The sequence below is a fragment of the Streptococcus suis genome, from assembly GCA_024583055.1.
GTDB lineage: Bacteria > Bacillota > Bacilli > Lactobacillales > Streptococcaceae > Streptococcus > Streptococcus suis_V.
On record CP102145.1, the window covers coordinates 57,672 to 173,014 of the forward strand.

Here is a 115,343-nt window from a genome sequence, read left to right on the forward strand (position 1 = left end):
AAGCCCTTTGGTATCTCCATAGAAGAAAGGAGGAGTGTGTCGCCATCCAGGCAGAAGGTAAAGGGCTGGTAGTTGCTATCAAGAGAGGCGGGGGAGAGGAGGCTGGCGGAGTCCTTGTCCCAGCTCTCAATTATCAAGGTTTGGTCCTCCAGCTGGAGGTTAAGGCGTTGGAAGTTTGGCAAAGGGGTCTCCACAGTCTCAAAGTCGAGGGGCTTGGTGTCCTTGAAGCTGAAGTTCTTGAAAAAATTCTTCCAGTCCCAGGTCAAATCAACACGTGGTGGCTCCTGGTTCTCTATCAGGGCATCTTCAGGCAGGTTAGCTATGATTTCCTGAGCAGCAGAGATCGGATCGCCTAGCTCTGAGATAGTCGCCTGGTCATCATTTCGGTCGTCGAAGTATTCTTGGAAATAGTCCAGGGCCTCTTGTTTGGCGGTTGGATTGAGTTTGTTGAGTGCTTGTTCAAGCTGTTTTAAATAATCTACACGTGTCATTTTCGTAGGCTCCCTTCTATAATTCCGTCGATATTGTCCTTGTAGGCTGTCCATTCTCCCTTGAGGAAGGGGATGTGGTTGCGGCCGGCAGGAGTAATGGTGTAGTATTTGCGTTTGCGTCCTTGAAATTCCTGGCTGTAAGTGATTACATAGCCGGCCTTTTCCAGTTTTTTCAGAATAGGATAGAGCGTGGACTCTTTTATATCGGCCACTATCTTGATGGTTTGACTGATTTCATATCCGTAGGAATCCTGCTTTTCCAGCATGGCCAAAATCAGAAATTCTATCAAGATAGAGGAAACGGGGTAGTACATGAAATCACCTCTTTATCTTTATGTAATTATTTTATATATAAATTATATACCCATCATTTACTAAAATCAAGTAATTATATAAATTATTTATATATTTTTTTAAAAAAGTAAAAGCAACCCTTCCAGCTAGAAAAAGTTGCTTCATTTGATATTAGTCGATAAAGAAAGTTTGTGGACCTTGGTAACGGCTTCCGTCATTGAAGGCGATGTAGACATTGAAAAGTGGTGTAAACAAGACATAGAAGATGGCTTGAATATCAGACAAACCAAATGCTTTACCATAGCAGTAAGTCAAATAAATGCCATAAAGTGGTCCAGCAAGTGGGATGAGTAGGAATAGGATAAACCAGCCCTTGTCTTCGCCGAATGTGATACATTGTTGGATATAAAGGTTGTAGAAAGGAATGAGGGATTTCCAACCAGCATAGCCAGCTTTTTTAAAGAGGATGAAGTTGGAAATGGCAAGGAGGACATACCAAATGAGTGAAAAAATCATACTGGCTCCCCAAAGCCCAACTAAAATACCTTGTGCAAATGTTTCTTCTGTCATAATAAAACTCTATTTCTTTTTGATGGTTCTATTATAACAGTGTTATTTAAATAATACAATAGTTATATCGAACAATTTTCAAAAAGTAGATTTTTTCAGAAAACCTACTTTTCCTTCTTATTTGTAAGCTACAATACCTAAAATCACATCAACAGCTTTTTCCATGGTTTGCAGGCTAACGAACTCGAAGCGGCCGTGCATGTTTTCACCACCTGCGAAGATATTTGGCGTTGGAATGCCCATGAAGGAAATCTTAGAGCCGTCTGTTCCTCCACGAACTGGCTCAATCAGTGGCTTGATATCCAGATTTTCCATGACCTCTTTTGCGATGTTGATTGGGGTCATGTCTTTTTCGATGATTTTCTTCATGTTGTAGTACTGGTCATGCAGGTTGACGATAACGCGTGGCGTGTCAAACTTGGCATTCATTTTGTCTGCAATGTCCAGCATGAGCTGTTTGCGGGCTTGAAAATCTTCTTCCTCGAAGTCGCGGATGATATAGGTGGTAGAAGCAGTATCGACACTGCCTTCCATGTTCATCAAATGGAAGAAGCCTTCATAGCCTTCTGTTTTCTCAGGGCGGTCTGCTTCTGGAAGAGCATTGTGGAAGTCAATGGCTAGCTGGAAGGCGTTGATCATCTGGTCCTTGGCAGATCCTGGGTGGACATTGCGTCCAAGGAAGTCAATCTTGGCAGCAGCTGCTGAGAAAGTTTCGTACTGAAGTTCACCAAGCGGTCCACCGTCCATGGTGTAGGCAAAGTCCACATCAAAGTCTTCCACATCAAACTTGTCTGCACCGACACCAATTTCTTCATCTGGTCCAAAGCCGACCCGGATTTCACAGTGCTTGATGTCTGGATTGTTAACCAAAAATTCAATGGCCGTCATGATTTCTGCAATTCCTGACTTGTCATCAGAGCCTAGCAAGGTCGTACCATCTGTCGTAATCAGGGTTTGACCGTGGTAGTTGGCCAGTTGTGGGAAATCTTTTGGATGGAGTTCATAGCCAGAAGTTCCAAGCGCAATCGGATTTCCGTCATAATTTTCAATGATTTGAGGATTGACCCCTTCAGCATTGAAATCCGCCGTATCCATGTGGGCAATAAAGCCGATTTTACGGGTCAGGCTAGGATCGTTGGCAGGCAGTGTTCCCACTGCAAAGCCGTTCGGCAGGTAGTGGACATTCTGCAAGCCAATCCGTTTCATTTCAGGCAAGAGAATGTTTTGTGCGAACTCAACTTGGTTTTGGGTAGAAGGTGTGGTGGTCGAGTTTTCATCTGAGCGGGTATTTTCTTTGACATAGACTAAAAAGCGGTCTAAGAGTGTCGGGTATTTCATAGTATCTCCTTATTTGTTCAAAATATGTTTTTCAATGGCCTTGGCCACACCGTTGTTTTCATTGCTGTCGGTGATATCTTGGGCAATGGCCTTGACTTGCTCATTCGCATTTCCCATGGCAATGCCCAGTCCTGCAAAGGCAATCATTTCCAAGTCATTATTGGCATCGCCAACAGCCATGATTTCCTCAGGCAATATTCCTAGACGGTCAGCCAATTTTTTCAGCCCAGAGGCCTTGCTGGCACCGTTTGGCAGGATTTCTAGCAGGTATTCTTGACTGCGAACGGTCGAATATTTCTGGCTGAGGACAGGATTGTGGGCATTTTCAAAAGCATCAATGGCCTCTTTTTCACCGACAAACATGGCTTCAAAGAAGCGGTGTTTGCCAGATTTTGCTTCTTCTAGGTTGATGGAAATAGGTGTCATCCCGACCAGGCTGGCATCATGAACAACGGTTTCATTTGCTTTTTGTGCAACGACAAAGAAATGGTCTTCGTCGAAGAGTGTGAGTTGAACCTCATCAGTATTTGTAAATGTGTCAAGGTAGTCCAAGTCTGTCTGAGTCAGCTCCTCCCAGTCGATCAGACTCCAATCCTTGGTCAAATGGGTCGAGCAACCGTTGTTGACGATGATGTACTCGTCTTCTTGGTCAAAGCCCAGCTGTTCCACAAAAGGCTTGACACCGACCAGGGGACGACCTGTGCAGAGTACGACGGTCACACCAGCAGCAACGGCCTGGTGGATGGTATCAATCTGTGGCTGGGTCAATTCCTTCTTCTCATTAAGCAGGGTTCCGTCCATATCAAGGGCGATTAGTTTAATCATAGGCACCTCCGTATAGTTCTGATATTAGTATAGCATAAATTGAAAAAAGTCGGAATCAATAGTGGAAGAATCCAAAAAATAATCAGGAAAAATTCCCTATTTTTGCTAGAAATATTTTTGACAAATCTGTAACAAAAACTTAATGTTTTGAAGAAATCCAAGCGGGTAAAGGACTTGATGAAGTTAGCTTAAAAAAGTAAATAAAAATAATGGGAAACATACCTGTCGGAGCTTGCAAATGCTATCAAATAAGGTTAGAATAGAAAAGCGAGTATAATAATGACTCAACTGTAATATGTTTTTATATTAAACTCATGCTAAGAAAGTAGGAGAAACGAATGACGAAGAAGATTGCAAAAACAGCAGGTTTTGCTGCTGCAACAACATTGGCCGTCCTAGGACAACAAGCAGTAGAAGCTAGTGAAGTAGTCGTGCCGGCAGAGCCAGTAGCTGATCAGGTATTAACTACAGAAGCAACAGATGCAACAACCACTACCGATTCTACAAGTAGTGAAACAGCTTCACCAGTAACAGAGGAAGAGGTTATCGCTGCTGAAGACGTTTATAAGGCAGCTGAAGCTGAGCAAGTAGCCCAAGAAGAAGTTGTGGCAACTGCAACTGCGGAAATGGACAGCACTCAGGCACAATTGGACCAGATTGATAGTGAGATTGCTGCAATTGACAGTGCTCAAACGATTATTGAGAATGCTCCTCAGATTATCGAGCAAACTGAATCAAAAATTGCTAGCGAGGAAGCAACGATTGCTCCTGCTGAAACAGCTATTGCAACCGCAGAATCACTTGTGGCGACTGAGGCAACTGATTTGGCAACAGCTAAAGCTGGCGAAGTAGCAGCTAATCAAGTAGTGGCAGATGCTGAAACAGCTCTTGCTGATGTTAAAGCAGACTTAGCTGAAGTTGGTCTTGAAAGTGCTCAAACAGCAGTAGACAATCTCAAAACAACTGAAGCAAAGCAGATTCAGCAAGTTTCAAGCCTTGAGAACGCTGTCAAAGTAAATGAAACTGCTGTTACAAATGCTGAAAAGGCGCTGACTTCAGCACAAACAACTGCTAAGCAAGACTTAGATAAAGAAATCAGTCAAGTCAATGCAAAATTGTCAGCTAAGAAGACGGAGTTGGCAAATACACCAGCAACAACTACGACGACAACAAATACGGTTAAATCTGTAGTTGGTAGCAATAAGATTACCTTGCCAAGCTCTTACATCAACACAGCCTACCCTGCTCTTAAACAAATTGAGAATGCTGGTTATACAGGCTCTACAGCTTTCACTAGTGTTGCAAATCAAAATAAATCAAAAATTGTAGTTGCCAGTCAACAAGGAACTTATGGTATTCAATGGGGCGGAAGCGGTGTGAACACCTACCAATCAATTGCAGCAGATAAAACTCGTACAATTGACCCTGCTAACCTTACCAAGGAAGTTCAAAATGAGATTGCACAGTTTACAGCAGAGATATTGAATGGGGTTCGTACACAACTGGGTTTAGCATCAGTTGCTGTGACAAGTTCAGCCCAAGATTTTGCTAAGCGTGTTGCAAGTGCTTACAATAGCAAAGGTTTAAGTACACTTAACCATGATTTCATAGCTATTGGTTCCGCAGCAACAGCAAGTGGTCTTAAATCTTCCGATAATCGTGGCTACGAGTCCTTGGGGGACTTTGGACATGCTACAACAGTCGATCAGTTAAAAGGGCTCTTCTACAACTCATTGGTTTATATGCTCTTTAACGATGAAGGTTCTAACTTCGGTCATACGATTTCGCTCCTGCAAAATTCAGGCAATGATACTTATTATCTTGGTGCCACATCTCGAGTAGCCTCAAGTCAATTCCGCAGTACCAAGGCTACGCAGACTCAAATTTACATGATTCCTTCGTCGAATATTGTAAGTTCAAACTTTAGTCAGACGCCAATTACAGGTACTACTAGCACAACAGTTGACAACACAAATGCGATTAACAAGCTCAAGGAAGAAATTAAAACTCTCGAGACAAAATTGTCTAACTTGAAAAGTACTAACTTGGCATCTGCACCTATTGTTGTTGCAGCAAATCAAACACTTCGTACGGCTAAAAATCGTTTGCAAACAACTAAGGATAACTTGGCAACAGCGAAGGCTACACTTGAACAGACTCAGTATCAGTTGACAGTTGCTCAGAAGAATTTAGCTTCGCTTACTGCACAGAACCAACAACTCCTAACGAAACAAGGACAAGCTCAAACAGCACTTGCTAAAGCGCTTGTGGCTCAAAAAGCAGAGGTGGCAAAAGTTGCTCAAGCTCAAGAAGACTATGACAAGGCAGTAGAAGCTGAAACGGCTGCCAAAGACAAATTAGTCAAAATTCATGCTAGAATTGCTGGCTTGAAAGAGAAAATTACTGAGACAGAGAAATTGGTTGCAAATGCAACAACCTTGATTGCAGATAAAGAGCGACTAGAGACACAGAAATCTATTTTGGCTGGTCTCTTGTTGAAGCAAAAAGCAGACTTGGTTGAACAATATGATATTCTTAAGGATAAAACTGCTCTGACTGTTGAAGCAAAAGAAGAGTATCTTCGCCTGCTCAACTTGTACCGCTTGGCAACTGGGAACAATATCTTCCAGCTTCCTGATGGAACAATTGTTGCTGTACCAGCGGTAGCTCCTACAGCTGACGCATTGCCAGAAGGTGAACTTCCTATTCTTACTACTCTAGTATCTCCTACAAATCTAGGAAACACACCAACGGAAGGCTCAAATATTCCTCAAGATTCAGGAGTTGCAGCTGCTGGTGGTGCCGGTGCTGCGGGTGCAAATGGTTCAGCTGGAACTGTTAACCTTACTTCTTTGAGTGCGGGTGTTGCTCCTGCTCAAGGCACAAGCCAATCAAATTCTGCTAAGTCAGAATCTGAAAAAACATTGCCAAAAACATCATCAGTAAATTCAGATATCATGGCAGTTGTTGGTATGATGTCAATGGGACTTACTTTTGGACTCGCAAAAAAGAAACGCGATGAAATCTAATATTCATGATTAAGGGAATCGATTTGATTCTCTTTTTCTTATTACTGAATTAAAATATACTCTCTGCTAAAATATCAACATAGAGAAAAAGAGGTGTCCTTATGTATGAAGAACTGGTTTAAAAATTAAAGCAGTTGGGAATTTCTTATGATATGGTTGGGCATCCTACTGCCCTGACAACCCATGAGGCTGATTACTATATTGAGGGAATGGAAGGTGTGCGGGCCAAGTCCATGTTTTTGACCAATAAGAAAAATACGGCCTTTTATATCTTGATTATGGACGACCAGAAACAGCTGGACATGGAGGCTTTTAAGGAAATGGTTGGTGCCAACCGCATTCGCATGGCTTCAAGCGACAGTCTCTGGGAAAAGATGCGGTTGCCTGCGGGGAAGTTCCATATTTGGTTTGCTCAATAATCCCCAGAAAGATATTGAAGTCTATTTTGATAGGGAAATCTTGACGGAAAAGATTCTGACATTTCATCCAAATATAAATACCAAGACAATTTTTGTGGCAACCCAGGATGTTCTTGCTTTTGTAGAAAGTTTGGGTTTTGATATCCATATCGTCGACCTGCCATAGGATAATAAAGCAGGTAAATTCTCAAAGTAAGTTCTAGTTCCCGTCCTTCCAGAAGTTACTTTGAGAAAACTGCATAACATCAACAGAATTTAGTCTCAGACTAAGTTCTTTTTTGACTAAAAATGTTGATAATAGTGAGTTTTAGGGTTGAAAAAGTTGAAAAAAAGAGTACACTAAAGTTACTGGCTCTGAGACGTCTCAAAGTAAGTTCTAGCTATCTGGAATTTTGGATGGGACAAGTTCCTTTCTATTTTTGAAATTATTTTTTAATAAAAACTAGCGATTATTTATCCAATAATCGAGGTGATTGAATGACGTTCTCAGGGTCAATTTTAGAGATTCCCAAAAGTGTTGCCAATTCCTCACCGTAGGTAAATGTAAAGAGTTCATAGGCGGATTTTCCGTTGAAAGAAGCTCGTTTGATGCTGTTGACATGCGAACAAACCAGGTTGATGTCCTCCTGTGTCAAGTTGTCAAACGAACTTCCTTTAGGAAGAATATCTCTGATAAGTGTGTGATTCTTCTCAATTCTCCCTTTCTGGTCAGAACGATTGGGGTCACAGAAGAATAGCTTAGATTCTCCACGCACATCCATTTCGATGTCGTCCACTCTGGCGAATTCACCGCCATTATCAGTCAGAATGACAGGAAATATTTCGCAGAAGTCCATCTCTTTCTGATGTAGGTCATTCTTGATAGCGTAGAGATGTTTAGCGACCTCATTAGCTGTTTTATTATCAAGTAATCGAGCGAAGATAAAGTTACAGAAGGAGAGGTTAAAGGTGAGAAGTACCTTTCCGCCGATCCGTCCAGTAACGGTGTCCATTTCCAGCCAATAGCTGATTCCTTTCTCTGTGAGAAAGCGTTGGAAGTCCTCGTAAGACCGTCCTTCTTTGGCAATTTTAGGAATGGGTTGTAGGTTTCTGGTTCTCCGCTTTCTGAATTTCACGACACGGGGGAAATCAATGGGCTTTGTGGACAGATAGCCTTTTTCAAGGTATCTGTAGATAGAAGCTCTGGATGCCGAAAGTTCGTTTGAGGCGATGATATGGTTGAGGTGTTGTCCCTTTTGGATGGCTGCAGAGACAATCTCGTCCATACGATAGAATTCTTCCTTGTTTAGGGCAACACCTGTTCTCGAGTCTGAGAGCTTAGCTTCGTAATCAAGCTGAGCTCTTTTTGCGTAGTAGAATTGTTTCTGGTATCCGCAATTGATTCTCTTTTTCGGACAGGCATTACAAACGTAGGGAGCCTTTTTGAGTAGAGGGCAAGAATCACAATTAGATGTCACAGAATTTTCTTTAACCACTCGATTTCTCCGAACTTCTTTTGAGATTGTAGAAGGATCTTTACCTAACTTAGCTGCTATAGCTGAGAAGGGCTTAAGTTGTTCAATTCCTATTTGAATATCGTTGCGATCAGAGAGAGTTAAGTGTTTGTTTTTCATTGTCGATTGCCAACTTGTCCCATAGTAAGTTCTACCTTATTTCCTTGTCTCAGTCTAATTTCCAGTTTTTAAGACAGACTAGAACTTACTTTGAGAATTTAGCGGATAATAAAGCTCTGTCAACAATCGGCAGAGTTTTTGTAAATTTTCCTGAAAAATTGTATAATAGAAATGACAGCTACATGTGTAGCAAACTGTAATTCGACTTGCGTCTGAACTGTGAGGAGGCAAGGACCGTTGGTATGAAAAAATAAACTGGGCAGGTATGATCGCCCCAAAGGAGAAAAGATGAGTAGCATAAAAATCATGGCGCTCGGTGGTGTACGTGAGAATGGAAAAAATCTCTACATCGCTGAAGTCAATGAGCATATTTTTGTATTGGACGCCGGAGCCAAATATCCTGAAAATGAACAGCTGGGTGTGGACGTGGTCGTGCCAAACTTTGATTATTTGGAAGAAAACAAACAGCGTGTGGCTGGCGTTTTCTTGTCCCACGGGCATGCGGATGCCATTGGTGCCCTGCCTTACCTGCTGGAAAAAGTGAAGGTACCGGTTTTCGGTTCACACTTAACGGTGGAATTGGCAAAATTGATTGTTAAAAACAATAATTCTACCAAAAAATTCAATGATTTCCATGTCATCGATGCAGATACGGAGATTGATTTTGGTGATGCGGTTGTATCCTTCTTCCAGACAACCCACTCCATTCCTGAGAGTTTGGGTGTGGTCATCAAGACTGACCAGGGCAATATCGTCTATACTGGTGATTTCAAGTTTGACCAGGCAGCTGATAAGCTCTACCAGACGGATTTTGGTCGCTTGGCTGAGATTGGTAACGAGGGTGTCTTGGCCCTACTTTCTGACTCTGCCAATGCGGATAGTAAGGTTCAGGTGGCCAGCATGAAAGAGGTGGCCAATGAAATTTACAATACCATTTCCGACTGGGAAGGTCGTATCATTGTAGCAGCAGTGGCCAGCAATATTACCCGTATCCAGCAAATTTTCGATGCAGCTGATAGGACAGGTCGTCGTGTCGTTCTGACTGGTCATGACGTGGAAAATATTGTCCGCACAGCTATTTCCCTGAAAAAATTGAAGTTGGTCAGCGAGCGTCTCTTGGTCAAGCCTAAGGACATGAACAAGTATGAGGACCATGAGCTGATTATTCTTGAAACTGGTCGTATGGGTGAGCCCCTCAATGGTTTACGCAAAATGTCAATCGGACGTCACCGCTATGTTGAGATCAAGGACGGCGATTTGGTCTATATCGTAACGACGCCAAGTATTTCTAAGGAAGCGGTTGTAGCCCGTGTGGAAAACATGATTTATAAGGCGGGGGGCACCGTCAAGTCTGTGGCCAAGAACCTGCATGTGTCTGGTCACGGCAATGCGCGTGATTTGCAGCTCATGCTCAATATCATGAAACCCAAGTATCTCTTCCCGATTCAAGGTGAGTATCGCCAACTCAACGCCCACGCCAAGGCTGCGCTGGAAATTGGCATGTATCCAGAAAATATTATCATCGTCAAACGTGGTGATGTTATGGCCTATGAGGATGGTGATTTTGTCCACAGTGGGGCCGTTCCAGCAGGGGATATTATGATTGATGGTAATGCCATGGGAGATGTGGGAAATGTGGTCCTCCGTGACCGTAAAATCCTATCAGAGGACGGTATTTTCATCGTGGCTCTGACGGTCAATCGCCGTGAGAAACGCATTATTTCTAAGGCGAGGGTCAATACCCGTGGCTTTGTCTATGTGAAGAAGAGCAAGGACATCCTGCGTGAGGCATCTGATTTGGTCAATGCCAGCGTGGAAAACTATTTCACCAAGGATAGCTTTGACTGGTCAGAACTGAAGGCAACTGTCCGCGATGACCTGGCAAAATTCCTCTTTGACCAAACCAAACGTCGCCCAGCTATTTTGCCGGTGATTATGGAAGTAAAATAAGAGAAAATAAGTGATGAGAGCCAGCCCAAACTGGCTCTTTAGAATAGGAGAAAGCAGATGGCTATTATGAAAATTGAATATCATTCGGAGGCCTTGGATATGTCACGGCAGGTTAATGTCATTTATCCAGACCGCAATCGTATACCTAATCCTGATGATAAGGATATCCCAGTCCTCTACCTCTTGCATGGGATGGGTGGCAATCAGGATTCCTGGCTCAATCGCTCGACCATAGAACGATTGGTACGCTATACCAATCTCATCGTTGTCATGGTTAATACGGACAAGGGCTGGTACACTAATACGACCTACGGCATGAATTATTACGATGCCATTGCCATTGAACTGCCGCAGGTTCTCAAGCGGTTCTTTCCAAATATGTCCGACAAGCGGGAGAAAAACTTCATTGCTGGTCTGTCCATGGGCGGATATGGTGCCTTCAAGATTGCCCTGTCTACCAACCGTTTTTCATACGCGGCCTCGCTTTCTGGTGCCCTGGCCTTTGATTTTGACAATGAAGGGACGGCTGATTTGGGAAATCTAGCCTACTGGACGGGTGTGTTCGGAGACATTCATAATGCTAAGAATCCAAATAATTTGACAGAGATTGCCAAGCAGTCAGATAAGAAAACCAAGTTTTACGCTTGGTGTGGAGAGGAAGATTTTCTTTTTGCAGGTCATGAGAAGGCTATTGCTGATTTGAAAAAGATGGGCTTGGACATCGAGGCTAGTAAGGGACCTGGTAAGCACGAGTGGCACTATTGGAACCAGCAAATTGAGTACGTCCTCCAATGGCTGCCGATTGACTTTGAGTTGGAGGAAAGACTATCCTAAGCTGCTTTAAGGTAAATTTTAGCTTTATTTGCTATACTGTTGACCATCTCCAGAAAGAGGTATAGTCTATGAAACTAATAAAAAGTGTCCTTGGATTTTTCCTAAGAATTCTTACTTGGTTGGTCAGTTTGATTTGGAATTTTATCTGGTCGACTGTTTTAATCACAGCTCTGGCCCTGGCTTTGCTCTTTGTTTTTCAGAGGGAAAATGCCTACCAAACCTTGGATAGGGTTCTGCAGGAGGCGGAGCTGATTGTCAAAGGACAGTCTCCAGTCAAGCTACAAGAGGGTGTCGATACTATCAAGCATCTGGCTACGGATACTGTCAACACAGGCGACCATGGACGGTGGGAAAGCAATCGTGCTACGGTATATATTGAGAGCCAGGAGCCAATTTTACGCCAGGCCTACGTGCAGGCCATTGCCAATTGGAACCAGACAGGTGCCTTTACGTTTGAGTTGGTCGATAGCCCGGAGGCAGCAGATATTATTGCGACAGATGTCAATGATAGTACTACCCAGGCTGCTGGGGAGGCCAATTCGACGACCAATCTTCTGACCAATTTTTATACCAGTGTGACGGTGAGACTCAATCGTTACTATCTTTTAAATCCCCAATATGGTTATGAATTTGATCGAATCCTGCACACAGCTGAGCATGAGCTGGGGCATGCCCTTGGCTTAGGCCATGAAGATGGCAGAGCTTCTGTCATGGAGTCTGCAGGGTCCTATACAGGCATTCAGCAGGAAGATGTGGATGCGGTCATTCAGCTTTATGCAAACAACTAGAAAGGATTTATTTTGATTAAGTTCATTAAGCGTTATCCCGAACAAGCTTTTCTCTTGCTTTACAATGCTGGTATCTTTGTCTGGCTGCAGTCAACCAGCTCAGCCATTGTCCGCCAGCTTGGTCTGACCACCGACTGGCTAGAGAAAATTCCAGCTCCCTTGCGAGCAATGGCAGGCTCAAGCCTGACTGGTATGGATAATCTACTCAATTCATCGGCCTGGGGCTGGTTGTTTGTGTCCATGATTTTGATGCTTATCGTTCGCTTTGTCAAAGGCTTGATAAAATTCCTAATTTTGCTTATCATTATCGGAGGCGGGCTATACCTTGTCTGGCAACATTGGGAACTCTTGCAAGGCTTTGTGAATTGATGAAATCCAATCCAGTCCAGAGCTGGATTTTTTGCTACTATAGTTGTAAAAATAATGTTACTATTAATTAAGTTGGGAAATATTTTGGAGAAATAATGGCAAAGCTAACTGTAATTATGCCAGTCTATAATAGGGAGACTATTGTTAAGGAAGCAATAGATAGTATCCTCTGTCAAAGCTACCAAGATTTTAAGTTCCTTATTGTTGATGATGGCAGTGAGGATAAGGCTGCAGACATCATAAAGTTTTATCGGGACCCTAGGATATATTTGATAAAAATTTATAAAAATCTAGGTATTTCTACTAGTAAGAATCTAGCTTTGAGTAAGATTAAAACTGAATTTATTGCCCGTATGGATTCGTATAATATCGCTCACCCAGATCGTTTTGCAATTCAGATTGATTATTTGGAAAAACACAGGGATTGTATGAATAGCTCCCTGTCAAGTGGACAATGAAATAATAAAAGATTAGGCGACGGCCTTGTTCCTCATTTCAAGAGGGGCAAGGCCGTTGTTGCGCTCTTGAAAACGTTGATGATTGTAAAATAGATGTTGGCATCAATATCTAAAACTAGCTCCTCAAAAGTCTTATATTTCTTCAAATTATAGCACTCCGTCTTAAAGTGCCCAAAGAAACTCTCAATTGGTGCATTGTCAATACACCTTACCAACACGAGACATATAGCGGGTCATCTGATACTGGGTCGTTAGGCGGTAATAATCTTTCGAGGTGTATTGCGAACCTCGATCGCTGTGAATCAATGGTGTCGCATCAGGATTAGCTTTTCGGGCTTTACGAAGTGTTTCTAACACCAGTTCGTTATCATTAAACTGACCAACCACATAGGCGACAATTGAGCCGTCATAAAGATCCTTAATAGCACTCAAGTAGGCCTTACAATCGAGACCGTACTTCAAGAAAGTCACATCTGTAGACCATTTCTGATTTGGAGCAGTAGCTGTAAAATTACGATTGAGAATGTTGTCCTCTACATTGACAAAGCTAGTCTTGGTACAATACCCCTTGGCTCTTCTGATAATGGAACGTAGACCTAGAATGTGCATCAAGTGTCGAATCCGTTTCTTGTTGTAGCTTGTTCCAAGCTTGCGATTGACAAATCGAGTCATACGACGATAACAAAGAATACCATTATGCTGGCTATGAAGTTCCTTGATGACATTCATCAAGCCTAAATTTTCCTGTTCAGAAGTTGTTTGGAGCTTGTCTATATTTAAGTGTATATGAAACAGTTCCGCTAAGTTTTTTATCTTCTATACAAAATCAGTTGAAACAAGTTTATAGTCAGAGGAGTCGATTTAATCAGTTTAAGGTTGATTGGAGTTATTTACTACGGTTAGTCCGTTCTATTACTGGTGAAGATTCACTGTCGCTAGAATAATGTTTCTTAAGACTTATTTCTAGACATTAGTTCATAGAAGTATGGTGAACTTCCCTTTTATTGGAACTCCTCTACTTTTTCTGTGGGGGAGTTTTTGAGTGTTTTATGGTAAAATATTGAGTATGATTATATTGAACGGAAACAAGATTGAACGCTCTTTTGCGGGCGAAGTTTTATTTAACAATATCAACATTCAAGTGGACGAGCGGGATCGGATTGCCCTTGTCGGAAAAAATGGGGCAGGCAAGTCTACTCTGCTCAAAATCCTTGTTGGAGAAGAAGCAGCGACTAGCGGAGATATTTCAACCAAGCGTGATTTGTCCCTTTCTTACCTGGCACAGGACAGCCGTTTTGAGTCAGAAAATACCATTTACGATGAAATGCTCCATGTATTTGATGATCTGCGGATGACGGAGAAACGCCTGCGGTCTATGGAAGAGCAGATGGGCAGCCTATCTGGTAGCGACCTAGACCAACTGATGAAAACCTACGATAGTCTGTCAGAGGAATTTCGTCTGGCAGGTGGCTTTAGTTATGAGGCAGACATCCGTGCTATTTTGAATGGTTTTAAGTTTGACCAGACCATGTGGGACATGAAAATCTCCGAACTCTCTGGGGGGCAGAATACTCGTCTTGCTCTGGCAAAAATGCTGCTTGAAAGCCCAGAGTTATTGGTGCTGGATGAGCCGACCAACCACCTGGACATTGAAACCATTGCCTGGTTGGAAAACTATCTGGTCCACTACAAGGGAGCCTTGATTATCGTTAGCCATGACCGCTATTTCTTGGACAAGGTAGCGACTCTGACACTGGATTTGACCAAGCATTCCTTGGATCGCTATGTGGGAAATTATTCTCAATTTGTCGAGCTGAAGGAGCAGAAGTTACAGACGGAATTGCAAAACTATGAAAAGCAACAGAAGGAAATTGCCAAGTTAGAAGACTTTGTCCAGAAAAATATTGTCCGTGCTTCGACCACCAAGCGTGCCCAGGCTAGACGCAAGCAGTTGGAAAAGATGGAGCGACTGGACAAGCCAACAACTGGTCAGAAGTCTGCCAACATGACCTTCCAGTCGAACAAGACTTCAGGAAATATCGTCTTGACAGTGGAACATGCTGCGGTGGGCTACGATGGAATCATTCTTTCCCAGCCTATTTCCATTGACCAACGGAAACTAGATGCCATTGCCATTGTCGGTCCGAATGGAATCGGAAAAACTACCCTACTCAAATCTATCATCGGAGCTCTGCCATTTATCAAAGGGGAAGCCAAGCTAGGTGCCAATGTGGAAGTGGGCTATTACGACCAGACCCAGTCTGCCCTGACGCCTTCCAACACCGTTTTGGAGGAGCTCTGGTCCGCCTTTCCGACCACACCTGAAGTGGAAATCCGCAACCGCCTTGGAGCCTTCCTCTTCTCAGGTGACGATGTCAAAAAGTCCGTGTCCATGCTGTCTGGTGGGGAAAAAGCCCGCCTGCTCCTGGCCAAGCTGTCCATGGAAAACAACAACTTCCTCATCCTGGACGAGCCGACCAACCATCTGGACATCGACAGCAAGGAGGTCCTGGAAAATGCCCTCATAGACTTTGACGGCACCCTGCTCTTTGTCAGCCACGACCGCTATTTCATCAACCGCGTCGCCACCAAGGTGCTGGAAATCTCGGAAACTGGCTCCACGCTCTACTTGGGCGACTATGACTATTATTTGGAGAAAAAGGCAGAGCTGGAAGTAGAAGCCCAGCCTGACCAGCTAGAAGGTACCAGCCAATCAGCCGGATCCATGGACTACCAAGCCCAAAAGGAAAACCAAAAAGAGCAACGCAAACTGGCCCGACGCATCGAGCAAATCGAGGCAGAAATCGAGACCATCGAAAACCGCCTGAGTGAGCTCAACCAAGCCATGCTAGAAACTAATGACATCGGACAGCTGACCGATTACCAGAAAGAAATCGACCAATTGACTGCCCAACAAGAAAACCTCATGGAAGAATGGGAAGCATTATCCGAGCAGATGAGCTAGGTTGACAGCAAGTTGACAAGAGGCTCAAACCCTTGATAGAACAGGATTGCAAGCCAGTCTTGCGGAGTTAGCAAGACCACCTTTCGCTAAAAAAGTCCAGAGCAAGTCAGCCTTTCTTGGCAAATTTCGACCGATAAGCTAAGATAAGTATAGAGATTAGCATCACTTCTCGAAGGTGGTGTCAACATCTCAGCGCAGTGGTTGATTGGCAGATTTGTTCGTGTTGCACACTTCAAATCTGGCCTAATCAACTGTGCGGGGGCGGGACGACGAACTCTTTTTCATTTTTCGAGTTCTGTCCCGCTCCCTGAAAGGAGAAAGAAATGAACTTTGGACAGCAAATCAAAGACTTACGTAAGAAGGAAGGATTGACTCAGGAGCAGTTTGCCCTCAAACTCAATGTGACCAGGCAGGCCGTTTCCAACTGGGAAAATGATAAAAACCTACCTGACTTGGAGCTCTTGATTCTCATGTCCTCGGTCTTTTCGATCTCCTTAGATCAACTTATCTTAGGAGGAACTGACATGAACAACATGACAGAAAAACTTGTAAAAGACGGTCGCGAAGGCCGCCGTACCCAGATGCACCTGACCATTACCGTTATTGGTAGTTTTCTCATGCTTCTCGGCTTCGTCTGCTTTGTCATCAAAGCAAACTCAGTCGAATATGTCGATGCCAAGGGCATTCTGCATGAAAATTTTTATCTCATTCCAGTCGGCTACTTGCTGGTCTTTACAGGAGCCATTGCCACGCTCCTATCAGGACTAGCCCTGCACCGCTTTAGAAAAGAATACAAATAAGATGACCAAACACCAACGTTTTGCCAATAGCGACCAATTTTTCGCCTGTCCACATTGTGGGCAGGCTCTTGGTCTTGACCAGAGCAGCCTTCGCTGCCCCAACCGCCACACTTTTGACATTGCCAAGCAGGGCTATGTCAACCTGGCACCCCAGGTCAAGCAGTCCGCCAACTACCACAAGTCTAGCTTTGAAAACCGCCAGGCTTTTTTAGAGGCGGGCTATTACGATCATCTCTATGCGGCTTTGGAGGGGAAAATAGCAGAGCTGGGGTTATGTTCTGTCCTAGACATCGGTTGTGGGGAGGGCTTTTATTCCCGTAAGTTAGCCGAGAAAATGGACTTGGACATTCTTGCTTTTGATATTTCCAAGGACTCCATTCTCTTGGCAGCCAAATCTGACAGGACCAAGTCGGTCAAATGGTTTGTCGGTGACTTGACCAAGTTACCTATTCAAGATAAGACCATTGACGGTATCTTGGACATCTTCTCCCCAGCTAATTATCAGGAATTTGCCAGAGTGCTGAAAGCTGGTGGGGCTATTCTCAAGCTGGTTCCAGGGCCAAATCATCTCAAGGAGCTCCGCCATTTAGCTAAAGACCAACTCCGCAAGGAATCCTATGACAACCAAGATATCGTAGACCATTTCAAGTCATACATGGGACAGGTGGAGCAAGTGCTGATCAGTCGGACCTTGCCGATTAGCCTAGAACATGCCCAAGTCTTGGCAGACATGACGCCCCTCTTTTTCCAAGTGGACCAGTCCAAGTTGGATTTGAGCCAGCTGACCGAGATTACGATTGAGGGAGTGCTCTTGATTGGAACTATATAAAAATTGAAACCGCCTCTGGATATCAGAAGCGGTTTTGCTTTATTTCTCAAATTCTGCCTTGCTTTTTACATCGCCGTATTCTTCAGCGACTTCTTTGCTGAGGATGTCAGCGTAGCTGGCAAGGGAGGTGTCTTGTCCGTATTTTTTACGGAGGGCAGTAGTGACTAAGCGGTAAGCTAAGTTGGCATTGCGGGATAAGATTGGACCGTGGAAGTAGCTTCCGAAGGTGTTTTTATAGTGCAGGCCTTCGCCACCGTCTTCCTTATTGTTGCCATTGCCATAGACAACCTTGCCCAGCGGTTTTTGGTTGTCAGCTAGGAAGGTACGGCCTTGGTGGTTTTCAAAGCCATAGTAGGTTTCGTTGAACTCCTCATTGTGAATTTTGATGTCACCGATGTAACGGTTGTTGGTCTGGTTGAGGGTGTAGTGGCCCATGATACCTAGACCGTCAATCTTGCGGCCACCAGCTTCAATATAATATTGACCGAGCAACTGGAAGCCACCGCAGATAGCCAGCATGACACCGTCGTTTTCGATAAAGTCTGCTAGGCTGTCTTTTTTAGTCGGTAAATCCTTAGCAAGAATGGATTGTTCATAGTCCTGACCGCCACCGAAAAATGCGATGTCGTAGAAATTCTTGTCAAATTCATCTGTCAGGGAAACGATGTCCACCTGAACACGAGCCCCCAGCTTCTCAGCCACATACTTGAGCATGAGGATATTGCCATTGTCACCGTAGGTGTTCATCAAATCACCGTAAAGATGGGCGATGTGGAGATCGTAGTGATAGTCTTTTTCAGGACTTTTTAATGACGTATAGACCATTATTTCATCTCCTTTCCAACGGCTTGGCGTTGAGCCAGCAAGTCACGGAATTCCAGCATAGCCGTATAGGTTGCGAGGATATAGGCCTGCTGACTGCTCGACTGCTCAATCAAGGTCATAATATCTTCCAGTTTCGGCGTTTCAGTAATCTGGTCTTCAGGATAGCCAGTCACACGGAGGCGACGGGCGATTTCAGATGAACGAACACCGCCTGCAAAGACTTGAGGAATGTCCATTTGGGTAATCTGTTCAAAGTCAGCATCCCAAATCCAGCTGGTATCAATACCGTCAGCGTAGTTGGCATTGAGAAGGACGGACAGGCTAAAATCGTAAGGAGCCAATTTCATCATTTCAATAGCCTGAGTAGCACCAACTGGGTTTTTAATGAGGACCAAGGTACAATCCTTATCGCCCAACTTAAAGGTTTCTTGGCGACCAAAGACTGCCTTGGATTTGTCAAATCCTGCCTTGATTTTCTCAGGAGTCACACCGAAAAACTCTGCTACGCTGACAGCAGCTAGGGCATTGTAGATATTATATAGTCCGCCGATGTTAATCTTATAATCCTGACCATCAATAGCAAAAGTAGAAGAAGTATTGGTGATTTCTTTCAATTCGGTCAACTTGTAGTCCAGTTCAGGTCGGCTAAATCCACAGTTGCTACAGATGTAGCTGCCCAAGTTAGCGTAGGTATTGAGCTTGTACTGGATAATCTGGTGACAATGCGGACAGAGAACACCCTCGGTATTGTAATGAGCTAGACGAGGCTGATGCTCTTCTGTCGCAAAACCGTAGTACTTCACTGGATTGACGACTTTCGTCGAGTTAAAAAGTGGACTATCACCATTGGCCAGAATGGTTGCCTGCGGAGCTTTTGCAGCCCCGTCCAAAATCATCTGGTAGGTGGTATAAATCTCACCATAGCGATCCATTTGATCTCGAAAAATATTAGTGAAGACAATTAAGCTCGGCTTGATAAAGTCGGTTACACGAGCCAGGCTGGCTTCGTCGATTTCCAAGACGGCAATCTTCTTACCGTTTTTGTTTTTCTTGGCAGATAAAAATGTTGCCGTAATGCCTGTAATCATATTGGCACCACTGGTATTGGTCGTAATTTCTCCAAATGCTTCTTGAAGGATACCTACGGTCAAGGCTGTTGTTAGAGTTTTACCATTGGTTCCAGTAATCACAACGACTTCATAATCCTTAGCCAAACTATCTAAAATATGTTTATCGAATGTGAGGGCAATTTTCCCTGGCAGTGTGGTTCCTCGGCCCAGTTTGTTGAGGACAAACTGGCTGGTTTTTCCTGCGGCAATGCCGAGTAATGTATTTATTTTCATGGATTTATTGTAACACAAAGTGTCGGGATTTTCTAGAATGGAGAATAGTCAGAAATAGGGCGTAGCTAATCATGGGAAGAGACGGAAAAATATGGTACAATAGAAATACTAGTTTCCATTTGAAAAAGAAAATAAGAAAGAAAGTATTGAGGAATCCATGTTAAACTTAAACCAATTATTTGATGTTGGGTATTGGTCAAGTTTGATAGCCAGTCCTTGGACGGCAGCCTTGCATCTCATCGATATTAGTATCGTTCTCTATTTGATTTATAATTTTAGCAAGGCGATCGCAGGGACCAAGATTATGACCCTTATTCGAGGGGTATTCCTGTTCATTGTCGCCCAGCTTGTTGCAAGCTTGCTTGGGCTTCAGACTATTTCTTGGCTCATGAACCAGGTTATCACCTATGGGGTAATCGCAGCGGTTATCATTTTTGCTCCGGAATTGCGTTCAGTATTGGAAAAATTGGGTCGAACCACCCAGCTGTTTTCTTCTGCCAATCTTAGCACAGAAGAAAGCCTGGTTCAGGCCTATGTCCAGGCAGTTGCCTACATGTCTCCTCGAAAAATCGGAGCCCTGGTAGCTGTCGAGAGGGCCCAGACCTTGCAAGAGTACAAGTCAACAGGCATTCCTCTGGATGCGGATGTTTCGCGGGAATTGCTCATCAATATCTTTATTCCCAATACCCCTCTGCATGACGGTGCTGTCATTATTAAAGACGAAAAGGTAGCTGTGGCATGTGCCTACTTGCCATTGACGGAAAGTGCGGGTATTTCAAAAGAATTTGGTACGCGACACAGGGCTGCTATCGGCCTTTCAGAGGCTTCTGATGCCTTTGTTTTCGTGGTTTCAGAGGAAACAGGCGGCATCTCGACGGCCCATAATGGTATTTTCAGGCATAATCTGAGCCTGGAAGAATTTGAGCAGGAATTGCGTGACCTATTTGTGCCGACAGTTGCGGCCAAAAAATCTTGGTTGAGGAGGTTAGGTGGACGATGATGCACGAAAAATATAAGCAGATTGGACATTTGGTCCTGTCTATTCTCCTGTCTTTGTTGCTCTTCTTCTATGCTACCACGACCAATTATAAGAATAATTTAGTCGCTACTAGTGCAACAACGCAGAAAGAGTCGGAAACCTACACTTATACACTAGCCAATGTGCCGATTGATATTAGCTATGACAGTGATAAATATTTTATTTCAGGCTTTTCGCCTAGTGTGACTGTAGAGTTGACTGGCTCAGACCGGGTTATTTTGCAACGGGAATCTGATCCACTGACCAGGACCTTCCATGTAACAGCAGATTTAAATAATCTTGAGATTGGTCAACGGGCGGTAGAGCTGCAGGTGACCAACCTGCCTTCTGGTTTGAATGCCACTCTTTCTCCGGCTGAGATGAAGGTGAAAATTGGCTACAAGGTTAGCCGGAGTTATACAGTTGAAGGAAAGGTTTATAGCAATCAGCTCAAAACAGGTTATGCTATAGACAAGGTGTCTGTGACCCTAGACTCGGTTAAGGTCACGTCTGACGCCGATACCTTGGCACAAATCGATCACATAGAAGCAGTGGTCATGGACTTGGCAGAGCTTGACAAGGACTACAGTGGTAAGGCAACCATTCAGGCTGTTGACGCCGACGGCAATGTATTGCCGGTTGTTCTGTCAGAACGAACGACAAATATTCAAGTAACTGTAAAAGAAACGAAATAAATCAAATACATATTGAGGAAATTGAAAAATGGGTAAATATTTTGGTACGGACGGTGTCCGTGGTGAAGCAAACGTAGAATTGACGCCAGAATTGGCTTTCAAGTTGGGTCGTTTTGGTGGCTATGTTCTCAGTCAACACGAAACGGATACGCCACGTGTCTTTGTGGCGCGTGATACGCGTATTTCTGGACAGATGTTGGAGGCGGCTTTGGTTGCCGGCCTTCTCTCAGTTGGCATTCATGTATATAAGTTAGGCGTTTTGGCAACTCCAGGTGTGGCTTATTTGGTTCGCACGGAAAAAGCTAGCGCTGGTGTCATGATTTCTGCCAGCCACAACCCTGCTCAAGATAACGGAATTAAGTTCTTTGCGGGTGACGGTTTCAAATTGGACGATGCCTTGGAAGCAGAAGTTGAAGCACTCTTGGATGCTGAAGAGGACACACTTCCGCGCCCGTCTGCCCAAGGTTTGGGTGATGTGGTAGATTATCCAGAAGGCTTGCGTAAATACCAGCAATTCCTGGTGTCAACAGGCTTGGAATTGGAAGGGATGAAAGTTGCTTTGGATACATCCAATGGTGCAGCTGCAACCAGTGCCCGCCAAGTTTTTGCAGATCTGGGTGCTGAATTGACAGTTATGGCAGAACATCCAGACGGATTGAATATCAACGAGGGTGTTGGCTCAACCCATCCTGAGCAGCTACAAGAATTAGTTAAGGAAACAGGAAGCCAAATCGGTCTGGCCTTTGACGGTGACAGTGACCGCTTGATTGCTGTAGATGAAAATGGTGACTTGGTTGACGGTGACCGTATCATGTATATCGTAGGTAAGTACCTAGCAGACAAGGGTCTACTTGCTAAAAATACCATTGTCACAACTGTTATGTCTAACCTTGGTTTCCATAAGGCTTTGGACCGTGAGGGAATTGAAAAAGCTGTGACCGCAGTCGGCGACCGTTATGTTGTCGAAGAAATGCGCAAAGGTGCCTACAATGTCGGCGGTGAGCAGTCTGGCCACGTCATTCTCATGGATTATAACACTACAGGTGATGGTCAGTTGACCGCTGTGCAATTGACCAAAATCATGAATGAAACTGGTAAGAAATTGTCAGAATTGGCCACAGAAGTCACCATTTACCCGCAAAAATTGGTCAATATCCGTGTGGAAAACAGCATGAAGGACAAGGCAATGGAAGTGCCTGCTATTGCAGCTATCATTGAAAAAATGGAAGCAGAAATGGCTGGCAACGGTCGTATCTTGGTTCGCCCAAGTGGTACTGAGCCCCTCTTGCGTGTCATGGCAGAAGCGCCAACGGATGCAGAAGTGGACTACTATGTAGATACCATTGCAGATGTGGTCCGTGCTGAGATTGGAATTTAAACAGAAATCAACAATTCTTTGAGATGATTATATTGTCTAGATATAGAAGATTGAGTAGGCTACTCTAAAGACAGTGAAAATAAAAGTAAAAACTGGGGTTTGTTACTCCAGTTCTTTGATGTTGTGAGGAAATTATGAGTATTTTAGAAGTAAAGAATTTAAGTCATGGGTTTGGTGACCGCGCGATTTTTGAAAATGTCTCCTTCCGTCTCTTAAAAGGGGAGCATATCGGTCTTGTCGGTGCCAATGGTGAAGGGAAATCGACTTTCATGTCCATCGTGACAGGTCAATTGCAGCCAGATGAAGGAAAGGTAGAATGGTCCCGCTATGTAACAGCTGGCTATTTGGACCAGCATGCTAAACTAGAAAAAGGTCAATCTGTTCGTGATGTCTTACGGACAGCATTCGATGAACTTTTCAAGACAGAAGCGCGTATCAATGATATATACATGTCGATGGCAGAAGAGGGTGCCGATATGGATGCCCTCATGGAAGAGGTTGGCGAACTGCAGGATCGTTTGGAAAGCCGTGATTTCTATACGCTTGATGCCAAAATTGACGAAGTAGCGCGTGCCCTTGGTGTCATGGACTATGGCATGGACAAGGATGTGACAGAGCTATCTGGTGGTCAACGGACCAAGATCCTCTTGGCTAAACTCCTTCTGGAAAAGCCAGATATCTTGCTCTTAGATGAACCAACCAACTACCTGGATGCTGAACACATCGACTGGCTCAAACGTTACTTGCAGAACTATGAAAATGCCTTTGTCTTGATTTCGCATGACATTCCTTTCTTGAATGATGTGATTAACATTGTCTACCATGTGGAAAATCAGCTCTTAACCCGTTACACAGGGGATTATTACCAGTTCCAAGAAGTACATGCTATGAAGCGGGCTCAGTTGGAGGCAGCCTATGAGCGCCAGCAGAAGGAAATCGCGGACTTGCAGGACTTCGTTAACCGTAACAAGGCCCGCGTTGCGACACGAAACATGGCCATGTCCCGCCAGAAGAAGTTGGATAAGATGGAGATTATTGAACTCCAAGCGGAAAAACCAAAGCCATCCTTTGATTTCAAAATGGCTCGGACACCAAGTCGCTTTATCTTCCAAACGACTGATTTGGAAATTGGTTACGACCGTGTCTTGACCCGCAAGCCGCTTAATCTAACCTTCGAGCGCAATCAGAAAATTGCTATTGTCGGTGCCAATGGTATCGGGAAATCGACCCTGCTCAAGAGCTTGTTGGGTGTTATCCAGCCTCTGGGCGGCTCAGTCGATCGCGGCGAGTACCTGGAAGTGGGTTATTTCGAGCAGGAAGTGGCTGGTGGCAATCGTCAGACCCCGCTGGAAGCCGTTTGGGATGCCTTTCCAGCCCTTAACCAGGCAGAAGTGCGAGCAGCTTTGGCCCGTTGCGGTCTGACTTCCAAGCATATCGAAAGTCAGATTCAAGTCCTTTCAGGTGGTGAGCAGGCAAAGGTTCGCTTCTGTTTGCTCATGAACCGTGAAAACAATGTCTTGGTTCTCGACGAGCCAACCAACCACTTGGATGTGGATGCCAAGGACGAACTCAAACGTGCCCTTCAAGCCTACAAGGGATCAATTCTCATGGTCTGCCATGAGCCTGATTTCTATGAAGGCTGGGTTGATGATGTCTGGGATTTTAACGACTTGACGTAGACCAAAAGCTATCGAACGATAGCTTTTTCTCTTTCTTTATACTATAATATAAGTATAAAGAAACGAGGTCACACTGATTAGAACTCTTCAGAGGAAGTAAGAATGACAGACTATGTAAACTACAATCAAGAACGTTGGAATCGGGTTTCAGCTAGACAGGGAAATACCTATACAGTTCCGCTCAGTCATGAGGAATTTCTTGTTGACAAAGATAAGCCTTTATCCGTTTCTTTGACGGTTGGAAAGACCGTTCCACTTGACTGGTTTGAAAAAGCCCAAGGTAAGAAATTGCTGGGACTAGCATGCGGTGGCGGGCAACAGGGACCAATCTTTGTGGCTCACGGTTACCAAACGACCATTATGGATTTTTCCAAGGAACAGCTGGACAAGGATCGCTTGGTTGCGGATCGGGAAAATCTGAACTTGCAGACGGTGCAGGCAGATATGACGCAGCCTTTTCCTTTTGAGAATGAGACTTTTGACATCATTTTTTGCCCGGTTTCAAATGTTTATATCGAAGACCTGGAAAATATGTGGCGGGAATCTTATCGGGTTTTGAAAAAAGGTGGGCTGCTCATGGTGGGTTACATGAACCCTTGGATTTACATATTTGACGGGGACGATGTTTGGGATTGTCCAGAAAAGACCTTGGTTCCTAAATATTGCCTGCCTTTCAATTCACGGAAATTAGAAGAAGCAGGACAAATCACGATTAATCCAGAATATGGCTATGAATTTAGCCATACCTTAGAAGAACAAATTGCTGGACAATTGCGAGCTGGTTTTGCCATGATTGATTTTTATGAATCCAAAGACAGCCGCAATCGCCTGTCCCAATTTGGCACAGATTATCTGGCTAATTTATCTGTAAAGTAGCAATAGTTATTGGGGTTAGGTCTTGCTTTCTTTGGAATTTTTTATAAAATATATCTATATAACAAAAAACAGAGGAGCGTCACATGAGAGGAATGCGATTATTTGTTTTTCTAGTAGCTGGCTTATCTATCTTCAGCTTATCAGCTTGCCAGTCCACGGCTAAAGATAGTGGCGAATCGATTGAAGACTATCGAACAGAGTATGTCGGTGACAATAACAAGGTAGTTAAAATTGCCAGTTTGCAAGATTATCCAACGGCTTATCAGTATGACCATATAGAGATTCAGTCTGATGAAAAACCTTATGGATTGCGTGTTTTCCTAAAGGTTTCAAACTCTTCTGCTTCTGCTGAGCAAGCATTGGAGAAGAATCGTGATTCGATTTTTGAGTTAATCGCCAACCTTGATCGGTTAACCTTTGTGGACGCGGACACCGAAGAAGAAATTATTTCTTATACTAGAGATTTGAACAGCTCCCTGTCAAGTGGACAATGAAATAATAAAAGATTAGGCGACGGCCTTGTTCCTCAGTTCAAGAGGGGCAAGGCCGTTGTTGCGCTCTTGAAATGTTGATGATTGTAAAAATAGATGTAGGCATCAATATCTGAAACTAGCTCCTAAAAAGTCTTATATTTCTTCAAATCATAGCACTCCGTCTTAAAGTGCCCGAAGAAACTCTCAATTGGTGCATTGTCAATACACTTACCAACACGAGACATGGAGCGGGACATCTGATACTGGGTAGTTAAACGGTAATAATCTTTCGAAGTATACTACGAACCTCGGTCGCTGTGAATCAATGGGGTCGCATCAGGGTTAGCTTTCCGTGCTTTACGAAGCGTCTCTAACACCAATTCGTTATCATTACATAAGCGACAATTGAGCCGTCGTAAAGGTCCTTAATAGCACTCAAATAGGCTTTACAGCTGAAACCGTGCTTCAAGAAAGTCACATCTGTACACCATTTCTGATTTGGAGCAGTAGCTGTACAATTACGATTGAGAATGTTGTCCTCTACATTGACAAAGCTAGTCTTGGTACAATAGCCCTTGGCTCTTCTGATAATGGAACGTAGACCTAGAATATGCATCAAGCGACGAATCCGTTATATATTCTGATTATTTTGACGATTGTCATATTTCGTGTAGCCATACCAACCCAGCGGTAGGTATGAAAAACGTGCCCAATCAGGCTGGGTAAGTCAGTCCTTCTTTTCCCTTCGTATTTTCAATCTAGGGGATTTGTGATATACTGGTATAAAGATTTAGGAGACGACTATGGAAAAACTGTGGAAGATTATTTATTCGAGGACTTTTATTGTCATTAGCCTGCTTGCTCTGACGGTCTTTCTGATTTTTTGGTTTGTGGTTGAGGCGACCAATTATATGCCGGCATTTTGGTCCATTATGCAGATTTTTTCTGTTCTGGTGGCCATTTCCATTATCAATCGTCCAATGAATACTAGGTTTAAGCTGACCTGGATTATATTTGTCAGTGGCATTCCCATTTTTGGAGCCCTCTTTTATTTCATTCTCCAATCCAATATTGAAACGAAGCGTTATCGGAAGAATTTCTATAAACAGGCTGAGCGCTTGCGCGAATTCTCCAGCACTTCTGACAAGGTCATGAAGGCACTGGCCAAGGAGGATAAGGAGCAGCTCAAGCTAGCCAACTATATGAGTGACCATGTCGGTTATGCCCTGCATACTAATACGGATGCGGTGTATTTTTCCAGTGGAGAGGCCAAGTTTGAAGCTCTTTTGGAGGAATTGAAAAAGGCAGAAAACTACATTTTTATGGAATACTTCATTGTGGACCAGGGCTATATGTGGGACTCTATTCTGGCTGTTTTGAAGGAAAAAGTAGAGCAGGGAGTGGAAGTGCGCTTTATGTACGACGGGACCAATTCTCTGACCAATCTGCCCTATTCCTACTATAAGCAGCTGCGGACCTTTGGAATCAAGGCCAAGGTATTCTCACAGATTATCCCGGCCCTTTCCACTATTCAAAACAACCGCGACCACCGCAAAATTGCCATCATTGACGGAGCAGTCGCCTTTACAGGTGGGGTCAATATTGCGGACGAATATATCAATAAAATCGTTCGGTTTGGCTACTGGAAGGATGCTGCTATCATGATTAGGGGGGAGGCGGTTGCCAACTTTACCCTCATGTTCCTGCAGATGTGGAACTATGACGAAAAAGGGGAGACTGAGGACCTCAAGTACCTCAAATCCCACAAGGACTTGGAGACAGAGACCATTGATGGCGAAGGTTTCTTCCTGCCCTACGGAGAAAATCCCTTTGATGGAGATGAGGTGGCCAAACGTGTCTATCTGGACATGATTCAGTCTGCGACAGATTACATTTACATCATGACGCCCTACCTGGTCTTGGATGACGAGATGATTGACAATCTAACCTACGCGGCCAAACGCGGCGTCAAGGTCAAGTTACTCCTGCCTCATATCTATGATAAAAAATCAGCCATGTTGGCTGCTCGGACAGATTTTCCGACCTACCTAGAATCAGGCATCGAAATTTACGAATACCAGCCAGGTTTTGTCCATTCCAAGGTGGTCCTTGTGGATGACAAAAAGGCAACGGTGGGGACGGTCAACATGGATTTCCGTTCTTTCTATCTAAACTTCGAGTGTGGTCTTTATATCTACAACCATTCAGGTGTTCTAGCAGCAATCAAGGAAGACTTTGACCAGTCCTTCAAGAAATCCCAGCAAATCAAGCTCCTGCCCTTTATCAAAACCTATTCGTGGAACAAACGACTGGCCGGAGCCATTATGCGCATTATTGCCCCCTTATTATAGAAAACGACAGATTTTCCCTGTCGTTTTTTCCTTTGAACATGGTATAATGGAAAGATAGATGCTAAGGAGAAAAAAGTGTGATTAAACCACAATATGACTGGCAATTGATGCCCAGTTTTTCTGATGAAACATTTGTCAAATTGGCAAAGAAAGAAGGGTTGGACCCTATCGCAGCCAAGCTCCTCTACGAGCGGGGCATCCAGACAGCGGAGGATTTGCAGAAATTTTTGCAGCCCAGCCTTGAAGACCTGCATGATCCTTATCTACTGCATGACATGGACAAGGCCGTTGAGCGGATTCGTCGGGCCATTGAGGACTACGAGCAGATTCTGATCTATGGTGATTACGATGCGGACGGCATGACATCAGCTTCGATTTTGAAGGAGACCTTGGAGGAGCTAGGGGCGGAGGTCCAGGTCTACCTGCCCAACCGCTTTACCGATGGCTACGGCCCCAACCAGTCTGTCTACAAGTATTTCATTGAGCAGCAGGGGATTTCTCTCATTGTTACGGTTGACAATGGCGTAGCGGGTCATGAAGCTATTGCCTATGCCCAAGAGATGGGTGTTGATGTGATTGTGACGGACCACCATTCCCTTCAGGCGACTTTACCGGCTGCTTATGCCATTGTTCATCCAGAGCATCCCGAAGGCAACTATCCCTTTAAGCACCTGGCTGGCTGTGGCGTCGCCTTCAAATTGGCATGCGCACTTTTGGAGACGGTTCATGCAGACCTATTGGACCTAGTCGCAATTGGAACCATAGCCGATATGGTCAGCCTGACCGATGAAAATAGGGTTATGGTCAAATACGGCCTTTCTCTGCTCAAACAAACTGAGCGGGCTGGCCTACAAGAATTGATGAAGATTGCTGGGATTGAGCTCGATGGCCTTGATGAAGAAACGGTCGGTTTTCAAATTGCCCCCCGCCTCAATGCCCTGGGCCGCCTGGATGACCCCAATCCAGCCCTTGAACTCTTGACTGGCTTTGACGATGAAGAGGCCCATGAAATTGCCCTCATGATTGATGCTAAAAATGTGGAACGCAAGGATATTGTCCAGGCTATTTATGATGAGGCCAAGACCATGCTAGATACCAGTCGGCCTGTACAGGTTCTAGCCAAGGAAGGCTGGAATCCTGGTGTGCTGGGGATCGTTGCAGGCCGTCTCTTGGAAGAGCTGGGCCAGCTGGTCATTGTCCTGTCCATTGAGGAAGGGCGGGCCAAGGGCTCTGCCCGGTCACCGGAGGCTGTTGATATTTTCCAAGCCCTCAAGGACCACCAGGACCTCTTTATCGCCTTTGGCGGTCACGCTGGAGCTGCTGGCATGACGCTGGAAGTGGATAAATTAGACCAGCTGGCGGACACTTTAGCGACCTTTATCGAAGAGAATAAACTGGACTTGTCTCAGAAATCTGCACTGGTTATTGATGAGGAGATTGACCTAGAGGAATTGACCCTGGATACTTTAAAATCCTTTGACAAGCTGGCTCCCTACGGCATGGACAACAAAAAACCGGTCTTTTATGTCAAGGATTTTCAGGTTGAGTCTGCCCGGACTATGGGGCAAAACAATGCCCACCTCAAGCTACGGATCAGTAAGGGAGCAGCCGGATTTGACGTCGTTGCCTTTGGCAAGGGCAATCTGGCTCTGGAATTTTCTCAGGCCAAGGATCTGGAGCTAGCTGTGACCCTTTCTGTCAACAAATGGAATGGCAATACCAGCCTGCAGCTCATGCTGGTGGACGCGCGTGTGGACGGTGTTCAGCTCTATAACATTCGCAGTAAACAGCATCCGATTCCTGCTGGCATTCCTCTGGTGGACATGGCAGAGCAGACGAGTTCGCCTGTCATTGCTCTAGCTAGTTTGCCAGAGGATTTAGAAAGTCTGCGCAGCTATTTCCAAGAACATCAATTCGAGGCTATCTACTTCAAAAATGAGATAGCCAAGCCATATTATTTGGATGGATACGGGAGTCGGGAGCAATTTGCCAAGCTCTATAAGACCATTTACCAGTTTGATGAGTTTGATGTGCGTTATAAACTCAAGGATTTGGCTGCTTATCTGAAAATTAAGGATAGCTTGCTGGTCAAGATGATTCAGATTTTCCAGGAATTGGAGTTTGTCACCATTTCAGATGGGGTGATGAGGGTTAATAAGGATGCCCAGAAGCGGGAGATTTCGGACAGTCAGATTTACCAAGACCTGAAGAAAACGGTCGTCCAGCAGGAGCTTTTTGCCCTGGGAACGGTCCAAGAAATTTATGATTGGCTGTGTGGTTCATCATGATCTGGCAGGTCTTATTATTGGCAGTCCTTATCTGTCTGCCCTTCTTACCCTGGCGTAAGTGTCAGACCTGTAGCATTCCTCTTCAAGCTAAGAGACTAGACCAGTTGACCTTTGCCAGCCTAGCCTGTGCGGAGACTTTGAAGGAAATGAGAAGAAACTTGGACCAGGCAAGCTCTGCTCAGTTGGTGGACCAGATTATTGCCAGTCTTGAATTTCCAGAGGAATTGGAGCAGAAGCACCTGACCTGGTTAATGGGACAGATGGACCAAAATCTGCCTCCACATCATGCCTTTTGGAGGGAGTTTGCTCGGCTAGTTGACTTAGCTTACCCTGATGAGAGCCTACCTAAGCAGGTTCACCAGCTCCGTTACTTGATTTCCTACCAGCAGGCGGATTGGGTCCGCAGGCACTACGGGCAGGGGAAATCAGACTGGCAGGCCTTGACTAGCTACCTGTCTACTTTGCCACGCCGGAGTTACCAACTGCGGCAATCTGCCCGCCTCCACAACAAGCAACTCTTTCGCAGGGAAAAATGGCTCTTTGTCAACTGTAGTGGGTAGATGAAAAGCTAACACCTAGAGAGGACGAAATTCGTTCTCTCATTTTTGATGTTTAAAGCAATATATATCTTGGTTTTAAAGTTCGTAAAGTTCCTAAAGCCAAACGCTTGCCTCTTAATGTCTTTGATGAGTTTATTGGTCGCTTCCAGTTTAGCGTTGGAATATGGAAGCTCCATGGCGTTCGTGATGTAAGTTTTATATTTTAGAAATGTCTTAAAAACAGTCCTAAAGGTTGAATTGACAAGATTCAGATTGTCCTCTAGAAGTTCGAAGAAATGTTTCGAGTTCTTCTCTTGGAAATGGAAGAGAAGGATCTGATAGAGTTCGTAATAGAATTTCAGTTCCACAGAGAAATTCAATGTCTTCTGGATAACCTCTCTCGGTGTTACTGTTTGCCCGAAAGTGCGGGAAAAGAAGCGATTCAGAGACAGTTTACGGCTATCTTTTTGGAGAATACGCCAGTGATTTTTCATGGATCGATAAGGTAGGGAACGCGTATCGAAAGTCTTCATAATATCAATTCTAGTCGTCATCATAGCACGGCTCAGGTGTTGGATAATGTGAAATCTATCAAGGACAATTTTAGCTCTTGGAAATAGTTGTTTGATGATGGGAATATAGCTACCCGACATGTCCACTGTTACGACCTCGACAGTTTCTCTGACCGCCCTAGGATACTTGTAGAAATAGTTCTTGATGGTGGTTTGGCGGTTGTTGTCAAGAATGGTCACAATCGATCTCGTCTCAAAATTCTGAGCAATAAAGGCGAGTTTCCCCTTGTTCCGACAAAATTCATCCCAGCTCAAGACTTTTGGTAATGTCGTAAAATCATGCTCAAATTGAAACTGAGTCAGTTTCCTCTGGACGACCGACACGGAGATATGTAGTCTCCTAGCGATGGCTATATTGGTCATGTTTTCTGTATGGAGTTGCGTCACTTTCTCCCAAATAGGTTGGGAAATCTGACAGTTTTTCTTGACTAGAGCAGTCTCAGATACAGTCACTTTTTGGCAAGATTTGCATTGAAACCTCCGTTTCTTAAGCAGGAGGAGGGTCGGAAAGCCCTGACAATCTAAAATCGGAATCTTTGACGACTTTTGAAAATCGTACTTGATGCATTTTCCTTGGCAATGAGGACAACGAGGACTGTCGTAATCTAGCTTTGCCCTGATTTCTAGATGGGTCTGATGTTTCAAAACGAAGAGAATTTTGATATTTTTGTCTTTGATTCCGATTAGTTCTGTGGTATGATAAAGTTGTTCCATATGAGTCTTTCTAATGTGAGTGTGGTTGCTTTTCATTATAGGTCATATGGGATTTTTTGTATACACTCAAAAAGGCTACATAATCTCTACAGTGGATTTACCCACTACAGAAATTATAGAGTCGGAAAAATTAACACAGAGCCTGCCCCTCAACATCAAGGTCCTCATCCATTTTCACAGCGAGTTTATTTTGGATGAAAAGGGGAACTTTGCCTTGATTTTGGATGAGACTCCGACCTTAAATGGTCAGGTCAACGGTGCCTCCTTTAACTATGCCAGGGCCAATAATCTCAGGCACTACAAGCTGGACATGAAACCGGTTGGTCCCCACGACCCTGTCTACCGTAAGAAAATCCTCCGTTCCGAGGCAGGGGCTTATCTGTCTCCGGCTAGAATTTACTGGTTCCAACTGCGCAAGTCCAAGGTGGGCTGGGACCATTCCTATTTCAACCGGCAGGGAATATTTTCCTTTGGTGGAAATAGCAGAGCAGCTCAGGTAGCTAAACTGCGAAAGGAATTTTCCAGAGACATAGGATTTAGATTATGCCAAAAGATAAAATCATGGTATAATAGAGAGTAAAATTATTTTTAAAAAGTGAGAAAAACATGAACTTAAAAGATTACATCGCAACTATTCCTGACTATCCAAAAGAGGGTATCGAGTTCCGTGATATTAGCCCCTTGATGGCTGATGGAAATGCCTACAGCTATGCTGTTCGTGAGATTGTGCAGTATGCTGTTAGCAAGGATATTGATATGATTGTTGGTCCTGAGGCGCGTGGATTTATCGTAGGGTGTCCTGTTGCTTTTGAACTGGGTATCGGATTTGCACCAGTTCGTAAGCCAGGGAAATTGCCACGCGGAGTGATTTCGGCTGACTATGAAAAAGAATACGGTGTGGATACCTTGACTATGCACGCAGATGCTATCAAACCTGGTCAACGTGTCCTGATTGTAGACGACCTGTTGGCTACTGGTGGTACGGTCAAAGCAACAATCGAAATGATTGAAAAATTGGGTGGAATTGTTGCTGGATGTGCCTTCTTGATTGAGTTAGATGACCTCAAAGGCCGTGAAGCTATCGGCGACTACGACTACAAGGTTTTGATGCATTATTAAGATTATCTATCAAGGGTATAGTTATAATCTATAACTGGTACTAATTTTAAGCTATTTGATTTGTCTGGACACCTGCTTTATAATAGATAATAAGATAATAAGGAGGTTGTCCATGCCAATCAAGATTGAAAAATCTTTACCAGCAGTAGATATTTTGAGACAAGAGAATATCTTTGTCATGGATAGCGACCGAGCTAGCCATCAGGACATCCGTCCGATAAAGATTTTAATTCTTAATCTTATGCCCCAAAAAATTGTGACGGAGACCCAGTTGCTCCGTCTTTTGGCCAATACGCCCCTGCAGCTTGAAGTGGAATTTCTGCACATGGTCAGTCATGAATCCAAGAATACTCATGCTGACCACTTGGACCAATTTTACAAGACCTTTGAAGAGGTCAAGGATAGCTATTTTGACGGGCTCATCGTCACTGGTGCTCCAGTAGAAAATTTACCATTTGAGGAAGTGGACTATTGGCAGGAACTGGTCCAAGTTTTCGACTGGTCCAGGACTAATGTCTACTCAACCTTGCATATTTGTTGGGGGGCACAGGCTGGACTGTACGCCCGCTACGGTGTCGAAAAATACCAGATGGATCGCAAATTGTCCGGCGTCTATTGCCAAGAAGTAGTAGGGGCAAACAATCCCCTCATGCGTGGATTTGATGATGAGTTTCGCTCACCTCATTCCCGCTATACTGGGGTCAAGGCGGAAGATATTGATCATTTGGGACAGCTGGAAATTCTATCCCAAGGAGCAGATGTCGGCCTGTCTATTCTAGCCAGCAAGGACTTGCGTGAAGTCTATAGTTTTGGTCATTTGGAGTACGACCGTGACACCCTGGCTAAGGAATATGAGCGAGATTGCCTGGCTGGGAAAAATCCCTATGTGCCAGAGAATTATTTCAAAAACGATGATCCGACCAGCAGACCAGCTCTGTCTTGGAATTTGCCAGCAGCACAATTCTTTACAAACTGGGTCAACTATGCGGTCTATCAAGAAACACCTTACGACTGGAATCACGCAGAATTATCAGCTCTTTCAGCGAGTTTATAAAGAGGAAGTATGAATTATTCACAGCAATTTCAGCAGGGCCACGTGGTCCTGCCTTCTGCCTTACTATTTCATTTTAAGGATATATTTCCCTCATCACAGACTTTTTTGGTTTGGCAGTTTTTCTATTTTCAAAATACCAGTAAATTAGAAACCCTTGCCCCAAGCGACATCGCTCAGGCCATTGGTGCTACGGTGGCCGAGGTAAATCGGGCCATTGAACAGCTGCAGGATTCAGGCTTGCTGGAGATGAAAACCATTATCTTAGATGGTGAGATTGAGATGATTTTTGATGCAGCCCCAGCCCTGGAAAAGCTGGATGGTTTGTTTGCTGCGCCTAAGGAATCTGCTGTGGAGATTCTTGCTCCTGCTAATGATTTGAAGATCATTGTAGGTGATTTTGAGCGAGAACTTGGCCGTCTCCTGTCGCCTTTTGAGATTGAGGATTTGCAGAAGACGATTGAAGAGGACAAGACCTCCGTTGAGCTCATTCGAGCAGCCCTCAAAGAGGCCGTATTCAACAATAAGACCAACTGGAAATATATTCAAGCTATTCTGCGTAACTGGCGTCGGGAGGGCATTACCACCGTCGCTCAAGTAGAGGCAAAAAATGCAGAAAGAGATTTGCCATCGCCCAAGAATGTCACTGCATCCAGCGATTTTCTGGCGGCCATGGATCTCTGGAAAGAGTAAAATGGAAACAAAATTATCAAAACGGCTGGAAACAGTCGCATCTTTCGTGCCAACCGGAGCACGCTTAGTCGATGTAGGGAGTGACCATGCTTATCTCCCTCTTTTTTTGGTGGAGCAGGGTAGGATTGACTTCGCCGTGGCAGGTGAAGTGGTCCAGGGCCCCTATCAGTCTGCCCTTCAAAACGTCGAGCAGGCGGGACAGACGGACAGGATTTTGGTTCGTTTGGCCAATGGGCTGGCGGCCGTAGAAGCTGTTGACCAGATTACTGCTGTGACTATCGCAGGCATGGGCGGTAGGCTCATCGCCGACATCTTGGAGGCCGGTCAGGATAAGTTAGCAGGCGTTGAGCGCTTGATTCTCCAGCCAAATAACCGAGAGGACGATGTTCGGCGCTGGCTCCAGGCAAGTGGATATCGTCTGATTGCCGAGGAAATCCTGGAAGAAAATGACAAACTCTATGAAATCCTAGTAGCGGAGCCGGGAAAGATGAGCTTGTCTGCAACAGAAGAGCGATTTGGACCTTATTTGTTGGAGCAGCAGTCAGCTGTCTTTGTTAATAAGTGGTTGAAGGAGCTGGATAAGCTCACTTATGCCCTGGAACAAGTGCCCCTGGAAAGACAGGATGACCGCTCTGCCATTTCCCAAAAAATCAATCACATCAAGGAGGTTTTGCATGTTAGCTAGTCAACTCATCGCACGTTATCAAGCCTTTTGTCCGCCCCATCTAGCCATGGAAGGGGATGTCAGCGGTCTGCAAATCGGGACGCTGAAAAAGGATATCAAGCGGGTCATGGTGGCCCTGGATATTCGTGAAACGACAGTGGCAGAGGCCATTGACAAGCAGGTGGATTTGATTATTGTCAAGCATGCCCCTATTTTCCGTCCGATTAAGGATTTGGTGGCGGATAAGCTGGAAAATCAGATTTATCTGAATTTGATCAAGCACGATATTGCGGTCTATGTCAGCCACACAGACATTGATGTGGTCGAGGGTGGTCTGAACGACTGGTTCTGTGAACTCTTGGGGATAGAGGAGACGACCGTTCTTCATGAGACTGTTGAGGGTCAAGGTATTGGTCGTGTGGGTACCATAGCAGAGCAGACCTTGGAGGAGCTGGCAGTGAAGGTTAAGTCCGTCTTTGGTCTGGATGCGGTTCGCCTGGTTACCTATGGTCATCAAGCCCAGCAATATGTTAGTCGAGTGGCTATTTGTGGCGGTAGTGGCGGTTCCTTCTATCAGGATGCGATTGCGAAGGATGCGGATGTCTATATCACTGGTGATATTTACTATCACACTGGTCAGGACATGCTGACCCAGAGCCTCTTGGCCATTGACCCAGGTCATCACATTGAGGTGCTCTTTATTAAGAAAATCGCTAATTTGCTAGAGAACTGGAAGGCTGAAAACGGCTGGGATGTGGAAATCTTGCCTTCAACCGTGTCGACCAATCCCTTTCGACATTTGTAAAAATTATGCTTGGCACCCTAGTGGTGCTTTTTTTAACCAAAATAGAAAGATACTAGTGAGCGAGGGCCAGGTTGAAGGCAGTGGCAACAACCTTTGCTCTATTTTCGGTTCCAAAACTTATCCAAACTATCTGAGCTTGCAATTCTTCTGAATTTGGGGTATGCTATAGGAACTTAAGATATTGATTTAGAAAGTTGGTTCTTCTATGACCTGGTTTATGGAACAATCAGTTGTTGTACAGGCCTTGTTGGGAGGGCTCTTTACCTGGTCCTGTACTATTTTAGGGTCAGCGGTTGTTTTTTTCTTTAAAACGATTAGTCGGAGGCTCTTGGATACCATGTTGGGCTTCGCAGCTGGAGTGATGATTGCGGCCTCGTTTTGGTCTCTCTTAGCTCCTTCGATTAGCTATGCGGAGGAGACCTATGGCGCCTGGGCTTGGGTGCCTGCAGCTCTTGGTTTTGCTTTTGGAGGCATCTTTTTACGCTTGGTCGATGCTCTGGTGCCACATTTGCACCTGGGGCACGACAAATCTCAGGCCGAAGGTGGGGGTGAGGAGGACAGGAAAAATCTGTCTAAAACAGCTCTGCTATTTTTGGCCATAACCATCCACAATATCCCTGAAGGGCTGGCGGTCGGGGTAACCTTTGGTGCTCTAGCGTCGAACTTTAGTCCTGCTGCCCTTGCAGGTGCTATTGGGTTAGCAGTCGGTATCGGTCTGCAAAATATTCCTGAGGGAGCAGCCCTGGCTATCCCTATTCGGACAGACGGTGCGACTCGAAGTAAGGCCTTTTTCTGGGGGTCTATGTCGGCCATTGTTGAGCCTATTGCTGCTGTGATTGGAGCGGTGGCGGTGACCTACATGACACCGATTTTACCCTATGCCCTATCTTTTGCGGCCGGTGCTATGATTTTCGTCGTGGTCGAGGAGCTCATTCCGGAGTCCCAGACTAATGGAAATACGGATATTGCAACGCTGGGCCTCATGGCTGGTTTCATCATCATGATGATTCTGGACGTGGCTCTTGGATAAACTTGAAAGTCTCTTCGGAGGCTTTTTCCTTATGACAAAAACGCTGAAAATATGGTATAATGGACTGATATTATACGCAGGAAGGTAAGACTATGAAAGGTATTATTTTAGCCGGTGGTTCAGGCACTCGCCTCTATCCGCTGACGCGTGCAGCTTCCAAACAGCTCATGCCCATTTACGACAAACCCATGATTTACTACCCGTTGTCAACCCTGATGTTGGCTGGGATTAAGGAGATTTTAGTCATTTCCACGTCGCAGGATCTTCCACGCTTCAAGGATATGTTGGGTGACGGTTCTGAGCTGGGTATTTCTTTGGAATATGCAGAGCAGCCAAGTCCAGATGGACTTGCGCAAGCCTTTATCATAGGTGAAGAATTTATCGGCAATGACAATGTTGCCCTGATTCTCGGTGACAACATTTATCACGGAAATGGCCTGACCAAGATGCTCCAACGGGCAGCCAGCAAGGAAAAAGGTGCGACAGTCTTTGGATATCAAGTCAAGGATCCAGAACGTTTTGGTGTCGTTGAGTTTGATGAAAACATGAACGCTATTTCCATTGAAGAAAAGCCAGAAGTGCCAAAATCAAATTTCGCTGTCACAGGTCTTTATTTCTATGACAATGACGTGGTTGAAATTGCGAAAAACATTAAACCATCTCCTCGTGGTGAGTTGGAAATCACAGATGTCAACAAGGCTTACTTAGAGCGTGGCGACTTATCTGTTGAGCTTATGGGCCGTGGATTTGCTTGGTTGGATACAGGTACGCATGAAAGTCTCTTAGAAGCAGCTCAATACATCGAAACAGTTCAGCGCTTGCAGAATGTTCAAGTGGCTAACTTGGAAGAAATTGCTTACCGCATGGGCTACATTACAAAAAAACAAGTGCATGAATTGGCACAACCGCTTAAGAAAAATGAATACGGACAATACTTGCTCCGTTTGATTGGAGAAGCCTAATGACAGAAAATTTTTTCGGTAAAACGCTAGCAGCTCGGCCAGTTGAAGCCATTCCAGGAATGTTGGAATTTGATATTCCAGTTCACGGTGACAACCGTGGCTGGTTCAAGGAAAATTTTCAGAAGGAAAAAATGTTGCCACTTGGTTTCCCAGAAAGTTTCTTTGCAGAAGGAAAATTGCAGAATAATGTTTCCTTCTCTCGTAAAAACGTTCTTCGTGGTCTTCACGCAGAGCCTTGGGATAAATACATTTCAGTAGCAGACGGCGGTAAGGTTTTGGGAACTTGGGTGGATCTTCGTGAAGGAGAGACCTTCGGTAATACCTACCAAACCGTTATCGATGCTTCAAAAGGTATCTTCGTTCCGCGCGGAGTAGCCAATGGTTTCCAAGTCTTGTCAGACTTCGTGGCCTACAGCTACTTGGTTAATGACTATTGGGCATTGGAACTCAAGCCTAAGTACGCTTTTGTCAACTACGCAGACCCTAGTCTCGACATTAAATGGGAAAACCTAAAAGAAGCAGAAGTTTCAGAAGCAGATGAAAACCATCCATTCCTCAAGGATGTCAAGCCTTTGAGAAAAGAGGACCTCTAATGTTTCAAGCCTTTTTGGAAATGGCAGAGCAGTTAAACAAGTTAGGAATCACTCCCTTGTTAATGGGCTCAGTTGGTTTGGAAAGGCGCACAGGGAGGGACTGGCAGGCAGGAGATTTGGACATCCATGTTCCAAGTGATCCGCGTGGCTGGGAAGCCCCAGACGACGAAAGGATTTATCAGGCGGATGCCTTGATTGCTATGATGAACCAACTAGGTTACGTCCTTGTTGACCGTCATGAACATGAATTTCATAAAGACGGCTTATCTGTTGAATTCGGAGGCCTACATTCACTGCCTGAATTTGCTGGTGTAGAGCTAGAAGATTTGGAAGAACTAGAAACAGCAGGTGTTCGCTATTACCTACCGACACTTGAACAATACCTGAAAATCTACCAAGCCTCTTCAAAAGATTCCTACCGTGCAGAAAACAACAATCAAAAAGACTTTGCTAAGATTGCTTACTTAAAAGAAATCTTGAAGTAAAATAAGCGAGCAAAGCGAGCCTTTCTGCGTGTCATCGCCGTAGTGAGAAGCTCCTTTGCTTTACTGATAAGGAGTGGGGGAAACCATGAGACCTTAGGCTCATGGCTTAGTAATGAAACAGCTTGGTGGTTGCCTACGATCCCACTACCTAAGTTGACACACAAAAAAGAAAAAACTTTTCGGAGAAAAAAATGTATAAAAATATCATCGTTACAGGTGGAGCTGGTTTCATCGGCTCAAACTTTGTGCACTACGTTTACAATAACCACCCAGACGTCCATGTGACTGTCTTGGATAAACTCACTTATGCAGGAAACAAGGCTAACTTGGAAGCTATTCTTGGTGACCGAGTTGAGCTTGTTGTTGGTGATATTGCTGATGCTGAGTTGGTTGACAAATTGGCTGCTAAGGCAGATGCTATTGTTCACTATGCGGCAGAAAGCCACAACGACAACTCTCTCAACGATCCGAGCCCATTTATCCATACCAACTTTATCGGTACTTACACATTGCTTGAAGCGGCTCGTAAATACGACATCCGTTTCCATCATGTATCAACAGATGAAGTTTACGGCGATCTTCCTTTGCGTGAAGACTTGCCAGGTCATGGAGAAGGTCCAGGTGAGAAATTCACTGCGGAAACCAACTACAACCCATCATCACCTTACTCATCAACCAAGGCTGCTTCAGACTTGATTGTCAAAGCATGGGTGCGTTCTTTTGGCGTCAAAGCAACCATTTCAAACTGTTCAAACAACTACGGTCCTTACCAACACATCGAGAAATTTATCCCACGTCAAATTACCAATATCTTGGCAGGTATCAAGCCAAAATTGTACGGTGAAGGTAAAAACGTCCGTGACTGGATTCATACCAACGACCACTCGACTGGTGTTTGGGCAATCTTGACAAAAGGCCGTATGGGTGAAACTTACCTGATTGGTGCTGACGGTGAGAAGAACAACAAAGAAGTGCTTGAATTGATTCTTGAAAAAATGGGTCAACCAAAAGATGCTTACGATCACGTGACTGACCGTGCAGGACACGATTTACGCTATGCTATTGACGCAAGCAAACTTCGTGATGAGCTTGGCTGGACACCGCAGTTTACCAACTTCTCTGAAGGTTTGGAAGAAACAATCCAGTGGTACACAGATAACCAAGACTGGTGGAAGGCTGAAAAAGAAGCTGTTGAAGCCAACTATGCTAAGACACAGGAAGTTATTAAATAAAAAACAGAAGGCTAGGGCTTTTGCCCAAGCCTTTCTTGAAACGAGGAGCAAACATGATTTTAATTACAGGTGCAAATGGTCAGTTGGGTACAGAATTGCGTTATCTCTTGGATGAACGTGGTGTCGAGTACGTTGCCGCTGATGTAGCAGAAATGGACATCACAGATGCAGAGAAAGTAGATGCCTTCTTTGCAGAGGTCAAGCCAAGCGTTGTTTACCACTGTGCAGCCTACACAGCTGTTGATTTGGCAGAAGATGAGGGCAAGGAGCTCAACTACAAGATTAACGTAACGGGCTCTGAAAATATTGCCAAGGCTGCAGCCAAATACGGTGCAACCCTTGTCTATATCTCAACAGACTATGTCTTCAACGGTGAGTTGCCAGTCGGTCAAGAATGGCAAGTAGATGATCAACCAGATCCTCAATCTGAATACGGTCGTACCAAGCGTTTGGGTGAAGAAGCAGTTGAGAAATTTGCAGACAAGTTCTACACAGTGCGTACGGCTTGGGTCTTTGGTAACTATGGCAAAAACTTTGTTTTCACTATGCAAAATCTTGCTCAAACTCGAGACACATTAACAGTAGTCAATGACCAGCATGGGCGTCCAACCTGGACACGGACCTTGGCAGAATTTATGGTACATTTGGTGGAAACCAAGCAAGCATTTGGCTACTATCATTTGTCAAACGATGCGGTAGAAGATACGACTTGGTTTGACTTTGCGACAGAGATCCTCAAGAATACCAACACTAAGGTATTACCAGTGGACTCTAGCCAGTTCCCAGCCAAGGCTAAGCGTCCTTTCAACTCAACCATGAGCTTGGATAAGGCAAAGGCAACAGGATTTGTCATCCCGACATGGCAAGAGGCCTTGCAGGCGTTTTATGAGCAGGAAAAAATGGGTGATAAGTAGCTAGGATAATATAATATTGGTCACGAAACCTCTACATATCCCAGGAAATATTTCTTAGCATTCATATAATTTCCCAGGTATTTTACTTGAAAAATCAAGTTCAATGGTTTATAATAAAAATATAAAAGGAGTTAGCGCTAACTAACTCCTGCGTAAATCCGTTTAAGACTGTAGCAAAGTTATTTGGTTAAAGAAATAACCGTTAAACTCGCTAAAGTATTTGAACAGCTCCCTGTCAAGTGGACAATGTAATAATAAAAGATTAGGCGACGGCCTTGTTCCTCATTTCAAGAGGGACAAGGCCGTCGTTGTGCTCTTGAAAACGTTGATGATTGTAAAAATAGCTGAATAATCCAGTTTGGCAAGAATTTCTTTGTGAGAAGTGCAGTCCACATGATCCAAAATAGTGATGTTGGGGTCTTTCGTTCCAAGTAAGTTTGTGATACTATCCTCGCTTTATTATTTCTTGGCTCGGGGATAAACAATCACTTCCCTGACTGTTTATCTATTCCATATGATTCCTTTCTAATGATGGTTTAGTCTTTTTTCATTATAGGTCATATGGGACTTTTTGATACTCAAAAAGGCTCCATAATCTCTATAGGGGATTTACCCACTACAGTCTTATAGAGCCGTTTTTTGAGTTTTTCGGTGCTTCCAACCACAAGTTATTGATCCGGTCAATCATCGAGCGGATGAAGTGGCGTAACTGATTTTATTAGTTGCTAAAATATAACCATAGAAAAAGCCACAGCTCAGCTGTGACCTTATTTCTATCCTACAAATTCTGTAATTTCTTTTTCGATATTGGCGATTTTTTCTTCAGCTTCACCTAAGGTTGCGCCAACTGTTGCGATGTAGAATTTGATTTTTGGTTCGGTACCTGATGGGCGAACGGCAAACCAGCTATCGTCTGTCAAGGTGTACTTGAGCACATCTGACGGAGGTGTTGTCAGTTCAGTTGTCGTTCCGTCAAGAGCGACAGCCTTTTGCAGAGCGAAGTCCTCGAAGAGAGCAATGTCTGTCTTGTTGAACTGCTCAGGAGCATGCTCACGGAACTTAGCCATGATAGCCTTGATTTGCTCGGCACCGTCTTTACCAGAAAGAGTAACAGAGATGGTTTTCTCAGCGAAGTAACCGTATTCCTTGAAGATTTCGTCGATACCATCTGCCAAGGTCATGCCACGAGAGCGGTAGTAGGCAGCAATCTCTGCGACCATCAGAACGGCTTGAATGGCATCCTTATCGCGCACGAATGGCTTAATCAAGTAACCAAAGCTTTCTTCAAAACCAAACATGTAAGTATGGTTGTGTTTTTCTTCAAATTCTTGGATTTTCTCAGCGATGAATTTGAAACCTGTCAAGACGTTGAACATGGTTGCGCCATAGCTTTCAGCTATCTTAGTTACCAGTTCAGTTGACACGATTGATTTAGCAAGGGCAGCGTTTGCTGGGAGGGTACCTGCTTGTTTATGCGCTTCAAGGACATACTTAGCAATGATAGCACCGATTTGGTTACCAGACAGGTTCCAGTATGAACCGTCTGCCTGACGAACTTCGACGCCAACGCGGTCAGCATCTGGGTCTGTTGCCAGCAATACATCTGCACCAACTTCGCGGCCAAGTTCTTCGGCAAGTGCAAAAGCAGCTTGACTTTCAGGGTTTGGAGAGGCAACTGTTGAGAAGTCTGGGTCAGCTGTTGCTTGGCTTTCGACAACTGCCACAGACTCAAAGCCAGCTTCAGCCAAGGCACGACGAGCCAACATCTCACCAGTACCGTGAAGTGGGGTATAGACAATCTTCATGTCCTTACCATGCTCAGCAATCAAGTCTTTGTTGATATTGATAGACTTGAGCTCATCCAGGTAGAGGCGGTCTGTCTCTTCACCGAGAACCGTAATCAGACCATTAGCCTTGCTTTCTTCCAAGTCAGCCAATTCCACTGCAAATGGATTGTCAATAGCACGGATGTAGTCTGTCAAAGCAGAGGCATCTGCTGGTGGCATTTGTCCACCATCTTCGCCGTAAACCTTGTAACCATTGAATTCTTTAGGGTTGTGGCTGGCAGTCACCATGATACCTGCAACGGCATTGTAGTGGCGGACAGCAAAGGACAATTCTGGTGTTGGGCGTAGGCTTTCAAAGACGTAAGACTTGATGCCATGTGCTGCCAAGACCTGTGCGGATTCAAAGGCAAATTCTGGAGAGAAGTGGCGAGTGTCGTAAGCAATCGCTACCCCACGTTTTTTAGCTTCTTCACCTTTAGACTCGACCAATTTTGCCAAACCTTCGGTTGCTTGACGCACCACGTAGATATTGATGCGGTTGGTACCAGCACCGATATAGCCACGCATACCCGCTGTACCAAATTCAAGATTTGTATAGAAGGCATCTTCCTTGGTTTTTTCATCCATAGCCAATAAATCCTGACGAAGGTAGTCAGGCAGGTCAGCAACATCTAGCCAAGTTTGATAGGTTTCTTGATAAGACATAGGATATCTCCTTAAAAAATTTTTTCTATTAAACGCTTTCATTATACCATTTTCAAAAAAAAAAATCATGCTTTCACATGATTTTCTGAGATTTATTTTACAACTTTCTGCAAAATCGGAACAATGGCTACGGTCAATAGGGCTGAGACAATCAATTCCGTGATGGAGTTGATAGAAACGATGCCTGCTAGGACCAGTTTAATGTCGCCCTTGTAGACAGAGCCAAAGAAAATGAAAATACCGGACAGGACAAAAATGGTATTGGTCAATGTACCAGTCAGCCCCGCCATAGCCAGCCCAGGCTTATTGCTCAGCCATTTGTAGATATAATAAGGCGTGACCCCAATCAAAATTCGTGGGACAAGGGCAATCAGAATAGAGTAGAAGTTCCCGTTTTCCACCAAGGGGCTAAAGACATAGCTCATAGGCGATAGGATAATGGAATTTCGGATAATGGACATGACGCCCATGAAGCCGCCTAGCTTGGCTCCCAGCTTTGGTCCGTAGAGGATGCTAGCAATGATGACAGGGATGTGGGTAATGGTTGGCTTGACAGGAAGTACGAAGCTGGCAAAAATAGCCTGGCTGATGACCTCGATAATGATCATAATGGCGATAAAAATGGCTGTCATGGCCACCTGATTGGACTGTCTATTTCTCACTTAAAATTCTACTCACTTTCTCTATGATGATGTTAACCTCAGCCAGGGCCCCAGTTCCAAAATCACCGCAGGCAAGCAGGGCCTCCCGAGGCTTGATTTCTTCATAGCCATAGCTTGTCAAGGTCTTCAGATTGTGTTGTGTGGCTGGGTGGAGGTACATATTAGTATTCATGGCAGGAGCGACCAATTTTGGCACCCCGATAGGGATGGCCAGAGCCGTCGCCGTCACCATATTGTCTGCCATACCGTTTGCTAGCTTGGCGATAGTATTGGCCGAGGCAGGAGCCACCAGGAAAAGGTCCGTTTCCTTGGCAATATCGATATGCTTGATAGAGGCAGGATTTTCCTCCAGCATGAGGTCGGTATGGACCAGATTTTTGGACAGGGCTTGAAGGGTCAAGGGCGTGATAAAGTCCATAGCAGAGCGGCTCATGAGGACTGTCACAGAGTGACCGAGTTTTGTCAGCTGGCTGGTGATGTCAGCAGCCTTGTAGGCGGAAATAGACCCTGTCACCGCAAGCGTAATTCTTGCCATAGTCTTACCCCTTTTCTACGGTATTTAAAATGAGTTGGGCGATGTCCTGCTTGGTCTCGGCAGGAATAGCCTCGGTCTGAGACACCAGGTAGCCCAGATGTTTGTCGGCAGTAATGTCCGCTAGGTCGTTGGCCAGGATGTAGTCTGCCTTGTTGCGCTGGATGCTATCTCGTGCCACGGCAAATAGTTCTTCCTTGGGCACGTCGACCAGTAACTTAAAGCCAATTAACTGGATGCCTGGATTCCATTGTTTGACATGGGAGATAACTTTGGGTGTTTTTTTCAAGAAGAGCACCTGGTAGTCAGCCTTGGATGAAATCTTGGTTTCCGTATTTTTCTTCTCCAGTAGGCTGGTGATGTCCTCTGTTTCCCTAACCTCGTCCAAGCCAGTCATGTAGACCGGTGTGTAGTCGGAAACGGCCATGCTGTGGATGAGGACTTGGTGGGTCTTGACAAGAGGTTCAAGAGTTTCTTTCAGGCTCTCTACATTGGTGATTTCTACAATTGTCAGATGAGGATGAAATGTTGGCTTGACAGCTTGCTTGGTTGTCACCAAAGTTACCTCGTGCCCTCTTGCCAGAGCCTGTTCGGCAATGATTTTTCCTAAGGTACCTGTTGCGTGGTTGGTGATAGCCCTGACCTGGTCAATAACCTCACTGGTTCCACCTGATGTAATGATGATTTTCATGTCCATATTGTACTAAATTTTCCATTTTTCGTAAAGTTTTCGCGACCAATAGACTATTACTAAAATGGAATCAAACTATAACTGTTATTGAATGATAGTCCGCCACAAAATCCGAATACTCTTACTATTTTTCATAAAAATGTTTCCGATTTTCCAAGGGGATGTGATATACTGGAAAAAAATATTTCGCTAAGGGGAGCCAGCATGAAAACAGACATTGAAATTGCACAGAGTGTTTCACTCAAGCCGATTACAGAGATTGTTGAGCAGGTCGGAATTGGATTTGATGACCTCGAATTATACGGAAAATACAAGGCTAAATTGTCTTTTGATAAAATCAATGCAGTCAAGGACAATGAGCTTGGCAAGTTAATTTTGGTAACAGCCATCAACCCAACTCCAGCTGGAGAAGGCAAGTCCACTGTGACTATTGGATTGGCAGATGCTCTGGCAAAAATTGGCAAGAAAACCATGATTGCCTTGCGGGAGCCATCGCTTGGACCTGTAATGGGTGTCAAGGGGGGAGCTGCTGGTGGTGGCTATGCGCAGGTTCTACCGATGGAAGATATCAATTTGCATTTCACAGGGGATATGCACGCCATTACAACAGCTAACAATGCCCTGTCTGCTCTGATTGATAATCATTTGCATCAAGGAAACGAGTTGGGCTTGGATCCGCGCCGGATTATTTGGAAACGGGTGGTAGACCTAAATGATCGCGCCCTTCGTAAGGTCACAGTTGGTCTGGGTGGACCGCTGAACGGTGTACCGCGTGAAGATGGCTTTGATATTACGGTTGCCTCTGAAATTATGGCCATTCTCTGCTTGGCGACGGACCTAGACGACCTCAAAGAACGCTTGGCAAGCATTGTCATTGGGTATCGCTATGACCGTACACCGGTTTTTGTTCGGGATTTGCAGGTGGAAGGAGCGCTGACTCTCATTCTCAAAGATGCGATTAAACCAAATTTGGTTCAAACCATTTATGGTACGCCCGCTTTGGTTCATGGTGGTCCCTTTGCCAATATTGCCCATGGTTGTAACTCAGTCCTTGCGACTACGACGGCTCTACGTTTGGCAGATTATACGGTCACAGAGGCTGGTTTTGGAGCAGATTTGGGTGCAGAGAAATTCTTGGATATTAAGACACCGAATTTGCCAAAATCGCCTGATGCCGTGGTGATTGTTGCCACGCTGAGAGCTCTGAAGATGCACGGTGGTGTCGCAAAATCAGACCTTGCGACTGAGAATGTCGAGGCTGTTAAAGCTGGCTTTGCCAATCTCAAGCGCCATGTCGAAAATATCCAGAAATACGGTGTTCCAGCTGTCGTTGCCATCAATGAATTTGTATCTGATACAGCTGACGAAATCGCTGCACTCAAAGAACTGTGTGGTCAAATAGGTGTTCCTGTCGAACTTGCCAGTGTCTGGGCAGACGGTGCGGCCGGTGGAGTTGCTTTGGCTGAAACGGTAGTCGCAACCATTGAAAAACAGCAGGCCAACTACCAAGCCATTTATCAGTCTGACGATGATTTGGCAACCAAGGTCAGTAAGATTGTGACGCAGATTTACGGTGGAACGGGTGTCGTTTTTGAAAAGAAAGCCCGCAATCAATTGGCCGAATTTGCCAAGAATGGCTGGGATAAATTGCCTGTTTGTATGGCCAAGACCCAGTACAGTTTTTCAGATGATCCATTTGCGCTGGGGGCACCGACTGATTTCGATATTACTGTCCGTGAATTTGTACTAAAATTAGGTGCTGGCTTTATCGTGGCTTTGACCGGTGATGTCATGACCATGCCTGGTTTGCCAAAAGCACCTGCGGCTCTCAACATGGACGTGGCAGCAGATGGTTCAGCCTTGGGCTTGTTTTAGAAATGGTTTATGATTAGAACCAGCCTAATTGAATAAAAATACAAAAAAGTCTCGCTATGAGACTTTTTGAGTTTGTAGACAAATCTCTTTTCAGACTTACCTGAGGTGATATCGGACGGTAGTAAACTTTCTTGTTTCTAGGTTTACTCCTCAAGCAGTCTACCAGACTGTTTGAGCTACCTACGGAATTCTATACCTAGTATTTGAGCCTGAGGTCTCAAATACTCCGAATGCCTGAAACGACAACGTTTCAGGCATTTTCATCACAGCGGAAAGTCCTGGCTTAGGGCTCGCTCCGCTCGTAAAATAAACTAAATTTTTGTTTTTTCTTAGCAGAGCTACTCAGTTTATTTATCCAGAATTTAGTTTGTCTGCATTATGAAAAAGTCTCGCTGTGAGACTTTTATTTAGATGCTGTCTAGCCTGTATAGTCCTTGCTTGCTTAGTTTGTAAACCTGATGACAAACCTCCCTCAAAAATCGTCGATCGTGCGAGACGCAGATAAGTGTCCCCTGATAATCCGAGAATAATTCACGAATGTTGGGCTGTGAAATGGGTGAAAAATTGCGACTGGGCTCGTCTAGTAGTAAAACATTGGCCTTGTCCAATACCATTTTTAAGAGCAGTAATTTTGCTTGTTGCCCCCCTGATAAATCGGAAATAGCATGGTGAACCTCTTCGCGGGTGAATTGGAGACTGGCCAGGTAGGTGAGAGCAGCCTCTTGTTCCTCTTTATCCTTTTCTCCTGCTAAAAATGCGAGAGGAGTTTTGCTTAATGGCAATAAATCTGCATAGTGCTGAGGCATGTAGCCCAGCTGTAGGTCAGACCTGGTTTGCAGATGCTGATAGAGGAACTTGATGAGGCTGGATTTTCCGACACCATTGGCTCCGATAATGCCGACTTTCTCACCTGCTTTGACCTTCATGAAGAGATTTTTGACCAACAGGCGCTCAGGGCACCACAGTTCTTCCCCCTGTACGTCGATAATCTGTTTGTGCGCTGGCAACGGCTGAATGTCAGAAAAGAACAGGTGAATGGCATCTTCATGGTAGGGCATTTTGGTCATGCTTTCTGCCTGTTTTTCATAGCGCTTTTCCCTAGCTAAAACAGATTTCATCTTTTTGGCTACTAGCCGTCCAGCTGTTGCATCATGGGTATTAAGTAAGGTATTCCGGACCTGAGATTTTTGGCGACGGTGTTTTTCCATGACTTTTTCAAATTCCTTGCGGTCGTTTTGCGCTTGCTGGATCTGTTTATAGTAGGCTGCCTCGCGCTGGTCACGGTAGGCTTGATAATCTATGGTCTGAACGCTTGTTTTGGCCAGCATTTTTTTCTTTACAGATTGTAAATGCACAATTTTTGTGGCAGTTTTAGCAAGAAAATCCTCATCGTGTGAGACGTAGACAATCGTTTTGGAGCTAGTGGCAATATAGTTTTCCAACCATGAGAGCGTATCTAGGTCTAGGTCGTTTGACGGTTCGTCTAGGAAAATAATATCAGAATGCTTAGCGAGCGATTTGATGAGTTGGATTTTAAGTTTTTCTCCACCGGACAGGCTAGAAATCAATTGGTCACTGCTCAATCGGTCACTGTCAAAAGTCAGTTGGTCGGCGAAGCGATAGAGCAGTCCGAAATCAATATCAAGATCTACTTGAGAAAAGAAGTAGTCATTGAGTGTCAGCTCTGCCATTTCCAAAGGAAGAGACTGTGGGATGTAGATCGGTGCGCTGAAGTGGCGCTGAATCGTGCCACTTATCAGGAGATAGTCTGCTACCATGTCTGGATTGAGCAAGGTCTTGAGAAGGCTGGACTTGCCATTGCCTTCTTCGCCAATGATAGCCACCTTATCGCCACTATTGATGGTGAGGGTGAGGTCGGCTACTAGTGGACGCAGGTCTTTTTGGTGGTGGATCGAGAGATTTTGTGTTGTGATGAGCATAAGGCCTCCTTGTATGAGAAAAAACACACTACTTACTCAGTAGCGTGCCTGCTCAAAAAAGACCTATTTTGGGAATAGGAGAACAGGAAAAATAGACACAGGCAAGCTACCTCTAAGTATAAACTTAATAGAGATTACTTGTCTGTGTCCATGGTCCTTTACCTCGTATTCTTTTGATAGTATTACTATATCTGATTGGGAATAATTTGTCAAGCCATATCATCATTTTCGAATATGGTTTGGTCAGTTTTTCCGTTGACAATGTTAGCAATGGTCTGGGCAACCTTTTCCACGGCAATTGGTCGACCGGCCCAAGCTGGACTTGCAGGGTCCATTTTTTCCAGAATAGCCTGGGCTCTTTCATTTGTCCCTGCCTTGCCTGGACCGTACATCATGCTAGGACGGACGATGCTCGTTTTGAAGGATTGCGCCAAGAGATAATCCTCCGCCTCTTTTTTAGCCTTGCGGTAGCCTTCTGGCGTCGCAAGCCCTTCGAGGTGGGTAGATACGTAAATGTAGTGGTGGTCACTTTTATCAGCCATAACATCCGCAATCACCTTGGCAGCACCGAGAATGACCTTATCATAGGTTAAGCCTTTTTCGGGCTCTTCTTTGACCATACCGACCAAGTTAATGACAACAGTATGGTCATTAAGCAATTCCTTCCACTGATCTGCTTGATAGAGGTCGGCCTCTACCCAGTCGATGTCTGGACGGAATTTTTTGCTATTTTCGGGATTAAATGACCGTGTAATAGCAGTTAGCTGATGACCGCTCGCAATCAATTTTTCCATCACTTCTTGACCTAAAAAGCCACTTGCTCCGAATAAAAGTACATTTGACATAAGAATTCCTCCCTTGGATATCACTATGTAGTAATTATATACCTATTTTGAGCATTTGTCACATATAAAACATCCTTATGCTATAATGAAAGGGAAAAGGAGAAATCGCAATGCCAATAAGGAATATAAGACAATCAGAGCAACTAGAAATTGATACTACCGTACGCCTTCGTGCCTATGATGGTCAATATGAGCTTGCTTTTGACTGGCATCAAAATATGGAGCTAGTCTGGTTGGTTGATGGTGTGAAAGAAGCTTATAGCTTGGAAAAATTAGCTAGGATGTACCGTTTTTTATCGGAAAATGGCGAGTGCTACTGGATAGAAATTCGGGAAAAGTGTGGTTGGAGACCAATTGGAGACGTGACCCTGCTGGCAGATGACTTTGCGATTTCCATCGGCGATAGCCGTTACTGGGCAAGGGGCATTGGTGGCAAGGTCTTAAAACGGATGATAGAACGTGCGAAAGAGCTAGGCTTCACAGAAATTCGAGTAGGAGAAATTTATGATTGGAATATTGGTTCCCAGCGTCTGTTTGAGAAGATGGGATTTAGCAGGCTCGAAAAAACAGAGAAGGGCTGGTCTTACAAGGTGACAGTATAATGATGATTAATAGTCCCGGTGCTGGGAAATCGACCTTTTCACTCTACTTTCCGTGTATCAGGGCAAGATGGGCTTTATATTACATCCAGAAAAGACGCTAATAATAATTTGAAGAAACTCAAAAAACCTTGACAAAGCAAGGTTTTTTCTAATCTTTATACGTTCAGGACCTTATCCAGGAAGTCTTTGAGACGTGGGTGTTGTGGGTTGTCGAAGATTTGTTCGGGTGTGCCGTCTTCAAGGAATTCACCGCCGTCTGTAAAGATGACGCGGTTAGCAACCTTGCGGGCAAAGCCCATCTCGTGCGTAACAATCAACATGGTCATGCCTTGCTCAGCTAGGTCTTTCATAACGTTGAGTACGTCGCCGACCATTTCTGGGTCAAGGGCAGACGTTGGTTCATCAAAGAGCATGATGTCTGGGTTCATAGCCAGCGCGCGGGCAATAGCTACACGCTGTTTCTGACCACCGGACAGGCTATCTGGCATAGCGTCACGCTTGTCTGCTAGACCGACCTTTTCCAGTAATTCCATGCCGACTTTCTCGGCTTCAGCCTTATTCAATTTTTTATGTTCGATAGGAGCAAAGGTGATATTTTCTAAGACGGACATGTGTGGGAAGAGGTTGAAGTGCTGAAATACCATTCCGACATTTTCACGGAAGGCATCAACATCTGTTTTAGGGTCAGTCAGATTGTAACCATCTACCATAACATGACCACTTGTGATGGATTCCAGGAGGTTGAGTGTACGAAGGAAGGTTGATTTACCAGATCCAGAAGGACCGATAATGCAGACAACGTCCCCCTCGTAGAATTTTGCAGAGACGCCTTTCAAGACCTCGTTTTTCCCGTAAGACTTGTGCAGGTCTTCAACATTGATTTTTAATAAAGCCATTATTTGCCTCCTTTTTCAAGTTTACGTGCCAAGCGAGTCAAGAGGGTGATAACCACCAAGTAGATGATAGCAAGGATTGCATACATACGGAAGGATTGGTAGTTACGGGCAATGATAATCTTACCAGCTTGGAAGAGTTCGACAAGACCAATCGCAGAGATGATGGTCGTATCTTTCAATGTAATAACGAATTGGTTGATGAAGTTTGGCAGCATGATTTTACCAGCCTGTGGCAGGATAATCTTGCGCATGGTTGTCCCGTAGGAAATACCCAAACTGCGTGAGGCTTCCATTTGCCCAACAGGAACGGCTTGAATACCACCGCGGACAATTTCTGCGATATAGGCACCGGAGTTAAGCGATAGGGCAATGGTACCGGCTACGAAGTCGTTGATTGGTGATTGTTGACCAGTGATGGACTCAATCAAGTTTGGAATACCCCAGAAGATGAAGGCTGCAACAATCATCAACGGAATACCGCGAACCACATCAACGAAAACGGATGAGATAACACGAAGGGCCTTGATTGGGCTCACTGCAAACATACCAAAGATAATACCGATAACGATAGCAATGGCAAACGACAAGAGAGCCAAACCAACAGTAATACCAAGACCAGACAGGAGCTGACCGTAGTTGTTTTTCAAGAGACCGAAAATGGTGGTTTCATCAACTGTTTCAGTGGCTGTACTTGGTGTTGTCTCTTCTTTGGCATTGAAGTATTTGTTGAAAATCTCATCGTACTTGCCTGATTCTACCAATGCAGCCAAGCCATTGTTGAACATTTCAATCAGTTCAGGATTGTTGCCTTTTTTCACAGCAAATCCGTATTCACCAGATTTTTCACCTGGGATTGGAGTAGCGAAATCACGACCTTGTTGGATAGCGTAGAGGAGGACCGCTTCATCATCCATGAGGGCGTCAATTGAGCCAGAGTTGAGACTGTCGTACATGCCAGAAGCCTCGTCGAAGGCCTTCAAAGTATAACCATACTTGTCTTTGTTGCTTTCTAAGAAAGTGTAAGACGCTGTACCGTTTTTGGCACCGACTGTCTTGCCTTTGAGGTCTTCATAGGATGCAATGTCACTGCCGTTTTTAACCGCCAGCAGGATATTTGACGAGTAGTATGCATCTGAGAAATCAAAGATTTCCTTACGAGCGTCAGTGATCGACATACCAGCGATAACGGCATCTGCTTGACCAGCTTGGACAGCGTTAAGGGCTGCATCGAAACCAGGGTTTTGGATAGTGATGGTGATTCCTTGTTGCTCCGCAATGGCCTTGATCAATTCCATGTCAATGCCGACGTACTTACCAGACTCGTCCTGGTATTCAAATGGGGCAAATGATGAATCTGAAACGATCGTGTAGCTTGACTTGATAGGGGTTGCTTTTTTAGTAGCATCACCAGATAATTTCAAGCGAGATGAGTAGTTCTGCATATCAGCAGAGGCGGTAGCTACACCAAACCATTTATTCATGATTTTTTCGTAGGTACCGTCTTCTTTCATAGCTGCAAGAGCCTTATTGAAATCATCAACGAGGTACTCATATTGGCTTCCTTTTTTAACAGAGAAACCAAATGATCCAATTGGTTCGCCAGGGATGTCCAAGCTCAGGTCTTGCCCTTGTTGGATAGCGTATTGGATAACCGCCTCATCGTCCATAGCAGCGTCAATAGCGCCAGTGGAAAGACTGTTATACATCGTGTCCCCTGTGTCGAAGGTTTTGATAGTAAAACCGTACTTGTCCTTGTTTTCTTCGAGGAAGGTTTGAGAAGCTGTACCGTTTTTAACACCAACTGTCTTGCCTTTGAGGTCTTCATAGGAAGAAATCTTGTTAGACTTGGTTGTTGCAATGATAATCTTCGTATCAAAGTAGGGGTCTGAGAAGGTAAAGACCTTTTTGCGGGCTTCGGTAATGGTCGTACCAGCCATGAGGGCATCGGCCGAACCAGACTGGACCGCATTGACAGCAGCATCAAATCCTGGGAAGGATTGATTCATTTTCCAATTTGAACGTTTTGCAACTTCGTTGATAATATCAACATCTAATCCTTTATAAGTTTGGTCAGAATCTTTAAATTCAAATGGTGCATAGGCATTGTCAAAGACGATATCGATCGTATCATCTGCCTGAACACCTGTAAAAATAAAGAAGACCGGCAAAATGCTTGCCAATAGCATGAATAATTTTTTCTTCATTTCCATACTCCTTCTATTATAAAATAACTTTTCCATTGTACCATATTATGAAAATTAATGCAAAAACAATGAAAAGGTTATGTCAGAAAATATAACATTGTAAGTTATTAAATTGTGAGAAAATTTAATCTTTCACCCCCGAAAAACTATTTTTTCAATGAAATGTCGGACTTGTGATAAAATAGAACCATGATTAACCGAAATACAGAAAACCAATTTAAACTTGTATCTAAATACTCACCGTCTGGCGACCAGCCCCAAGCCATCGAAACCTTGGTCGATAATATCGAGGGTGGAGAAAAAGCCCAGATTCTCATGGGGGCGACTGGTACTGGTAAGACCTACACCATGAGTCAGGTCATCGCCCGTGTCAATAAGCCCACTCTGGTTATCGCCCACAACAAGACCTTGGCTGGTCAGCTCTATAGCGAGTTCAAGGAATTCTTCCCAGAAAATGCGGTAGAATACTTCGTGTCATACTACGATTACTACCAGCCAGAAGCCTATGTTCCGTCCAGCGACACCTATATTGAAAAGGATAGTTCGGTCAATGATGAGATTGACAAGCTCCGCCACTCAGCGACCTCAGCCCTGCTGGAGCGAAACGATGTCATCGTGGTGGCTTCGGTTTCCTGTATTTACGGTTTGGGTTCGCCCAAGGAATATTCTGACAGCGTGGTCAGTCTGCGACCAGGTCAGGAGATTTCCCGTGATCAGTTGCTTAATTCTCTGGTCGATATTCAGTTCGAGCGCAACGACATCGACTTCCAACGGGGACGCTTCCGTGTACGTGGAGATGTGGTGGAGATTTTCCCAGCTTCTCGTGACGAACACGCTTTTCGTGTCGAATTTTTCGGCGATGAAATTGACCGCATCCGTGAGATTGAAAGCCTGACAGGTAAGGTTTTGGGCGATGTGGATCACTTGGCCATTTTCCCTGCCACCCACTTCGTGACCAACGATGACCATATGGAAACGGCTATTGCCAAGATTCAGGCAGAACTGGAAGAGCAACTCAAGGTCTTTGAGGCAGAAGGAAAACTCTTAGAAGCTCAGCGATTGAAACAACGGACCGACTACGACATCGAAATGCTACGGGAGATGGGCTATACCAACGGAGTTGAGAACTATTCACGGCATATGGACGGGCGAAGCGAGGGTGAACCACCTTATACCTTGCTAGACTTTTTCCCAGAGGATTTCCTGATTATGATTGACGAGAGTCACATGACTATGGGGCAGATTAAGGGGATGTACAATGGTGACCGCTCACGAAAAGAGATGCTGGTTAACTACGGTTTCCGCCTCCCGAGTGCGCTGGATAATCGTCCGCTGCGCAGGGAAGAATTTGAGAGCCATGTCCACCAGATTGTCTATGTCTCAGCGACGCCGGGTGACTATGAGATGGAGCAGACAGAGACCGTTGTCGAACAGATTATTCGGCCGACCGGGCTCTTGGACCCTGAAGTTGAGGTCCGTCCAACCATGGGGCAGATGGATGACCTCTTGGGCGAAATCCATGCGCGTGTCGAGAAAGGCGAGCGGACCTTTATTACGACCCTGACCAAGAAAATGGCAGAGGATTTGACTGACTACCTTAAAGAAATGGGTGTTAAGGTCAAGTATATGCACTCGGACATCAAGACCTTGGAGCGTACGGAGATTATTCGCGATTTGCGTTTGGGCGTCTTTGATGTCTTGATAGGGATTAACCTCCTGCGTGAAGGGATTGACGTGCCAGAAGTTAGTCTGGTTGCTATTCTAGATGCTGACAAGGAAGGTTTCCTCCGTAATGAACGGGGGCTCATCCAGACAATTGGTCGTGCGGCCCGTAACTCTGAGGGTCATGTCATTATGTATGCGGACAAGGTCACCGAATCTATGCGCAAGGCTATGGACGAAACCGCCCGCCGTCGTCAAATCCAAATGGCTTATAATGAAGAACATGGCATCATTCCACAAACTATTAAAAAGGAAATTCGTGACCTGATTAGCGTGACCAAGGCTGTCACTCAGGACAAGGAAGAAGTGGTGGACTTCAATGCTCTTAACAAAGATGAACGCAAGGCTATGATCAAGAAACTGGAAGGTCAAATGCAGGAAGCAGCAGAAGTGCTGGACTTTGAATTGGCTGCTCAGATTCGTGATATGGTCATTGAACTCAAGAATAAGTAGAAAAGTAATAGAAAATCAGATTAAGGGGTATCAATCAGATGCTCTTTTTTCTATATTTTTACAGGAAGTAGTGTCTACAAGTTCATGCTGAAAAATTCTTTCGATTTTTGATTCAGATTAGTCTTTGCTTTGGCCTTTTCCAGATATAAGAGCCTGACTTGCTTTCAGTAAGTTTTTAAGATGAATGTAGAGGGAAACAGATTTGTTTCGTAAGCAACGATTTAGTATTCGTAAATTTTCAGTAGGAGCCGCATCAGTCTGTGTGGGTCTATTTTTAGGTGGTCAGATTGTTAACGCCGATAGTTTGCCAACTGAAAATCCAGCAACAGTTGCGGTGAGCAACCAGGATGTGCAGGCTGAGGTGGTAGCACCTGCGGTAACAGAAAATCAAGAACCGGCTATATCAGCAGAAGTTTCTGTTGAAACTGAGACAGAACCGGTAATTGAAGTGCCAGCACCAGCGGAAATTCCTGTAGAACAGCCACTTGTGGTTGAGGAAGTACCAGGAGAATCAGATCCTGAGCTAATTCTTTATCACAATCAATACAATACCATGTCTACTTTGCCAGGTACTGAGTATGCAACAGCTAAGTTCCCATTAGTTCCTAATGAAAAACTGTTTGAAGAGGATGTTCCCTATGTTGAGCCAGCAACTGCAGGCGACGGAGATAAAATTATAGAGTTGCAAGATGATACTCCTGAACAAAAGATGTTTGATGCGACGACAGGTCACTATACAGCACAGTTCAGCGTTGACTTTACAAAAGAAAAGCCAAGTGACCAGATCGTTATCAATCAATCAATCAATCAACGTTATGGGCAAATGGTTACGGGGATATTCTGACAAATACGACGATAAGAAATTTGACCATTTCTGACCTTGGTTCACCGATGGTTGGTACGATGCGTTACGCTCGTACTAGTGCCTATTCTCGTGCGGAAAATCCACAAATGGCTGTATTCAATAGAAACGACCAAGTTTGATTGGAACAGCAAAAAATGGCCATGCAGGAATTGGTGACCATGTCTAACCGAGCGTCCGTCTTGGGAGTGATTAGCCCAAGTGACCGCTACACTTTTGGCACAGTTATCCCGGCCTGTATGTATGCGGAAGCCAAGGCTATCATGCTCAGAAGTGAGGAATTTTACGTAAAAATCGGTAGTACAACTGCCTCTGATGCAACTTTAAATCGCGTCAAAGACCTCTTTGCTAGTTTGACAAACCGCTATAATGTCTACATGAACCGTAGCGATTTGGTCACTAAGGAAGATTTGATCAAGATTTATGGCAACTTCACAGTTAAAAATAGTGCCATTGATAATTTCTATAATTTCTATAATTTCTACCAGGCCATGCCAGACGCCGCCAAATCACAATACGGTCTTATCAAAATTTATGACGACCCCTATGGCTTTGGTGGAAATACCCTTGGATATGATGCCATTAACAATATGAATAATGCCGGTTTCAAAGGTGGTGTTATCGATGTGGAGAAAGGTCAATTTACCTGGGAAACCTATGTCATGGCTCACGAGCTCGGTCACGTTGTAGATGCTTATTCGGAAGAGACGGTACAGATCAATAATTTTTCAAGTGAGCAAGTATTCCAACCGAGGGAACTCCAGTCATTGTTGCACCAGAAGAGAAAGTCATTACCAAAGGTACACAGCCGGTAGTTGAGACAGTGATGATTGAGTATAGTACTCGCTATGAGTCAGATTCTACTAAACCTGTGGGCTACTATAGTGAAACTGGTGGTGTTGACGGCAGTGAGACGACAACCACAACTTATAAAATTGACGCAGTCACTGGCGAAGTAACAGCGACAAGCACAACTACAATTATCGAACCAATTGCCAAAGTTATCATTATCGGCAGTCAACCTGCGCCAGTCGAATTGCCTCCGGTTGATGAGCCAGCAGTTGTCACCCCAGTCGACGAACCACAGGTAGAAGCTCCGGTTGAGGAACCTCAGGTAGACACGCCAGTTGACGAACCAGCCGTTATAACACCAGCCGACGAGCCAGTTGTTGTAGCGCCAATTGATGAGCCACAGGGTACAATTTTGGTTGACGAGCTAATAGTTGTAGCTCCGGTTGAGGAACCTCAGGTAGAAACATCAGTTGAGGATTCAATTATCACAGCAAAAGGCGACAGCGTTACACATGAATTACCAGAGCTTGACATTACAGCCATTCTAAGTCAGGGTCACATTTTACCTACTGAAATCTTGCAAGAAACAACAGTTACTCCAACAATTTCGCATCTAGTTGGTGGTGGTGCTGCAGCTGGCGGTTCAGCAGAGGCGTATCACAAGGAACTGGTAACACTGAACAATCTGCTAGCAATCAATCCTCAGGACAAACTGCTAAAACATTGCCGAATACTGGACAAGAAGATGCATTGACATCTCTTGGACTTGTAGTGGGAATGCTTGGATTTGGTTTAGTGAAAAGAAAAAAAGCTGAACTTGGCTAAAATATATATTCATTATGATGGGAAGTTGACCTTGTGTCAGCTTCTTTCTGGTTTTCTGCTCCTCGATTTATTATCAGTGTAGAAGGTTGAATAAAGCTAAGCCTTGTCTTCTTGGATTTTTCATGTTTCCGCTATATTTTTTCTTTTAAATCAACTATAATAGAATCATGAAAGTTTTACTCTATTTGGAAGGCAAGACAGTTCTGGAAAAATCAGGGATTGGTCGGGCCCTCCACCATCAAATGGAAGCCCTGGACATGGCTGGAATTCCCTATACGACGGACCTTTTAGGGGATTATGATGTCATTCATATCAATACCTATGGGCCACGTTCCTGGTTGCTTTTGCACGCTGCCAAACGCCATGGAAAGAAGGTCATCTTGCACGGGCATTCGACCAAGGAAGATTTTCAAAATTCCTTTATCGGATCCAATCGCCTGGCGCCATTTGTGGGAAAATATCTGGCCAGCATGTACCGAAAAGCAGATTTTATCATTACTCCGTCAGAGTATTCTAAGCAGCTCATCCAATCCTATGGGGTAAAAACTCCAATCGTTGCCGTGTCCAATGGGATTGATTTGAACAAGTACAAGAAAGATGCTCGTAAAGAGGCTGTTTTTCGGGATTATTTCGGTATTAAAGAGGGACAACCAGTCGTGGTCTGTGCCGGGCTTTATTTTCGCCGCAAGGGCATAGAGGATTTTGTCAAGGTGGCTGAAAAGCTGCCCCATGTGCGCTTCATTTGGCTAGGCTCTATCAATAAATGGATGATTCCATCCTATATCCGGAAAATTGTAGAAGGAGCTCATCCGCCTAATGTCGAGTTTCCTGGTTACTTCAAGGGTGCTGTTTTTCAGGGGGCAATGAGCGGAGCGGATGCCTTTTTCTTCCCATCCTATGAAGAGACGGAAGGGATTGTCGTCTTGGAAGCTCTAGCCAGCCACCAGCATGTTGTGCTGAGAGATATTCCAGTTTATGAAGGCTGGATTGATGAAACAAGTGCCGAATTGGGCAAGACTGTCGATGATTTTGTCCAATCCATTCAAAATATCTTAGATAAAAAAATAGACAAGCGCGAGGCAGGTTATCAGGTGGCAGTTAGTCGCTCGATGGACAATGTAGCCCACCAGCTAGTAGAAGCCTATCGCCAAGTCATGGAGTTGTAAATGCGTATTGGATTGTTTACAGATACCTACTTTCCGCAGGTTTCGGGGGTTGCGACTTCTATTCGGACCCTGAAAACGGAGCTGGAAAAACTAGGTCATGCAGTATTTATTTTTACGACCACTGATGAGGGTGTCAACCGCTATGAGGATTGGGATATTATCCGCATTCCTAGTGTGCCCTTCTTTGCCTTTAAGGACCGTCGAGTGGCCTATGCTGGCTTTGTGGATGCCTTGAAAATTGCCAGCCGTTACAAGCTGGATATTATTCATACCCATACGGAGTTTTCTCTGGGGATTTTGGGGAAATTGATTGCTAAGGAATTGGGGATTCCAGTTATTCATACCTACCATACCCAGTATGAGGACTACGTCCACTATATTGCCAAGGGGAAAATTATTCGCCCTAGCATGGTCAAGTATATCCTCAAACCCTTCTTCCGTGACCTTGATGGGATTATCTGTCCCAGCGAGATTGTAGAAGATTTGCTGAATAAGTATCAGGTTCCTATTTCCAAAAGGGTCATACCGACAGGAATTGATTTGGCCAAGTTTGACCGACCTGAGATTTGCCAAGAGGATATTGATGAACTGAGGCATCAACTGGGGATTGCTAAGGATGAAACCATGCTGCTCAGCCTGTCTCGTATCTCCAATGAAAAAAATATTCAGGCCCTTGTCAAGGCCATGCCGGCTATTTTGGCTGAAAATCCCAAGGTCAAGCTGGTTATCGTTGGTGGTGGACCTTATGCGGGAGAGTTGCAGGAGATGATTGACCGCATGCAGCTGGCCAGTCATATTCAGATGACGGGCATGATTGCACCGAGCGATACTGCTCTATACTATAAGGCGGCTGATTTCTTTATCTCGGCATCGACCAGTGAAACCCAGGGTCTGACCTTCTTGGAAAGCCTGGCATCAGGCACTCCAATCCTAGCCCATTCGAATCCTTATTTGGATAATTTGGTGACGGACAAGATGTTTGGAACCCTCTTTAAGCGGGAAAAGGACATAGCAGATGTGGTCATTGATGCGATTTTGGCGACGCCAAGCATGAATGCCTACTTGCTGGAGAAAAAGCTCTATGAAATTTCCGCCAAGAATTTTGGTCACCGAGTTTTTGAGTATTACCTGGATTTGAAAATTTCCCATGATTTCCAGAAGGAACACACCAATCAAGACAGTGTGGCAGAAGTATTGCTCAAGGGAGCAGTTACCTTACCAGCCAAGGTCGTTGTCAAATCAACCGACACCACAGCTCGCATTCTCAGAAAATCAGTTGCCCAGGTCAAGTCCGTTCGTAATTTCTTTGATTAGGAGGGATGAAAATGAAGAATTCAGGAAAAATCTTTTGGTACATCTTGCCTACTTTACTGGTCTATTATCTGGTGCCGGTGCTGATTATGTATTCTCCGCTGGATGACTTGACCATCAAGGGATTGTTGATTAACTTGATTTTAGTCTATCAACCAATCTTGATTTTACTGATTTCAATCATTTATACTGTCAAACATGGCTTTTCCTGGTGGTTTCCACTGCTACAAGGCTTGCTTTATCTGCCAGTCGATACCCTGATTTTTCCAAATGCAGAGGGCTCAGAAATCTACGTTATTCCTTACATTCTTGTAGGCTTTCTCGGAGCAGGAGTAGGGGTTTTGATGAGGAAGATGCTTGGAATTGGAAAATCTAGAAATTCTCGCAAAAATCCTTGAAAAATCCGAAAATCCTGCTATAATAACTGTTAGAGACTTATCCATTCTAGGAAATCTTTGAGAGAGTGCGCGGTTGCTGTGAGCGCATAGAGGATAGGATGGACACTACTCGGTATGATTTTATGCAAACATAAAAGGGTGGTTCCCTTATCGCCATTCTGAGGTCATCAGTTTTTTTGAGCTGGTGATGAATGAAGGTGGAACCACGTTACGACGTCCTTTTGTGAGGATGTCGTATTTTCTTTTGGAGGAGTAGTTATGCTACCTGATGACTTATTAAAACGGTGCCAAGATGTGCGAAGAGCCTATAGAGAGTTGGAACTCAAGCACCATGACAAAGAATGGTCTATTGAAGAGGACCTCTTGGCCTTGACCAATGATATTGGCAACATGAACCGCCTGATTATGACCAAGCAGGGTCGTTACTATGATGAAACACCCTGTAGTTTGGAGCAAAAAATAGCTGAAAATATCTGGTGGTTGATCGCATTGGCTGACCGCCTCGATATCGATATTCAAAAAGAAATGGAAACCTTTTTAGCTCAAAAAGAAGAGTTATTGGGGATTAAAAAATAAATAAAAAATAGAAAGGACTAGGGTCTCCGTATTTGGTTGAACTGAATACGGGCTACGGACTGGGCCAAAAAGATAAACGAGAACTAGACGCTTGCGTCGTCGTTCTGTTTCCTATTTTGTCTGTGTCCGCTTAACGCCCTTTATATCTTATATTATGATTAAAATTACTTTCCCAGATGGTGCTGTTCGTGAGTATCAGGCTGGTGTGACAACTTTTGAAATTGCGGAGAGCATCAGCAAGTCTTTGGCGAAAAAGGCGCTTGCAGGTAAGTTCAATGGTAAATTGATCGATACCACTCGTGCCATTGAAGAGGATGGGACGCTTGAAATCGTAACGCCTGACCATGAGGATGCTTTGGACATCTTGCGTCACTCAGCAGCTCACTTATTTGCCCAAGCGGCTCGTCGCCTTTTCCCAGACATCAAGTTGGGGGTTGGTCCAGCTATTCAGGATGGTTTCTACTATGATACGGACAATGCAGCTGGTCAGATTTCAAATGAAGACCTGCCACGCATTCAGGAAGAAATGATGAAGATTGTCAAGGAAAACTTCCCTTCTGAACGCCGTGAAGTAACTAAGGAAGAAGCTCTTGAGATTTTCAAAAATGATCCATATAAGTTGGAATTGATTCAAGAACATTCTGATGATGAGGGCGGTTTGACCATTTATACCCAGGGTGAATACGTTGATCTCTGCCGTGGGCCGCATGTTCCTTCAACAGGTCGTATTCAAGTTTTCCAACTCCTAAATGTTGCGGGTGCTTACTGGCGTGGTAAGAGTGAAAATCCAATGATGCAACGTGTTTATGGGACAGCTTGGTTTGACAAAAAAGACCTTAAAAAATACATTCAAATGCGTGAAGAAGCTAAAGAGCGTGACCACCGTAAACTTGGTAAGGAATTGGATCTCTTTATGATCAGCCAAGAAGTTGGTCAAGGTTTGCCATTCTGGTTGCCAAATGGAGCGACTATCCGTCGTACCTTGGAGCGCTACATCACAGATAAAGAATTAGCCTCAGGTTACCAGCACGTTTACACACCACCATTGGCTTCTGTTGAGCTTTATAAGACCTCAGGTCACTGGGAGCATTACCATGAAGACATGTTCCCAACTATGGACATGGGCGACGGTGAGGAGTTCGTACTTCGTCCGATGAACTGTCCACACCACATTCAAGTTTATAAAAATCAAGTGCGTTCATACCGTGAATTGCCAGTGCGTATTGCCGAGCTTGGTATGATGCACCGCTATGAGAAATCAGGTGCTCTTACTGGTTTGCAACGGGTGCGTGAGATGACCCTAAACGACGGTCATATTTTCGTGACACCTGAGCAAATCCAAGAAGAGTTCAAAAAAGCTCTCCAGTTGATTATCGATGTGTACGCAGATTTCAACCTAAACGACTACCGTTTCCGCCTGTCTTATCGTGATCCAGAGGACAAAGAGAAATACTACGATAACGATGAGATGTGGGAAAATGCCCAGCGTATGCTGAAAGGTGCCATGGATGAAATGGGCGTGGATTACTTTGAAGCAGAGGGTGAAGCAGCCTTCTACGGTCCGAAATTGGATATCCAGGTAAAAACAGCCCTTGGTAACGAAGAAACTCTGTCAACTATTCAGTTGGACTTCCTCTTGCCAGAACGCTTTGGTTTGACTTATATCGGTGCTGATGGTGAGGAGCACCGCCCAGTCATGATTCACCGTGGTGTCATCTCAACTATGGAACGCTTCACCGCTATCTTGATTGAAACCTACAAGGGTGCCTTCCCAACCTGGTTGGCTCCAACCCAAGTGACTATGATTCCAATCTCTGTGGAAGCTCACTTGGATTACGCTTGGAAGGTTGCCAAAGAATTGCAAGACCGTGGCGTTCGCGTACACGTGGATGAGCGGAACGAGAAGATGCAATACAAGATCCGTCAGAGCCAGACCAGCAAGATTCCATACCAGCTCATCGTCGGTGACAAGGAAATGGAAGACAATGCTGTCAACGTTCGTCGCTACGGAAGTAAGGCAACACAAACTCAGTCTGTTGCAGAATTTGTGGATCATATCCTAGCAGATATTGCCCGCAAGTCACGTCCAGCTGATGCTGAATAAATAAAGTAAGAAGTCCGAAAGGGCTTCTTTTTTGCGCAGAAAAAACTCCCAAGTTTTCAAAATAGAGTAGACTAGGTTTCTTTAGAAAGCTGATTGTCATTTTACTGGACATTCGTTTCAGAAATTTCTTTTAAAATTTTTAAAAACTTATTGGCGACCCTGGATTGATTGTTTTGTTTTTTCCAGAGAACTTGTAGAGGGTCATGGTTACCTTCTTGTAATTTTATAAATTTTAGTTGGCTATATTCATCAGTCAGGACAATGCCGTTCAAGCAAAGTGCAACACCTACACCTGCTTTGACAAGAAGGGCAGCATTATATAGAAGATTATAAGTTGCAACAATGCGATAATCACCAACTTTATCTAGTTCTTCAAAGGTGATGTTGGGCTGAGCAGATACTATCAGTGGATATTTGATGATATCATGAAGTTTTGGGGTCTGAAGAGTGGCTAAGGGATGATTTTTTGGAACAAGTATCCCCCAAGAATCTCTATTTGGAAGAGGTAAGTGATTATATTTACTTTCATCAAAAGAACCAAAGGTTATACCGATATCAATATTGCCTTGGTCTAAATATTCTTGTACATAGTCAGCGTTACCACTAAGAATGTGTACTTTAACTTCTGGATAGGTAGTGGTCAATTTTTTAACGGCTCGTGCCATGATATCCAGAGATTGACTTTCCGCGGCTCCAATACTAAGTTCACCCGACATACCATCGTTTCTACGGATGTTATTTTCTGTTTTATTGACTAAGGATAGAATTTCTATAGCACGATTGTAAAGGTAACGCCCGTCTTCGGTTATCTGAATTTCTCGGCTACCACGATCGAAAAGCTGAGTTTCTAATTCTGTTTCCAAGTCTCGAATTTGTCGAGAAAGGGTTGGCTGTGTGATATGCAAGGCCTTGGCGGCATTAGATATAGATTTGGTTTGTACGATTGTGACAAAGTAATTAAGAACACGGATATCCATTACTATCTCCTAGTGTTTTTTTTTAGAATTATTATACCACAACATATGCCTCATAGGCATACATAGAACATAAAACAAGTATTCGATTATGGGTTGTGTTTGTAATAAAATATCTAAAGAAAACAGGAAAGGAAACAGTAACTAAAATAAGGTATGAAGTATGCATCAAGAAATTAAATCGTTCATTGAAACAGGAGAAATCATTAAAAAAGGAGACATTGTTTATAAACTTATTCACGAAATTACTGCTGAAACCTTACCGCTTATAGAAAAATTGAATACAGAAGTCCAAAGCGAAGCGAGTAAGCGTGACTTGCTGGAAAAAATCATGTGTAAGAAGTTGGATGATACAACGTCAATTGCATTGCCTTTCCGAACGGATTTCGGACGCCATATTTCCATTGGTAAGGAAGTTTTTATTAATACGGATGTGATGATGACAGATTTAGGTGGGATTGTTATTGAGGACAAGGTCTTGATTGGTCCTCGTGCTATGATTATCTCAGTTAATCACCCTCAAGAATCATCACAGCGACGGGGCTTAATTTTGAAATCCGTCCATATTAAGAACAATGCTTGGATTGGTGCGGGAGCAACTATATTACCAGGGGTGACGGTTGGTGAAAATGCTATAGTAGGTGCTGGAAGTGTTGTGACAAAGGATGTACCTGATAATACAACTGTTGCAGGTGTACCTGCTAAAATTATAAATACAAATCATTAATTTTTGGAAGGAAATATTAAATTGAAAACTGCTATTTTTGAAAAAGCTGGGTCAATGATTATCGAAGAGGTTAATAAACCAATGATTCAAGCACCGGATGACGCCATTATAAAAATTGTCCGTGCCTGTGTTTGTGGTTCGGACCTCTGGTCATACTCTCATGGGGATGGTAAAGAAGTTCATTCTGTCAATTCCGGACACGAGGCACTTGGTATTGTTGAAGAAGTTGGTCCCGAAGTGACAGATATTCATCCCGGAGATTTTGTCATTGTACCCTTTACGCATGGTTGTGGTGAATGCGATGCCTGCCGTGCTGGATTTGACGGCACTTGTGATAATCATGTAGCTCCGACTAACTGGGGAAACGGTTACCAGGCAGAATACCTACGTTTTCACTATGCGAACTGGGCACTGATTAAAGTACCTGGTCAGCCATCTGATTACTCAGAAGATCTGCTGAAGTCTTTACTGGCCTTGGCAGATGTCATGCCTACAGGATATCATGCTGCGAGGGTAGCACAAGTGAAACAAGGCGACAAGGTCGTTGTGATTGGAGATGGCGCTGTCGGTCAATGTGCCGTTATTGCTGCTAAAATGCGAAGTGCGTCTCAAATCATTATGATGAGCCGTCATGAAGATCGTCAGAAATTAGCCTTTCAACTGGGTGCAACTGCTGTTGTTGCTGAACGTGGTGAGAAAGGTGTTGCAAAGGTGCGTGAAATTTTAGGTGGAGGAGCGGATGTTGCCCTTGAGTGCGTTGGTACAGAATCTTCTATTGAGCAGGCACTGGGGGTCCTTCATAATGGTGGTCGTATCGGCTATGTTGGTATCCCTCATTACAATAACCGTCCGATTGGCTCGACGTTTGCACAGAATATTTCCTTCGGCGGTGGTTCAGCATCGGTCACTACCTATGTCAAAAATGAATTACTCGAAGCCGTCTTGGATGGAAGGATTAACCCTGGTAAAGTTTTCACAAATACCTATGATTTCAGTGAAATTAACCAAGCCTATCAAGATATGGCGGACCGTAAAGAGATTAAATCTATGTTGATTGTTTCTGAGTAACCGTTATCTCATAAATTCGTTCGCTCAAAAATCTCGAATATTATCAGCACTATTTTGTCCTTCAACATAGTCATTTTCTATCAACTAGCAGAATGATTTTGTAAATCAGCGAAGTCCGAAAGGACTTCTTTTTGCATAGAAAAAAAACTCCCGAAAATCAGGAGTTGTCATTCTTATTCAATACTGCTTGCCCAAGACTTAGCCACGTAGCGTGATAGGCTGGAAATGGCGAAGTTGATGAGGAAGTAGATGAGGGCAACCATGAGATAGAGAGCAAAGACCTGCTCGGCCTCAAAGTAGCGTCCCATGAGGATTTGGCTGGAGCCAAAGAGTTCCTGGAGGGCAATAACGGAATAGAGGAAACTGGTGTCCTTGATGACCGTTACGATTTGTGAAATGATGGCTGGCAACATCTTGCGAATAGCCTGTGGCATGATGATATAAATCATAATCTGGACAGGTGTGAATCCTTGCGCCAGACCAGCCTCTGTTTGACCTGGACCAATGGCATTGAGACCACCGCGGATGATTTCTGCCATAGCAGCGGTCGTGAAAATGGTAAAAGCTGTTATACCAGCTGGAGTTGACTTCATCTGAAATACCAAGAAAACAGTGAAAATCCAGAGCAGGTTGGGTACGTTACGGACAAATTCGATATAGATCGTTGCAATCCACTTGAAGAGTGGATTTTTTCCATTTCGCATGATGGCCAAAATCATTCCGAAGAGGACAGATAGGACCACAGAGATGCTTGAAATGTAGAGAGTGAGCTGCAAACCAGACCAGAGCAATTGGAAGGTCGATGGTTTGAGAAGTTCTGAAATAGTATTCATCATAGACCTCCTTAATGACTGAAGGCAGCCTTGTTTTTCTCTTCAATCCGGCGTCCCCAGCTAGCAACGGGGAAACACATGATAAAGTAGAGAAAGGCCGCGCCTGCAAAGGCTGGAATGTAGTTGGCATTCATGGCAGACCAGGACTTGGTCATGAACATGATGTCTGCACCAGAGATAATAGCGACCGTGGCCGTATTTTTAATCAAGTTAACCACCTGGTTGGTTAATGGTGGAAGAATGGTTGGGATAGCCTGTGGCAAGATGATGATACGCATAGTCTCGCTGGCAGTAAAGCCTTGAGATAGGGCAGCCTCAGTCTGACCAGTCGGTACCGCCTCGATACCTGCACGGATAACTTCGGCAATATAGGCACCGTGGTAAAGCCCGACACAGATAACCGCTGTCCAATAGATAGATGGCATGAGCACATAGTTGGAAATCAAGGGCAGACCGTAATAGACAATCATGAATTGCACCAAGAGTGGTGTGTTTTGGTAGTATTCAACATAAATACGGGCCAACAATTTGAGTGATTTTTTCTTGCTGGATGATAGGCTACCGAAGAGAATTCCTAGCAGCATGGCCGTGATAAAGGCACCGATAGAAATAGCTATGGTAAAGAGGAAGCCTTGGAAAAAGACTGGAAAATCATTAAAGTAGCTCAGCCAGTTTTCCCAAGCATAGGGGCTAGTTGCAAAAACAAACATAACCGTTCCTTTCTAGTGTGTAGTAGTAGGTGGTTGGATGTGAGTCTCGGCTCACTTGCTGTGGTTCGAGTCAACATCTCAGCGCAGTGGTTGATTGGCGGTTTCGTTCGCGTTTTACGCTCCGAACCAGCCCTAACGAATGATACGAACTGTGTTCGTTCAATTTCCAACCTCCAAAGGTTCCCCGAACCTTGGAGCTGTGCGGGGGAGGGAGTAAAACGGTCTGGGAATAGACCGTTTTAGCCTGAACCCAGAAACTCGAGAGTTTAGACGAACTCTCTTTCCCTTAGTCGAGTTCTTTCCCGCTCCCTATTCATCTGTTTCAGTGACAGGTTTGAGTCCGTTGGCATCGTAGATAGCCTGTAGACTGCCATCCGCTGTCCATGTTTCGATGAGACCGTTTAAGTAATCATTAAGGTCTTTATTGGATAATTTAGTCACAATGCCGTAGTCTGACGCTGAGAAGCTGAAGTCCATGAGCTCAGACTGGGAACCAATATAGCCTGACAGGATAGACTGGTCTACTGAGAAGGCATCTGTGCGATGGGCACGGAGAGAAACAGAGAGTTCAGGATAAGAACCCAATTCTGCGAAGGTTACGGAAATGCCGTGCTTATCAGCTAAATCAGAAATTAGTTTTCGTGTGATAGAGCCTTGGGCAACCCCGATGTTCTTACCGTCCAAATCCTTGAAGGTCTTGATACCAGAATCCTTATTAACCAGGAAGCCGACAGCGTCTGTATAGTAAGGGCTGGTAAAGTTATAGAGGAGTTTGCGTTCTTCCGTGATGGTGAAAGTCGCGATGACCATGTCGACCTGCTCGTTGTCTAGAAGTGGACCACGAGTCTGTGCTGTAACTGGTGTAAATTCGATATCTACGCCCAGTTCTTGTGCAATTTTGCGGGCAATGTCAATTTCCATTCCTTCAAATTCGCCAGTGTCTGGATTTTTAAAACCAAAGTTTGGTACGTCTTGTTTGACGCCGACACGGAGAACACCACGGTCAATGATAGCCTGGACCTGGTCGCTGCTGACAGCTTGAGCAGGAGTTTCAGTCTGCACCTTGGTTTGACTGAAAGCAAAGAGGAGGACCACACCAATCAAGAGCATCCGAATGGCGAAAAATAAATTGATTTTCTTTGTATCCATAGGCACCTCCTAGATCTTAACCTTATCTGATTCGTGATTGATAATCTTGCTGAGGAACTGCTTGGCGCGTGGTTCTGTTGGATTGTCGAAGAAGCCATTGACGTCGGTCGTATCCACCAAAACCTCGCCCTCTGCCATGAAGATGATACGATCAGCCACCTCACGGGCAAAGCCCATTTCGTGGGTTACAACAATCATGTTCATTCCGTCGCGGGCCAATTTTTGCATAACTGCAAGAACATCACCGATGGTTTCAGGGTCAAGGGCAGAAGTTGGCTCATCAAAGAGCAGGAGTTCGGGGTGCATAGCCAGTCCACGGGCGATAGCCACACGCTGCTTCTGTCCACCAGAAAGCATAGCTGGATAAGAGTTCTTGCGGTCCCAGAGGTTTACAAATTCTAGGTATTTTTGCGCAGTCTTCTCTGCTTCTGCCTTGTCAATGCCCAAAACCTTGATAGGGGCTAGGGTAACATTTTCTAGGACTGTCTTATGAGGATAGAGGTTGAAATGTTGGAAAACCATGCCGACCTCTTTGCGGAGAGCAACTAGTTCCTTGGTAGATGAACCAGATACGGTGTGGCCGTGTACCACCAATTCACCGTCTTCTACAGACTCCAGTCCATTGATGGTACGAATCAATGTGGATTTTCCAGAACCAGAAGGGCCGAGGAGTACAACAACCTGACCAGGTTCAAATTCTAAGTTGATATTGCGTAGGGCGTGGTAGTCGCCGTAATATTTATTAACATCCTTAAACGATACTAATGACATGAGAATCTCCTTTATCTAACGCGATACTAAGCATCATATCATTGCAAAGATTAAATGTCAAGTATATTCTGACAATTTAAGAATTCCATGTGTTAGAAAATATAACATAGAATAGCGGGATAGATTTTAAACATGAATTTTCCAGATAAGTTATGATATAATAGAAGAAATAAATTAAAGGTATAAGTAATATGAAAAAAATTCTAGTTGTAGATGATGAGAGACCTATCTCGGATATTATTAAATTTAACATGACCCGTGAGGGCTATGAGGTCGTGACAGCTTTTGATGGTCGCGAGGCCTTAGAAGTATTTGAAGCGGAGTTTCCGGACATTGTCATTCTGGATTTGATGTTGCCAGAGTTGGATGGTTTGGAAGTGGCCCGTAACATTCGCAAGACCAGCAATGTGCCCATTATTATGTTGTCTGCCAAGGATAGCGAATTTGACAAGGTTATTGGCTTGGAAATTGGAGCGGACGATTATGTGACCAAGCCTTTCTCTAACCGTGAATTGCAGGCCCGCGTCAAGGCTCTGCTTCGCCGGAGCGAGTTGACAGAGACCCAGTCCATTCCTGTTGTGGCTGGCAAGGCGGAATTGGTCATCGGAGACCTGGTGATTTTGCCCGATGCCTTTGTTGCCAAAAAACATGGTAAGGAATTGGAATTGACCCACCGGGAGTTCGAGCTGCTCTATCATCTGGCCCAACACATTGGTCAAGTCATGACCCGCGAGCACTTGCTGGAAACAGTTTGGGGCTATGATTACTTTGGTGATGTCCGGACGGTCGACGTGACGGTTCGTCGTTTGCGTGAGAAAATCGAAGACATTCCAAGCCGCCCTGAATACATCTTGACCCGCCGTGGCGTCGGGTACTTTATAAAAGCCAATGATTAATCAACTGCGTTACCTGATAACGACCTCGGAATTCTGGTTTATTGTCATCAGTATTGGCTTTGTGATTGCCATTACAGTTCTCTTGATTGAGAATTACCGGGACAATAAGCAGATTAAACAATTAAATGAACGTGTTAAGTCGCTCATGGAAGGGGATTATGCGGATGTTCTGGATTTAAGAGGTAGTCCGGAAATTACGGATATGACCAACTCCTTGAACGATTTGTCTGAAATGATTCGTCTGACGCATGATAATTTGGAACAGGAAAAAACACGCCTCAGTTCCATTTTGTCTTATATGAGTGATGGTGTCGTGGCAACCGATCGAATGGGGCGCATCATTATGATTAACGACATGGCCCAGAAACAATTAGGTTTGAGCGTACAGGAGGCGACGCAATCAGATATCTTGGATGTTTTGGAACTCCAGGAGGAATACAGCTTTCGTGAATTGCTGGCTCAGACACCGGAAATTGTGCTTGAGCACACCAATGAAAACCAGGAATTTCTGACACTTCGGGCAAATTTTGCGACCATTCGGAGCGAAAGTGGCTTGATTTCTGGTCTGGTTATTGTCCTGCATGATATGACTGAGCAGGCCAAGGAAGAGCGGGAGCGGCGGCTCTTTGTATCTAATGTTAGCCACGAGTTGCGGACACCTCTAACATCTGTCAAGTCTTATCTAGAAGCCTTGGACGAGGGTGCTATTACAGAAACGGTGGCTCCAAGCTTTGTCAAGGTTTCTCTAGATGAGACCAACCGCATGATGAGGATGATTACGGATCTCCTGAGCCTGTCACGTTTTGACAATCAAGTCGGTGAGTTGAATCTAGAATTGATTAACTTCACGGCCTTTGTCACCTTTATTCTCAACCGTTTTGATCAGATGAAGAATTCAGATTCTGAGAAGATTTATTCGATTGTGCGAGACTATCAGATTAGTCCGATTTGGATAGAAATTGATACGGACAAGATGACCCAGGTTTTGGACAATATCCTGAATAATGCAATCAAGTATTCGCCGGATGGGGGCAAAATCACTTTCAGTATGAAGACCACGGACAGTCAGCTGATTGTCTCCATCTCTGACCAAGGGCTGGGAATTCCCAAGGCTGATTTGCCTAAGATTTTTGACCGATTTTACCGGGTGGACAAGGCACGTTCGCGGTCCCAAGGGGGGACAGGTCTGGGCTTGGCCATTGCCAAGGAAATTGTGAAACAGCATAAAGGTTTTATTTGGGCCAAGTCAGAATATGGACATGGTTCGACCTTTACTATTGTCTTGCCATACAGTAAGGAAATCGCTATGGATGAGTGGGATGACACTCTTGAGGAAGAATAGGAGTTATGACGGAAGTAAGTTTTAAATATAGTATTTTGGCGTCTGGCTCCAGCGGCAATTGTTTTTATTTGGAGACGCCTAAGAAACGAATTTTGGTGGATGCGGGGCTTTCTGGTAAGAAAATTACCAGTCTCTTGGCAGAAATCGACCGCAAGCCAGATGATATTGATGCCATTTTGGTGACCCATGAGCACAGCGACCATATCCATGGAATCGGTGTTCTGGCCCGCAAATACGGTATGGACATTTATGCCAATGAGCAGACCTGGCAGGCCATGGACGGCAAGTTGGGCAAGATTGATATAGCACAAAAGCACATTTTTGAACTGGGGGTAACCAAGACCTTTGGTGACCTGGACATTGAGTCCTTCGGTGTTAGCCACGATGCGGCCTGTCCGCAGTTTTACCGTTTTATGAAGGATGATAAATCCTTTGTTATGCTGACGGATACGGGTTATGTCAGCGACCGGATGGCTGGGATTGTGGCCAATGCAGATGGCTATTTGATTGAGTCCAATCATGATATTGAAATCCTGCGTGCGGGTTCTTATTCGTGGAATTTGAAACAGCGGATTTTGTCGGATAAGGGGCATCTCTGCAATGAAGATGGAGCAGATGCCATGATTCGGACCCTGGGTAATCGGACTAAGAAAATCTATCTTGGTCACTTGTCCAAGGAAAACAATATTAAAGAACTGGCCCACATGACCATGGTCAATCAGCTGGCCCAGGCTGATTTGGGAGTAGGAGTGGATTTCCAAGTCTACGATACATCGCCCGATACGGCGACACCGCTGGTCTCCATTTGACAATCATAGCGTCAACAATTACATAGAGGAGAATCGCTGGCAGGCGGTTCTCTTTATCATTATTATTCGATAGACGGTATGAATCTAGAGCAATCAGTAAATCTGGTTGCTCTTCTTTTTGACGAAATAAGGTGGGATAGTAGTGGCAAATGTTTACAAATGCTCTTTTAAATTATGGAATTAAAGTGCAAATGTAATAGAGAAAGGAAATGATGTTATAGAAAATTTCCGATAATAATCTGCGCAAAATGTAAGCGCTCTGAAATTCATCTTCCGTCGGAAAAAATGAAACCTGATGTGGTATAATAAGTAGAAACTTTCTAGAATGAGGTCCGATGTGTCGAATAAATTGCCTTCGCGAGTGGGGCGAGAGGATAGGATTATCCCAAGGCGGTTGAACATGCTGTTTGCCATTGTCGTCTTCCTGTTTTCAGTCCTGATTGCTCGTTTAGTGGATATGCAGCTAATCAATAAAGATTTTTATGTCCAAAAATTAGAGACTGCCAGTCAAAAAGTGGTGTCAAGAAGCTCGGTCCGCGGTCAGATTTATGATGCCAAAGGTCTTCCGCTTGTTGAAAATAAGTTAAGCCAGGTGGTGTCCTTTACTCGGTCAAATAAAATCACTGCCAAAGGAATTCGGGATATTGCGGAAAAATTGGTAGCCTGGGTGTCCTTACCTGAGGATATTCGTGTGTCTGAGCGGGACAAGGCAGATTACCTCTTGGCGGATACAGATGTCTATGAAAAGGTTGTCGCAGAGCTCCCAAGAGAGAAGCGGTTCGGTATCGATGGAAACCTCCTGAGCGAAGGAACAATTTATGCCAATGCCGTAGAAAGTTTGGACCCCAAAGATTTACAATTGACGGAGGCTGAAGAGAAGGTTGTCTACCTCTTTACCCAAATGAACAAGGCTGGCTTTTTTGAGACCGTCCGCCTAGCAACCCAGCCCCTCAATGCAGAACAGATTGCCTTGATTGCTTCTCATGAGCAGGACATGCCCGGGGTTACAACAGTGACCAATTGGGACCGTCTTGTCAAAGATACCTCCCTTTCCTCGATTATTGGAACGGTGACGACGGAGCAGGTTGGTCTCCCTGCAGAAGATGCTGAAGATTATCTGGCCAAGGGCTATTATCTGAACGACCGTGTGGGAACTGCCTACCTTGAAAAGCAGTACGAAGGCGTCTTACAAGGACAACGAGAGCTCAAGGAAGTCAAGCTCAATCGAAATGGAAATGTCGAGTCTATCGATACAATCCAAGTAGGTCAAAAAGGAAATAATATCAAGTTGACCATTGATTTGGCTTTCCAAGATGGTGTCAATGCCATATTGAAGAAATACTTTGAAAGTGAGTTATCAACCGGAAGCGCACTCTATTCAGATGGTGTATATGCTGTAGCTTTAGAACCGACTACTGGTGCAGTGCTGGCCATGTCGGGTTATAAACATGAAAAGGGGACAAGTAGTATTACCGAGGATGCTCTTGGAACTATCACAAGCGTCTTTACTCCAGGTTCTATTGTCAAAGGTGCAACTATTTCATCTGGTTGGGAAAATGGAGTTATCAGTGGCAATCAAGTGCAGTTAGACGAACCAATCTATTTTGCAGGTTCAGCACCAATTACATCTTGGTATGGGGCCTATGGTAGTAATATTGATGCGACAGAGGCTCTGGAATATTCTTCAAACGCTTACATGGTAAAAATTGCTTTGGGGTTATTAGGTCAAACCTATTCGCCAAATATGTTTTTGAACGATGGAGATGCATTGACAAATGCGATGACAAAACTTCGTTCTACTTTTGCGGAATATGGATTAGGTGCTCCAACAGGAATTGACTTACCACTTGAATCAACAGGTTTCTTACCAGAAGAATATTCCACCGCAAACTTTATTACGAATGCATTTGGACAGTTTGATAACTATACACCGATGCAGATGGCTCAATATGTAGCGACAATCGCCAATAATGGAACTAGAGTAGCTCCTCACTTGGTGGAGGGGATTTATGGGAATAGTTCAGATGGGGGATTAGGTGATTTGATTGAGAAAAAGACAAGTCAGGAACTCAATAAAGTTGCTATCTCAGCACAGGATTTGGCTATTCTACAACAGGGATTTTATCAGGTAGCAAATGGAAGTGGTAGCTTTAATACCGGGCGTCAAATCAGTAATGGTGCTGCTGTGTCTATCAGTGCCAAAACAGGTACTGCAGAGACATTTACGACGGATAGAAATGGTCAGGTTATAAGTGCTGTAAATACCAATATCGTAGCTTATGCCCCAAGTGCTAATCCTAAAATTGCTGTAGCAGTTGTTCTACCAAATCTGACAGATTTTAATTCCACAGCTAGCATGACTATTGTGACAGAAATTATTAATTTATACAATTCACTTTACCCAATGAATTAAGGAGGCTTATGCTCTACCCAACTCCCATAGCTAAATTGATTGACAGTTATTCAAAATTACCTGGTATTGGTATTAAAACGGCAACACGTTTAGCTTTCTATACCATCGGTATGGAAGATGATGTAGTCAACGAATTTGCTAAAAATCTCTTGGCAGCCAAGAGGGATTTGACCTATTGTTCCATTTGTGGCAACTTGACAGACCAGGACCCTTGTGGTATTTGTCAAGACACCAGTCGTGATCAGACCACCATTTTAATAGTCGAGGATAGTCGAGATGTGACAGCCTTGGAAAATATTCAAGAATATCACGGCCTTTACCATGTCTTGCACGGCTTGATTTCCCCGATGAATGGCATTGGACCAGACGATATTAACTTAAAGACCTTGCTAACTCGTTTGATGGAAAATGAAGTGACAGAAGTCATTGTAGCGACAAATGCAACAGCAGATGGTGAAGCGACATCCATGTACATCTCACGTGTCCTAAAGCCAGCAGGTATCAAGGTTACTCGCCTGGCAAGAGGATTGGCAGTCGGAAGTGACATTGAATACGCAGATGAAGTCACCCTCCTTCGTGCCATTGAGAATAGGACAGAATTATAGTTTAGGAGACCTTGGTCCGCCCATCAGATAAAAAATATGCTATACTAACTATAGTTGTTTTGAATTAGAAAAGGAAAGTATATGACAAAAGAAACTTTAATTTTACTATATGGTGGTCGTTCAGCAGAACGCGAAGTATCCGTTTTATCAGCTGAGAGCGTCATGCGTGCCATCAATTATGATAAATTCTTTGTAAAAACCTATTTCATCACGCAAGCTGGTGACTTTGTGAAGACCCAAGAATTTTCTCAAACACCAGCTGCTGATGAAAAATTGATGACCAATGCGACGATTATTGAAGAGCAAAAAATTCGTCCAAGCGATATTTATGAAGAAAATGCGGTTGTCTTCCCAGTTCTTCACGGCCCTATGGGTGAAGACGGTTCTATTCAAGGATTCCTAGAAGTTCTGAAAATGCCTTATGTGGGGACCAATATCTTGGCGTCAAGCGTTGCCATGGACAAGATTACGACAAAGCGCGTGCTGGAGTCAGCAGGGATTGCCCAGGTAGCCTACACGACCTACTTTGAAGGTGAGGATTTGGAGGAGGCCATCGCTGAAACCCTGACAAAACTGCATTTCCCGGTCTTTATCAAGCCAGCCAACATGGGCTCTTCAGTCGGCATCAGCAAGGCTGAGAACGAGGCTGAACTCCGCTCTGCTATTGCGCTTGCAATCAAATATGACAGCCGTATTCTCATTGAGCAAGGGGTAACTGCTCGTGAGATTGAGGTTGGGCTTTTGGGAAATGCTGACGTGAAAACTTCCCTGCCCGGTGAAGTGGTCAAGGACGTTGCTTTTTACGACTACGATGCCAAGTACATTGATAACAAGATTACCATGGACATCCCAGCTAAGATTGACGAAGCTATCATGGATGTCATGCGTGACAATGCCGCCAAGGCCTTCCGTGCCATCGGTGGTTGCGGACTGTCCCGTTGTGATTTCTTCTTGACAGAAGAAGGCGACATTTTCCTCAATGAGCTCAATACCATGCCAGGATTTACCCAGTGGTCCATGTATCCCCTGCTTTGGGACAATATGGGCTTGGCTTATCCAGACTTGATTGAAGAGCTGGTTAGCCTAGCCAAGGAAATGTTTGACAAACGAGAAAGCCATTTGATTTAAGGCAGTGAGAAAGGTTGGAATGCTCCAATCTTTTTTCTTGCAATGGCTTTCAGAATGGTCTACAATGATATGTATATGTATGGAGGAAAGTTATGTATCAAACGAAAGTCAAGGGGGATGCTCTTTTTCAAGCGACGTCGGCTGGATACGGAAATCCTATTACAAGCTTTGGGGTGACTGAGAAAGGCGAGACACCTGTCAGTCTGGTCAATATTGCCCTGGCGGCCTGCGTGACCATGTGTGTACAAGGTTATTATGCCAGCCAAGAAAATAATAAAACCATGCCTGTCCAGGTGGAAAGTCAGTTAGAAAATGACCGTTTTGACTTGACTATCGCCATTGCTGAGGCGGTATCAAGTGAAAAGCAGGCGGCTATCCTAGCCTACGTGGACAAGAAGTGCAATGTCAAGGTTCTTTTGAGAGAGGACTTGACCATCAACACAACCTTTGTGGTCTTAGAAAGTGTGGAATAAAAGTGTTTTTAGCGATTGAAGAAATGCGGCAAAACAAGCTGCGCTACGGCCTGATTTTAGGGCTCTTAATCTTGATTTCTTATCTGGTCTTTTTCCTGACAGGCCTGGCCTATGGTCTCATGCAGGAAAACCGTACTGCGGTGGACAAGTGGCAGGCAGATTCTGTCTTGGTATCCTCGGAAGCCAATCGTCTGATAACAGCCTCAAAAATTGATGCTCAGTTGATTGACCAAGTGGAGGCAGACCAGAAGGCTCTCATCCGCCAACAGGCTGGTGTCGCCTATGTCAAGGAAGATGCCAGTTCGGATGACAAGGAAAAAGTCAATATCTTTGCGGTTGAGGCTGATAGTTTCTTAGAGCCCAATATTGTCCAAGGCCGTCTCTATGAAAAAGCTGGAGAGATTGTTGTCGAGCAAAATCTAGCTCAGGTTGAGGGATTTGGTCTAGGAGATGAGATTTATCTATCTGGTACGGATGAAAAAGTGACTATTGTTGGCTATACGGACAAGGCTTACTTCGGTGTAGCTCCGGTGGTCTATATGGACTTGGAAGCCTTTGGTGATCTCATGCAGGGTGACGATCAGCAGGTCTCTAGTAAGCTGGCCAGTGCGGTCATTGTTCGAGGTGCAGCAGATAAGTTTCCAGCAGATTTGGAAAATGTTGCCACCGCTGATTTTATTGAGAATTTGCCAGGCTATAAGGCGCAAAATATGACCTTCGGCTTTATGATTGGCTTTTTGATTGTGATTTCAGCCATTGTGATTGGTATTTTCATCTTTGTGTTGACAACCCAAAAGTCTCCGATTTTCGGGCTTATGAAAATCCAAGGTCTGTCAAATGCCTATATTTCAAGATCTGTGTTGGCTCAAACCTTCCTGCTGGCAGGTCTTGGGACAGTCATTGGTCTGGCTGGAACCTACTTGTCTTCCTTAGGTTTGCCAAGCGCTGTGCCATTTGAAAACAATTGGACCTTCTATCTGACTATTGGGGCTGCTCTGATTGTCTTTGCTTTACTGGGGGCAAGTTTCTCTATTCGCTCGATCTTCAAGGTCGACCCGTTGAAAAATCTATCCTAGGAGGTTGATATGAAAACATTGATTTTTGAAAATATAAGTAAAACCTTCCAGGACGGAAGTCAGACTATCACCGCCCTCAAGCCGACCAATTTCTCTATTGAAGAGGGGAAATTTGTGGCTATTATCGGGCCGTCTGGTTCGGGAAAATCTACCTTTCTAACCCTGGCAGGTGGTCTGCAAACACCGACAGCTGGCCGTGTTCTCATTAACCAAGAAGATTATTCTGATTTGCCAGAGAAAAAACGGGCCAAGCTCCGCTACCGTGACATCGGTTTTGTCCTCCAGGCCTCCAATCTCATTCCTTTTTTAACCGTTGAGAAGCAGTTGATATTGGTGGACAAGGTCAATAAATCAGCCTATCCCAGCAAGCGCCATGAGCTCTTGGAAGAATTGGGTGTGGCCCATTTGAAAAATAAGTTTCCCAAGGATTTGTCTGGCGGTGAGCGTCAGCGGGTTGCCATCGCACGGGCTCTCTACAATGATCCAGCCCTGATTTTGGCAGATGAGCCGACAGCCAGCCTAGATAGTGACCGGGCCTTTGAAGTGGTGAATCTTTTGGCCAAAGAGAGTAAGGAGCGTAAAAAGTCTATCATCATGGTGACCCATGACCAGCGTATGATTGAAAAATGCGATAATGTCTACGAGATGAAGGACGGCGTTCTTACCCAGGTTCGCTAAATAAAAGCAAAAGTGATATAATGGAAAGAGCCCATCGGCTCTTTTTATAGTCTTTTAGTTTGCTTTTAGTACTAGGCAACGAGTCGTAGGCTGTACTAGAGTACGGCAAGATAATCTTAAACAATGACCTTGTTTGAGGTTGGAAATAAGGAAAAAAAGTTTCCTCATTCGTCGAAGTAATAAAAGATAAACTAAATGACGATACATGGAGAAATCAAATGAAATTAACTTTACACGAAGTCGCTCAAGTTGTGGGCGCAAAAAATGATGTAACGAACTACCCCGACACACCGCTCCGCCAAGTCGAATTTGACAGCCGCAAGATTGAAGCGGGCGACCTCTTTGTTCCCCTTAAGGGTACGCGTGACGGTCACGACTTTATTCCTGTGGCTTTTGAAAATGGCTGCGTGGCTACCCTGTCTGAGGTCATTCTTGATGTCCCCCATATCCTAGTGGACGACTGTCTGGCTGCGCTACAACAATTAGCGGCCTACTACCTAGAGAAAACAGGGGTAGAAGTCATTGCTGTGACAGGTTCAAACGGTAAAACCACCACCAAGGACATGATTCATGATGTTTTAGCGATGACTTACAAGACTTACAAGACTCAGGGCAACTATAACAACGAAATTGGTCTGCCATACACCGTACTTCATATGCCTGACGATACAGAAAAAGTGGTCTTGGAAATGGGTCAAGACCACTTGGGTGACATTCATCTCCTATCTGAAATTGCCAAGCCAAGCCTGTCTGTCATTACCCTGTTCGGTGAAGCCCATTTGGAATTTTTCGGCTCACGAGAAGAGATTGCCAAAGGAAAATTACAGATTGCAGATGGAATGGAGCCAGGAAGTAAACTCTTGATCCCTGCAGATCCGATTGCGGATAAGCTCTTGCCGAGCCATGTAGACCTCATTTGCTTCGGTGAGCAGGCTGATTTGCAGGTGACCAGTCTAGTCGAGTCAAAGGATAGCCTGACCTTCACCGTCAATTTTATGGACGGCGACATTTTCCTCCCTGTAACAGGCAAGTACAATGCCACCAACGCTATGGTAGCAAGTTATGTGGGCAAGACCTTGGGTGTGCCTGATGAGGCAATCAAGTCAGCCCTAGCTGGTCTAAACTTGACCCGCAACCGCACCGAATGGAAGAAGGCAACAAACGGAGCAGATATTCTCAGTGATGTCTACAATGCCAATCCAACGGCCATGCGCTTGATTTTAGAGACGTTTTCAAGTATTCCAGCCAACCAAGGTGGTAAGAAAATTGCGGTTCTGGCGGAGATGAAGGAGTTGGGTGCTCAATCGGTCGACCTCCACAATCAAATGATTATGAGTCTATCACCGGATGTCCTAGATACAGTGATTTTCTATGGTCAGGATATTGAGGAGCTATCTCAGCTGGCTAGTCAGATGTTCCCGCTTGGTAAGATCTATTTCTTCAAGAAAACTGCGGAAGAGAATCAGTTTGATGACTTAGTTGCTCAGGTCAAAGCAGTTTTAGGTCCAAACGACCAAATCCTTCTCAAGGGCTCTAATTCTATGAATTTGGCCAAGCTGGTTGAGGAATTAGAAAAGTAAAGAAAGACTTATTTATTCAATTAGCTCTTGTTACTTCTGTCGATATTTGATATACTAATTAAAATACTTGTCAAGGAGGCTCCAGTGTTTGAAGTGTTTTTTACCAGTCATCGCAGTCAAGCTCCCCAGCTGGATATTTTGACCTATCTGTCGCTCTTGCTCATCTATGTTGGCCTGCTTTACTTAGCAGTTGTTTATCATCGTTCGCCTAAGATCAGACGATTCTTTTGGGGCTTGCAATGCCTTCAGGTCATTGCCCTTTATTCCTGGTACATGGCCGTAGACTGGACCTTGTCCGAGAGTCTCCCCCTCTATCATTGTCGATTGTCTATGCTCTTTATGCTTTTTGCCAAGCCTGGTCCGCTCAAGCGGTATTTTGCCTGCCTGGGACTCTTTGGCTCTCTTGTGGCCTTTGTCTATCCAGTTTTTGACCCCTTTGCTTTCCCTCACGTCACCATTTTGAGCTTTATTATCGGCCATTACGCTTTGGCGGTTAACAGCCTTATCTATCTGCTGTCTGAGCAGAAGGAGGATGATTTGGACAGGACCTTTGTGATTCGGGTGACACTGTTGACCCATAGTTTGATGTTGCTAGCCAATCTCTTTTTGAAGGGCAATTATGGATTTTTATCAAAAACGCCCTTGATTAACAGTGAAAATGTTGCCTTCAACTTCTTATTGGAGACCGGGCTCTTTGTATTTGCTGTTCTGCTAGTTAATAGTTTGGTTCAGAATCTTCTAAAAAAAACGGATTGGAACTGGGTTAGACATTGATTTTCAGATGTACCTTTGTCAATGATGTGAGACCAAAAAGGTGATTTTGAAGTTATCCATTTGTTAAGCTTTACTAGGAGCTAGCTTCTAGTAAAGCTTTTCTGATATCGATAGGAGATTTCCAGCCTAAAGTTTGCATAGGGAGTCGATTAGAACGATAAAGATAGGTTTTCATCTGCTTGATCAGATCGTCATAGGAGTAAAAGGTCAAGTGCTGGTAGAAACGTCGGTTATCATTTCGATGACTGCGCTCAACCTTGCCATTATGTCTGGGTGTTCGAGGACGAATTAGTTTGTGCTCAATACCAAGTTCCTGACAAAGTAGATCTAGGGGGTGAATTTGCTTGGTCTCTTTGAAATGGGTAAACTCAAAACCATTATCCGTTTGAATAATTTTGGGTTTGTATCCAAAGTATCTCATAGCCATTTTGACAAACTGAACAGTTGAGTGAGAAGATTGCTCTTTGAAAGGGAAGATAAAACGTTCCCTGCTGGCCTCATCAATGACGGTATATTGATAGAATTTGTCAGGTAGCTTGCCTGTGTAGCAGTGAGTCGGTACATATTTGACGTCCATTTGCCACTTGATACCGAGTTCAGTTGGGGTATGGTAAGGCCTAGGCACATAGGTTTTCTGCTTAGTTTTAGGGGATTTGAAGAAATCAAGTTTTCTCAAGATTCGAAAGAGAGAGCAGGGATGGCGGTCATAGCCCTTATTAGTTTTGAGCTTGTAGAATATTTCGATGAGGGTTGCCTGTGGATTTCTTCGGATGCAATTTTTAATCCAGGTAAGCTCCTGTTCGGTATGAGCTTTTGGATGAGGTGTTAGAGGTCGATGCGACCGGTCTTTCAGCGATTCTTTGGTGCCGTCGAATCGCTTGTTCCACCGCATGAGAGAGGCTTTTGAGACCTTGTAGCGTCGACAGATGAAGGTGACAGAAGCTCCATTTCGATAGGTTTTAACAGCGTGGTAGCGTGTTTCCAGAGTGTGTGGCAAATAGCGAAGATTTTGTGGTATACTAGTCATGAGAAGATTTCCTTTTTGATGAGTAGGTGGTACTCTTATCATATCAGGGAATCTTCTTTTTGACTTCTAGAAGTCTCACATCTATTGTAACGCTACAAACTGGGTTAGACATTGATTTTCAGATAGTTTGAAAATTCCCTTGAATTTCGGTATAATGAGAGAGTTGCAGTAGTGGCTCTCTTTTTTTGTACTCTTTTGATTTGGTGGGCAAAAGAAGAAGTCAGCTCTGCTATGGACCAAAGAAAAAAGGAATAACAATCATGTCACTACAAGAAGAAATCAAGAAACGCCGCACCTTTGCGATCATCTCTCACCCGGACGCGGGTAAGACCACTATTACTGAGCAGTTGCTCTACTTTGGTGGTGAAATTCGTGAGGCAGGGACGGTCAAGGGGAAAAAGACTGGTAACTTTGCCAAGTCTGACTGGATGGATATCGAGAAACAGCGTGGTATCTCTGTTACCTCGTCTGTTATGCAGTTTGACTATGCGGGCAAGCGTGTTAACATTTTGGATACGCCAGGACACGAGGACTTCTCTGAGGATACCTATCGGACCTTGATGGCGGTGGATGCGGCTGTCATGGTGGTGGACTCTGCCAAGGGTATCGAGGCTCAGACTAAAAAACTCTTTGAGGTCGTTAAGCACCGCAACATCCCAGTCTTTACCTTCATCAACAAGTTGGACCGTGACGGTCGTGAGCCGCTTGATTTGTTGCAGGAATTGGAAGAAGTCTTGGGCATTGCCAGCTACCCCATGAACTGGCCCATCGGTATGGGGAAATCCTTCGAGGGACTCTATGACCTCCATAACAAACGCTTGGAACTCTACCGTAGTGATGAGCGTTTTGCAAGCTTGGATGAGGGTGACAAGCTCTTTGGCTCTAACCCATTTTATGCTCAAGTTCTGGATGATATTGAACTTTTGGCGGAAGCTGGGAATGAATTCTCAGAGCAGGCCATTTCGGACGGCGATTTGACCCCTGTTTTCTTCGGCTCAGCCCTGACAAACTTTGGTGTGCAGACCTTCCTTGATACCTTCTTGGAATTTGCTCCAGAGCCACATGGTCACAAGACAACGACAGGGGATGTCATTGACCCACTCAACAAAGACTTTTCAGGCTTTGTTTTCAAAATCCAAGCCAACATGGACCCTCGTCACCGCGACCGCATTGCCTTTGTCCGTGTGGTTTCGGGCGAATTTGAACGCGGTATGCCGGTTAACCTGCCTCGTACAGGCAAGGGGGCTAAGTTGTCCAACGTGACCCAGTTCATGGCAGAAAGCCGTGAGAATGTGGAAAATGCAGTGGCAGGGGACATTATCGGGGTTTACGATACAGGAACCTATCAGGTAGGAGATACCCTGACCGTAGGCAAGAACAAGTTTGAATTCGAGCCGCTACCGACTTTCACACCTGAAATTTTCATGAAAGTTTCTGCCAAAAACGTCATGAAACAAAAATCCTTCCACAAGGGAATCGAGCAACTGGTCCAAGAAGGTGCTATCCAGCTCTACAAGAACTACCAGACAGGCGAGTATATGCTGGGGGCTGTTGGTCAGCTCCAGTTTGAAGTTTTCAAACACCGCATGGAAGGTGAGTACAATGCTGAGGTAGTTATGACCCCAATGGGCAAAAAGACTGTTCGTTGGATCAAGCCAGAAGACCTGGATGAACGCATGTCTTCAAGCCGCAATATCCTAGCCAAAGACCGCTTTGATCAACCAGTCTTCCTCTTTGAAAACGACTTTGCCCTCCGCTGGTTCGCGGACAAGTATCCGGACGTGGAGTTGGAAGAGAAGATGTGAGAGTAGTGCAGAAATCGGTAGTTTGCTTTGCAAACTCGATTTCGTCGCACTACCTCCGCAAGGGTCTCCCAAGAATCCGAACGAAGTGAAGGATGATTGGCCGAGACCTACTGCGTCTCTATATAGAGCTCAGTGATCAGCAAAGTTGATTTGATTTCGTCGTCTTTCCCTCGCAAGGGCGTCCAAAGAACTCAAGCAATGCGAAGAGTGATTTGTTGAGGCCTACTGCGCCATTAGGCAGAAATCGGTAGTTTGCTTTGCAAACTCGATTTCGTCGCACTACCTCCGCAAGGGTCTCCAAAGAATCCAAACGACGTGAAGGATGATTGGCTGAGACCTACTGCGTCTCTGTACAGAAATCAGTAATCAACAAAGTTGATTTGATTTCGTCGTTTTTCCCTCGCAAGGGCGTTCAGTAATGTGTTGACGCCTACTGCGCCATCAGGCAGAAATCGGTAGTTTGCTTTGCAAACTCGATTTCGTTGCACTAGCTCCGCACAGTTGGCTAAGGTTCAGTGGAGTGAAACAGTCTTCAGTCAATCCAATCAATCCTATAATAAGTCAGGTAAGTCCTGGCTTATTTTAATTTTGTTATCATTGCAAAAAAAGTATTATTATAATATACTATAGTAGTATAAACGGAAATGGATTGGAGGTCTGAACTGTGTTTTACTACCTTAGAAAATGCAAGTTGGCAATAGTTGCTTATATTGCTGTGTCGGTGGTCTATGCTCTGATTTTAGCGGCAACGGGTTTTATTTATGCGCAAGTTTCGGAAGCGGCCTTATCTGGTGACCAGAAGGCATTTGTGACCAGTTCAGTGATTGCAGTGGTATTCTTTTTATGTGATGGCTATTTTGACTATCTGCCGCGCTATCTAAAATTTAAGTTGATCAATCAGATTATGGAAGAGACGCGCAATCAATTAGTGACTGCCTATGCGAGTGAGGACTTAGGAGAGGCAACAAAAGATAGTCAGGCAGATAAGGTCCATGTCTTGGTTCATCATCTGAACATCTTAGAAACTACCTATCTAACACCGCTCCTATCCATGGTGACAAGCATATTGGTCTTTAGTTTTTCCTTGATTGGAGCTCTCTACCTTCAAGGAACCATGGCTATGATCATGTTGGCGCTCTGCTTTATTCCATTTTTGGCTCCGGTGATTAATAAGGGGATTTTAGCTCGTGTGACTAAGGACAGTCAGGAGGAGAAGAATGCCTATCTCACCTTGTTTAGTGAGTTTGTAGAAGCTCTCTCTTTTATCCGCATCAGCACCATCACGCCAGTTTTTCAAGAAAAGCTGGCGGTATCCAGTCAGGAATACACTAGGCGTGCTAACCGTTTTGCCCAAAAACAATCCCAGACTTATGCGGTTTCCTACAGTTTGAGCAGCGTAGTCTATTCAGGTTCCTGGATTATTGGAGGGATCTTTGTCTTCCAAGGTCTGCTGAACATTTCGGATTTGATTGCTATGACAACCTTGATGGGAACTGTAGCAGGTCCTATCCAAACCATGTCAGGCTTGCTGACGGATTATCTTTCTAGTCGGACGGTTGTGGAGGAGTTGACAGGTCTCTTAAATAGGAAGGAAGAAGGTCAAGCTGCCAAGCCAGTTTTGAAGGAATCCATTACGAGCCTTGCTCTGGAAGGGATTGATTGTTGCTATCAAGGCCATCAGATTGTGGAGAATTTTTCTTATCTTTTTCACGCCAATAAAAAATATGCTATCTTGGGCAAGAGCGGGAGTGGGAAGACGACCTTGCTCCGCCTCTTGCTGGGGATTCAGAAACCAGAGGCTGGAAGAGTCCTGGTCAACCAGAGGAATCTGGCAGAACTGGACCAGCTTGCCCTCTTTCGGAAAGTCTATTACCTACCGCAGAAAACCAATCTATTTACAGCTAGTATCGGGGATAATTTGACCTTGTTTGCGCCTTTAGATGAGTCTAAAGCGATGGTTTGCTTGCGGCAAGTTGGTTTAGAGGACTGGTTCTATCGGCAGGGAGATGGATTTGCTACTCTCTTGACCTCTTCTCAGCAATTATCAGGTGGGGAAGAGAGACGGTTTGATTTGGCGCGTGCCCTTTACCGTGATGCAGAGGTCTTTTTATTTGATGAACCTACAACAGGTTTAGATTCTCAAAGCGAACAATTGATTGCGGATAGTCTCGAGAAAATAAGGGACAAACTGGTGATTGTTGTGACACACTCTCAGGAGGAAAGTTTTTTAGCCCTCTTTGATGAGCAGGTCCATCTATCAGTTTGACAGCAGCAAAAACTCTTCTGGGGTTTTTGCTTTTTTTAGGCTCTTTGTCAACTGTAGTGGGTAGGTGAAAAGCTAACACCTAGAGAGGACGAAATTCGTTCTCTCATTTTTGATGTTTAAAGCAATATATATCTTGGTTTTAAAGTTCGTAAAGTTCCTAAAGCCAAACGCTTGCCTCTTAATGTCTTTGATGAGTTTATTGGTCGCTTCCAGTTTAGCGTTGGAATATGGAAGCTCCATGGCGTTCGTGATGTACGTTTTATATTTTAGAAATGTCTTAAAAACAGTCCTAAAGGTTGAATTGACAAGATCCAGATTGTCTTCTAGAAGCTCGAAGAAATGTTTCGAGTTCTTCTCTTGGAAATGGAAGAGAAGGATCTGATAGAGTTCGTAATAGAATTTCAGTTCCACAGAGAAATTCAATGTCTTCTGGATAACCTCTCTCGGTGTTACTGTTTGCCCGAAAGTGCGAGAAAAGAAGCGATTCAGAGACAGTTTACGGCTATCTTTTTGGAGAATACGCCAGTGATTTTTCATGGATCGATAAGGTAGGGAACGCGTATCGAAAGTCTTCATAATATCAATTCTAGTCGTCATCATAGCACGGCTCAGGTGTTGGATAATGTGAAATCTATCAAGAACAATTTTCGCATTTGGGAGTGAAACAGTCTGGGAATAGACTGTTTCAGCCTGAGCCTAGAGATAGGAAAGCGAAGGGGCTAGCCAATTTGTAGTAGACGCTAAACATAGCATGGTCACGACCTCGACAGTTTCTCTGACCGCCCTAGGATACTTGTAGAAATAGTTCTTGATGGTGGTTTGGCGGTTGTTGTCAAGAATGGTCACAATCGATCTCGTCTCAAAATCCTGAGCAATAAAGGCGAGTTTTCCCTTGTTCCGACTAAATTCATCCCAGCTCAAGACTTTTGGTAATTTCATAAAATCATGCTCAAATTGAAATTGAGCCAGTTTCCTCTGGACAACTGACACGGAGATATGTAGTCTCCTAGCGATGGCTATATTGGTCATGTTTTCTGTATGGAGTTGTGTCACTTTCTCCCAAATAGGTTGGGAAATCTGACAGTTTTTCTTGACTAGAGCTGTCTCAGCTACAGTCACTTTTTGGCAAGATTTGCATTGAAACCGCCGTTTCTTAAGCAAGAGGAGGGTCGGAAAGCCCTGACAATCCAAAATAGGGATTTTTGACGACTTTTGAAAGTCGTACTTGATACACTTTCCTTGGCAATGAGGACAACCAGGGCTGTCGTAATCTAGCTTTGCCCGAATTTCCAGATGGGTCAGATGTTTCAAAACAAAGAGAATTTTGATGTTTTTGTCTTTGATTCCAATTAGTTCTGTGGTATGATGAAGTAGTTCCATATGAGTCTTTCTAATGTGAGTGTGGTTGCTTTTCATTATAGGTCATATGGGATTTTTTGTATACACTCAAAAAGGCTACATAATCTCTACAGTGGATTTAGCCACTACAGAAATTATAGAGCCTTTATTAAGCATTCGAGTATTCGAGTGCTTTTCTTGTACCCAAAATAGAAAGGAGTAGGGTTATGAACAAGCATAGCACAAAGAAATAATAGCAGAAGTTGAGTAAATGCTCTATTCTTTGCCTGTTTTAGAGCATATCGGAGCTATTCGCCAAAGCTGGTACTTTAGGCTTGAAGACAGTAGCTTTCTTGCCAAAACTATAATGAATTGATATAATGAAGAGTATTACCCTTAAAGGATGAATGATGAATTTAGAAGATTTGAAAAAACGACAGGAGAAGATTCGTAACTTCTCTATCATTGCCCATATTGACCATGGGAAATCAACGCTGGCTGACCGTATTTTGGAAAAAACAGAGACAGTTTCTAGCCGTGAAATGCAGGCCCAGCTCCTAGACAGCATGGATTTGGAGCGTGAGCGTGGCATTACCATCAAGCTCAATGCTGTCCAGCTCAACTACAAGGCCAAGGATGGTGAGACCTATACCTTCCACCTGATTGACACACCGGGGCACGTTGACTTTACCTATGAAGTTTCTCGGTCTTTGGCAGCCTGCGAAGGTGCGATTTTGGTGGTCGATGCTGCTCAAGGTATTGAGGCTCAGACCTTGGCCAACGTTTATCTGGCCCTGGACAATGATTTGGAAATCCTGCCCATTATCAACAAGATTGACTTGCCAGCGGCTGATCCAGAACGTGTCCGTCATGAAATCGAAGATGTAATCGGACTGGACGCCTCAGAGGCTGTCTTGACGTCCGCAAAAGCGGGTATTGGCATCGAGGAAATCCTTGAGCAAATCGTTGAAAAAGTGCCTGCACCAACTGGTGATGTCGAGGCGCCCCTTCAAGCATTGATTTTCGACTCTGTTTACGACCCATACCGCGGTGTTATTTTGCAGGTCCGCATTGTCAATGGTGTGGTCAAGCCCGGCGACACCATTCAAATGATGTCCAATGGCAAGACCTTTGATGTGACAGAAGTGGGAATTTTCACACCCAAAGCCATGGGGCGTGACTACCTGGCAACGGGTGACGTAGGTTATATTGCGGCCTCCATCAAGACGGTTGCGGATACCCGTGTCGGTGATACGGTGACCTTAGCTGACAATCCTGCCTCTGAACCCTTGGCTGGCTACAAACAGATGAACCCAATGGTCTTTGCTGGTATCTATCCGATTGATTCCAACAAGTACAATGACTTGCGTGAGGCCTTGGAAAAACTCCAGCTCAATGATGCGAGTCTACAATTTGAACCTGAAACATCGCAGGCCCTCGGCTTTGGTTTCCGTTGTGGATTCTTAGGCCTCTTGCACATGGATGTTATCCAAGAACGGATTGAGCGTGAGTTTAACATTGATCTGATCATGACAGCGCCGTCGGTGGTTTACCATGTCAACATGACAGACGGTGAGTCGATCGATGTGGCCAACCCATCTGAGTTTCCAGATCCGACCAAGATTGCCACTATCGAAGAGCCTTACGTCAAGGCCCAAATCATGGTACCGCAGGAATATGTCGGTGCGGTGATGGAATTGGCCCAGCGCAAGCGTGGCGACTTCGTGACCATGGATTATATTGATGACAATCGTGTCAATGTCATTTACCAAATCCCTCTGGCTGAAATTGTCTTTGATTTCTTTGACAAGCTTAAGTCCTCAACCCGCGGCTACGCGAGCTTTGACTACGAGATTTCTGAATACCGCTCATCTAAACTGGTGAAAATGGATATTCTCCTCAATGGCGACAAGGTCGATGCCCTCAGCTTTATCGTCCACAAGGAATTTGCCTATGAACGTGGGAAAATCATCGTGGACAAGCTCAAGAAAATCATTCCACGTCAACAATTTGAGGTGCCAATCCAAGCCGCTATCGGTCAAAAAATCGTGGCCCGTAGCGACATTAAGGCCCTTCGGAAAAACGTTTTGGCCAAGTGTTATGGAGGTGACGTTTCCCGTAAACGTAAACTTCTGGAAAAACAAAAGGCCGGTAAAAAACGGATGAAGGCCATCGGTTCCGTCGAAGTACCGCAGGAAGCCTTCCTCAGCGTCCTCAGCATGGATGAAGATGATAAAAAATAAGTCAGGAAGGGCTGGGCAGATGCCTAGCCCTTTTCCTATAGGTTGAACAATGAAAACAATTTTCGATTACCAAAGTCAAGGCCAAGCAGGACAAATTGACTCCTATGTCCTGCTCAGCAACTCACCCCGCAGAAAAGAGCTTTTGCAATTTTTAGCGCCAGAAATCCAGTCGGTAGAAGTTGATGAACGCAGGATTGAAGAACAGTTTATGGCTGAATTCGCTGCGGATGATTTTCTGACCCGGGCCGCCAAGACCTGTTGTGAAATTTCCAAGGCCAAGTCTGATCTGCCTCTGGAGCCGGGTAAGCTCTACATTTCAGCGGATACCATTGTGGTGGCGGACGACCGAATTTTTAATAAACCGCTTGATTTGGCGGAGGCTGAGGCCATGTTGCGCTCTTATTTCGGCAAGATCCATCAGGTTGTGACCTCGGTCTGCCTGCGCACTGCGGATTCATTGGATGCCTTTTACACTGTGGCAGAGATTGACTTTGTCGACTATTACCCAGCGCTTGAGGAGCCTATCCAGACCTACATCCATGACAAGCAGCCCCTGGACAAGGCTGGTGCCTACGGTATTCAGGAGCTGGACCCACGCTTTGTGGCCGGGATTTCAGGTGACATTCATACCATCATTGGCCTGCCCGTCGCTGAGGTTTCCCGTAGGATTTTTTCTACAAAGGCTTTGGAAAATAGCAGAGCACTTTAGACCATTGAGAAAAGGAAGTTTATGAGCTTAGATATTGAGAAGTACCGGCAGCTGGCCCTGCAAAAACAGGGAGAGCACCGCAAATTTTTGGCTAGCTTGAAGAAAAAGCCACCGAAAAATTTAGATAAAATTGTCAAGGAATTGCACGACGAGGTCTTCCAAGAAATTGACTGCACCAAATGTGCCAATTGTTGCAAGGATTTAGGACCAGACTTGACGGAGGCGGATATTACCCGCATGGCCAAGCTCTTTCGGATGAAATTGTCGACCTTTGAGTCCACCTATCTGCGGGTGGATGAGGATGGCGACAAGGTCTTCCAGTCCATGCCCTGTCCATTTCTGGGCCCTGACAATCTCTGTGACGTCTATGACGCCCGTCCCAAGGCCTGCGCAGCCTTTCCCCATACCGACCGAAAGCGTTTCTATCAGATTAACCATCTGACCTTGAAAAATACGCTCATTTGCCCAGCAGCCTATCTTTTTGTAGAGCGGTTGAAAGAGAGAGTGTAAGAAAGAATTCACCGAAAGGAAATACTATGGAAAAATTTTGTCAGTGTCTTGTGCTATGCCTTTGAATTTGCATGGCCTAGATGTTCGTGGAAGTGAGAAAGATGGGACGAAATCGTCTATCTATTGCTCTTATTGTTATGTCAACGGTCGTTTTGTAGAGCCAGACATCAGTTTTGAAGAAATGTTAGCTAAGGGCAAAACTGCTATTTCAAATGGTCAAGGAAATGCCTTTGTCAAATGGTTGATGAAGGCCAGCTATCCTATGATGCTCAAGAAAACCAAACGCTGGAAAGCTTAGTGAGTCCTCTGACAATAGTCAGAGGATTTTTCTGTCGTGTTCATATTCTGATTTTTATTCTAATTAGTGCTATAATAGTATTTGTTGAGTTCAGGTAAGAGGAGGTAGTTATGTCATTATTATTGTCACCGGTTGAGATTGCTGGTTTGTCGCTCAAAAATCGTGTGGTCATGCCACCTATGTGTATGTACGAAGTCAAGGCTGAAGATGGGTTGCCAACGGCCTTCCATCATGCCCACTATGGCGCGCGTGCTATCGGCGGAGTTGGCCTGATTATCCAAGAAGCGACGGCTGTAGAACCAGATGGTCGGTTATCTAAGCATGACTTGGGCATTTGGACAGATGAACAGGCACAGGCTCTAGCCAAATTAGTTTCGGAATTGAAGGCTTTCGGAAGTAAGGTCGGTATCCAGCTCAGTCATGGTGGCCGTAAGGCCAAGGATGCGGAACTGCCCCTTGCTCCGACTGCTCTTGCCTTTAACCAAGATTACAAGGTACCGCAGGAAATGACCCTTGAAGATATTGAGCGTGTTCAGTCTGCTTTTGTGGCGGCTGCGGCGCGTGCAGCTCAGGCTGGCTACGACATGATTGAAATTCACGGGGCGCATGGCTATTTGGTCAATCAATTTCTGGAACCCTTGACCAATCAACGGACGGATGCCTACGGTGGTAGTCTGGAAAATCGATTCCGTTTCTTGAAAGAAATTATCGAAGGTGTGAAAGCTGTCTTTACTGGTCCAGTTTGGGTGCGCTTGTCAGTGACCGCCTACGATGAGACTGGCCAGCAAAATACACTCCAAGATTACCAACAAATTGCTAAATGGTTGGAAGAACTGGGCGTGGCTTGCCTGGATATCTCAACTGGCGGTGTCATGGATACGCGACCAAATATTCCAATCTATGGTGGTTATCAGGCTGGTTTTTCTGCCAAAATCAAAGAAGCTGTCAGTATTCCAGTTACAGCTGTTGGCTTTCTTAATAGTCCAGAGTTGGGCGAATATATTTTGCAAAATGGCCAGGCTGATTTGATCCAAGTCGGTCGTGGTCTCATTCGTAATGTCAATTGGTTGGCAGAGGCGGCCGAGGTCCTGCACGACCATGATTTTCAAGTCTACAATGCCTCTTACCAACGTGGTCAGGTCAAGTAGGGGCTTTCTGGGAATGATACAGTTGAATTCACAGGCTATTTTTCAAAAAAATAAACCTCAGACTTGACTAAAAGTAGGTTTAAGTCGATACAATAGTGATGGAGGCAGCTATGTCCACGATTAAAGAAATTTCGGAGTTGCTGGGGATTTCAGCGCCGACCATCCGTTTTTATGAGAAAGAGGGAATGGTGGAGATTCCTAGAAATGAGCGGGGTATCCGTCAGTTTGATGAGCGGAGCATTGACCGGCTCAAGGCCATTGTCCACTATCGCCGTGTGGGAATGCCCTTGGAGGATATCCAGAAGATTTTGGCAGAGTTCCACAATCATGCCCTGTCGTCGGACTTGCTCAAGAAAACGCAGGCCCAGCTGGAGGCTCAGATCGCGGCCTTGCAGGAGACCCATGCCTATCTGGTCAAGAAAATCGAGATCCATCAGCAGTTAGCCCAGCTAGAAGCTTAGGGAATTTCGGCAAATGAGCGGACAGATGCCTACTACGATATACGAAGAAAGGACGCAGAGTCCTAGTGTTTCAAAAAGGAGGAAACATGGAAAACTATACACTTTCAAATGGTGTCAAGATTCCAAAGATTGGTTTTGGTACTTGGCAGATTAAAGAAGGCGATACTGCCTACAAGAGTGTGGCGCACGCCCTCAAGGTTGGCTACACGCATATCGATACGGCGCAGATTTATGGAAATGAGCGCAGTGTTGGTCGTGCCATCGCAGATAGTGACCTGGCGCGTGAGGATATTTTCCTGACGACAAAGGTCTGGAACGACAAGCACGATTATGAGCTTGCTAAGGCGTCGATTGAGGAATCGCTGGAAAAATTAGGCGTTGACTATCTTGACTTGCTCTTGATTCACTGGCCGAATCCAAAGGTGCTCCGTGAGAATGATGCCTGGAAGGCTGGAAATGCTGGTGCCTGGAAGGCCATGGAGGAAGCCTACAAGGCAGGCAAGGTCCGCGCTATCGGTGTATCCAATTTTATGATCCATCACCTGGAAGCCTTGTTTGAAACAGCTGAAATCAAGCCACAGGTCAACCAAGTTCTCTTGGCACCGGGTTGCACGCAGGAAGAATTAGCAGCCTTCTGCCGTGAGCACGACATTCTTCTTGAAGCCTACAGTCCACTGGGAACAGGCAGCATCTTCAAGAATAAAGTAGTGCAAGAAATTGCTGAAAAGACTGGCAAATCTGTTGCCCAAGTGGCATTACGTTGGAGTCTGCAAAAAGGATTCTTGCCTCTACCAAAATCTGTCACACCAGCCAACATTGAAAGCAATTTGAACATCTTTGACTTTGAATTGTCGGCAGATGATGTGGCGACCTTGGATAGAGTTGAAGGCGTTAGCGTCCAATCTGATCCAGACAATGTGAATTTTTAAGAAACTCAACAGCTGACGAAAGTTGGCTGTTTTTTGTGCAAGCACGGTTTGTACACCAATCCAAGGAGAATGCGCGTGACCGACCTATTTTTGGAAAAGGGGAGAAGTTGATTGGTGCAAATATAGAATGAAAAGCCCATGAAGTCTTTGATTTTGAGGGCTTGTTTGCATTTTGTAGATGAATCAACCAAATTCTTGTTCCTGAAACCAAATCCCGCAACAGTATGGTAAAATATAAATACAAATGAGTTGAAAAGGACAGAGATTAAATCAAATGAAAAGAAGCCGATTACTTATCAGCATTTTAGCCACAATAGCAATTTTAATGTTAGCAGGATGTGGTATGACTGAGGGGAAATAAACATTGAAGGAAGAGAGATAAATTGCACAAAAGATAGCTAAAGATTTTTCATCAAAATATTTGGCGCCAGATAAAAATGAAATCACAATAAATACCATATATCAAGAACCGGTCGTTTCAAACGATGTAACCATGCTAGTTATGGTTTGTCAGCTTTTAAAGAGTTTTGTATAATAGTTTCATTAACCTTTGATAAAATAATTCGCCTCTGAAAGGAAAAACATCGTGACCTACAAATTTCTACTTTTCGACCTTGACCATACTTTGTTGGATTTTGCGACTGGTGAGGAGATTGCCCTCACTCAGTTTCTGGAATTTATGGAAGTGGAGGACATTCAGGCCTTTAAAGATGTCTATCGTCCGCTCAATCAGGGCATGTGGAAGGACTTGGAAAAGGGTTTGATTACCAAGAAGGAGCTGGTCAATACTCGATTTTCGCGGGCCTTTGCCCATTTCGGACGGCAGGAAGACGGAGCTGAGTTGGCCCTTCGTTACCAAGAATTTATCGGTCGTCAAGGACAGATTTTTGAGGGAGCGGATGATTTGCTTGAGACCTTGACGGAGCGTGGCTACCAGATTTATGGCGCGACCAACGGCATCACCTACATCCAGGAAAATCGTCTCAAACACTCACCCATTGGCAGCTATTTCAAGCAAGTATTTATCTCTGAGCAGATGGGGACCCAGAAGCCGGAGCTTGATTTTTATGAAAAAATAGCAGAGCAGATTACCGGTTTTGACCTGTTCAGAGCGCTCATGATTGGTGACAGCCTGACGGCAGACATCCAAGGCGGTATCAACGCTGGCATGGATACAGCCTGGTACAATCCAGCTGGCCTAGAAAATACAAGCCACCTCAAACCAACCTACACCATCAGCAACTACCAGCAATTAATAGATATCTTATAAGCAGCGAGACCATTGCTTGCTTTTTTCATTTTTTAAAATCTTAAAATTCTTGTAACAATCTTGTATAAATAGTTTTAAAAATGAAATAAATATGCTATACTAGAGTAGTGTATTCTGCACAATCTATCAAAACAAAAGGAGAAATAATATGAAAAAGATTGATTGGATTGAATATTTTGAAGCTATCAATGGTCGTTCGCCAGAAGCTCATGAGATTGAAGCTGCTCTTGCCGCTGGAGAATTTGAAGAGGATGGCCTTCAAAATGTACCTACAGAAGAAGTTGTTCAAGAAGAAAAAGTTAATGCAGAGTCTACTGTAGAGCCTGTTTCAGCTCCAGAAGACATTCCTGCCCAGCAACCAGTTCAGGAACCAGCTCAAGCCTTCACTCAGCAAACCAATGCTCAAGCGCAACAAGCACAGCCACAGCCAACGGTACAGCAGGTAAATCCGCAGGCCTTACAACAAGCGCCAGCTGCACCATCAGCATTCGGTCTCTTCTTCAAGCAGTTTAGAGAGTGGATTGTGTCTGCTTGGAAGAAACCAACTTCAATTGCCAGCCATACCCACAAATACAACGGTTTGACCTCTCTCTTGCTCATCGCCTTTTTCGCAGCCCTGACGATTTATTTCCCAATGGTTAAGGCGGCAAACAGTGTCAATAGCTTTACAAATAGTCTGACTTCAGAACTCGGTAGTCTGTTTGAGGGCGCTAATGGCTACGATTCTTATGGTTCTTCCGCACCTGCAGTAAGTGTTGGACTGGATATCTTGTTTAAGACCTTTATCGGAATTGCTCTGATTATTTTTTCAATTGTCCTAGCAGGATTTGTGGTGAAACGCTTTATCTACAAAGAACAGCAATATACATTTGCTTACACTCTTGAATATTATGGTCGTTTGTTTGCGGTAAACGTATTGCTTTATGCAATTGCGGCCTTGTCAGCTGTTTTGGGAATTTTCTCTCTGGTTGGTGTTGCGACCTCTTTAGCCCTCTTTGCCGTGGGTTCAGCCAGCGTCTATGCCCTTGCTAACTTTACTAATTCATCACAGATGGACTCCTTGTATCGCTACTTTATTGCTATTTTGGTAAATGGTCTGATTATCTTTGTATCAGGAATTATTGCAGCCTCTATCGTAGGACAAATGTTCTGGTCAAGTCTCTTTTAATCAAATAGGAGTTGAAATATGGCAACGAAAGAAAAATGGATTGATTTATTTGAAAAGGTTGTTGGTAGAAAGCCAACCCCTGCTGAATTTGTTAAGGCCAAGGAAGTTGACTTTGACTTAAAGCAAATCAAGGCCATAGCAGGATTGGACAGCGACCAACAAGTAGCTGCAGAAAATGTGGCTGAGAATGGTGCAGAGACTGTAGCAGAAGCAGTTCAAACAGCCCAGCCTGTACAGCCAGTAGCGGAAGTAGTACCTGTAGCGCCAGCCCAGCCTGTTCAAGAGGTGGAGCAGGTCCTTGTGGAACAACCTGTCTTTACCACTTATCAAACCAAGCCACAGAGCAAGAAAAAGAAGATTCTCTTTGGCTTGGGTGCAGTGGCCCTACTTGCACTCGGCGCGGGCTACTACTATATGGATTCTGTGACTGGAATGGACATCGCTGTTGATGAATTCCAAACAGCAGTTGACAGCAATGATTACGACCAGATTGCGACCCTCCTATCTTCTAATGATGACAAGTGGTCCAAGTCAGAGGCTAAGGATTTTATCCAATATTTGAACTCTGAAGGCGTCGATATCAAGAGTGAGCTAGATGCCATTGAAGCATCTGGCGGAAAAAATACTTTTAACGACCAACGTGGAAATAAGTTGCTCGGATTACGTGAAAAAGGACGTAAATTAGGTCTTTTTCCAGAATACCAAGTGACCAGTTATCCGGTTGAAATTCTTGTCAATAGTGACCTGTCTGAATTATCTATTGATGATCAAAAGATTGAAGCCAACAAAGAAACATCTTTGGGTGAACATCATTTTGCCAATAAAGAATTCAAGGCTAAGGGCAAAACCAAATCTGGAGACTTTGAAACCAGCTTGCAGCCGAATCTCAGTCAAGCTGAAGAAAACAGGATTGTCATGACCCTATCGCCTGTTCAGAAAACGCTCAACCTACACCTGCCGGTCGATAACGGATCTATCAAGGACATCAAGGTCTTCTCTGGTGATAAGGAAATTGCCAAATCACTGTCAGACAGCGTTGAAGTTCTAGACAATCAACATCTTGATTTGAAGGTTAGCTTTAATTTTGAGGGCGCAACATTTACAACGGAATCTACCAAGGTTCTGGTCGATCCAGCAGTTGGCGAAATTTATGCGGATTTGACCATGTCTTCTGAGGAAAGCAAGAAGTTAACGGACGCTCAAAAAGCTAAGGAAAGCAAGGAAGCTCAGGCCAAAGAGGAGCAGGAAACCAAGGAAAAAATCCAGACCTTCATGAATGACTATATCGAGTCAATGCGGTCTTCTATTACCCACCGTACCGTTCAGTTTGACAGATATTTCGATACCTCAAGTGAGGTATATCGTATATATGTAAACTATATTGAGGGTGGCGGTGTTGCCAGAGCCAATATTGATTACCAAACGACGATTGATTATACTGTGACGGATGTCAAGAAAGATGGAGACAATTACGTCGTGACCGTTCATAATCAATTTAGAGAAGTTTATCTCAATGGTAAATCGAGTACCTTGACGAAAAAACAAGTCTTTAATTTGAGACAAAATGGTGATTCGTTCTTGATTTATGGAGTAAGTGAAACGTGAGGCAAATAATGATGAATAAAAAAAGCTTGAGTTTTCTCTTGCTCTCCGCTCTGCTCTTAACAGCATGCGGCCAATCAGAAAGCAAGGTAGAATCAAGTAAATCAAATGACACCAGTCATTCAAGCAAGACAGCGCAAACCAAGACTGAAGTGTCATCAGAAACCAGCGAAACTGCTGAAGGGTCAGAAAACAGTAGCGATGCTAGTTCGTCGTCTGAACAGGCCGAGGAGACCATTGCTACAGATGCAAACTACAACGGCTCTTATTACAGTGTCCAAGGGAAATACGGACCAGTTGTCATTGCCAATAAAAAGCATCCTCTGGCAGCTTCCTACGCTCCAGGTGAGGACCCGCAAGCTTTGGTAGCCTTCCAGAGCCTGATTGCAGACATGCAGGCACAAGGGTTCGCTGTATCGCATTCCTATAGTGGTTTCCGTTCTTACGAGACCCAGGCTGGGCTCTATCAGTCCTATGTTAATCGTGATGGTCAGGTTGCTGCCGATACCTATTCAGCCCGTCCAGGCTATAGTGAGCATCAGACAGGCTTAGCATTTGACCTCATGGACAGCGCTGGCAATCTCTTAGAAGAGCCGACCGCAGCCAACTGGGTAGCTAAAAACGCCCACAACTATGGCTTTATCGTTCGGTATCAGCCTGGAAAAGAAGCCATCACAGGCTACATGGCTGAAGCCTGGCACCTGCGTTATATTGGCCAAGAAGCGACTGATATTTACAATTCTGGCCTGACTCTGGAAGAGTATTTCGGCGTTGCTGGCGGCGGTTATCAATAATAGAAAAAAGTACTTGACCATACAAATCAGATGTGATATGATGGTTTATCTTATAAAGTCGTTTAGTTTACTTTTAGTGCTTGCTTCAATAGTCTGGGAGACTGTTGAAGGGTATAATGATACAGCAGATGTATTCTGCGTCAATAGTCGCAGGCATAACTGAAGTTAGGCAAGACGAGTTAACGAAGTAATAAAAGATAAACCATATGACGATAATTGGAGGAACATAATGTTTAAAGCAATGGAAGTATATTTGGTAACCAATGGTAACGGATTTGAAGCCATCGAATTTTACAAAAATGCCCTCGGTGCAACAGTTGAGCAAGTAAATTTGTTCAAGGATTTCTTGCCAGATTGTCCAGCTGAATTGGAAAATCATGTGATGAATGCACAATTCCGCTTGCCAAACGGTCAACGTTTCATGCTTTCTGATAACAATCCAGAAATGCCTTACTCAGTAGGCGACAACATCACCGTTGCCCTTATCACTGATGATGCTGAAACAGCTAAGGATTGCTACGACAAATTGTCAGTAGATGCTAAAGCCATCAACATGGAGTTGCAGGCAGTGCCATGGTCACCGGCCTACGGAAATGTTACGGACAAATTCGGCATCACATGGCAATTCAACGCAGAAGTTGAAGGCTATGGGGCGGAATACTACGCAGAAGAAAACTAAACACACAAAAAGTTCGGAGCAAATGTTCCGAACTTTTTTGGTTTCTGAAAACCACTAGCTATGCTAGTGGTTCCGTAGAGCTTCCAGCGTGGTATTAAAAAGACCTCCTAAAATGATATGATAGAAGTGGTTTCCCCGCCACTACATCACATCACAAAGGAGGTACCTCATGAGAGAGGATACAGAAAGTTTATCACATACGAAGTAGAATTGTAAATATCATATTGTTTTTTTCCAAAAATATCGTCGCCAAATCATTTATGGCAAGTACAAAGCTAGTATCGGAAAGATTATCCGAGATTTGTGTGAGAGAAAAGGGGTTACTATTCATGAAGCGAATGCTTGTTCTGATCATATCCACATGCTCGTCAGTATTTCACCCAAGCTCAGTATCGCACATTTTATGGGCTACTTGAAATGTAAGAGCAGTTTGATGATTTTTGACAAACATGCCAATCTAAAATACAAGTATGGAAACAGATCTTTTGGTGTTGAGGGTATTATGTTGATACGGTTGGACGAAACCAAAAGATAATTGCCGAATACATTCAAAATCAAATACAGGAAGACAGGGTAGCGGATCAGTTAACTTTGTTTGAGACTGTAGATCCGTTCACTGGCGAACCAAATAGGAAGAAGTAACTGAGGTGCTTTAGCACCTGCTCGAGAAAGTGGTGCGCGAGGAAATCATTTCAGTGGGTCTTTGACCCTGGCCGGAAAAAGCGGCTTATAGCCGCAGAGCAAACCACCAGTTCACACTGGTTGTTTTAATTTATATATTATCAATAACTAGTGACTAACCATAACTGGTTGAGTATAATGTTCATGTAGAGTCCTGCCAGCTTGCTCAATGAACTCATCAAGGTAGGACGGTGATTGGATAGTTGGGTTTCGATAAAAGACAAATTCAATAGTGAAGGATGGCTCAGCAATTTCATAAATGCTGCATTTGTTAAAGTTACTAGGTATAGTTACAACCTTTGGTAGAAACATATTCCCAATTCCTTTTTTGACCATGCCAATTGCTGTGTACGTATTTGAGGTTTCATGGATACAATTGATTGATATATTTTCTTGAAAATACGCAGTATCAATAATTTTTCTAAAAACATAGTGTTCATTCAATAATATGACAGGCAAGTTATGAAGTTGTTTCAAATCCAATGAATTTTTTAGTAGCTCGCGCTGTCTAGTTGGTTGGAAGAGAGAGGATGATTCGGAAGCGATGAGACACATGCTGGAGTCAAAAACGTGGATTGTTTCAAAGTTGCTGTCCTCATTTCCGATACCAAATAGGAGGTCTAAATCGCCTTCATTTAGCATATTTAGAAGGACTTTTGAAGTATTTTCAACGAATTTAAATTCTACCTTGTCCATTGTATTTGTAACGATAGGATAAATAGCTGGTAGAAAAATAGGAGATAACATGGGGTTGATGCCGATACGCAACAGTCCCTTTTTTTCTTTGGCAATAGAGGATAATTGATCCAACATAACGCTGTGAAGTACGTCCACTTTCTCTAAAAAGGCTAAATAAATTTCACCAGCCTGAGTTAATTTCATTTCGCGATAGCGGCGTTCAAATAGTTTAGCTCCTAACTCCTCTTCAATTTCTTTTAATATTCTAGAAATATAGGGCTGTGTTACATAGAGTGATTCGGCAGCAGCTGTGATGCTTCCTAAGGAAATGATGGCTTCAATGATGCTTTTTTTAGAAATACTCGACATTTATACACCTCCATTTTTTTAATTGTTTTAAATTATATTAACATTTTACCATAATGATTTTGTTATGGAAAGCATTCTGTTTTGGCATTTCACAAAGTTACTATATCGTATTATAATTTGTCTATAAAGTAAATGAAGCGCTTCCAATAATTTAATAATTCACAAACTAACAATTATAAACATGCATAAACTTATTTTTTTAGAACATGGAGGAAATCAATGGATCCTGGACTTATCAGTCTGATAGGGGTTCTCCTATCGTTAAGTCTTCTTATTTACCTTGCTTATAAGGGCTTTCCAATACTTTTTCTAAGTATTATCAGTATGTTGCCAATGATTCTTTTATCTGGCGGAAATATAAACGAGTTGATACAGGAAAATTATATGACTGGCTTTGCAAATTTTGCTCAGCGAAACTGGCTCATTTTCTTCTTCTCAGCAGTATTCGGTCAGATGATGGGAGATTCTGGAGCAGCAAAAGTGATTGCTTATACTTTTGCAGGATTTGCTCGGAAATTTCCAGGTAAGGAGCAACTAGTTGCAATTTTGACCCTGATTTTCATTTCATCGACCTTATCATATGGTGGCATATCGGTCTATGTCTTGGTCTTTACAATGGTAGCTATTTCTAAGGAAATATTTCAAGAGCTAGATATCCCTTGGCACATGTACACTTGTAATGGATTAGCTGCTGGAGTTATTACTATGTCGATGATACCTGGAACACCCTCGATTCAAAATATTATGCCTACGGAGTATCTGGGGACTACGACCATGGCCGCCCCTATACTTGGCTTAATTCTTGCCGTCTTGGCTTTGATAATGGGTGTCGGCTATATCGAATTTCGTTTGAGGCAGGCTCAAAAAAGGGGAGAAGGATTTTATAAGACTGGTTATAGGATTGCAGAGTCAGATATCAAAACTGAGACAGATATTCCTAATATTCCATTATGGCTTTGTTTCTTGCCTTCGATTGTCTTGTTCCTTTTTATGAATATCTTGAAATTCTCGCCACCTATTAGTCTACTCATTACTATTACAGTGACTTACTTGCTGTTCTACAAGCACTTGAAAGGAATTTTTGCTACTATTCAAAAAGCGACCACAAACACCTTGAATGCAGTAGGAGCTACTTGTTCAGTGGTTGGTTTTGGTACAGTGGTGGCGGCTCTACCGGCCTTTCAGTACATCATTTCCGGTCTGGATAAGATTCCTGGTCCGCCTGTAGTCCAGTTGGTCATCGCAGTTAACATTGCTTCCGCAATTACCGGATCATCAGCAGGTGGATTGGGAGTTGGCTTGCAGGTCTTTGGTCAGCGCTTTATTGATCAGGGAATTCCGGCTCCGGTCATTCATCGCCTAGCAGTTGTCTCTGCTGGTGGCCTAGATTCTTTACCGCATAACGGAGTTGTTATCAATTCCTTAGCTGTTATGCGCTTGACTCACAAGGAATCTTATCTAAATACCTTTGTAACATCAGTTGTGATTCCAATTATTTGTGCCTTTGTTGGTGCAATGCTTTATCAAATGGGTATATGGTAACTTTTACCAAATTATTTAGACATTCAGAGAAACTTGAAGGGTGTGAAAATACCTTCCAATCTTTAGGAGGAAAATAAAAATGAGTGAAATTAAACGTGTTGCTGTCATCGGTTCAGGCTTAATGGGGCGTCAAATTGCCCTGAATTCAGCCCTCTATGGCTATACAGTCTTTTTGAATGATAAGAATGAAGAAGCTTTAGAAAAAGCAAAAGAGTGGACAGTCGATTATCTTAATGGACGCATTGCCAAAGGGAAGTTAACCCAAGAGCATATCGATGATGTCAATAAAGTTTTATTCTTTGAACCAGATATAAAATTAGCAGTAGAAGATGTAGATTTAGTCATTGAAGCCATTATTGAGGATCGCCAGATTAAGTTTGATTTCTTCAAAGAAGTGACTGGATTGGTAAAACCAGGTACTATTCTTGCTACAAACTCTAGTTTCATGGTGTCTTCCTTGTTCAAAGATGCTGTTAGAGAACCAGAATTGTTGGCTAATTTCCATTACTTTAATCCAGCTTTGGTAATGAAATTGGTTGAAGTAGTCAAAGGCGAACACACTTCTATGGAAACTGTTGAACGATTGATGGATTTTGCCCGCAATACTGGTAAGGACCCTGTCTTTGTTATGAAAGAAAATGATGGATTCTTAGCGAACTCAGTACTCCGTGCTGTTTCTCGTAAAGCCATGGAACTCTATGATGAAGGCATCGCATCATATCAAGATATTGATACCGCTGTTGAAAAAGGTCTCAATTATCCGATGGGCCCATTCCGCCTGATGGACTTGACCGGTGTTGACCTAGCCTACCTAGCTGCCAAACGTCAGCAAGATGAAACTGGAGAACGTCGTCCAGGTATTGAGTTGTTGGAGAAAATGTACAACGAGAAAAAATGGGGCCGTAAAACAGGCGAAGGTTTCTATAAATATACGAAATAAAATTTTAAAAAATATATTATAAAAATGGAGGAACATATTCATGTCTCAACAAGAAGTAGTGATTGTTGCCTATGGTCGCTCAGCTGTTGCTAAAGCGGGAAAGAAGGGGTTCTTGCGCCTACAACATCCGGTTGATTTTGCCGGCAAGGTTTTGGAAGGGGTGTTAGCAAAAGTACCGAATCTTCCAAAGGAAGAAATCTATGACGTTGTTGTCGGAACAGCCAAACCAGAAGCGGAACAAGGGAACAACGTCGCTCGTCTCATTGCTCTGAGAGCTGGCTTACCGTACAGTGTATCTGCTCAAACGATTAACCGTTTCTGTTCATCAGGTCTACAATCGGTTTCTACAGCAGCAAATATGATTTGGTCCGGTGAAGCAGACGTAGTAGTAGCTGGTGGTGTGGAATCTATGTCCAAACTGCCAATGACAGGAAATCCTGCTACCCGTGATCAATGGATTTCAGATAATGAACCTGGTCTTTATACGCCAATGGGAATTACAGCAGAAAATGTAGCAGAAAAATATGGTGTGACCCGTGAACAAATGGATGCTTTCGCTGTTGAAAGTCACCACCGTGCAGAGGCTGCTCAAAAAGCTGGTAAGTTTGTTGACGAAATTATCCCAGTGATTGGAAATGACCTAGAGGGCAATGAGTTTGAATTCAAAGATGACCAAGGTATTCGTTATGGTTCGACCATGGAAGCTTTAGGTGCTTTGAATCCTGTCTTTAAAGAAAATGGTACTGTAACAGCTGGACAGGCATCGCAAGTTTCAGACGGTGCAGGATTTGTAGTTCTTATGTCTCGTAAGCGGGCAGAGGAATTAAACATTAAACCGGTTGCCAAATTCCTTGGTTTCAATGTTGCAGGGGTAGATCCAAATATCATGGGAATTGGGCCAATAGAGGCAGTACCACGTTTGTTAAATCGCTTGGATGTCAAAGTAGACGATATTGATGTTATTGAATTGAACGAAGCCTTCGCAGCTCAAGCCCTTCCAATCATCGATACTCTGGGCTTTGATCCAGCTAAGGTCAATCCAAATGGTGGAGCAATCGCCCTTGGTCACCCACTTGGTGCAACAGGTGCTATCTTGATTTCAAAAACAATTTCAGAATTGAAACGAACAAAAGGCAAACTTGGATTGATTACCATGTGTATCGGTGGCGGAATGGGTGCTGCTGGTCTGATTGAACTAATCGAAGATGAGACCTAGTTTCTAGAAAGTGTGTGTGCTATGGAACTAATCAGTCTTATCGGAATGCTGTTTGGGATTGGATTCTTCATTTTCTTATGTGTGAAAGGATTTAATCTAGTACTATCAGCACTACTCTCCGCTTTTATCATTATTCTGACATCAGGCTTACCTATGTTGGAATTGCTCAAAACTGCCTGGGCACCAGGGTTTGCTTCCTTTATTCAAAACTTCTTTCTTATTTTTGCCGCTGGTGCCATTTTTGGTCGTTTGCTCAATGACGGTGGAGCATCAAAGTCTATCGCTATGGGCATCTACAGAGCTATCTCTAAATTGAAGAAGAATCAAAAGTTCTGGGCAGTTGCATTTGTACCTGTTATGTATGCCATCCTATCCTATGTTGGAGTTTCAGGCTTAGTCATTGTCTATACGGTCATTGACGTATCGGCAGAACTGTTCAAGAAATTTAATATTCCTTGGAGGCTTTATACCAATGGTGGATCGGCTGTTATTGGCGCTCTCTTTATCGGTGGGTCTCTCCAATTGACCAATATTACACCCTCTCAATTTACAGGTCAGCCTATTACAGCTGGTATGGGACTTTCCCTAATCTGTGCACTAGTTTTCTATGCCTATCAAGCTTTCTTTATCGTTTATGATTTAAAAGTTGCGGAGAAGCGTGGTGAAGGATTTGATGAAACGGGTGCTAATTTCTATGCAGGACTTGGAAATAGCAGTGCGGATGAAGATTTACCTTCTGTATTGTTGTCAATTCTTCCAATTGTTGTCATGATTGCTTTGGCGGGTTTCCTTAAAGTTGATGTACTGTATTCGATTACAGCTGGCTGTATCCTTTGTGTCATTCTTTTCTTCAAGCGCTACAAAGCCTTGGATAAGACAATTACAGGAGCTCTATCGTCCGCCTACGCACCAATTTTTGGTGTCGCTGCAACGTCAGCTATAGGTTCAGTTATCAAAGTTGTTCCTGGATTTGCCTTGGTAACTGCTGGCTTGGATATCTTTTCTCCAATGACCAAGGGTGTGCTTCTAATCTCGCTAGTATCCTTTATTACAGCAACAGGAGCAGGTGCTATCAACTCTTTTGGTGCAGAGGTAAATACTATGTTTACTGAGCAAGCTGGTCTGACGGCAGCAACCTCCCATCGTCTTATGACCATAGCGGCATCTACATCTATTTCGGCTCATTCGCCAGGTGTAAATAATGCCATGGAATTAGCAAAATTAGAATATCGCAAAGGGATTGTAGTCTACCTTAGGACAGGGCTTCTGGGAGGTGTTATCTCTATTATCGTCGCAATGATTCTTATCAAATTAGGAATATTTGTCTGATGTTAAATAACAATTGGAAAAAGCTTGACATGTGATTGTGCAGGTTTGTCGATATTTCTACATTCGACAGGATAAAAAATGTATTGAAAGGAGTACATATAATGAGTTTGAAAAAACCTTTAGAGGGTATAAAAGTCGTTGAATTAGGAACATTTATAGCCGTTCCTACGGCAACCAGATGGCTGGCTGACTGGGGTGCAGAAGTTATCAAAATTGAGGGTTTGCAAGGAGATGATTGGCGTCACATAGGTCCAGGTTTCCGAACACCAAAAGCTGATGATGAAAACCCACTTTTTACCGTTCAAAACGCAAACAAAAAACTCTTGGCTTTGAATTTGAAAACCAAGGAAGGTCTGAAAATTCTATTTGATTTGATCAAAGAAGCAGATGTTTTCATTACGAATGTTCGTTTGAAATCTCTTGAGAAAATGAACATTTCTTATGAAACAGTAAAAGCAGTCAATGAAAAGATTATTTATGCTCATTTCACAGGATATGGTTATGAAGGGCCAGCAGCAAGCAGACCAGGTTTTGATATGGCAGCCTTCTGGGCAAGAACGGGTGCAATGGTTGACTGGGGCTCAAAAGGTGACTTTCCTATTAAGCCTTTAGGCGGCTTTGGAGATTCAACGGTCGCATCTGTTATCGCCCTGGGAATCATGGGTGCTTTGTATGGAAGAACTGTTAGTGGCAAAGGAACATTCTTAACATCTTCCTTGTACGGTACAGGTATTTGGTACAATGCTACAGGTGTTGTGGCCACACAAGAGCGGTATGGCGCAGAGTATCCAAAACATAAAATGGCCCCAGGTTCCCCTACGAATCATATCTATCAATCTTCAGATGATCAGTGGGTTATCATTACCCTCGGTAATTATGAACGTCAGGCCCCTGGCTTCTACCGTTTGCTAGGATTAGATGAGTACGCAGAGCATCCAGATACAGAGACGATTGCTATCTTGCAAGCTCATCCGGATACCCTGAAGGAATTGATGGAAAAACTTTATCAAGTCTTTAGAACCAAGACAATGGCTGAATGGACTGCTTTATTTGATGAGGCAGATATTGTTTACGAAGTATTGAAACACAATGCAGATGTTTCTAAAGATGAACAAGCCTGGGCTAATAATTATCTTCGTGAAGTTACCTTTGAATCGGGAAATACAGCTGTTATGCCTAATCTTCCAGTATCATTCTCAGAATATGATACCTTTGATTCTTATCAACCGACTGGTCGGATTGGTCGTGATTCAGAAGAAATACTGAAAGCTTTGGGATATTCTGACGAAGAATTCAAAGCCTTTATTGATTCAAATGTAACACTTTAGGAGGGTAAGAACTATGTCTAAACCACAATTAGAATATTTACTATTGGAAGAAAAAGGCAATACAGCTATTGTGACTATCAATCGTCCAGAGGCTATGAATGCCTTGTCTACAGAAGTTTGGAGAGAGCTAAAAGCAACTGTAGATTATCTCAATAATCAAGAAGACATTCGTGCTGTCATCTTGACAGGGGCAGGGGATAAGGCCTTTGCAGCAGGTGCAGATGTAAAAAATCTCTTGGTTAAAAAAGGGAAGGAAAATCTTTCATCCTTTGCTCGCGACTTCTTATTGGGAATGCAAAATTCACGCCTAGTCTTCATTGCAGCCATCAATGGCTATGCCTTTGGTGGAGGTTTAGAATTGTCAATGTTCTGTGATATCCGCATTGCTTCTACAACTGCCTTGCTCGGTTTGCCAGAAACTAACTTGGGACTTTTACCAGGTGCTGGTGGTACACAAAAATTGGTGCGCTTGACCAATGAATCGATTGCAAAACAGGTTATTTTGGGAGGGCGAATTCTTTCAGCTGAAGAAGGTGTGGCAAGTGGATTGATTATGCAAGTAGCTGATCCTGCAGAATTATTGACTGTAGCTGAAAAAGTAGCAAAACGGGTAACGGCTAAGGGACCAATTGCGGTTATGCTGGCTAAACGTGTCATCAACTCCGCAAATGATGTGGATATTCATTCAGGCTTGTTATTTGAAAATTTAGCTTTCTCTGTCCTACTTGATACCAATGATAAGGTTGAAGGTATCAATGCCTTTCTTGAAAAACGTAAAGCAGAATTTAAATCAGAATAAAAGGAGTAATCACTATGGCAACTAAAGAAGAACGGTTAAAAAAACTATTTCCAGAAGATGTATTGCGCATCTCCGAAGATTTGAGTGAAGGTGAACTGACAATTTTGGAAAACCTTTATGAACTCTTGGAGTCTAAATACCGTAAGGATTTGAATACCCATTGGTCGAATTGTACAGTACCAGAAGGATTTTTCGAAGATATGGGAACACTGGAATACAAATATAGTCCACTATTGTATGAAGGCCGCGAGGGTGCAGATACTCCAAGTCTCATCTTCCAATTCTTCTTCGCCTATACGATGGCCCGTTTCGACCCATCCCTTGCAACGCTAAACGGTGTTCACTCAGGGCTTGGTTTCTACTCATTCCTTTACGGTGGAGACGATGCCCAAAAAGAAAAATATATTAAGAAATTGGCCAACCATGAACTGAGAACCTGTTTTGCCCTCACAGAGCCTGACCATGGTTCTGATGTTGCTTGGGGATTGCAAACAACTGCTCGTCGCGAGGGAGACAAGTGGATTATCAATGGCGCTAAACGCTGGATTGGTGGTGCTAATGTGGCAGATGTCATTCCAGTCTATGCGCGTGATGTTGAGACTGGTAAGCCAAAAGCCTTTATTGTTCGCAGAGACCAACCAGGTGTAGAAGTTTCTGTCATCCAAAATAAAATTGCCTTGCGCATTGTACCAAACTGCGATATTACTTTGACAGATGTTGTGGTGGAAGAGAGTGAACGTCTACAAAAAATCAATTCATTCAAAGATATCGCTCGTATTCTTTATACGACTAGAGCTGGAGTATCCTTCATGGCGACGGGTGCAATTGCGGGTGCCCTAGAAGCTACCTTGAAATATGTCAATGGTCGCGCGCAATTTGGCAAGAAGTTGTCTCAATTTCAATTGACTCAACAAAAGCTAGCTAAGATGAAATCCAACCTTACGACAGCAATGGCACTTTGTGCATCGATTGTTCGCCTGCAAGAAAAAGGTGATTATAATGAAGTGGCAACCTCTATCGGTAAATTGAATAATGCTGAAATGTTGCGCGAAGCTGTTGCACTTGGTCGTTCAGCTTGCGGTGGTAATGGTATTGTAGCTGATTACGATATTGCCCGCTTCTTTGCAGATGCTGAAGCAATCTATACTTATGAAGGTACGCATGAAATGAACTCTTTGATTGTCGGACGTTCACTGACAGGCGAAGCTGCCTTCAACTAATCCTATCAACTAGATACCAATTATATTTCTCCTTCATTTACAAAGTCTAGTTATTGGTCTACCTCTTCATCACTAACTACCATTTTTCTAAATCAATAACTAGTCGGAGGTTGGTTCTGCCAGCCTCCTGTTTATATAATATTAGGTTAGAAAGGTAAAATATGTATAAAACTATAGAATTAGACATTCATGATTCTATTGCGACAATCTCGCTGAATCGGCCGGGATTCGGTAATTCATTTGATAAAACAATGTTTGAAGAGACAATCCAAACATTTCATAATTTGGCAGACGATTAAAGAGTGAAAATCATCATCTTACGCGCAAATGGAAAAATTTTTTCCGGTGGAGGTGACATAAACAAATTTAATAAGCTACTTGAAACTCGGGAGCCGTTTGACTTGAATCACACTCTGAATCCTGGTCGACTAGTTATGGCAATCCGTAATAATCCTAAGCCAGTTATTGCTGTCGTACAAGCTTCAGCGGCTGGAGCAGGATTTGGGCTAGCGATGGCTTGTGACTACCGTATCATTGGAAAGAAAACCAAGTTTGTTCCAGCCTTTAATGGTATCGGTTTACCCGGAGATAATGGGCTATTTTATCTCTTGGGCAAACAAATAGGACCATCAAAACTATTTCAATATTTTACAACGAATCAGATTATCCGTGCAGAAGAAGCTATGGATTTAGGAATTATCACTAAATCTATAGATGATGAGCATTTGGATAAAGAAGCACTAGATTTTGCTAACTTCCTATTGAATACGCCTCTTAAAGTCCTTTCAATTCAAAAAGATTGGCTCAATCGATTCTTCTATCCTGATTTGGAAGCTGCTCTCGAATTAGAAGCTATGCAGACCCATTTGTCTTCTAAGGAACAGGCCCTGTTTGAAGCAGTAGGAGCCTTTTTACGCAAGGAAAAACCAGATTTTACAAGGGTCAATTAAACAAGGAAAAAGAGTTTGGAACTGTTTTCCAAACTCTTTACTTTTATATCATAATTTCTTCCAGTAGACCTTATAGAGGTAATACTGCAAGCTAGCAGCTAAGACCAGAACGAGTGTGAATATTCCTGAGCTAACATAGATTGGACCGATAGTATTTGTCAGGATTGTTGCAATCACAAAGAGAATGGTCCCCAGAATCATGGTTGCAAAAATTGAGCCTGCAATCAACCACTGGCCAGCGCCGCGACCGAAGAGCTGATTAGAATTTTGCCAGTTAAGCATGAGGAGTCGCTGATCCCGCCAATAGAAAATCTGTCCAACTAAAATTGCTGTTACTAGGTTACCAATTGTAAAGGCGAAGGCCAAAATTGGGTTTACCTTGAGCAATGCGATTGCCAGGATCAAATAGAGCAAGGCTGGTGGCAGAAATTGGACTGCCGAGATAACCCAGAATTTCTGAATGGTAAACTGCTTAAAGTTGATAGGTAGTGTCTTGATAAAGTGATAATTTTCCTTTTCCAGCGACATGGCCACCCCAATAAAGGTTGTAGCCCCTGCAAACATACTGCCCAGAATAGCTCCAGCCAGCAGAAAAATACCGAAATAATCTACTCCGATTTGACTAAAGGAATTACCATCCATAAATTGTGAGAAACTTGGAAAGAGGGCCACACCCATGATAATTGGCTGCAGGAAGGATTGAACCAGGAGATTGCTGTCGTTAAGCGTAGCCAGGTGGTGTTTGACCAGGGCCTGCTTGAGATTGCTAGGAAGTTTGCCAGATTTTTTCCTGCTCTTCTTGCTGGAAATGGTATCAATGACCAGCATTTGATTGAAATAATTAGGAATAACTGTCTTGGTCGCATAGTAAATCAGACCGAGCATGACCAAGATTGGAAGAGCAAAATGTAGGAGCGTAGCCAGCGACAAGGTCTTGCTGACTAGATAGTGGAAACCAACAAAGACCGGAATGGTCGGAAATTCCACAAAGCCATCTGTATCAAACGACCGTACTTGTTGGCTTTGGATGTACATCATGGCCCCAACAGAAATCAGGGACGCTCCAGTTGTCAAGATGGTTGAAATCAAGGTCTTACGAGGACTTTTTGTCAGAATAGTTCCAATAAAATGTACCATGATTAGGTTGACCACATTGACCAGGAGCCAGAGGATGGCAAAGGAAAGCAGGGCAAGTGGCAGCAGGGTCAGTCCTCCGATTTGATAATAGGTCACACCCAGTAGAGTCAGGTTGGGCATGAGGAAGGGCAGTACCATTCCTTGAGCCGACAGAACCTTGGCTACAAAAACCTCACTGGCTTTGACAGGTAGGGCCAGATAGAGTTTGGTGTCCTTGCTGTCATAGAAGACGGAGAAAAAACCTGTAAATCCATAAAGGATAGCCATGACCGTAAAGATTCCCAGCTGCATAGAGAAGAAACCAACCGAGCGACTATAGTCAATTCCAAGGAAAAAGACAGTGTAGAGGACGGCAAAGCCCACTACCATAAATCCCTGTTGCCAGAGGATACTCTTGTAGGCTGAAAAGGAGGCATCCTTGCGCTTGCTTTGCTTTTTCTTGACCTGGGCCAGCAATTGCGGATTGGAGTTGAGGATATTGATTTTCACCAATTCCCAGATGACAGACTTGTTCATGCCTCCTCACCTACCTTTTCCTGCTGGCGGCCAGCCAATTCCAGGTAGATAGTTTCCAGGTCCTTATCAGGATACTGGGATTTTAATTCTTCCAGGCTACCTACGAAAATCAGACGACCCTTTCTCAGAATGCCAATGCGGTCACATAGTTGCTCAGCAACGGACAAAACGTGCGTTGAAAAGAGAACCGTATTGCCACCTCTGGCATGTTCCTTCATCATCTGCTTGAGGTCAAAGGAGGCTTGCGGATCCAGTCCAGTCAAGGGCTCATCCAAAATCCAAATATCTGGATTGGGTATCAGAGCGCCGATAATAATGGTTTTCTGCCGCATACCGTGGGAGAAACTATCGATAGGCTCGTGCTGGCGGGCGGTCATGTCGAAAAGAGTTGACAGGGTCCCGATGCGCTGGTCTACGTCCTCCTTCGGCACATCATAGACCTTGCCGAGGAAGTGCCAGTATTCAAATGCTGTCAGATTGAGGAAGATATCTGGCGAGTCTGGAACGTAGGCAATCCGCTTTTTAATCTCATCCCGATGCTCAGCCAGAGTGAGATTGTCCACCAAAATATGACCTTCCGTCGCCTCAATAATGGAGGTCAGCAGGCTAATGGTCGTGGTTTTTCCGGCACCGTTGTGGCCAATCAGCCCAAAAATCTCACCCGATTCAATGGTCAAATTCAAGTCATCCAAGGCAAGATTGTCACCGTAAGCCTTGGTAATGTGGTCGAATGTAATCATAAGTTCCTCCTTAATCGTTCAAATGATATATAGATTTATTATACTACTGTCTTAGGACAAAAACAAGAGTTTCTAGAGGAAAAATGTAAAAAAAATCACATTTTTTCTTTATGAAATTTTTGGTCAAAACTGCTATACTAGACCTATGAACGATACCATTAAACACAAGTTGGAGCTGCTTCCGGACAGTCCGGGTTGCTACCTCCACAAAAACAAGTACGGAAAGATTATCTATGTGGGCAAGGCCAAAAACCTGCGCAATCGGGTTCGGTCTTATTTTCGTGGTGCCCATGATACCAAGACAGAGGCTCTCGTAGCGGAAATTGCTGACTTCGAGTTCATCGTGACAGATTCCAATATCGAGGCCCTCTTGTTGGAAATTAATCTGATTCAGGAAAACAAGCCTCGCTATAACATCATGCTCAAGGACGACAAGTCCTATCCTTTTATCAAGATCACCAAGGAACGTCATCCAAGGCTGATCATTACTCGGCAGATTAAGAAGGATGGCGGTCAGTATTTTGGTCCCTATCCAGATGTGGGTGCGGCCAATCAGACCCTCAAGTTGTTGGATCGACTCTATCCATTTCGCAAGTGTAAATTACCTGAAAATCAGTTCTGTCTCTATTATCATTTGGGACAATGTTTGGCGCATGGCGACAATATGCCAAGTATTGCTGACTATGATAGGATGGCCAAGGAAGTAGCCCAGTTCTTGACAGGGCATGATGATAAGATTGTCACTGATTTGCAGGAAAAGATGAAGGTGGCGGCTGGCAATCTGGAATTCGAGCGGGCTGCGGAATACCGTGATCTCCTCCAATCC

At 44.1% G+C, this 115,343-nt stretch carries 101 protein-coding genes and 7 pseudogenes (2 of these 108 cut by a window edge); 79 read left to right on the plus strand and 29 right to left on the minus strand.

All coding sequences use genetic code 11. The features are described 5' to 3' along the window. The 5 genes from NQZ91_00305 to NQZ91_00325 all read right to left on the minus strand — a co-directional run. Positions 1 to 491, minus strand: partial view of a DUF4097 family beta strand repeat-containing protein gene (locus NQZ91_00305; protein UUM57863.1) — the 5' portion only. The gene continues 577 nt to the left of window position 1, outside the view; only the first 491 of its 1,068 coding nucleotides appear in the window; its start codon is at positions 489 to 491; the stop codon falls past the left edge of the window. Beyond that, complete coding sequence (locus NQZ91_00310; protein ID UUM57864.1) at positions 488 to 805, minus strand: PadR family transcriptional regulator; 318 nt, start codon at positions 803 to 805, stop codon at positions 488 to 490. The genes NQZ91_00305 and NQZ91_00310 overlap by 4 nt, the downstream gene beginning before the upstream one ends. Before the next feature lie 151 nt (positions 806 to 956). Then, the gene (locus tag NQZ91_00315; GenBank protein ID UUM57865.1) at positions 957 to 1,355 is read right to left on the minus strand and encodes a DUF5684 domain-containing protein; all 399 of its coding nucleotides are present in this window, start codon (positions 1,353 to 1,355) and stop codon (positions 957 to 959) included. Between the two features lie 117 nt (positions 1,356 to 1,472). Beyond that, complete coding sequence (gene pepT / locus NQZ91_00320) at positions 1,473 to 2,693, minus strand: peptidase T (protein UUM57866.1); 1,221 nt, start codon at positions 2,691 to 2,693, stop codon at positions 1,473 to 1,475. 9 nt (positions 2,694 to 2,702) lie between these two features. Then, positions 2,703 to 3,518 (minus strand): Cof-type HAD-IIB family hydrolase, encoded by an 816-nt coding sequence (locus tag NQZ91_00325; GenBank protein UUM57867.1) that lies wholly within the window; start codon positions 3,516 to 3,518, stop codon positions 2,703 to 2,705. Between the two features lie 338 nt (positions 3,519 to 3,856). On the opposite strand from NQZ91_00325, the gene NQZ91_00330 reads away from it, so the two are divergent. Then, positions 3,857 to 6,547 (plus strand): SEC10/PgrA surface exclusion domain-containing protein, encoded by a 2,691-nt coding sequence (locus NQZ91_00330; GenBank protein UUM57868.1) that lies wholly within the window; start codon positions 3,857 to 3,859, stop codon positions 6,545 to 6,547. A 152-nt stretch (positions 6,548 to 6,699) separates the two neighbouring features. Then, positions 6,700 to 7,132: pseudogene (locus NQZ91_00335) on the plus strand (prolyl-tRNA synthetase associated domain-containing protein). Between the two features lie 283 nt (positions 7,133 to 7,415). On the opposite strand, the gene NQZ91_00340 reads toward NQZ91_00335, so the two are convergent. After that, complete coding sequence (locus tag NQZ91_00340) at positions 7,416 to 8,579, minus strand: IS30 family transposase (protein ID UUM57869.1); 1,164 nt, start codon at positions 8,577 to 8,579, stop codon at positions 7,416 to 7,418. 288 nt (positions 8,580 to 8,867) lie between these two features. Here NQZ91_00340 and NQZ91_00345 point away from each other — a divergent pair, with 288 nt between their 5' ends. The 5 genes from NQZ91_00345 to NQZ91_00365 all read left to right on the plus strand — a co-directional run bounded on the left by NQZ91_00345 (position 8,868) and on the right by NQZ91_00365 (position 12,978). Then, positions 8,868 to 10,529, plus strand: a complete 1,662-nt coding sequence (locus tag NQZ91_00345; GenBank protein UUM57870.1) for a ribonuclease J — start codon at positions 8,868 to 8,870, stop codon at positions 10,527 to 10,529. Positions 10,530 to 10,586: 57 nt separating this feature from the next. Further along, a complete protein-coding gene (locus tag NQZ91_00350; protein UUM57871.1) occupies positions 10,587 to 11,363 on the plus strand; it encodes an esterase family protein in 777 nt (258 codons plus the stop codon). Between the two features lie 68 nt (positions 11,364 to 11,431). Continuing rightward, positions 11,432 to 12,151, plus strand: a complete 720-nt coding sequence (locus NQZ91_00355) for a M57 family metalloprotease (protein ID UUM57872.1) — start codon at positions 11,432 to 11,434, stop codon at positions 12,149 to 12,151. Between the two features lie 12 nt (positions 12,152 to 12,163). After that, positions 12,164 to 12,520, plus strand: a complete 357-nt coding sequence (locus NQZ91_00360; GenBank protein ID UUM57873.1) for a hypothetical protein — start codon at positions 12,164 to 12,166, stop codon at positions 12,518 to 12,520. Between the two features lie 95 nt (positions 12,521 to 12,615). Further along, a complete protein-coding gene (locus tag NQZ91_00365; protein ID UUM57874.1) occupies positions 12,616 to 12,978 on the plus strand; it encodes a glycosyltransferase family 2 protein in 363 nt (120 codons plus the stop codon). A gap of 12 nt (positions 12,979 to 12,990) precedes the next feature. On the opposite strand, the pseudogene NQZ91_00370 reads toward NQZ91_00365, so the two are convergent. After that, positions 12,991 to 13,740, minus strand: a pseudogene (locus NQZ91_00370) (IS3 family transposase). A gap of 304 nt (positions 13,741 to 14,044) precedes the next feature. On the opposite strand from NQZ91_00370, the gene NQZ91_00375 reads away from it, so the two are divergent. The 3 genes from NQZ91_00375 to NQZ91_00385 all read left to right on the plus strand — a co-directional run bounded on the left by NQZ91_00375 (position 14,045) and on the right by NQZ91_00385 (position 17,572). Further along, positions 14,045 to 15,943: an ABC-F family ATP-binding cassette domain-containing protein gene (locus tag NQZ91_00375; protein ID UUM57875.1), complete on the plus strand. Its 1,899-nt coding sequence runs from the start codon at positions 14,045 to 14,047 to the stop codon at positions 15,941 to 15,943. A 323-nt stretch (positions 15,944 to 16,266) separates the two neighbouring features. After that, on the plus strand, positions 16,267 to 16,743 hold the full coding sequence (locus NQZ91_00380; protein ID UUM57876.1) for a DUF3955 domain-containing protein: 477 nt from the start codon (positions 16,267 to 16,269) through the stop codon (positions 16,741 to 16,743). Between the two features lies 1 nt (position 16,744). Next, on the plus strand, positions 16,745 to 17,572 hold the full coding sequence (locus NQZ91_00385) for a methyltransferase domain-containing protein (GenBank protein ID UUM57877.1): 828 nt from the start codon (positions 16,745 to 16,747) through the stop codon (positions 17,570 to 17,572). Between the two features lie 39 nt (positions 17,573 to 17,611). Here NQZ91_00385 and NQZ91_00390 read toward each other — a convergent pair whose 3' ends face one another. Both NQZ91_00390 and NQZ91_00395 read right to left on the minus strand, forming a co-directional pair. Next, positions 17,612 to 18,397, minus strand: coding sequence for a type 1 glutamine amidotransferase (locus tag NQZ91_00390; GenBank protein ID UUM57878.1), 786 nt, complete (start codon positions 18,395 to 18,397; stop codon positions 17,612 to 17,614). Next, on the minus strand, positions 18,397 to 19,740 hold the full coding sequence (locus tag NQZ91_00395; GenBank protein ID UUM57879.1) for a Mur ligase family protein: 1,344 nt from the start codon (positions 19,738 to 19,740) through the stop codon (positions 18,397 to 18,399). Before NQZ91_00395 ends, NQZ91_00390 begins: the two co-directional genes overlap by 1 nt. Before the next feature lie 157 nt (positions 19,741 to 19,897). Between NQZ91_00395 and cdaA the strand changes: the two genes are divergently transcribed. The 6 genes from cdaA to NQZ91_00425 all read left to right on the plus strand — a co-directional run bounded on the left by cdaA (position 19,898) and on the right by NQZ91_00425 (position 25,880). After that, positions 19,898 to 20,740 carry a diadenylate cyclase CdaA gene (cdaA, locus tag NQZ91_00400; protein UUM57880.1) on the plus strand — a complete coding sequence of 281 codons (843 nt, stop codon included), beginning with the start codon at positions 19,898 to 19,900 and terminating at the stop codon, positions 20,738 to 20,740. Next, positions 20,740 to 21,453, plus strand: a complete 714-nt coding sequence (locus NQZ91_00405; protein UUM58786.1) for a CdaR family protein — start codon at positions 20,740 to 20,742, stop codon at positions 21,451 to 21,453. Before cdaA ends, NQZ91_00405 begins: the two co-directional genes overlap by 1 nt. 28 nt (positions 21,454 to 21,481) lie before the next feature. Further along, positions 21,482 to 22,831, plus strand: a complete 1,350-nt coding sequence (gene glmM, locus NQZ91_00410; GenBank protein ID UUM57881.1) for a phosphoglucosamine mutase — start codon at positions 21,482 to 21,484, stop codon at positions 22,829 to 22,831. A 134-nt stretch (positions 22,832 to 22,965) separates the two neighbouring features. Beyond that, positions 22,966 to 24,510, plus strand: a complete 1,545-nt coding sequence (locus NQZ91_00415; protein ID UUM57882.1) for an ATP-binding cassette domain-containing protein — start codon at positions 22,966 to 22,968, stop codon at positions 24,508 to 24,510. Between the two features lie 102 nt (positions 24,511 to 24,612). Next, positions 24,613 to 25,386 (plus strand): class I SAM-dependent methyltransferase, encoded by a 774-nt coding sequence (locus NQZ91_00420; GenBank protein ID UUM57883.1) that lies wholly within the window; start codon positions 24,613 to 24,615, stop codon positions 25,384 to 25,386. Positions 25,387 to 25,478: 92 nt separating this feature from the next. Beyond that, positions 25,479 to 25,880 (plus strand): DUF4825 domain-containing protein, encoded by a 402-nt coding sequence (locus NQZ91_00425; protein ID UUM57884.1) that lies wholly within the window; start codon positions 25,479 to 25,481, stop codon positions 25,878 to 25,880. Positions 25,881 to 25,892: 12 nt separating this feature from the next. Here the strand turns inward: NQZ91_00425 and NQZ91_00430 are convergent. Next, positions 25,893 to 26,490 (minus strand): annotated as a pseudogene (locus NQZ91_00430) (IS3 family transposase). Between the two features lie 172 nt (positions 26,491 to 26,662). Here NQZ91_00430 and cls point away from each other — a divergent pair. From cls to NQZ91_00445, 3 genes are all read left to right on the plus strand, one after another. Then, the gene (cls, locus tag NQZ91_00435; GenBank protein UUM57885.1) at positions 26,663 to 28,210 is read left to right on the plus strand and encodes a cardiolipin synthase; all 1,548 of its coding nucleotides are present in this window, start codon (positions 26,663 to 26,665) and stop codon (positions 28,208 to 28,210) included. 77 nt (positions 28,211 to 28,287) lie between these two features. Further along, entirely contained in the window at positions 28,288 to 30,498 is a 2,211-nt protein-coding gene (gene recJ / locus NQZ91_00440; GenBank protein ID UUM57886.1) for a single-stranded-DNA-specific exonuclease RecJ, read from the plus strand. After that, positions 30,483 to 31,058 (plus strand): DUF3114 domain-containing protein, encoded by a 576-nt coding sequence (locus tag NQZ91_00445; protein UUM57887.1) that lies wholly within the window; start codon positions 30,483 to 30,485, stop codon positions 31,056 to 31,058. The genes recJ and NQZ91_00445 overlap by 16 nt, the downstream gene beginning before the upstream one ends. A gap of 8 nt (positions 31,059 to 31,066) precedes the next feature. Here the strand turns inward: NQZ91_00445 and NQZ91_00450 are convergent, their stop codons facing one another. After that, the gene (locus NQZ91_00450) at positions 31,067 to 32,323 is read right to left on the minus strand and encodes an ISL3 family transposase (GenBank protein ID UUM57888.1); all 1,257 of its coding nucleotides are present in this window, start codon (positions 32,321 to 32,323) and stop codon (positions 31,067 to 31,069) included. A gap of 91 nt (positions 32,324 to 32,414) precedes the next feature. Between NQZ91_00450 and NQZ91_00455 the strand changes: the two genes are divergently transcribed. The 12 genes from NQZ91_00455 to rfbD all read left to right on the plus strand — a co-directional run bounded on the left by NQZ91_00455 (position 32,415) and on the right by rfbD (position 41,871). Further along, entirely contained in the window at positions 32,415 to 32,903 is a 489-nt protein-coding gene (locus tag NQZ91_00455) for a DUF3114 domain-containing protein (protein ID UUM57889.1), read from the plus strand. A 26-nt stretch (positions 32,904 to 32,929) separates the two neighbouring features. Continuing rightward, complete coding sequence (locus tag NQZ91_00460) at positions 32,930 to 33,442, plus strand: adenine phosphoribosyltransferase (protein UUM57890.1); 513 nt, start codon at positions 32,930 to 32,932, stop codon at positions 33,440 to 33,442. 112 nt (positions 33,443 to 33,554) lie between these two features. Then, positions 33,555 to 34,496, plus strand: a complete 942-nt coding sequence (metA, locus tag NQZ91_00465) for a homoserine O-succinyltransferase (GenBank protein ID UUM57891.1) — start codon at positions 33,555 to 33,557, stop codon at positions 34,494 to 34,496. A 9-nt stretch (positions 34,497 to 34,505) separates the two neighbouring features. Next, the gene (locus NQZ91_00470) at positions 34,506 to 35,186 is read left to right on the plus strand and encodes a DnaD domain-containing protein (protein ID UUM57892.1); all 681 of its coding nucleotides are present in this window, start codon (positions 34,506 to 34,508) and stop codon (positions 35,184 to 35,186) included. A 1-nt stretch (position 35,187) separates the two neighbouring features. After that, on the plus strand, positions 35,188 to 35,871 hold the full coding sequence (locus tag NQZ91_00475; GenBank protein ID UUM57893.1) for a tRNA (adenine(22)-N(1))-methyltransferase TrmK: 684 nt from the start codon (positions 35,188 to 35,190) through the stop codon (positions 35,869 to 35,871). Further along, positions 35,861 to 36,655, plus strand: coding sequence for a Nif3-like dinuclear metal center hexameric protein (locus NQZ91_00480; protein ID UUM57894.1), 795 nt, complete (start codon positions 35,861 to 35,863; stop codon positions 36,653 to 36,655). The genes NQZ91_00475 and NQZ91_00480 overlap by 11 nt, the downstream gene beginning before the upstream one ends. Before the next feature lie 205 nt (positions 36,656 to 36,860). Next, positions 36,861 to 37,685: a ZIP family metal transporter gene (locus NQZ91_00485; protein ID UUM57895.1), complete on the plus strand. Its 825-nt coding sequence runs from the start codon at positions 36,861 to 36,863 to the stop codon at positions 37,683 to 37,685. A 92-nt stretch (positions 37,686 to 37,777) separates the two neighbouring features. After that, positions 37,778 to 38,647 carry a glucose-1-phosphate thymidylyltransferase RfbA gene (gene rfbA, locus NQZ91_00490; protein UUM57896.1) on the plus strand — a complete coding sequence of 290 codons (870 nt, stop codon included), beginning with the start codon at positions 37,778 to 37,780 and terminating at the stop codon, positions 38,645 to 38,647. Beyond that, positions 38,647 to 39,240, plus strand: coding sequence for a dTDP-4-dehydrorhamnose 3,5-epimerase family protein (locus tag NQZ91_00495; GenBank protein UUM57897.1), 594 nt, complete (start codon positions 38,647 to 38,649; stop codon positions 39,238 to 39,240). Before rfbA ends, NQZ91_00495 begins: the two co-directional genes overlap by 1 nt. Next, on the plus strand, positions 39,240 to 39,725 hold the full coding sequence (locus NQZ91_00500) for a phosphoribosylanthranilate isomerase (GenBank protein UUM57898.1): 486 nt from the start codon (positions 39,240 to 39,242) through the stop codon (positions 39,723 to 39,725). Before NQZ91_00495 ends, NQZ91_00500 begins: the two co-directional genes overlap by 1 nt. Positions 39,726 to 39,916: 191 nt before the next feature. After that, positions 39,917 to 40,957 (plus strand): dTDP-glucose 4,6-dehydratase, encoded by a 1,041-nt coding sequence (rfbB, locus tag NQZ91_00505; GenBank protein UUM57899.1) that lies wholly within the window; start codon positions 39,917 to 39,919, stop codon positions 40,955 to 40,957. A gap of 53 nt (positions 40,958 to 41,010) precedes the next feature. Further along, positions 41,011 to 41,871 carry a dTDP-4-dehydrorhamnose reductase gene (gene rfbD / locus NQZ91_00510; GenBank protein ID UUM57900.1) on the plus strand — a complete coding sequence of 287 codons (861 nt, stop codon included), beginning with the start codon at positions 41,011 to 41,013 and terminating at the stop codon, positions 41,869 to 41,871. A gap of 773 nt (positions 41,872 to 42,644) precedes the next feature. Here rfbD and NQZ91_00515 read toward each other — a convergent pair. From NQZ91_00515 to NQZ91_00530, 4 genes are all read right to left on the minus strand, one after another. Then, entirely contained in the window at positions 42,645 to 44,363 is a 1,719-nt protein-coding gene (locus NQZ91_00515) for a phospho-sugar mutase (protein UUM57901.1), read from the minus strand. A gap of 92 nt (positions 44,364 to 44,455) precedes the next feature. Then, the gene (locus NQZ91_00520; GenBank protein ID UUM58787.1) at positions 44,456 to 44,995 is read right to left on the minus strand and encodes an ECF transporter S component; all 540 of its coding nucleotides are present in this window, start codon (positions 44,993 to 44,995) and stop codon (positions 44,456 to 44,458) included. Positions 44,996 to 45,014: 19 nt separating this feature from the next. Further along, positions 45,015 to 45,560: a phosphopantothenoylcysteine decarboxylase gene (gene coaC, locus NQZ91_00525; GenBank protein UUM57902.1), complete on the minus strand. Its 546-nt coding sequence runs from the start codon at positions 45,558 to 45,560 to the stop codon at positions 45,015 to 45,017. Positions 45,561 to 45,564: 4 nt separating this feature from the next. Continuing rightward, positions 45,565 to 46,248 (minus strand): phosphopantothenate--cysteine ligase, encoded by a 684-nt coding sequence (locus tag NQZ91_00530; GenBank protein ID UUM57903.1) that lies wholly within the window; start codon positions 46,246 to 46,248, stop codon positions 45,565 to 45,567. A gap of 204 nt (positions 46,249 to 46,452) precedes the next feature. Between NQZ91_00530 and NQZ91_00535 the strand changes: the two genes are divergently transcribed. After that, on the plus strand, positions 46,453 to 48,123 hold the full coding sequence (locus NQZ91_00535) for a formate--tetrahydrofolate ligase (GenBank protein ID UUM57904.1): 1,671 nt from the start codon (positions 46,453 to 46,455) through the stop codon (positions 48,121 to 48,123). Positions 48,124 to 48,530: 407 nt separating this feature from the next. Here NQZ91_00535 and NQZ91_00540 read toward each other — a convergent pair whose 3' ends face one another. Together NQZ91_00540 and NQZ91_00545 are read right to left on the minus strand one after the other, a co-directional pair. Continuing rightward, on the minus strand, positions 48,531 to 50,063 hold the full coding sequence (locus tag NQZ91_00540; GenBank protein ID UUM57905.1) for an ATP-binding cassette domain-containing protein: 1,533 nt from the start codon (positions 50,061 to 50,063) through the stop codon (positions 48,531 to 48,533). A gap of 209 nt (positions 50,064 to 50,272) precedes the next feature. Continuing rightward, positions 50,273 to 50,908 carry an NAD(P)H-binding protein gene (locus NQZ91_00545; protein ID UUM57906.1) on the minus strand — a complete coding sequence of 212 codons (636 nt, stop codon included), beginning with the start codon at positions 50,906 to 50,908 and terminating at the stop codon, positions 50,273 to 50,275. Between the two features lie 110 nt (positions 50,909 to 51,018). Between NQZ91_00545 and NQZ91_00550 the strand changes: the two genes are divergently transcribed. Next, positions 51,019 to 51,510 carry a GNAT family N-acetyltransferase gene (locus NQZ91_00550; protein ID UUM57907.1) on the plus strand — a complete coding sequence of 164 codons (492 nt, stop codon included), beginning with the start codon at positions 51,019 to 51,021 and terminating at the stop codon, positions 51,508 to 51,510. 155 nt (positions 51,511 to 51,665) lie between these two features. On the opposite strand, the gene NQZ91_00555 is transcribed toward NQZ91_00550, so the two are convergent. Next, entirely contained in the window at positions 51,666 to 52,406 is a 741-nt protein-coding gene (locus tag NQZ91_00555; protein UUM57908.1) for an amino acid ABC transporter ATP-binding protein, read from the minus strand. Next, positions 52,406 to 54,610, minus strand: coding sequence for an ABC transporter substrate-binding protein/permease (locus NQZ91_00560; protein ID UUM57909.1), 2,205 nt, complete (start codon positions 54,608 to 54,610; stop codon positions 52,406 to 52,408). The genes NQZ91_00555 and NQZ91_00560 overlap by 1 nt, the downstream gene beginning before the upstream one ends. Positions 54,611 to 54,799: 189 nt before the next feature. Here NQZ91_00560 and uvrB point away from each other — a divergent pair, with 189 nt between their 5' ends. The 9 genes and pseudogenes from uvrB (at position 54,800) to thrS (ending at position 64,819) form a co-directional block, all read left to right on the plus strand. Beyond that, positions 54,800 to 56,785 carry an excinuclease ABC subunit UvrB gene (uvrB, locus tag NQZ91_00565; protein ID UUM57910.1) on the plus strand — a complete coding sequence of 662 codons (1,986 nt, stop codon included), beginning with the start codon at positions 54,800 to 54,802 and terminating at the stop codon, positions 56,783 to 56,785. Between the two features lie 202 nt (positions 56,786 to 56,987). After that, positions 56,988 to 57,203, plus strand: a pseudogene (locus NQZ91_00570) (YSIRK-type signal peptide-containing protein). Between the two features lie 566 nt (positions 57,204 to 57,769). Further along, positions 57,770 to 58,462, plus strand: coding sequence for a hypothetical protein (locus NQZ91_00575; GenBank protein ID UUM57911.1), 693 nt, complete (start codon positions 57,770 to 57,772; stop codon positions 58,460 to 58,462). Positions 58,463 to 58,473: 11 nt separating this feature from the next. Then, positions 58,474 to 59,193: a hypothetical protein gene (locus NQZ91_00580; protein ID UUM57912.1), complete on the plus strand. Its 720-nt coding sequence runs from the start codon at positions 58,474 to 58,476 to the stop codon at positions 59,191 to 59,193. Between the two features lie 238 nt (positions 59,194 to 59,431). Next, a complete protein-coding gene (locus NQZ91_00585) occupies positions 59,432 to 60,430 on the plus strand; it encodes a glycosyltransferase (GenBank protein UUM57913.1) in 999 nt (332 codons plus the stop codon). Next, positions 60,431 to 61,744: a glycosyltransferase family 4 protein gene (locus NQZ91_00590; protein ID UUM57914.1), complete on the plus strand. Its 1,314-nt coding sequence runs from the start codon at positions 60,431 to 60,433 to the stop codon at positions 61,742 to 61,744. A gap of 11 nt (positions 61,745 to 61,755) precedes the next feature. Further along, complete coding sequence (locus NQZ91_00595; GenBank protein UUM57915.1) at positions 61,756 to 62,139, plus strand: hypothetical protein; 384 nt, start codon at positions 61,756 to 61,758, stop codon at positions 62,137 to 62,139. A 258-nt stretch (positions 62,140 to 62,397) separates the two neighbouring features. Continuing rightward, entirely contained in the window at positions 62,398 to 62,715 is a 318-nt protein-coding gene (locus NQZ91_00600; protein ID UUM57916.1) for a MazG-like protein, read from the plus strand. A 154-nt stretch (positions 62,716 to 62,869) separates the two neighbouring features. Further along, positions 62,870 to 64,819: a threonine--tRNA ligase gene (gene thrS / locus NQZ91_00605; protein ID UUM57917.1), complete on the plus strand. Its 1,950-nt coding sequence runs from the start codon at positions 62,870 to 62,872 to the stop codon at positions 64,817 to 64,819. Between the two features lie 101 nt (positions 64,820 to 64,920). On the opposite strand, the gene NQZ91_00610 is transcribed toward thrS, so the two are convergent. Beyond that, positions 64,921 to 65,796, minus strand: a complete 876-nt coding sequence (locus tag NQZ91_00610; protein UUM57918.1) for a LysR family transcriptional regulator — start codon at positions 65,794 to 65,796, stop codon at positions 64,921 to 64,923. Between the two features lie 160 nt (positions 65,797 to 65,956). Here NQZ91_00610 and NQZ91_00615 point away from each other — a divergent pair, with 160 nt between their 5' ends. Both NQZ91_00615 and NQZ91_00620 read left to right on the plus strand, forming a co-directional pair. Further along, complete coding sequence (locus tag NQZ91_00615; protein UUM57919.1) at positions 65,957 to 66,520, plus strand: sugar O-acetyltransferase; 564 nt, start codon at positions 65,957 to 65,959, stop codon at positions 66,518 to 66,520. Between the two features lie 21 nt (positions 66,521 to 66,541). Beyond that, positions 66,542 to 67,588, plus strand: coding sequence for an alcohol dehydrogenase catalytic domain-containing protein (locus NQZ91_00620; protein UUM57920.1), 1,047 nt, complete (start codon positions 66,542 to 66,544; stop codon positions 67,586 to 67,588). A 173-nt stretch (positions 67,589 to 67,761) separates the two neighbouring features. Here the strand turns inward: NQZ91_00620 and NQZ91_00625 are convergent, their stop codons facing one another. The 4 genes from NQZ91_00625 to NQZ91_00640 all read right to left on the minus strand — a co-directional run bounded on the left by NQZ91_00625 (position 67,762) and on the right by NQZ91_00640 (position 71,051). Further along, positions 67,762 to 68,421, minus strand: a complete 660-nt coding sequence (locus tag NQZ91_00625) for an amino acid ABC transporter permease (GenBank protein ID UUM58788.1) — start codon at positions 68,419 to 68,421, stop codon at positions 67,762 to 67,764. A gap of 11 nt (positions 68,422 to 68,432) precedes the next feature. Further along, positions 68,433 to 69,131 (minus strand): amino acid ABC transporter permease, encoded by a 699-nt coding sequence (locus NQZ91_00630; GenBank protein ID UUM57921.1) that lies wholly within the window; start codon positions 69,129 to 69,131, stop codon positions 68,433 to 68,435. A 309-nt stretch (positions 69,132 to 69,440) separates the two neighbouring features. Further along, positions 69,441 to 70,280 (minus strand): transporter substrate-binding domain-containing protein, encoded by an 840-nt coding sequence (locus tag NQZ91_00635; GenBank protein ID UUM57922.1) that lies wholly within the window; start codon positions 70,278 to 70,280, stop codon positions 69,441 to 69,443. Positions 70,281 to 70,289: 9 nt separating this feature from the next. Next, positions 70,290 to 71,051, minus strand: coding sequence for an amino acid ABC transporter ATP-binding protein (locus tag NQZ91_00640; GenBank protein UUM57923.1), 762 nt, complete (start codon positions 71,049 to 71,051; stop codon positions 70,290 to 70,292). 191 nt (positions 71,052 to 71,242) lie between these two features. Between NQZ91_00640 and yycF the strand changes: the two genes are divergently transcribed. The 11 genes from yycF to NQZ91_00695 all read left to right on the plus strand — a co-directional run bounded on the left by yycF (position 71,243) and on the right by NQZ91_00695 (position 82,825). Beyond that, entirely contained in the window at positions 71,243 to 71,947 is a 705-nt protein-coding gene (yycF, locus tag NQZ91_00645; protein UUM57924.1) for a response regulator YycF, read from the plus strand. Next, entirely contained in the window at positions 71,940 to 73,289 is a 1,350-nt protein-coding gene (gene vicK, locus NQZ91_00650) for a cell wall metabolism sensor histidine kinase VicK (protein UUM57925.1), read from the plus strand. The genes yycF and vicK overlap by 8 nt, the downstream gene beginning before the upstream one ends. Before the next feature lie 5 nt (positions 73,290 to 73,294). Then, a complete protein-coding gene (locus NQZ91_00655; protein ID UUM57926.1) occupies positions 73,295 to 74,098 on the plus strand; it encodes an MBL fold metallo-hydrolase in 804 nt (267 codons plus the stop codon). Between the two features lie 349 nt (positions 74,099 to 74,447). Next, entirely contained in the window at positions 74,448 to 76,511 is a 2,064-nt protein-coding gene (gene pbp2b / locus NQZ91_00660; GenBank protein UUM58789.1) for a penicillin-binding protein PBP2B, read from the plus strand. Between the two features lie 8 nt (positions 76,512 to 76,519). Beyond that, positions 76,520 to 77,116 (plus strand): recombination mediator RecR, encoded by a 597-nt coding sequence (recR, locus tag NQZ91_00665; protein UUM57927.1) that lies wholly within the window; start codon positions 76,520 to 76,522, stop codon positions 77,114 to 77,116. An 81-nt stretch (positions 77,117 to 77,197) separates the two neighbouring features. Next, positions 77,198 to 78,244: a D-alanine--D-alanine ligase gene (locus tag NQZ91_00670; GenBank protein UUM57928.1), complete on the plus strand. Its 1,047-nt coding sequence runs from the start codon at positions 77,198 to 77,200 to the stop codon at positions 78,242 to 78,244. A 92-nt stretch (positions 78,245 to 78,336) separates the two neighbouring features. Beyond that, positions 78,337 to 78,717 (plus strand): OsmC family protein, encoded by a 381-nt coding sequence (locus NQZ91_00675; protein UUM57929.1) that lies wholly within the window; start codon positions 78,337 to 78,339, stop codon positions 78,715 to 78,717. Between the two features lie 2 nt (positions 78,718 to 78,719). Next, positions 78,720 to 79,793 (plus strand): ABC transporter permease, encoded by a 1,074-nt coding sequence (locus tag NQZ91_00680; protein UUM57930.1) that lies wholly within the window; start codon positions 78,720 to 78,722, stop codon positions 79,791 to 79,793. Positions 79,794 to 79,802: 9 nt separating this feature from the next. Continuing rightward, the gene (locus tag NQZ91_00685; protein ID UUM57931.1) at positions 79,803 to 80,471 is read left to right on the plus strand and encodes an ABC transporter ATP-binding protein; all 669 of its coding nucleotides are present in this window, start codon (positions 79,803 to 79,805) and stop codon (positions 80,469 to 80,471) included. Between the two features lie 218 nt (positions 80,472 to 80,689). Continuing rightward, entirely contained in the window at positions 80,690 to 82,051 is a 1,362-nt protein-coding gene (locus tag NQZ91_00690) for a UDP-N-acetylmuramoyl-tripeptide--D-alanyl-D-alanine ligase (protein UUM57932.1), read from the plus strand. Positions 82,052 to 82,135: 84 nt separating this feature from the next. Next, positions 82,136 to 82,825: a TIGR02206 family membrane protein gene (locus NQZ91_00695; protein ID UUM57933.1), complete on the plus strand. Its 690-nt coding sequence runs from the start codon at positions 82,136 to 82,138 to the stop codon at positions 82,823 to 82,825. Between the two features lie 73 nt (positions 82,826 to 82,898). Here NQZ91_00695 and NQZ91_00700 read toward each other — a convergent pair whose 3' ends face one another. Further along, entirely contained in the window at positions 82,899 to 83,852 is a 954-nt protein-coding gene (locus tag NQZ91_00700) for a DDE-type integrase/transposase/recombinase (protein ID UUM57934.1), read from the minus strand. A gap of 260 nt (positions 83,853 to 84,112) precedes the next feature. Between NQZ91_00700 and NQZ91_00705 the strand changes: the two genes are divergently transcribed. Both NQZ91_00705 and NQZ91_00710 read left to right on the plus strand, forming a co-directional pair. Continuing rightward, positions 84,113 to 85,657 carry a peptide chain release factor 3 gene (locus NQZ91_00705; protein UUM57935.1) on the plus strand — a complete coding sequence of 515 codons (1,545 nt, stop codon included), beginning with the start codon at positions 84,113 to 84,115 and terminating at the stop codon, positions 85,655 to 85,657. 691 nt (positions 85,658 to 86,348) lie between these two features. Further along, entirely contained in the window at positions 86,349 to 87,923 is a 1,575-nt protein-coding gene (locus tag NQZ91_00710) for an ABC transporter ATP-binding protein/permease (GenBank protein ID UUM57936.1), read from the plus strand. A 72-nt stretch (positions 87,924 to 87,995) separates the two neighbouring features. Here NQZ91_00710 and NQZ91_00715 read toward each other — a convergent pair. After that, a pseudogene (locus NQZ91_00715) lies at positions 87,996 to 89,303 on the minus strand (transposase). Between the two features lie 368 nt (positions 89,304 to 89,671). Here NQZ91_00715 and lepA point away from each other — a divergent pair. The 13 genes and pseudogenes from lepA (at position 89,672) to tnpA (ending at position 101,714) form a co-directional block, all read left to right on the plus strand. Beyond that, the gene (gene lepA / locus NQZ91_00720) at positions 89,672 to 91,504 is read left to right on the plus strand and encodes a translation elongation factor 4 (protein ID UUM58790.1); all 1,833 of its coding nucleotides are present in this window, start codon (positions 89,672 to 89,674) and stop codon (positions 91,502 to 91,504) included. A gap of 49 nt (positions 91,505 to 91,553) precedes the next feature. Continuing rightward, the gene (locus NQZ91_00725; protein UUM57937.1) at positions 91,554 to 92,213 is read left to right on the plus strand and encodes a Maf family protein; all 660 of its coding nucleotides are present in this window, start codon (positions 91,554 to 91,556) and stop codon (positions 92,211 to 92,213) included. A 21-nt stretch (positions 92,214 to 92,234) separates the two neighbouring features. After that, positions 92,235 to 92,723: a YkgJ family cysteine cluster protein gene (locus tag NQZ91_00730; GenBank protein ID UUM57938.1), complete on the plus strand. Its 489-nt coding sequence runs from the start codon at positions 92,235 to 92,237 to the stop codon at positions 92,721 to 92,723. 26 nt (positions 92,724 to 92,749) lie between these two features. After that, positions 92,750 to 93,021, plus strand: a pseudogene (locus tag NQZ91_00735) (zinc ribbon domain-containing protein). Positions 93,022 to 93,131: 110 nt separating this feature from the next. After that, positions 93,132 to 94,169 (plus strand): NADH:flavin oxidoreductase/NADH oxidase, encoded by a 1,038-nt coding sequence (locus NQZ91_00740; protein ID UUM57939.1) that lies wholly within the window; start codon positions 93,132 to 93,134, stop codon positions 94,167 to 94,169. A 110-nt stretch (positions 94,170 to 94,279) separates the two neighbouring features. Next, on the plus strand, positions 94,280 to 94,630 hold the full coding sequence (locus NQZ91_00745; GenBank protein UUM57940.1) for a MerR family transcriptional regulator: 351 nt from the start codon (positions 94,280 to 94,282) through the stop codon (positions 94,628 to 94,630). 86 nt (positions 94,631 to 94,716) lie between these two features. After that, positions 94,717 to 95,559: an aldo/keto reductase gene (locus NQZ91_00750; protein ID UUM57941.1), complete on the plus strand. Its 843-nt coding sequence runs from the start codon at positions 94,717 to 94,719 to the stop codon at positions 95,557 to 95,559. Between the two features lie 586 nt (positions 95,560 to 96,145). After that, positions 96,146 to 96,829, plus strand: coding sequence for a YjjG family noncanonical pyrimidine nucleotidase (locus tag NQZ91_00755; protein UUM57942.1), 684 nt, complete (start codon positions 96,146 to 96,148; stop codon positions 96,827 to 96,829). A gap of 148 nt (positions 96,830 to 96,977) precedes the next feature. Next, positions 96,978 to 97,997, plus strand: coding sequence for a hypothetical protein (locus NQZ91_00760; protein UUM57943.1), 1,020 nt, complete (start codon positions 96,978 to 96,980; stop codon positions 97,995 to 97,997). An 18-nt stretch (positions 97,998 to 98,015) separates the two neighbouring features. Continuing rightward, positions 98,016 to 99,602, plus strand: coding sequence for a hypothetical protein (locus NQZ91_00765; GenBank protein UUM57944.1), 1,587 nt, complete (start codon positions 98,016 to 98,018; stop codon positions 99,600 to 99,602). A gap of 8 nt (positions 99,603 to 99,610) precedes the next feature. Then, a complete protein-coding gene (locus NQZ91_00770; protein ID UUM57945.1) occupies positions 99,611 to 100,393 on the plus strand; it encodes a M15 family metallopeptidase in 783 nt (260 codons plus the stop codon). A 229-nt stretch (positions 100,394 to 100,622) separates the two neighbouring features. Further along, positions 100,623 to 101,072 carry a VOC family protein gene (locus NQZ91_00775; GenBank protein ID UUM57946.1) on the plus strand — a complete coding sequence of 150 codons (450 nt, stop codon included), beginning with the start codon at positions 100,623 to 100,625 and terminating at the stop codon, positions 101,070 to 101,072. 223 nt (positions 101,073 to 101,295) lie between these two features. Beyond that, positions 101,296 to 101,714: pseudogene (gene tnpA / locus NQZ91_00780) on the plus strand (IS200/IS605 family transposase). A gap of 147 nt (positions 101,715 to 101,861) precedes the next feature. Here the strand turns inward: tnpA and NQZ91_00785 are convergent. Continuing rightward, positions 101,862 to 102,800, minus strand: coding sequence for a LysR family transcriptional regulator (locus NQZ91_00785; protein UUM57947.1), 939 nt, complete (start codon positions 102,798 to 102,800; stop codon positions 101,862 to 101,864). 384 nt (positions 102,801 to 103,184) lie between these two features. Here NQZ91_00785 and NQZ91_00790 point away from each other — a divergent pair, with 384 nt between their 5' ends. From NQZ91_00790 to NQZ91_00825, 8 genes are all read left to right on the plus strand, one after another. Next, positions 103,185 to 104,342 (plus strand): GntP family permease, encoded by a 1,158-nt coding sequence (locus NQZ91_00790; protein ID UUM57948.1) that lies wholly within the window; start codon positions 103,185 to 103,187, stop codon positions 104,340 to 104,342. Positions 104,343 to 104,421: 79 nt separating this feature from the next. Continuing rightward, positions 104,422 to 105,282, plus strand: coding sequence for a 3-hydroxyacyl-CoA dehydrogenase family protein (locus tag NQZ91_00795; protein UUM57949.1), 861 nt, complete (start codon positions 104,422 to 104,424; stop codon positions 105,280 to 105,282). Positions 105,283 to 105,322: 40 nt separating this feature from the next. Next, complete coding sequence (locus NQZ91_00800; protein ID UUM57950.1) at positions 105,323 to 106,498, plus strand: thiolase family protein; 1,176 nt, start codon at positions 105,323 to 105,325, stop codon at positions 106,496 to 106,498. A 21-nt stretch (positions 106,499 to 106,519) separates the two neighbouring features. Further along, on the plus strand, positions 106,520 to 107,827 hold the full coding sequence (locus NQZ91_00805) for a GntP family permease (GenBank protein UUM57951.1): 1,308 nt from the start codon (positions 106,520 to 106,522) through the stop codon (positions 107,825 to 107,827). A 101-nt stretch (positions 107,828 to 107,928) separates the two neighbouring features. After that, positions 107,929 to 109,155 carry a CoA transferase gene (locus NQZ91_00810; GenBank protein UUM57952.1) on the plus strand — a complete coding sequence of 409 codons (1,227 nt, stop codon included), beginning with the start codon at positions 107,929 to 107,931 and terminating at the stop codon, positions 109,153 to 109,155. 13 nt (positions 109,156 to 109,168) lie between these two features. After that, a complete protein-coding gene (locus tag NQZ91_00815; protein UUM57953.1) occupies positions 109,169 to 109,954 on the plus strand; it encodes an enoyl-CoA hydratase-related protein in 786 nt (261 codons plus the stop codon). Between the two features lie 14 nt (positions 109,955 to 109,968). Continuing rightward, positions 109,969 to 111,174 carry an acyl-CoA dehydrogenase family protein gene (locus NQZ91_00820; protein UUM57954.1) on the plus strand — a complete coding sequence of 402 codons (1,206 nt, stop codon included), beginning with the start codon at positions 109,969 to 109,971 and terminating at the stop codon, positions 111,172 to 111,174. 302 nt (positions 111,175 to 111,476) lie between these two features. After that, positions 111,477 to 112,124, plus strand: a complete 648-nt coding sequence (locus NQZ91_00825; protein ID UUM57955.1) for an enoyl-CoA hydratase/isomerase family protein — start codon at positions 111,477 to 111,479, stop codon at positions 112,122 to 112,124. Positions 112,125 to 112,172: 48 nt separating this feature from the next. On the opposite strand, the gene NQZ91_00830 is transcribed toward NQZ91_00825, so the two are convergent. Both NQZ91_00830 and NQZ91_00835 read right to left on the minus strand, forming a co-directional pair. Then, entirely contained in the window at positions 112,173 to 113,777 is a 1,605-nt protein-coding gene (locus NQZ91_00830) for a permease (protein UUM57956.1), read from the minus strand. Further along, positions 113,774 to 114,517, minus strand: a complete 744-nt coding sequence (locus tag NQZ91_00835; protein ID UUM57957.1) for an ABC transporter ATP-binding protein — start codon at positions 114,515 to 114,517, stop codon at positions 113,774 to 113,776. The genes NQZ91_00830 and NQZ91_00835 overlap by 4 nt, the downstream gene beginning before the upstream one ends. A gap of 145 nt (positions 114,518 to 114,662) precedes the next feature. On the opposite strand from NQZ91_00835, the gene uvrC reads away from it, so the two are divergent. After that, positions 114,663 to 115,343: the start of an excinuclease ABC subunit UvrC gene (gene uvrC, locus NQZ91_00840; GenBank protein UUM57958.1), read on the plus strand. Its footprint extends 1,098 nt past the window's final position; 681 of the gene's 1,779 nt are visible here — the first part of the coding sequence; it begins with the start codon at positions 114,663 to 114,665; the stop codon falls past the right edge of the window.

Bases quoted from the DNA above. Each gene is read 5' to 3' on its own strand.
- recR (UUM57927.1), top strand. From the start codon at position 76,520: ATGCTCTACCCAACTCCCATAGCTAAATTGATTGACAGTTATTCAAAA.
- NQZ91_00535 (UUM57904.1), top strand. From the start codon at position 46,453: ATGAAAACAGACATTGAAATTGCACAGAGTGTTTCACTCAAGCCGATT.
- NQZ91_00740 (UUM57939.1), top strand. From the start codon at position 93,132: ATGTCATTATTATTGTCACCGGTTGAGATTGCTGGTTTGTCGCTCAAA.
- NQZ91_00355 (UUM57872.1), top strand. From the start codon at position 11,432: ATGAAACTAATAAAAAGTGTCCTTGGATTTTTCCTAAGAATTCTTACT.
- NQZ91_00815 (UUM57953.1), top strand. From the start codon at position 109,169: ATGTCTAAACCACAATTAGAATATTTACTATTGGAAGAAAAAGGCAAT.
- NQZ91_00690 (UUM57932.1), top strand. From the start codon at position 80,690: ATGAAATTAACTTTACACGAAGTCGCTCAAGTTGTGGGCGCAAAAAAT.
- NQZ91_00515 (UUM57901.1), bottom strand. From the start codon at position 44,363: ATGTCTTATCAAGAAACCTATCAAACTTGGCTAGATGTTGCTGACCTG.
- NQZ91_00485 (UUM57895.1), top strand. From the start codon at position 36,861: ATGACCTGGTTTATGGAACAATCAGTTGTTGTACAGGCCTTGTTGGGA.
- NQZ91_00655 (UUM57926.1), top strand. From the start codon at position 73,295: ATGACGGAAGTAAGTTTTAAATATAGTATTTTGGCGTCTGGCTCCAGC.
- pepT (UUM57866.1), bottom strand. From the start codon at position 2,693: ATGAAATACCCGACACTCTTAGACCGCTTTTTAGTCTATGTCAAAGAA.
- NQZ91_00700 (UUM57934.1), bottom strand. From the start codon at position 83,852: ATGACTAGTATACCACAAAATCTTCGCTATTTGCCACACACTCTGGAA.
- NQZ91_00450 (UUM57888.1), bottom strand. From the start codon at position 32,323: ATGGAACAACTTTATCATACCACAGAACTAATCGGAATCAAAGACAAA.
- NQZ91_00365 (UUM57874.1), top strand. From the start codon at position 12,616: ATGGCAAAGCTAACTGTAATTATGCCAGTCTATAATAGGGAGACTATT.
- NQZ91_00600 (UUM57916.1), top strand. From the start codon at position 62,398: ATGCTACCTGATGACTTATTAAAACGGTGCCAAGATGTGCGAAGAGCC.
- NQZ91_00375 (UUM57875.1), top strand. From the start codon at position 14,045: ATGATTATATTGAACGGAAACAAGATTGAACGCTCTTTTGCGGGCGAA.
- yycF (UUM57924.1), top strand. From the start codon at position 71,243: ATGAAAAAAATTCTAGTTGTAGATGATGAGAGACCTATCTCGGATATT.
- cdaA (UUM57880.1), top strand. From the start codon at position 19,898: ATGTTAAACTTAAACCAATTATTTGATGTTGGGTATTGGTCAAGTTTG.
- NQZ91_00670 (UUM57928.1), top strand. From the start codon at position 77,198: ATGACAAAAGAAACTTTAATTTTACTATATGGTGGTCGTTCAGCAGAA.
- NQZ91_00760 (UUM57943.1), top strand. From the start codon at position 96,978: ATGAAAAAGATTGATTGGATTGAATATTTTGAAGCTATCAATGGTCGT.
- NQZ91_00585 (UUM57913.1), top strand. From the start codon at position 59,432: ATGAAAGTTTTACTCTATTTGGAAGGCAAGACAGTTCTGGAAAAATCA.
- NQZ91_00685 (UUM57931.1), top strand. From the start codon at position 79,803: ATGAAAACATTGATTTTTGAAAATATAAGTAAAACCTTCCAGGACGGA.
- NQZ91_00530 (UUM57903.1), bottom strand. From the start codon at position 46,248: ATGAAAATCATCATTACATCAGGTGGAACCAGTGAGGTTATTGACCAG.
- NQZ91_00785 (UUM57947.1), bottom strand. From the start codon at position 102,800: ATGTCGAGTATTTCTAAAAAAAGCATCATTGAAGCCATCATTTCCTTA.
- rfbD (UUM57900.1), top strand. From the start codon at position 41,011: ATGATTTTAATTACAGGTGCAAATGGTCAGTTGGGTACAGAATTGCGT.
- NQZ91_00560 (UUM57909.1), bottom strand. From the start codon at position 54,610: ATGAAGAAAAAATTATTCATGCTATTGGCAAGCATTTTGCCGGTCTTC.
- thrS (UUM57917.1), top strand. From the start codon at position 62,870: ATGATTAAAATTACTTTCCCAGATGGTGCTGTTCGTGAGTATCAGGCT.
- NQZ91_00475 (UUM57893.1), top strand. From the start codon at position 35,188: ATGGAAACAAAATTATCAAAACGGCTGGAAACAGTCGCATCTTTCGTG.
- NQZ91_00330 (UUM57868.1), top strand. From the start codon at position 3,857: ATGACGAAGAAGATTGCAAAAACAGCAGGTTTTGCTGCTGCAACAACA.
- NQZ91_00325 (UUM57867.1), bottom strand. From the start codon at position 3,518: ATGATTAAACTAATCGCCCTTGATATGGACGGAACCCTGCTTAATGAG.
- NQZ91_00590 (UUM57914.1), top strand. From the start codon at position 60,431: ATGCGTATTGGATTGTTTACAGATACCTACTTTCCGCAGGTTTCGGGG.
- NQZ91_00340 (UUM57869.1), bottom strand. From the start codon at position 8,579: ATGAAAAACAAACACTTAACTCTCTCTGATCGCAACGATATTCAAATA.
- NQZ91_00310 (UUM57864.1), bottom strand. From the start codon at position 805: ATGTACTACCCCGTTTCCTCTATCTTGATAGAATTTCTGATTTTGGCC.
- NQZ91_00470 (UUM57892.1), top strand. From the start codon at position 34,506: ATGAATTATTCACAGCAATTTCAGCAGGGCCACGTGGTCCTGCCTTCT.
- NQZ91_00460 (UUM57890.1), top strand. From the start codon at position 32,930: ATGAACTTAAAAGATTACATCGCAACTATTCCTGACTATCCAAAAGAG.
- NQZ91_00745 (UUM57940.1), top strand. From the start codon at position 94,280: ATGTCCACGATTAAAGAAATTTCGGAGTTGCTGGGGATTTCAGCGCCG.
- NQZ91_00350 (UUM57871.1), top strand. From the start codon at position 10,587: ATGGCTATTATGAAAATTGAATATCATTCGGAGGCCTTGGATATGTCA.
- NQZ91_00595 (UUM57915.1), top strand. From the start codon at position 61,756: ATGAAGAATTCAGGAAAAATCTTTTGGTACATCTTGCCTACTTTACTG.
- NQZ91_00790 (UUM57948.1), top strand. From the start codon at position 103,185: ATGACTGGCTTTGCAAATTTTGCTCAGCGAAACTGGCTCATTTTCTTC.
- cls (UUM57885.1), top strand. From the start codon at position 26,663: ATGGAAAAACTGTGGAAGATTATTTATTCGAGGACTTTTATTGTCATT.
- NQZ91_00830 (UUM57956.1), bottom strand. From the start codon at position 113,777: ATGAACAAGTCTGTCATCTGGGAATTGGTGAAAATCAATATCCTCAAC.
- NQZ91_00395 (UUM57879.1), bottom strand. From the start codon at position 19,740: ATGAAAATAAATACATTACTCGGCATTGCCGCAGGAAAAACCAGCCAG.
- NQZ91_00425 (UUM57884.1), top strand. From the start codon at position 25,479: ATGCGATTATTTGTTTTTCTAGTAGCTGGCTTATCTATCTTCAGCTTA.
- NQZ91_00390 (UUM57878.1), bottom strand. From the start codon at position 18,397: ATGGTCTATACGTCATTAAAAAGTCCTGAAAAAGACTATCACTACGAT.
- NQZ91_00385 (UUM57877.1), top strand. From the start codon at position 16,745: ATGACCAAACACCAACGTTTTGCCAATAGCGACCAATTTTTCGCCTGT.
- NQZ91_00805 (UUM57951.1), top strand. From the start codon at position 106,520: ATGGAACTAATCAGTCTTATCGGAATGCTGTTTGGGATTGGATTCTTC.
- NQZ91_00495 (UUM57897.1), top strand. From the start codon at position 38,647: ATGACAGAAAATTTTTTCGGTAAAACGCTAGCAGCTCGGCCAGTTGAA.
- NQZ91_00580 (UUM57912.1), top strand. From the start codon at position 58,474: ATGATTGAGTATAGTACTCGCTATGAGTCAGATTCTACTAAACCTGTG.
- rfbB (UUM57899.1), top strand. From the start codon at position 39,917: ATGTATAAAAATATCATCGTTACAGGTGGAGCTGGTTTCATCGGCTCA.
- NQZ91_00770 (UUM57945.1), top strand. From the start codon at position 99,611: ATGATGAATAAAAAAAGCTTGAGTTTTCTCTTGCTCTCCGCTCTGCTC.
- NQZ91_00730 (UUM57938.1), top strand. From the start codon at position 92,235: ATGAGCTTAGATATTGAGAAGTACCGGCAGCTGGCCCTGCAAAAACAG.
- NQZ91_00380 (UUM57876.1), top strand. From the start codon at position 16,267: ATGAACTTTGGACAGCAAATCAAAGACTTACGTAAGAAGGAAGGATTG.
- NQZ91_00820 (UUM57954.1), top strand. From the start codon at position 109,969: ATGGCAACTAAAGAAGAACGGTTAAAAAAACTATTTCCAGAAGATGTA.
- uvrB (UUM57910.1), top strand. From the start codon at position 54,800: ATGATTAACCGAAATACAGAAAACCAATTTAAACTTGTATCTAAATAC.
- coaC (UUM57902.1), bottom strand. From the start codon at position 45,560: ATGGCAAGAATTACGCTTGCGGTGACAGGGTCTATTTCCGCCTACAAG.
- NQZ91_00750 (UUM57941.1), top strand. From the start codon at position 94,717: ATGGAAAACTATACACTTTCAAATGGTGTCAAGATTCCAAAGATTGGT.
- NQZ91_00635 (UUM57922.1), bottom strand. From the start codon at position 70,280: ATGGATACAAAGAAAATCAATTTATTTTTCGCCATTCGGATGCTCTTG.
- NQZ91_00555 (UUM57908.1), bottom strand. From the start codon at position 52,406: ATGGCTTTATTAAAAATCAATGTTGAAGACCTGCACAAGTCTTACGGG.
- NQZ91_00345 (UUM57870.1), top strand. From the start codon at position 8,868: ATGAGTAGCATAAAAATCATGGCGCTCGGTGGTGTACGTGAGAATGGA.
- NQZ91_00420 (UUM57883.1), top strand. From the start codon at position 24,613: ATGACAGACTATGTAAACTACAATCAAGAACGTTGGAATCGGGTTTCA.
- NQZ91_00405 (UUM58786.1), top strand. From the start codon at position 20,740: ATGCACGAAAAATATAAGCAGATTGGACATTTGGTCCTGTCTATTCTC.
- NQZ91_00610 (UUM57918.1), bottom strand. From the start codon at position 65,796: ATGGATATCCGTGTTCTTAATTACTTTGTCACAATCGTACAAACCAAA.
- NQZ91_00800 (UUM57950.1), top strand. From the start codon at position 105,323: ATGTCTCAACAAGAAGTAGTGATTGTTGCCTATGGTCGCTCAGCTGTT.
- NQZ91_00675 (UUM57929.1), top strand. From the start codon at position 78,337: ATGTATCAAACGAAAGTCAAGGGGGATGCTCTTTTTCAAGCGACGTCG.
- NQZ91_00705 (UUM57935.1), top strand. From the start codon at position 84,113: ATGTCACTACAAGAAGAAATCAAGAAACGCCGCACCTTTGCGATCATC.
- NQZ91_00480 (UUM57894.1), top strand. From the start codon at position 35,861: ATGTTAGCTAGTCAACTCATCGCACGTTATCAAGCCTTTTGTCCGCCC.
- NQZ91_00315 (UUM57865.1), bottom strand. From the start codon at position 1,355: ATGACAGAAGAAACATTTGCACAAGGTATTTTAGTTGGGCTTTGGGGA.
- NQZ91_00795 (UUM57949.1), top strand. From the start codon at position 104,422: ATGAGTGAAATTAAACGTGTTGCTGTCATCGGTTCAGGCTTAATGGGG.
- rfbA (UUM57896.1), top strand. From the start codon at position 37,778: ATGAAAGGTATTATTTTAGCCGGTGGTTCAGGCACTCGCCTCTATCCG.
- NQZ91_00545 (UUM57906.1), bottom strand. From the start codon at position 50,908: ATGTCAAATGTACTTTTATTCGGAGCAAGTGGCTTTTTAGGTCAAGAA.
- NQZ91_00540 (UUM57905.1), bottom strand. From the start codon at position 50,063: ATGCTCATCACAACACAAAATCTCTCGATCCACCACCAAAAAGACCTG.
- glmM (UUM57881.1), top strand. From the start codon at position 21,482: ATGGGTAAATATTTTGGTACGGACGGTGTCCGTGGTGAAGCAAACGTA.
- NQZ91_00810 (UUM57952.1), top strand. From the start codon at position 107,929: ATGAGTTTGAAAAAACCTTTAGAGGGTATAAAAGTCGTTGAATTAGGA.
- NQZ91_00775 (UUM57946.1), top strand. From the start codon at position 100,623: ATGTTTAAAGCAATGGAAGTATATTTGGTAACCAATGGTAACGGATTT.
- NQZ91_00835 (UUM57957.1), bottom strand. From the start codon at position 114,517: ATGATTACATTCGACCACATTACCAAGGCTTACGGTGACAATCTTGCC.
- vicK (UUM57925.1), top strand. From the start codon at position 71,940: ATGATTAATCAACTGCGTTACCTGATAACGACCTCGGAATTCTGGTTT.
- NQZ91_00500 (UUM57898.1), top strand. From the start codon at position 39,240: ATGTTTCAAGCCTTTTTGGAAATGGCAGAGCAGTTAAACAAGTTAGGA.
- metA (UUM57891.1), top strand. From the start codon at position 33,555: ATGCCAATCAAGATTGAAAAATCTTTACCAGCAGTAGATATTTTGAGA.
- NQZ91_00640 (UUM57923.1), bottom strand. From the start codon at position 71,051: ATGTCATTAGTATCGTTTAAGGATGTTAATAAATATTACGGCGACTAC.
- NQZ91_00415 (UUM57882.1), top strand. From the start codon at position 22,966: ATGAGTATTTTAGAAGTAAAGAATTTAAGTCATGGGTTTGGTGACCGC.
- NQZ91_00615 (UUM57919.1), top strand. From the start codon at position 65,957: ATGCATCAAGAAATTAAATCGTTCATTGAAACAGGAGAAATCATTAAA.
- NQZ91_00725 (UUM57937.1), top strand. From the start codon at position 91,554: ATGAAAACAATTTTCGATTACCAAAGTCAAGGCCAAGCAGGACAAATT.
- NQZ91_00625 (UUM58788.1), bottom strand. From the start codon at position 68,421: ATGAATACTATTTCAGAACTTCTCAAACCATCGACCTTCCAATTGCTC.
- NQZ91_00630 (UUM57921.1), bottom strand. From the start codon at position 69,131: ATGTTTGTTTTTGCAACTAGCCCCTATGCTTGGGAAAACTGGCTGAGC.
- NQZ91_00550 (UUM57907.1), top strand. From the start codon at position 51,019: ATGCCAATAAGGAATATAAGACAATCAGAGCAACTAGAAATTGATACT.
- NQZ91_00520 (UUM58787.1), bottom strand. From the start codon at position 44,995: ATGACAGCCATTTTTATCGCCATTATGATCATTATCGAGGTCATCAGC.
- lepA (UUM58790.1), top strand. From the start codon at position 89,672: ATGAATTTAGAAGATTTGAAAAAACGACAGGAGAAGATTCGTAACTTC.
- NQZ91_00765 (UUM57944.1), top strand. From the start codon at position 98,016: ATGGCAACGAAAGAAAAATGGATTGATTTATTTGAAAAGGTTGTTGGT.